General features: G+C 69.2%; 108 protein-coding genes and 2 pseudogenes (1 of these 110 running past the window's edge). 40 read left to right on the top strand and 70 right to left on the bottom strand.

From position 1 onward, the window contains the following. Together RB614_RS24255 and RB614_RS24250 are read right to left on the bottom strand one after the other, a co-directional pair. A protein-coding gene (locus RB614_RS24255; RefSeq protein ID WP_308714916.1) for a serine/threonine-protein kinase crosses the window boundary here: on the bottom strand, nt 1–1,780 show its 5' portion. 1,376 nt of this gene lie to the left of the window's left edge; only the first 1,780 of its 3,156 coding nucleotides appear in the window; it begins with the start codon at nt 1,778–1,780; the stop codon falls past the left edge of the window. A 338-nt stretch (nt 1,781–2,118) separates the two neighbouring features. After that, nucleotides 2,119–2,952, bottom strand: coding sequence for a hypothetical protein (locus tag RB614_RS24250; protein WP_308714915.1), 834 nt, complete (start codon nt 2,950–2,952; stop codon nt 2,119–2,121). Between the two features lie 63 nt (nt 2,953–3,015). Between RB614_RS24250 and RB614_RS24245 the strand changes: the two genes are divergently transcribed. From RB614_RS24245 to RB614_RS24230, 4 genes are all read left to right on the top strand, one after another. After that, nucleotides 3,016–3,843: a hypothetical protein gene (locus RB614_RS24245; RefSeq protein ID WP_308714914.1), complete on the top strand. Its 828-nt coding sequence runs from the start codon at nt 3,016–3,018 to the stop codon at nt 3,841–3,843. Next, nucleotides 3,840–4,025, top strand: a complete 186-nt coding sequence (locus RB614_RS24240; protein ID WP_308714913.1) for a hypothetical protein — start codon at nt 3,840–3,842, stop codon at nt 4,023–4,025. Before RB614_RS24245 ends, RB614_RS24240 begins: the two co-directional genes overlap by 4 nt. 699 nt (nt 4,026–4,724) lie before the next feature. Next, nucleotides 4,725–6,902 carry a helix-turn-helix domain-containing protein gene (locus RB614_RS24235; RefSeq protein WP_308714912.1) on the top strand — a complete coding sequence of 726 codons (2,178 nt, stop codon included), beginning with the start codon at nt 4,725–4,727 and terminating at the stop codon, nt 6,900–6,902. A 553-nt stretch (nt 6,903–7,455) separates the two neighbouring features. After that, nucleotides 7,456–8,274 (top strand): SAM-dependent methyltransferase, encoded by an 819-nt coding sequence (locus RB614_RS24230; RefSeq protein WP_308714911.1) that lies wholly within the window; start codon nt 7,456–7,458, stop codon nt 8,272–8,274. Nucleotides 8,275–8,445: 171 nt separating this feature from the next. Here RB614_RS24230 and RB614_RS24225 read toward each other — a convergent pair whose 3' ends face one another. Then, nucleotides 8,446–11,652: an error-prone DNA polymerase gene (locus RB614_RS24225; protein ID WP_428983095.1), complete on the bottom strand. Its 3,207-nt coding sequence runs from the start codon at nt 11,650–11,652 to the stop codon at nt 8,446–8,448. Between the two features lie 962 nt (nt 11,653–12,614). Further along, on the bottom strand, nt 12,615–12,887 hold the full coding sequence (locus RB614_RS24220) for an adhesin (protein ID WP_308714909.1): 273 nt from the start codon (nt 12,885–12,887) through the stop codon (nt 12,615–12,617). Nucleotides 12,888–13,208: 321 nt separating this feature from the next. On the opposite strand from RB614_RS24220, the gene RB614_RS24215 reads away from it, so the two are divergent. The 3 genes from RB614_RS24215 to RB614_RS24205 all read left to right on the top strand — a co-directional run bounded on the left by RB614_RS24215 (nt 13,209) and on the right by RB614_RS24205 (nt 15,593). Then, the gene (locus RB614_RS24215) at nt 13,209–13,622 is read left to right on the top strand and encodes a hypothetical protein (protein ID WP_308714908.1); all 414 of its coding nucleotides are present in this window, start codon (nt 13,209–13,211) and stop codon (nt 13,620–13,622) included. Nucleotides 13,623–14,095: 473 nt separating this feature from the next. After that, nucleotides 14,096–15,163 carry a chymotrypsin family serine protease gene (locus RB614_RS24210; RefSeq protein WP_308714907.1) on the top strand — a complete coding sequence of 356 codons (1,068 nt, stop codon included), beginning with the start codon at nt 14,096–14,098 and terminating at the stop codon, nt 15,161–15,163. Between the two features lie 49 nt (nt 15,164–15,212). Further along, complete coding sequence (locus tag RB614_RS24205) at nt 15,213–15,593, top strand: hypothetical protein (RefSeq protein ID WP_308714906.1); 381 nt, start codon at nt 15,213–15,215, stop codon at nt 15,591–15,593. Between the two features lie 54 nt (nt 15,594–15,647). Here the strand turns inward: RB614_RS24205 and RB614_RS24200 are convergent, their stop codons facing one another. Next, nucleotides 15,648–16,190: a DUF421 domain-containing protein gene (locus tag RB614_RS24200; RefSeq protein WP_308714905.1), complete on the bottom strand. Its 543-nt coding sequence runs from the start codon at nt 16,188–16,190 to the stop codon at nt 15,648–15,650. A 378-nt stretch (nt 16,191–16,568) separates the two neighbouring features. Here RB614_RS24200 and RB614_RS24195 point away from each other — a divergent pair, with 378 nt between their 5' ends. The 10 genes from RB614_RS24195 to RB614_RS24150 all read left to right on the top strand — a co-directional run bounded on the left by RB614_RS24195 (nt 16,569) and on the right by RB614_RS24150 (nt 23,331). After that, nucleotides 16,569–17,072, top strand: a complete 504-nt coding sequence (locus RB614_RS24195) for a nitroreductase family deazaflavin-dependent oxidoreductase (RefSeq protein WP_308714904.1) — start codon at nt 16,569–16,571, stop codon at nt 17,070–17,072. A gap of 617 nt (nt 17,073–17,689) precedes the next feature. After that, nucleotides 17,690–18,451, top strand: a complete 762-nt coding sequence (locus RB614_RS24190; protein WP_308714903.1) for a potassium channel family protein — start codon at nt 17,690–17,692, stop codon at nt 18,449–18,451. A 549-nt stretch (nt 18,452–19,000) separates the two neighbouring features. Beyond that, nucleotides 19,001–19,531 carry a MarR family winged helix-turn-helix transcriptional regulator gene (locus RB614_RS24185; RefSeq protein WP_308714902.1) on the top strand — a complete coding sequence of 177 codons (531 nt, stop codon included), beginning with the start codon at nt 19,001–19,003 and terminating at the stop codon, nt 19,529–19,531. Between the two features lie 173 nt (nt 19,532–19,704). Then, nucleotides 19,705–20,034, top strand: a complete 330-nt coding sequence (locus tag RB614_RS24180) for an STAS domain-containing protein (protein ID WP_308714901.1) — start codon at nt 19,705–19,707, stop codon at nt 20,032–20,034. Nucleotides 20,035–20,465: 431 nt separating this feature from the next. Then, nucleotides 20,466–20,636 (top strand): hypothetical protein, encoded by a 171-nt coding sequence (locus RB614_RS24175; protein ID WP_308714900.1) that lies wholly within the window; start codon nt 20,466–20,468, stop codon nt 20,634–20,636. A 94-nt stretch (nt 20,637–20,730) separates the two neighbouring features. Beyond that, on the top strand, nt 20,731–21,099 hold the full coding sequence (locus RB614_RS24170; RefSeq protein ID WP_308714899.1) for an STAS domain-containing protein: 369 nt from the start codon (nt 20,731–20,733) through the stop codon (nt 21,097–21,099). Next, nucleotides 21,093–21,395 (top strand): BON domain-containing protein, encoded by a 303-nt coding sequence (locus tag RB614_RS24165; RefSeq protein WP_308714898.1) that lies wholly within the window; start codon nt 21,093–21,095, stop codon nt 21,393–21,395. Before RB614_RS24170 ends, RB614_RS24165 begins: the two co-directional genes overlap by 7 nt. A 45-nt stretch (nt 21,396–21,440) precedes the next feature. After that, a complete protein-coding gene (locus RB614_RS24160) occupies nt 21,441–22,625 on the top strand; it encodes an FAD-dependent oxidoreductase (protein ID WP_308714897.1) in 1,185 nt (394 codons plus the stop codon). After that, nucleotides 22,622–23,038, top strand: coding sequence for an STAS domain-containing protein (locus RB614_RS24155; RefSeq protein WP_308714896.1), 417 nt, complete (start codon nt 22,622–22,624; stop codon nt 23,036–23,038). Before RB614_RS24160 ends, RB614_RS24155 begins: the two co-directional genes overlap by 4 nt. Beyond that, nucleotides 23,038–23,331 carry a BON domain-containing protein gene (locus tag RB614_RS24150; protein ID WP_308714895.1) on the top strand — a complete coding sequence of 98 codons (294 nt, stop codon included), beginning with the start codon at nt 23,038–23,040 and terminating at the stop codon, nt 23,329–23,331. The genes RB614_RS24155 and RB614_RS24150 overlap by 1 nt, the downstream gene beginning before the upstream one ends. A 93-nt stretch (nt 23,332–23,424) precedes the next feature. On the opposite strand, the gene RB614_RS24145 is transcribed toward RB614_RS24150, so the two are convergent. From RB614_RS24145 to RB614_RS24130, 4 genes are all read right to left on the bottom strand, one after another. Beyond that, complete coding sequence (locus RB614_RS24145) at nt 23,425–24,138, bottom strand: DUF4142 domain-containing protein (RefSeq protein ID WP_308714894.1); 714 nt, start codon at nt 24,136–24,138, stop codon at nt 23,425–23,427. 402 nt (nt 24,139–24,540) lie between these two features. Beyond that, nucleotides 24,541–24,822 (bottom strand): adhesin, encoded by a 282-nt coding sequence (locus RB614_RS24140; RefSeq protein ID WP_308714893.1) that lies wholly within the window; start codon nt 24,820–24,822, stop codon nt 24,541–24,543. 75 nt (nt 24,823–24,897) lie between these two features. Further along, nucleotides 24,898–26,346: an alpha,alpha-trehalose-phosphate synthase (UDP-forming) gene (locus RB614_RS24135; RefSeq protein ID WP_308714892.1), complete on the bottom strand. Its 1,449-nt coding sequence runs from the start codon at nt 26,344–26,346 to the stop codon at nt 24,898–24,900. 91 nt (nt 26,347–26,437) lie between these two features. Then, nucleotides 26,438–26,842, bottom strand: a complete 405-nt coding sequence (locus RB614_RS24130) for an STAS domain-containing protein (RefSeq protein WP_308714891.1) — start codon at nt 26,840–26,842, stop codon at nt 26,438–26,440. A gap of 160 nt (nt 26,843–27,002) precedes the next feature. Between RB614_RS24130 and RB614_RS24125 the strand changes: the two genes are divergently transcribed. The 5 genes from RB614_RS24125 (at nt 27,003) to RB614_RS24110 (ending at nt 30,924) form a co-directional block, all read left to right on the top strand. Next, on the top strand, nt 27,003–27,683 hold the full coding sequence (locus tag RB614_RS24125) for a response regulator transcription factor (RefSeq protein ID WP_308714890.1): 681 nt from the start codon (nt 27,003–27,005) through the stop codon (nt 27,681–27,683). Next, complete coding sequence (locus tag RB614_RS24120; RefSeq protein ID WP_308714889.1) at nt 27,680–29,035, top strand: sensor histidine kinase; 1,356 nt, start codon at nt 27,680–27,682, stop codon at nt 29,033–29,035. Before RB614_RS24125 ends, RB614_RS24120 begins: the two co-directional genes overlap by 4 nt. After that, complete coding sequence (locus tag RB614_RS24115) at nt 29,032–29,622, top strand: GerMN domain-containing protein (protein WP_308714888.1); 591 nt, start codon at nt 29,032–29,034, stop codon at nt 29,620–29,622. The genes RB614_RS24120 and RB614_RS24115 overlap by 4 nt, the downstream gene beginning before the upstream one ends. A gap of 177 nt (nt 29,623–29,799) precedes the next feature. Next, nucleotides 29,800–30,357: an STAS domain-containing protein gene (locus RB614_RS44335; protein ID WP_428983098.1), complete on the top strand. Its 558-nt coding sequence runs from the start codon at nt 29,800–29,802 to the stop codon at nt 30,355–30,357. A gap of 96 nt (nt 30,358–30,453) precedes the next feature. Continuing rightward, a complete protein-coding gene (locus RB614_RS24110) occupies nt 30,454–30,924 on the top strand; it encodes a cupredoxin domain-containing protein (RefSeq protein ID WP_308714887.1) in 471 nt (156 codons plus the stop codon). 307 nt (nt 30,925–31,231) lie between these two features. Here RB614_RS24110 and RB614_RS24105 read toward each other — a convergent pair whose 3' ends face one another. Genes RB614_RS24105 through RB614_RS24095 form a run of 3 tightly spaced genes read right to left on the bottom strand, consistent with a single transcriptional unit; the run spans nt 31,232 to nt 35,267 of the window. Continuing rightward, entirely contained in the window at nt 31,232–32,134 is a 903-nt protein-coding gene (locus RB614_RS24105) for an AAA family ATPase (RefSeq protein WP_308714886.1), read from the bottom strand. Then, nucleotides 32,131–34,413 carry a hypothetical protein gene (locus RB614_RS24100; RefSeq protein WP_308714885.1) on the bottom strand — a complete coding sequence of 761 codons (2,283 nt, stop codon included), beginning with the start codon at nt 34,411–34,413 and terminating at the stop codon, nt 32,131–32,133. The genes RB614_RS24105 and RB614_RS24100 overlap by 4 nt, the downstream gene beginning before the upstream one ends. Then, nucleotides 34,410–35,267, bottom strand: a complete 858-nt coding sequence (locus tag RB614_RS24095; protein ID WP_308714884.1) for a TnsA-like heteromeric transposase endonuclease subunit — start codon at nt 35,265–35,267, stop codon at nt 34,410–34,412. Before RB614_RS24095 ends, RB614_RS24100 begins: the two co-directional genes overlap by 4 nt. A 676-nt stretch (nt 35,268–35,943) precedes the next feature. Between RB614_RS24095 and RB614_RS24090 the strand changes: the two genes are divergently transcribed. Continuing rightward, entirely contained in the window at nt 35,944–38,028 is a 2,085-nt protein-coding gene (locus tag RB614_RS24090) for a caspase, EACC1-associated type (protein ID WP_308714883.1), read from the top strand. A gap of 124 nt (nt 38,029–38,152) precedes the next feature. On the opposite strand, the gene RB614_RS24085 is transcribed toward RB614_RS24090, so the two are convergent. From RB614_RS24085 to RB614_RS24055, 7 genes are all read right to left on the bottom strand, one after another. Continuing rightward, nucleotides 38,153–38,812, bottom strand: coding sequence for a response regulator transcription factor (locus RB614_RS24085; RefSeq protein ID WP_308714882.1), 660 nt, complete (start codon nt 38,810–38,812; stop codon nt 38,153–38,155). Next, nucleotides 38,800–40,812 (bottom strand): sensor histidine kinase, encoded by a 2,013-nt coding sequence (locus tag RB614_RS24080; RefSeq protein ID WP_308714881.1) that lies wholly within the window; start codon nt 40,810–40,812, stop codon nt 38,800–38,802. The genes RB614_RS24085 and RB614_RS24080 overlap by 13 nt, the downstream gene beginning before the upstream one ends. Before the next feature lie 173 nt (nt 40,813–40,985). Then, nucleotides 40,986–41,957: a hypothetical protein gene (locus tag RB614_RS24075; RefSeq protein ID WP_308714880.1), complete on the bottom strand. Its 972-nt coding sequence runs from the start codon at nt 41,955–41,957 to the stop codon at nt 40,986–40,988. Continuing rightward, the gene (locus RB614_RS24070; RefSeq protein WP_308714879.1) at nt 41,954–42,199 is read right to left on the bottom strand and encodes a hypothetical protein; all 246 of its coding nucleotides are present in this window, start codon (nt 42,197–42,199) and stop codon (nt 41,954–41,956) included. The genes RB614_RS24075 and RB614_RS24070 overlap by 4 nt, the downstream gene beginning before the upstream one ends. Before the next feature lie 295 nt (nt 42,200–42,494). Beyond that, nucleotides 42,495–43,343, bottom strand: coding sequence for an SGNH/GDSL hydrolase family protein (locus RB614_RS24065; protein WP_308714878.1), 849 nt, complete (start codon nt 43,341–43,343; stop codon nt 42,495–42,497). A 34-nt stretch (nt 43,344–43,377) separates the two neighbouring features. After that, on the bottom strand, nt 43,378–44,043 hold the full coding sequence (locus RB614_RS24060) for a hypothetical protein (protein WP_308714877.1): 666 nt from the start codon (nt 44,041–44,043) through the stop codon (nt 43,378–43,380). A 284-nt stretch (nt 44,044–44,327) separates the two neighbouring features. After that, on the bottom strand, nt 44,328–44,993 hold the full coding sequence (locus RB614_RS24055) for a hypothetical protein (protein ID WP_308714876.1): 666 nt from the start codon (nt 44,991–44,993) through the stop codon (nt 44,328–44,330). Nucleotides 44,994–45,153: 160 nt separating this feature from the next. Between RB614_RS24055 and RB614_RS24050 the strand changes: the two genes are divergently transcribed. Together RB614_RS24050 and RB614_RS24045 are read left to right on the top strand one after the other, a co-directional pair. Beyond that, the gene (locus RB614_RS24050) at nt 45,154–47,154 is read left to right on the top strand and encodes a sensor histidine kinase (protein ID WP_308714875.1); all 2,001 of its coding nucleotides are present in this window, start codon (nt 45,154–45,156) and stop codon (nt 47,152–47,154) included. Beyond that, nucleotides 47,142–47,801: a response regulator transcription factor gene (locus RB614_RS24045; RefSeq protein ID WP_308714874.1), complete on the top strand. Its 660-nt coding sequence runs from the start codon at nt 47,142–47,144 to the stop codon at nt 47,799–47,801. The genes RB614_RS24050 and RB614_RS24045 overlap by 13 nt, the downstream gene beginning before the upstream one ends. Before the next feature lie 684 nt (nt 47,802–48,485). Here RB614_RS24045 and RB614_RS24040 read toward each other — a convergent pair. Together RB614_RS24040 and RB614_RS24035 are read right to left on the bottom strand one after the other, a co-directional pair. Next, on the bottom strand, nt 48,486–48,803 hold the full coding sequence (locus RB614_RS24040; RefSeq protein WP_308714873.1) for a hypothetical protein: 318 nt from the start codon (nt 48,801–48,803) through the stop codon (nt 48,486–48,488). 22 nt (nt 48,804–48,825) lie between these two features. Continuing rightward, nucleotides 48,826–49,008: a hypothetical protein gene (locus RB614_RS24035; RefSeq protein ID WP_308714872.1), complete on the bottom strand. Its 183-nt coding sequence runs from the start codon at nt 49,006–49,008 to the stop codon at nt 48,826–48,828. A gap of 333 nt (nt 49,009–49,341) precedes the next feature. Between RB614_RS24035 and RB614_RS44630 the strand changes: the two genes are divergently transcribed. Together RB614_RS44630 and RB614_RS24025 are read left to right on the top strand one after the other, a co-directional pair. Next, nucleotides 49,342–49,488, top strand: coding sequence for a hypothetical protein (locus RB614_RS44630; RefSeq protein WP_487379836.1), 147 nt, complete (start codon nt 49,342–49,344; stop codon nt 49,486–49,488). Between the two features lie 71 nt (nt 49,489–49,559). Next, on the top strand, nt 49,560–50,420 hold the full coding sequence (locus RB614_RS24025) for a hypothetical protein (protein WP_308714870.1): 861 nt from the start codon (nt 49,560–49,562) through the stop codon (nt 50,418–50,420). Nucleotides 50,421–51,022: 602 nt separating this feature from the next. Here the strand turns inward: RB614_RS24025 and RB614_RS24020 are convergent. Beyond that, nucleotides 51,023–51,733 (bottom strand): hypothetical protein, encoded by a 711-nt coding sequence (locus tag RB614_RS24020; protein ID WP_308714869.1) that lies wholly within the window; start codon nt 51,731–51,733, stop codon nt 51,023–51,025. 586 nt (nt 51,734–52,319) lie between these two features. On the opposite strand from RB614_RS24020, the gene RB614_RS24015 reads away from it, so the two are divergent. Continuing rightward, nucleotides 52,320–53,894, top strand: a complete 1,575-nt coding sequence (locus tag RB614_RS24015) for an IS1182 family transposase (RefSeq protein ID WP_308714868.1) — start codon at nt 52,320–52,322, stop codon at nt 53,892–53,894. A gap of 246 nt (nt 53,895–54,140) precedes the next feature. On the opposite strand, the gene RB614_RS24010 is transcribed toward RB614_RS24015, so the two are convergent. The 9 genes from RB614_RS24010 to RB614_RS23970 form a co-directional block, all read right to left on the bottom strand. After that, a complete protein-coding gene (locus RB614_RS24010) occupies nt 54,141–54,941 on the bottom strand; it encodes a trypsin-like serine protease (RefSeq protein ID WP_308714867.1) in 801 nt (266 codons plus the stop codon). Between the two features lie 377 nt (nt 54,942–55,318). Then, entirely contained in the window at nt 55,319–55,825 is a 507-nt protein-coding gene (locus RB614_RS24005) for an NUDIX hydrolase (protein ID WP_308714866.1), read from the bottom strand. A 629-nt stretch (nt 55,826–56,454) separates the two neighbouring features. Then, nucleotides 56,455–57,426 carry a CPBP family intramembrane glutamic endopeptidase gene (locus RB614_RS24000; protein ID WP_308714865.1) on the bottom strand — a complete coding sequence of 324 codons (972 nt, stop codon included), beginning with the start codon at nt 57,424–57,426 and terminating at the stop codon, nt 56,455–56,457. Between the two features lie 13 nt (nt 57,427–57,439). Beyond that, nucleotides 57,440–57,817: a hypothetical protein gene (locus RB614_RS23995; protein ID WP_308714864.1), complete on the bottom strand. Its 378-nt coding sequence runs from the start codon at nt 57,815–57,817 to the stop codon at nt 57,440–57,442. A gap of 4 nt (nt 57,818–57,821) precedes the next feature. After that, nucleotides 57,822–58,367 carry a hypothetical protein gene (locus RB614_RS23990; RefSeq protein WP_308714863.1) on the bottom strand — a complete coding sequence of 182 codons (546 nt, stop codon included), beginning with the start codon at nt 58,365–58,367 and terminating at the stop codon, nt 57,822–57,824. Nucleotides 58,368–58,423: 56 nt separating this feature from the next. Continuing rightward, nucleotides 58,424–59,269 carry a hypothetical protein gene (locus tag RB614_RS23985; RefSeq protein WP_308714862.1) on the bottom strand — a complete coding sequence of 282 codons (846 nt, stop codon included), beginning with the start codon at nt 59,267–59,269 and terminating at the stop codon, nt 58,424–58,426. A 352-nt stretch (nt 59,270–59,621) separates the two neighbouring features. After that, nucleotides 59,622–60,401, bottom strand: coding sequence for an ABC transporter permease (locus tag RB614_RS23980; protein ID WP_308714861.1), 780 nt, complete (start codon nt 60,399–60,401; stop codon nt 59,622–59,624). A 97-nt stretch (nt 60,402–60,498) separates the two neighbouring features. Further along, nucleotides 60,499–61,299, bottom strand: a complete 801-nt coding sequence (locus tag RB614_RS23975) for a class I SAM-dependent methyltransferase (protein ID WP_308714860.1) — start codon at nt 61,297–61,299, stop codon at nt 60,499–60,501. Nucleotides 61,300–61,355: 56 nt separating this feature from the next. Beyond that, a complete protein-coding gene (locus tag RB614_RS23970; RefSeq protein WP_308714859.1) occupies nt 61,356–62,522 on the bottom strand; it encodes an ABC transporter substrate-binding protein in 1,167 nt (388 codons plus the stop codon). A gap of 483 nt (nt 62,523–63,005) precedes the next feature. Here RB614_RS23970 and RB614_RS23965 point away from each other — a divergent pair, with 483 nt between their 5' ends. Next, nucleotides 63,006–63,239 (top strand): winged helix-turn-helix domain-containing protein, encoded by a 234-nt coding sequence (locus tag RB614_RS23965; RefSeq protein WP_308714858.1) that lies wholly within the window; start codon nt 63,006–63,008, stop codon nt 63,237–63,239. 108 nt (nt 63,240–63,347) lie between these two features. Beyond that, nucleotides 63,348–63,815, top strand: a complete 468-nt coding sequence (locus RB614_RS23960) for a hypothetical protein (protein ID WP_308714857.1) — start codon at nt 63,348–63,350, stop codon at nt 63,813–63,815. Between the two features lie 567 nt (nt 63,816–64,382). Here RB614_RS23960 and RB614_RS23955 read toward each other — a convergent pair. Further along, a pseudogene (locus RB614_RS23955) lies at nt 64,383–65,300 on the bottom strand (4-hydroxyphenylacetate 3-hydroxylase N-terminal domain-containing protein). Nucleotides 65,301–65,552: 252 nt separating this feature from the next. On the opposite strand from RB614_RS23955, the gene RB614_RS23950 reads away from it, so the two are divergent. Then, a complete protein-coding gene (locus RB614_RS23950) occupies nt 65,553–66,431 on the top strand; it encodes an IclR family transcriptional regulator (RefSeq protein WP_308714856.1) in 879 nt (292 codons plus the stop codon). An 84-nt stretch (nt 66,432–66,515) separates the two neighbouring features. Here RB614_RS23950 and RB614_RS23945 read toward each other — a convergent pair whose 3' ends face one another. After that, the gene (locus RB614_RS23945; protein WP_308714855.1) at nt 66,516–67,796 is read right to left on the bottom strand and encodes an MFS transporter; all 1,281 of its coding nucleotides are present in this window, start codon (nt 67,794–67,796) and stop codon (nt 66,516–66,518) included. 129 nt (nt 67,797–67,925) lie between these two features. On the opposite strand from RB614_RS23945, the gene RB614_RS23940 reads away from it, so the two are divergent. After that, nucleotides 67,926–68,876 carry a substrate-binding domain-containing protein gene (locus RB614_RS23940; protein ID WP_308714854.1) on the top strand — a complete coding sequence of 317 codons (951 nt, stop codon included), beginning with the start codon at nt 67,926–67,928 and terminating at the stop codon, nt 68,874–68,876. A gap of 108 nt (nt 68,877–68,984) precedes the next feature. On the opposite strand, the gene RB614_RS23935 is transcribed toward RB614_RS23940, so the two are convergent. Together RB614_RS23935 and RB614_RS23930 are read right to left on the bottom strand one after the other, a co-directional pair. Then, complete coding sequence (locus RB614_RS23935) at nt 68,985–70,103, bottom strand: cupin domain-containing protein (RefSeq protein WP_308714853.1); 1,119 nt, start codon at nt 70,101–70,103, stop codon at nt 68,985–68,987. After that, entirely contained in the window at nt 70,096–71,580 is a 1,485-nt protein-coding gene (locus tag RB614_RS23930; protein ID WP_308714852.1) for an ethanolamine ammonia-lyase reactivating factor EutA, read from the bottom strand. The genes RB614_RS23935 and RB614_RS23930 overlap by 8 nt, the downstream gene beginning before the upstream one ends. 196 nt (nt 71,581–71,776) lie before the next feature. Here RB614_RS23930 and RB614_RS23925 point away from each other — a divergent pair, with 196 nt between their 5' ends. Beyond that, nucleotides 71,777–73,015: an NAD(P)/FAD-dependent oxidoreductase gene (locus RB614_RS23925; RefSeq protein WP_308714851.1), complete on the top strand. Its 1,239-nt coding sequence runs from the start codon at nt 71,777–71,779 to the stop codon at nt 73,013–73,015. A 2-nt stretch (nt 73,016–73,017) separates the two neighbouring features. On the opposite strand, the gene RB614_RS23920 is transcribed toward RB614_RS23925, so the two are convergent. The 21 genes from RB614_RS23920 to RB614_RS23820 all read right to left on the bottom strand — a co-directional run bounded on the left by RB614_RS23920 (nt 73,018) and on the right by RB614_RS23820 (nt 96,319). After that, nucleotides 73,018–74,151, bottom strand: a complete 1,134-nt coding sequence (locus RB614_RS23920; RefSeq protein WP_308714850.1) for a zinc-dependent alcohol dehydrogenase — start codon at nt 74,149–74,151, stop codon at nt 73,018–73,020. A 29-nt stretch (nt 74,152–74,180) separates the two neighbouring features. Beyond that, a complete protein-coding gene (locus RB614_RS23915; protein ID WP_308714849.1) occupies nt 74,181–75,029 on the bottom strand; it encodes an alpha/beta fold hydrolase in 849 nt (282 codons plus the stop codon). A gap of 28 nt (nt 75,030–75,057) precedes the next feature. Beyond that, nucleotides 75,058–75,540 (bottom strand): hypothetical protein, encoded by a 483-nt coding sequence (locus tag RB614_RS23910; protein ID WP_308714848.1) that lies wholly within the window; start codon nt 75,538–75,540, stop codon nt 75,058–75,060. 20 nt (nt 75,541–75,560) lie between these two features. Then, entirely contained in the window at nt 75,561–76,862 is a 1,302-nt protein-coding gene (locus RB614_RS23905) for an aromatic ring-hydroxylating dioxygenase subunit alpha (RefSeq protein WP_308714847.1), read from the bottom strand. A gap of 21 nt (nt 76,863–76,883) precedes the next feature. Beyond that, the gene (locus tag RB614_RS23900; protein ID WP_308714846.1) at nt 76,884–77,210 is read right to left on the bottom strand and encodes a 2Fe-2S iron-sulfur cluster-binding protein; all 327 of its coding nucleotides are present in this window, start codon (nt 77,208–77,210) and stop codon (nt 76,884–76,886) included. Nucleotides 77,211–77,280: 70 nt separating this feature from the next. Then, nucleotides 77,281–78,138: an amidohydrolase family protein gene (locus RB614_RS23895; RefSeq protein ID WP_308714845.1), complete on the bottom strand. Its 858-nt coding sequence runs from the start codon at nt 78,136–78,138 to the stop codon at nt 77,281–77,283. Nucleotides 78,139–78,163: 25 nt separating this feature from the next. Beyond that, nucleotides 78,164–79,393 carry an ABC transporter ATP-binding protein gene (locus tag RB614_RS23890; RefSeq protein WP_308714844.1) on the bottom strand — a complete coding sequence of 410 codons (1,230 nt, stop codon included), beginning with the start codon at nt 79,391–79,393 and terminating at the stop codon, nt 78,164–78,166. Then, nucleotides 79,390–81,243 carry an ABC transporter permease gene (locus RB614_RS23885; RefSeq protein ID WP_308714843.1) on the bottom strand — a complete coding sequence of 618 codons (1,854 nt, stop codon included), beginning with the start codon at nt 81,241–81,243 and terminating at the stop codon, nt 79,390–79,392. The genes RB614_RS23890 and RB614_RS23885 overlap by 4 nt, the downstream gene beginning before the upstream one ends. A 158-nt stretch (nt 81,244–81,401) precedes the next feature. Beyond that, a complete protein-coding gene (locus tag RB614_RS23880) occupies nt 81,402–82,493 on the bottom strand; it encodes an ABC transporter substrate-binding protein (RefSeq protein WP_308714842.1) in 1,092 nt (363 codons plus the stop codon). A gap of 179 nt (nt 82,494–82,672) precedes the next feature. Further along, complete coding sequence (locus RB614_RS23875) at nt 82,673–83,692, bottom strand: amidohydrolase family protein (RefSeq protein ID WP_308714841.1); 1,020 nt, start codon at nt 83,690–83,692, stop codon at nt 82,673–82,675. A gap of 16 nt (nt 83,693–83,708) precedes the next feature. Next, entirely contained in the window at nt 83,709–84,602 is an 894-nt protein-coding gene (locus RB614_RS23870) for a polysaccharide deacetylase family protein (protein ID WP_308714840.1), read from the bottom strand. Nucleotides 84,603–84,620: 18 nt separating this feature from the next. Further along, nucleotides 84,621–86,252: a thiamine pyrophosphate-binding protein gene (locus RB614_RS23865; protein ID WP_308714839.1), complete on the bottom strand. Its 1,632-nt coding sequence runs from the start codon at nt 86,250–86,252 to the stop codon at nt 84,621–84,623. After that, nucleotides 86,240–88,309 carry a nitric oxide reductase activation protein NorD gene (locus RB614_RS23860; RefSeq protein ID WP_308714838.1) on the bottom strand — a complete coding sequence of 690 codons (2,070 nt, stop codon included), beginning with the start codon at nt 88,307–88,309 and terminating at the stop codon, nt 86,240–86,242. Before RB614_RS23860 ends, RB614_RS23865 begins: the two co-directional genes overlap by 13 nt. 11 nt (nt 88,310–88,320) lie before the next feature. Continuing rightward, on the bottom strand, nt 88,321–89,088 hold the full coding sequence (locus RB614_RS23855) for a CbbQ/NirQ/NorQ/GpvN family protein (RefSeq protein ID WP_308714837.1): 768 nt from the start codon (nt 89,086–89,088) through the stop codon (nt 88,321–88,323). 90 nt (nt 89,089–89,178) lie between these two features. Beyond that, nucleotides 89,179–90,672, bottom strand: a complete 1,494-nt coding sequence (locus RB614_RS23850; RefSeq protein WP_308714836.1) for a hypothetical protein — start codon at nt 90,670–90,672, stop codon at nt 89,179–89,181. Next, entirely contained in the window at nt 90,669–91,544 is an 876-nt protein-coding gene (locus tag RB614_RS23845; RefSeq protein WP_308714835.1) for a TauD/TfdA dioxygenase family protein, read from the bottom strand. The genes RB614_RS23850 and RB614_RS23845 overlap by 4 nt, the downstream gene beginning before the upstream one ends. Next, nucleotides 91,541–92,428, bottom strand: coding sequence for an HpcH/HpaI aldolase family protein (locus RB614_RS23840; RefSeq protein ID WP_308714834.1), 888 nt, complete (start codon nt 92,426–92,428; stop codon nt 91,541–91,543). The genes RB614_RS23845 and RB614_RS23840 overlap by 4 nt, the downstream gene beginning before the upstream one ends. Then, entirely contained in the window at nt 92,425–93,003 is a 579-nt protein-coding gene (locus tag RB614_RS23835) for a cupin domain-containing protein (protein WP_308714833.1), read from the bottom strand. The genes RB614_RS23840 and RB614_RS23835 overlap by 4 nt, the downstream gene beginning before the upstream one ends. 175 nt (nt 93,004–93,178) lie before the next feature. After that, a complete protein-coding gene (locus RB614_RS23830; protein WP_308714832.1) occupies nt 93,179–94,045 on the bottom strand; it encodes a substrate-binding domain-containing protein in 867 nt (288 codons plus the stop codon). Nucleotides 94,046–94,055: 10 nt separating this feature from the next. After that, nucleotides 94,056–95,054 carry an ABC transporter substrate-binding protein gene (locus tag RB614_RS23825; protein ID WP_308714831.1) on the bottom strand — a complete coding sequence of 333 codons (999 nt, stop codon included), beginning with the start codon at nt 95,052–95,054 and terminating at the stop codon, nt 94,056–94,058. A 488-nt stretch (nt 95,055–95,542) separates the two neighbouring features. Beyond that, entirely contained in the window at nt 95,543–96,319 is a 777-nt protein-coding gene (locus RB614_RS23820) for a FadR/GntR family transcriptional regulator (protein WP_308714830.1), read from the bottom strand. Nucleotides 96,320–96,747: 428 nt separating this feature from the next. Between RB614_RS23820 and RB614_RS23815 the strand changes: the two genes are divergently transcribed. Further along, nucleotides 96,748–97,191 (top strand): MarR family winged helix-turn-helix transcriptional regulator, encoded by a 444-nt coding sequence (locus RB614_RS23815; RefSeq protein WP_308714829.1) that lies wholly within the window; start codon nt 96,748–96,750, stop codon nt 97,189–97,191. A gap of 26 nt (nt 97,192–97,217) precedes the next feature. Beyond that, complete coding sequence (locus tag RB614_RS23810; protein ID WP_308714828.1) at nt 97,218–98,498, top strand: MFS transporter; 1,281 nt, start codon at nt 97,218–97,220, stop codon at nt 98,496–98,498. A gap of 182 nt (nt 98,499–98,680) precedes the next feature. Here the strand turns inward: RB614_RS23810 and RB614_RS23805 are convergent, their stop codons facing one another. Both RB614_RS23805 and RB614_RS23800 read right to left on the bottom strand, forming a co-directional pair. Next, nucleotides 98,681–98,812 (bottom strand): hypothetical protein, encoded by a 132-nt coding sequence (locus RB614_RS23805; protein ID WP_308714827.1) that lies wholly within the window; start codon nt 98,810–98,812, stop codon nt 98,681–98,683. Continuing rightward, entirely contained in the window at nt 98,809–99,774 is a 966-nt protein-coding gene (locus RB614_RS23800) for a hypothetical protein (protein WP_308714826.1), read from the bottom strand. Before RB614_RS23800 ends, RB614_RS23805 begins: the two co-directional genes overlap by 4 nt. Nucleotides 99,775–99,891: 117 nt before the next feature. On the opposite strand from RB614_RS23800, the gene RB614_RS23795 reads away from it, so the two are divergent. After that, the gene (locus RB614_RS23795) at nt 99,892–100,644 is read left to right on the top strand and encodes a TetR/AcrR family transcriptional regulator (RefSeq protein WP_308714825.1); all 753 of its coding nucleotides are present in this window, start codon (nt 99,892–99,894) and stop codon (nt 100,642–100,644) included. 6 nt (nt 100,645–100,650) lie between these two features. On the opposite strand, the gene RB614_RS23790 is transcribed toward RB614_RS23795, so the two are convergent. The 12 genes and pseudogenes from RB614_RS23790 to RB614_RS23740 all read right to left on the bottom strand — a co-directional run bounded on the left by RB614_RS23790 (nt 100,651) and on the right by RB614_RS23740 (nt 111,376). Beyond that, nucleotides 100,651–101,025 carry a sensor histidine kinase gene (locus RB614_RS23790; protein WP_308714824.1) on the bottom strand — a complete coding sequence of 125 codons (375 nt, stop codon included), beginning with the start codon at nt 101,023–101,025 and terminating at the stop codon, nt 100,651–100,653. Nucleotides 101,026–101,288: 263 nt separating this feature from the next. Next, nucleotides 101,289–101,750, bottom strand: a pseudogene (locus RB614_RS44330) (GNAT family N-acetyltransferase); the annotation flags it as partial. A 148-nt stretch (nt 101,751–101,898) separates the two neighbouring features. Then, the gene (locus tag RB614_RS23785) at nt 101,899–102,216 is read right to left on the bottom strand and encodes an EthD family reductase (RefSeq protein ID WP_308714823.1); all 318 of its coding nucleotides are present in this window, start codon (nt 102,214–102,216) and stop codon (nt 101,899–101,901) included. Nucleotides 102,217–102,238: 22 nt separating this feature from the next. After that, on the bottom strand, nt 102,239–102,946 hold the full coding sequence (locus tag RB614_RS23780) for a phosphoenolpyruvate hydrolase family protein (RefSeq protein WP_308714941.1): 708 nt from the start codon (nt 102,944–102,946) through the stop codon (nt 102,239–102,241). An 81-nt stretch (nt 102,947–103,027) separates the two neighbouring features. Continuing rightward, entirely contained in the window at nt 103,028–103,189 is a 162-nt protein-coding gene (locus tag RB614_RS23775; protein WP_308714822.1) for a phosphoenolpyruvate hydrolase family protein, read from the bottom strand. Then, nucleotides 103,186–104,430 carry a Tm-1-like ATP-binding domain-containing protein gene (locus RB614_RS23770; RefSeq protein WP_308714821.1) on the bottom strand — a complete coding sequence of 415 codons (1,245 nt, stop codon included), beginning with the start codon at nt 104,428–104,430 and terminating at the stop codon, nt 103,186–103,188. The genes RB614_RS23775 and RB614_RS23770 overlap by 4 nt, the downstream gene beginning before the upstream one ends. Further along, on the bottom strand, nt 104,427–105,251 hold the full coding sequence (locus RB614_RS23765) for a phosphoenolpyruvate hydrolase family protein (RefSeq protein WP_308714820.1): 825 nt from the start codon (nt 105,249–105,251) through the stop codon (nt 104,427–104,429). The genes RB614_RS23770 and RB614_RS23765 overlap by 4 nt, the downstream gene beginning before the upstream one ends. 2 nt (nt 105,252–105,253) lie before the next feature. Next, nucleotides 105,254–106,759: a glycoside hydrolase family 32 protein gene (locus RB614_RS23760; RefSeq protein ID WP_308714819.1), complete on the bottom strand. Its 1,506-nt coding sequence runs from the start codon at nt 106,757–106,759 to the stop codon at nt 105,254–105,256. A gap of 9 nt (nt 106,760–106,768) precedes the next feature. Further along, entirely contained in the window at nt 106,769–108,184 is a 1,416-nt protein-coding gene (locus tag RB614_RS23755) for a glycoside hydrolase family 32 protein (protein ID WP_308714818.1), read from the bottom strand. After that, entirely contained in the window at nt 108,181–109,053 is an 873-nt protein-coding gene (locus tag RB614_RS23750) for a carbohydrate ABC transporter permease (RefSeq protein ID WP_308714817.1), read from the bottom strand. The genes RB614_RS23755 and RB614_RS23750 overlap by 4 nt, the downstream gene beginning before the upstream one ends. After that, nucleotides 109,053–109,988, bottom strand: a complete 936-nt coding sequence (locus RB614_RS23745; RefSeq protein WP_308714816.1) for a carbohydrate ABC transporter permease — start codon at nt 109,986–109,988, stop codon at nt 109,053–109,055. Before RB614_RS23745 ends, RB614_RS23750 begins: the two co-directional genes overlap by 1 nt. Nucleotides 109,989–110,026: 38 nt before the next feature. Next, nucleotides 110,027–111,376 (bottom strand): ABC transporter substrate-binding protein, encoded by a 1,350-nt coding sequence (locus tag RB614_RS23740; protein ID WP_308714815.1) that lies wholly within the window; start codon nt 111,374–111,376, stop codon nt 110,027–110,029. 291 nt (nt 111,377–111,667) lie between these two features. Here RB614_RS23740 and RB614_RS23735 point away from each other — a divergent pair, with 291 nt between their 5' ends. From RB614_RS23735 to RB614_RS23720, 4 genes are read left to right on the top strand one after another with little or no spacing between them, the layout of a single operon-like run. Further along, the gene (locus RB614_RS23735; protein ID WP_308714940.1) at nt 111,668–112,690 is read left to right on the top strand and encodes a zinc-dependent alcohol dehydrogenase; all 1,023 of its coding nucleotides are present in this window, start codon (nt 111,668–111,670) and stop codon (nt 112,688–112,690) included. 10 nt (nt 112,691–112,700) lie between these two features. After that, entirely contained in the window at nt 112,701–113,717 is a 1,017-nt protein-coding gene (locus tag RB614_RS23730) for a LacI family DNA-binding transcriptional regulator (protein WP_308714814.1), read from the top strand. Next, the gene (locus RB614_RS23725; RefSeq protein WP_308714813.1) at nt 113,710–114,363 is read left to right on the top strand and encodes an alcohol dehydrogenase catalytic domain-containing protein; all 654 of its coding nucleotides are present in this window, start codon (nt 113,710–113,712) and stop codon (nt 114,361–114,363) included. Before RB614_RS23730 ends, RB614_RS23725 begins: the two co-directional genes overlap by 8 nt. 59 nt (nt 114,364–114,422) lie before the next feature. Continuing rightward, nucleotides 114,423–115,316 (top strand): IS5 family transposase, encoded by an 894-nt coding sequence (locus tag RB614_RS23720; protein ID WP_308714812.1) that lies wholly within the window; start codon nt 114,423–114,425, stop codon nt 115,314–115,316. Nucleotides 115,317–115,343 lie beyond the last annotated feature (27 nt).

Raw genomic sequence — 115,343 nt, 5'->3', positions numbered from 1 at the left:
CCTCGCGCCGCATCCGGGCAACCTGGTCCGGGCCGCGGACGGTCAGCTTCTTGAACGCGACCCGCAGGTTCGTCGGCTTGTGGACGGCACCGAACACGACGGCTTGCCCGCCTGTGGCTATCGGTCTCGGGTCGAGGCGGTAATCCGTGCGGAGTCCTCGTGCGGCGACACGGACCGGGTCGAACGGGTCGGCCGGTCCGGGGAGCGCCGCCGGCGATGACGCCGGCTCGGATGGTCCGGCCGTGGTAGCAGGATCCGGTGTGGCCGGCGTGATCGCTACGCGGCCCGCGACTGATGCGGACGTACGTTTCTGGACGGGCACATCGTCGGCGCGGGCGGGCGTTGGCGTCGTATCGCCGATCGCGACGATCACTGGGCGCGGCACGCGGACGTCGTTGCCGCGCACATCGCCGAGCATCAGCAGCTCGCCATCTGGTCCCGATGAGGCCAGGCCGTGGACGCGGTTACTGGCGACCTCGGCGATGAGTTCGCTCGTGCCGGTAGTGAGGTCGGTGCCGTACACCGTGGCGTGTACTCCCCGACCGTTGGGCGAGGCGGTGATGACCACCTGCGGGCCCGCGACGACGAGGTGGTCGGGGCTGTGGTGTGGGGTCTCTATCCAGTCTTCCCGCCGAACCCTGCTACTGCGGGCCAGGTCGACCACGGCGGAATGCCCAGCCGCGGCCAGGAAAAACCGTAGATCACCGAGCCATCCAGCGGTGTGGACGTCGGCGTTGAAGACCACGCTGCGGCGCTGCTGCTGACCGGCGCGACGGCCCAGGCGGGTCAGCGCGAGGGTCGCGATGCCCGAGCCGAAGTCGGCGCCGTACCCGGACAGCACCCACGGGTCACCGCCCGGGCCTGCGAGCAGCGCGCGGGCGTCACCGAGATCACCCGCGACCGGAACGAGTACGCCATCCTTCCACTCGACGACGGCCGGCCCGCATAGGGTCAGCACACCGCCGGCCGGGCGGGGTAGCGGGTTGCCGCGGCAGCCGGCCAGCGGCAGCAGCCACCGGGCAGTGCCGCGCTTGGGGTCGACTTCGACGATGCCCTCGGCCGTGGTGACCAACAGCTGTGCGGCGTCGGTTACGGCGAAGCCAACCGGTTCGCCCCACCCCTCCTCACCGCTGAGCAGGTGCCGCACCTGCACACCGGCGGCCGCGCCCGCGCGCAGGTCCCAGGGAGCTGGCAGCCGATCGGGTGTGAGGAACCCCGGCGGTGCCGACCGTCCGGCGTCGACGAGCAGGTCCGTCAGGCTGCTGTATCCGATCCGGTCGAACAGCGCCCGGTCACCAGCCCGCCCTAGAATTGCCGCAACGGTGGCCAGCCCGCATAGCATCGCCTCCACGTGGAAGCGATCCAGCAGCACGACGGTGGGATCGTTGTCGTGCTGGGCCTCCTGCGGGGCGGTGAATCCCGACATGGACAGCAGGACGAGCCGTACCCCAGGCCGTGCCGCGGCCTGCTGAAGTTCTCGCACGTGCGCAGGTGTCGCCGGCTCCGCAAACCACGTGACGGTGACGAGGTAAGCCACGCCGCCAACATGCAGCGCCACGGCCGGATGCGAGCCGAGTACGGACACGGCGCGGCGCCCCTCGACGCCCGCCTCAGCCACAAGTTCCACCAGCATGTCCGCCAGCCGGTCGGCTCGCCCAGCCTCGGGTAGCTCGGCGTCGTTCAACTGTCCGTACCGGACGACCAGTCCTGGCTGATCGTGGTCGGCGGTGGAGCTATCAACGCTCACCACGCTGGCTTCGCCCTCAGACGGGAATGTCATGGTCGACCTGGAGCGCGACCGCGAGCTCGTGGTTCTCGTGTAGGGAGTTCTGCTCCGGATCCACCAAGTCCGACATGGCGTCGAGCCTAACCCTGCCAGACACATACGGCCGTGCCGGCATCCCACAGATTCGACCCGTGTCTGCGACCGAGATTCCGCCGCATCGTGTCCGCCCGCCGCGGTGCCACCGCCGACGCGGGTCTGGTGCCCACCTGAGCCACCCGTGCCGGCAAATCGAACCGCGAGCGGCGCTAGTCGCTGCAGTATGGGTGAACCGGTAACACCCGGGGTGGTGCTGGGTATCGGCTACGCCCGCTGGGTGGAAGCCAGGGTTCCAGCTACCGCAGTCGCCGGGAGATGAGGTCGCGGGTGGTGTCGTTGAGCTGGGTGGCGACGAACGCGTTGAGGCGTTCTGGGTCAGGTTCGACGCGGCGGGCTTCCTCGCGCTCCTCCCACGTGTCGTAATCCTGGGGATCCGCAGCGGTGACCACGCCGATACCGTGGGCCCGCGCTGCTTCGGCGACGTCGGCGACGTCGTCTTCGAGGTTGTCCGCCTGGTCGGCTGGCACGTGTAACAGCACGTAGGAGTGGGTGGCGGCCCGACGGTGCGCGAGCGCTTCGTAGACCGCCTGAACGTTGATGGCGTTGGCCGCCTTGACCTCGAAGGTGGCGACCTCGAGGTATTTGCCGGGCACGTAGGCGAAGGTGCGGACCTCGACGCTGACAATGTCCGGCCGCGACCAGGTGCCACCGGTAACTCGGCGGCCCTGCAACGCGGTGACCTCCACGGCGAGGGGGTCACGGCGGTGGTCTTTGGCCCAGTCATGCGCGATCACCCGACGCATCGGCTCGTACAGGGCGAGTTCGTTCTTGATGACTGCCTCGACCGTGGCGGCCGTGGTGAGCGCGTCGGCTCCGGCGTCGACGACCACTGCGACGGTGCGCTCCTCGACCGCCGTCGTAGCCAGGACACGCCGCACGACGCCGCCGCGGCCGCGGCCCCGCACGACCAGGCCCATGTCGACCAGCGCGTCACGTGAGCGGAAGTACCGGTCGGAGTCCCAGCCGAGCCGCCTCTGCAAGGTCGGGTTGCTTGTCGTCGTTCCGTCGGGGGCAAGTGCCGCGAACAGGGTCTGGTGATCGCCGTGCAGCGCGGCAGGGTCAACGGCCATGAAGCGATGGTAGGACGCCAAGCAACTGCGGCCTGGCCGCCGCGGACCCGCCCGCTCCTCCCTGTGCCGCTGGAGCATTCAGCCTCACCCGGCCGGGGACAGGTACCCAAGCGGCCCACCCCAGCCGCGGCCGCGGAACTGGCCAGTTGGCCGATCACTGTCGTTGGGCGTGACGGCGACGATGCGATGATGGTGGTGTATCGGCGGCCCGGCAACCGGGTGTGGCTGACCTGGGCGCCGCAGCTGGCGAGCTGGGACCGGACCGGCGCGCCGAGCCAGCTGCGGCTCGCGCAATTTCTGGCCCACGCCGACGCCAGCACGTCGGCGCTGCTGACCGGCGACGGGCCGTTCGCGGTGGAGCTCACCGTCGGCCTGCCGGACGGGACCGCGCTGGACACCGATGGTCGGGATCTGGACAACTACCTGTACCCGCTGGCGCAACACCTGGGCGCTACCCGTTTCGCCGCGGTGTTCGGCCGCAAGACCCGCGGCCGGTCCTGGCTTGCCACCGGACCAGCGGTACCCGACACGAAACCGGCGACCGCGCCACGGTTCACCGCCCGGCTCACTGGCTCCTACGTCCGCCCGGAATGGAAGCGGGCCCTACGAGACCTCCTGATCCGCGATGGCGTCACACCCGCACCCGCGGGTCCGCTCGCGCTGCACGTCACGATTGGCACCGGGCCGGCCCGCAACTGGGCCAACCTGTGGAAGCCACTGATCGACTCGCTTGGACCCCTCCTCGGTGAACACCCCGGCCGGCCGTTCCACCCGCACGACGACCGGATCGTCGACCTGAGCCTGCACCATCACATCGACGCCGCGCTCGGCTATGACGTGCAGGTCGGACTAAGGTGGGCTCCTTTAACCGCGACTACCGTGCCGTCATGACCGATCCCAGGCAGCGGGTTGCCGATTTCTGGGACGAGCACACCGCAGCATGGTTGGCCGGTGCCGATCCGATGCCGCACCCGCTGCCACATTGGTTCGACTCCTACTCGGGCGTCGGCGCCGGCGAAGGCGGGACAACGGATCAGTTGGCTCATTTCTTGGGTCGGTCCCGAAGATCTTGATGGCCGCCTCAAGTGTCCGTATGGCTTTCGGGGTCGGTCCACGTCGTCAGCCGGATCTCGGTGACCGTTGACCCGAGGTGGTGCCGAACTGAGGACCGTGCCGGTGAACTGGGGCGTTTTCGGCGCGTTTCTCCAGCGTGTTGTGTGGCCGTCGTGGCGGTCGGCCTGGCCGAAGTCGCGGCGTCGATATCTTCGGCGCGCTCGCGCGGTTCGTCGTCCGGGGCGCGACTACGGTGATCGTGCATGCGGGTTACGCCCGATCGCCGCGTCCGTGCGGTGCGTGCGGTGCGTGCGGTGCCGTTGCCCGTGGCGGGCCAGGTCGTTGTGTGGTGAGGCGCGGCCTGGGGCCGTGGGGAAGGATGGGGTCGTGCCGGATATGGACGCTCATCTGTTGTCCGCGACAGTTGTCGGCGGGGTCGCCTGTCTCGATCGAGTGAGGGCCGTTGCGGTAGCCGGGTCGCCGCGCCTGCCCATGCACGGTTCGTGGAGTCCGGGCGGTGGCGCTGGACGCTCTGGTAGTACCAGCGGCCGCCCGGTCGAGCCGTGCCGGTACCTGACGGTCGGTGGGAGCACCTCATCTCGGCCCCGGCCGGGTCGGCGCACGACCTGCGACGCGATCGCGGCGCCAGCGCGGCCCGGTTCGTTCAGGCGCGTTCCCAGTGCCGATGACATGTGCATGCGGGGTTGGCCATGGCGGTGATGGTGGATGCATACGCGGCCTACACGCAGCATGTCGAGGATTACGACTACGACAACCGCGACTTGGACGAGGTGTTGCCGGGTTTCGCGGCGCGGATGGTGGCGGTCGCGGGCCGGCAGTTGGCGGTGCTGGCCTACCGGGACGCGTTCACCCTTGGAGACAAGCCCCTGAACCGGCGTTCGAAGAAGGCCACCGGAACGGTCTTCGCGCACCTGCCCACGATGTGCGACCGGCAGGACCGGACGTGGCGGCTGGCGTGGGCCCGCTGCTTTGACGATCTGGCCGCTGACCTGGAAGCAGGCCTGGCTCCGCTACCGCGGTGCACCGGGGAGCGGTGGGCACTGCAGATCATGCTCGACCGGGCCGCGCACCTTCTGGCCTGCTCGGACGCGCAGCTCGCCGAGTTAGGCATTCGCGTGGCCACCGACGAGGAGCGCTACCGGCCGCCGTGCTGGGAGACCGCGTTCGAGGCGTTCGTCGTCCACGACGCGCACTACAGCATCAGCGAAGCCGCCACGGAAGACGAAGACCAGGCCCGGGAGCCCGCTGAGGGATGGGACGCACCGCGATACTGGTACTCGCCGTACACGATCACCACCGCCCGCGACCCGCAACGCGGGCATCCCCGATGGGTGGGCGAGCGTCTCGGCGGCGGGTCCGCCGAGCCCGACGGCGGCTTCGCAAGGGCTGCGGACCTGCTCGGCTACACCGCGCGGGTCGATCCGTGGGCTGCCTATACCGACGAATACCGGGGTGTGGTGGAGTACCGGGTGCTGGCCGAGGTGCTGACCCCGCAGGCCGCTGCCCTGCTGCGTGTGGCGGCCGAGCAGTTGGCTGGCGTCGGCTACGACGAGGTGGTCCGATACGGCGACGCGCCTCTGGTGCGCGAGGAGGACAACGACGGCGGCTGGTACGAGACCGGCAGGTTCCTGGTCAACCTGCCCTCGTTGTGTGACCGGCAGAGCCAGGCGTGGCGGCTGGCGATGGTACGGGCCGTCGGCGACCTGGCCGATGACCTCCGCGAGCGGCGGGCGCCGCTGCCGCGCTGCAACGCCGAAGAGGTTGCCCTGCACCTCATCCTGTGTGAGGCGGCGGCGCTGCTGGACGAGGCCGACGACACCGCGTACTTCGCCGACCTGGGTCTACCGCCGCAGCCGGCGTGGTCGCCCCGGCACCGGCAGTTCGACCTCATGCGGGAGGTGTTCTTCCAGGACGAGGACGTCCTGATGGCCTACGACATGGTGCTGGCCGACGCGGTCGACGACCCAGACCATCCGGTGGCGCAGTGGCTGCACACCGGGGACCTGCGTCCCCCGTCCTGGTTCGACACGTTCGCGAACCTGCGACCCCGCCCAGCCGATCGCGGCTACCCCGCAGGGGTGCTGGCGGCGCTGCGGGAGCACTCCCCGGCGTTGCGGTTCGCCGCATCCACCGCGCAGACCGCGGACCTTCCGGAGCCGGCTCCGGCGCCGGACCTGCTCGACGAGCGGTTCGAGGTGTTCGTCGGTCTCGCGCAGCACCGCTTCTTCGACCGCGCATGTGCGGTGGGAATGGCCCGCGCCCTGCACGACCTGCTCGTCGCGTTCATCGACACGCCCACGCTGCACCCGGCCCGGGTATGGATGTCCGGCCAGCGGGCCACCGTCGCCGGCGAGATGCTCATCGTCGACACGGACTTCTGCATCGACGGGCAGACAGCCGCGTGGAGGCTAAACGCCGACCTCAGCGACGGTGACGCCCGACTGTGGACGATACGGATGCTCACCGACCTGGCCGCGAAGGTCGTCACCACCTATACCACCGGCGGCCCTGAGCTGCTGTTCGACCCGATCAACGAAACCCCGCCGCCGGTCGACCCCGGACTGGTGCCGGCGCTGGCCGCCCGCGCCCGGCACCTGGCCACACTCACCACCCTGGCCGCGTTCCTGCGGCATCGCCGCGCCGAGCTGGGCCTCAGCCTGGCGCAGGTCGCCGAGGCCGCCGTGCTGCCCGCGCCAGTCATCTCCGGCTGGGAGGCCGGTGGCCCGGCGGCGCCCGCGCAGGTGGCGCGCTGCGCCCCGGTACTGCAGGTAGGCGAGGACACGCTGGTACGTGCCCGCGACGGGCATCGGACGGTCGGCTACTGGCCGTTGCCCTCATCCACCCGCCGGACCAAGTCTGACGGCCCGGCGGGGTAGGTCACCATCGGCGGCGGGGTTCGGCCTGCCCGTCATGGCCCGCGTCTACCGCCCGGCGGTGGGCATTCGGTCCAGCTCCGCGATCACCTCGGCCGCGGTACGGCCACCCTGATCTCGCCGTACGCCTCGAATCCGGTCGGGGCCAACCGGCCTCAACGTGGCGATCCACCGACCTGGATTCCGCTCCGTTGATGTGCTGCGGGTACGGCGACGTGCACGGCCCCGTTGGCCGCTGGACGAGGAAACCAAACCAGCACCACGACTGCCCCGTCGCCGACCATTTCCTCCTGTCAACGAATCGTGCACGTAGCAGCGCCCCAACGGCCGTACAGGGAAAGGAAGACGCCCCGGTTGAGATCCTTGATCTGCGTCTTTAGCCGCTCGGGTCGAAAGCCGCCCGTCGCGATCTCTGCCTGGTTGGGCTGAGTCCCGCTTCGGCTTCCAGGTTTGGGTCCACTACGATCACCTTGAGGCACGTCTGGTCCGCCGCCGGATTTCCGCAAGGTCCCTGTGGGTCGTCTGCGCAAGGAGACTTGAACGCCGGGAGGTGCTCGTGACTACGGGAAGTCCTGATGCGGGTCGCGAGCGCGGGCCGGTGGCGTCGGTCGCCCGGATGTATGACTACTACCTCGGGGGAAATGATCATCTGCCGGTGGATCAGGCCGCGGCGGAAGAAGTGATCGAACGAATGCCACTTATCCGGCTCATGGCGCGGTCCAACAGGGCGTTCCTGCAGCGTGCGGTGCGGTTCCTGGTTGATGCCGGTGTCCGGCAGTTCCTCGACATCGGATCCGGGCTTCCGACGATGGGCAATACGCACGAGGTTGCGCAGGCGTTGGCGCCCGACGCCCGCGTGCTATACGTCGACGTCGAGCCAGTCGCCGTTCTTCATGGCCGGCGGCTGCTGGAGGGCAACGATCTGGTGGGAATGTTGCAGGGCGATATTCGTCAACCGGCGAGCATCTTGGAGCAGATTGAGTCGCCGGAGTATGCCTCGGTCATCGACCTGGGCGAGCCAGTCGCGCTGATCTTGACCTCGGTGCTGCTGTGGGTGCGGGATGACAACGAGGCTTTCGGTGCCGTGCGTGCGATGACCCGTTCCCTGCCGCCCGGTAGTTGGCTGGTAATCAGCCATGGTGCCGTTGGCGGGGTCGACACGGAGGTCGCCGATGCGGTGGCGGACGTCTATCAGCGCAGGTCTGCAGCCGTCGGAAGACGAACTCGTGATCAGATCATGGAGTTCTTCGCTGGTTTCGAACTCGTCGAGCCGGGACTCGTGTGGCTGCCGCAGTGGCGGCCCGGGCCAGACGACTCCAGCGACTTCGAACAGCCCAACCAGTCTGGCGCGCTGGCCGGCGTCGCATTCAAGTAGACCGGACCGAATCCAGCGCCGCCGGGACGGACTTTGGCAGTGACGAACGGATGTATCCGTTGAGAATTCCGCCGTTCGGTCGGCGCATGGGCCGGCGTTGGGTCGTAGGAAGCTGGCTGATGACCTGCTCCCGTTCGGGTTGCCAAGCCCTCAGTGTTCGCTCCACGGTGGTCACCGGAAGTCCCGCGATGTCAGTGTTGCCGCGATCGGCAAGGACTGGATCTGGTCGGCGACGAGGTTGATCACGCCGCTGGCCGCTTCGAGGCGGCCGCGCACGAGCAGGGCCGGGCTGTTCCTGAGTAGTTTCCGGTACCGGTTCCACGCGCCCTCGGATACCACCACGTTGAGCATGCCTGTCTCGTCTTCCAGGTTCAGGAAGGTGACTCCGCGTGCGGTGGCCGGCCGTTGCCGGTGGGTGACCAGGCCACCCACCAGGATTCGGGTCTTGTCCGGCACCTGGCTGAGCTGGTCGATGCGGATTGCCCCTACAGCGTCGAGGTGGGCACGGACGAGGCGAATGGGGTGGTCGGTGGGTGATAGGCCGGTGGCCCAGACGTCGGCGACGAGCCGGTCCACAGCGTCCATTCCGGGCAACATCGGCGCGCTAACCGGGACGGTGTCCGGCAGTCGGTCGGGTTTGTCCAACGCTGCAGCGCCGGCGGCCCATAGTGCCTGGCGGCGGCTCAGGCCGAGGCCGGCGAACGCGTCGGCGGTAGCGAGCGCCTCCAGCTGATGGGTGGATAGGTCGGCGCGGCGCGCCAGATCGGTGAGGCTGGTGTAGGGGCCGTCGGCGTCGTGGGCAGTAACGATTCGAGTGGCGGTGTCGGTGGTGATGGTCCGGACCTGGTCCAGCCCGAGCCGCACCGCTGGTCCATTACATCCCCAGGTATGCGGCGGCGTGCTGGGTTGGGCACCCCAATGGGTGTCCGGTGTGGACTCCAGTGTGGCCTTGACACCAGAGGCGTTGATGTCGGGCCGGCGGACCTCGACGCCGTGCCGTCGCGCATCGTCCACAAGCGACTGTAGCGAGTAGAACCCCATCGGTTGTGCCCCGAGCAACGCGGCGGTGAACGCCGCCGGGTGGTATCGCTTGAGCCACGCGGACACGTAGACCAGGTACGCGAAGCTCATGGCGTGGCTCTCGGGGAAGCCGTAGTTGGCGAACGCGGCCAACTTCAGGTAGATGTCGTCACACACGTCCGATGGGATGCCGTTGGCCGCCATGCCCTCGTACAGGCGGTCCTTGAGGCGTTCCATGCGTTCGCTGCTGCGTTTGGAGCCCATCGCCCGGCGCAGCTGGTCGGCTTCCGAGGGGCTGAAGCCGGCGCAGTCGATGGCCAGCTGCATCATCTGTTCCTGGAACAGTGGCACACCAAGCGTTTTCTCCAATGCTGGCCGCATCAGCGGATGCCCGTAGATGGGCTGGTCCAAGCCGTTCTTGCGGCGGATGTAGGGGTGGACCGAGCCGCCCTGGATCGGCCCGGGCCGGATCAACGCGACCTCAACCACCAGGTCGTCGTAGACCTGCGGGTCGGAACAGTCCAGATCACCGAGATCCAGGTGGAAGCCGAGGAAATCCACCGCGTAGTGCAACGCGGACAGCATGCCCAGGCCGAGCAGGTCGAACTTGGTCAGCCCGATCTCGGCGCAGTCGTCCTTGTCCCACTGCAACACAGTGCGGCCTGGCATGCGGGCCCGCTCGACCGGGACGACCTCGGTGACCGGGCGGTGGCAGATCACCATGCCACCGGAATGGATGCCCAAATGCCGCGGCGCGGTCAGCAACGCGCTCGCGTGCTCCACAACCGGTTCCGGGATCCCCTCCACTGTGTCGGGGCTCAGGTCATGCCACCGGTCCAACTGCTTGCTCCACGCATCCTGCTGCCCGGGCGAGAACCCGAACGCCCGCGCCACATCCCGGACCGCGGACCTAGGCCGGTAGGAGATGACGTTGGCGACCTGCGCGGTGTGCCGACGTCCGTGCTTTCGGTACACGTATTGGATGACTTCTTCGCGGCGGTCGGACTCGATGTCCACGTCGATATCCGGCGGCCCGTCCCGCTCCGGCGCGAGGAACCGCTCGAACAACAACCCATGCGCGACGGAGTCGACGTTGGTGATCCGCAGCGCGTAGCAGACCGCCGAGTTCGCCGCCGACCCGCGGCCCTGGCAGTAGATGTCCTGCTGCCGGCAGAACCGGGTGATATCCCACACCACGAGGAAATAGCCAGGAAAGTCCAGCTGCTCGATCAGGGCCAGCTCGTGGTCGATCTGCGCCCACGCCTGCGGATGGGCTTGTCGGGGCCCGTACCGGGCGGTGGCTCCGCTGTCCGTGAGCTCCCGCAGCCACGACGCCTCCGTGTGGCCGTCGGGGACGTCGAACGGCGGCAGCCGTGGAGCGATCAGCCGCAGATCGAACGCGCACTCGGCGGCCAGCCGGGCGGCGGTAGGGACGGCGGTCGGGTAGAGGGCCATCCGAGCCGCCATCTCCGCCCCGGACCGCAAATGGGCGGTGCCAGCGGCGGGCAGCCAGGGGTCAAGGTCGTCGAGGCTGGAGCGGGCCCGGACGGCGGCCACGACGGTCGCCAGCCTCCGCCGCCGCGGTGCGTGGTAGTGCACGTTGTTCGTCGCCACCACCGGCAGACCCGTGGACTTGGCGAGGTCGGCGAGGGCGTCGTTACGGTCCCGATCCCTGGGGTCGCCGTGGTCGACCAACTCCACCGCAACACTGTCCGCACCGAACAGCGCGGTCAGGCGGTCGAGCTCGCCCCGTGCGGCGTCGACGCCGTGGAGGGCGAGGGCGGCGGGGACGGTGCCTTTGCGGCAGCCGGTCAACACCACCACCTCACCGGCCAGGCGGGCCGCCGCGTCCTCCAGGTCGTAGACCGGGCGCCCTTTCTGTCCGCCGGCGAGGTGGGCGTCGCCGAGCACGGCGGCGAGCCGGTGGTAGCCCTCCTGCCCCCGCGCCAACACCACCAGATGGCTTCCGACCGGATCCGGGATCCCGGTCTGCCCGGAGGGCAGGTCCAGGGACAGCTCGGCGCCGTAGACGGTGGGGATGCCGACCTCGCCGGCCGCGACGGCGAACCGGACCACCCCGTAGAGGCCATCGTGGTCGGTGATCGCGACCGCGTCCAAGCCGAGCCGGGCCGCCTCCAGCACGAGTTCCTCCGGATGGGACGCCCCGTCCAGGAAGGAGAAGTTGGAGTGGCAGTGCAGCTCCGCGTACGGCACCACCCCTCTTGCGCGGACCAACGGCGGGGCTTCGAAACGGGCTCGTTTACGGCTGTTATGTGGTCTGTCAAGGTGTCCGTTCGCAGAGTGTCTCATCGGCACTCCGGCTGAGTCTCGAGTGCCGTCACCTCGCCAGCTTGGCATTCCGGCCGCGGGCAATTGCTCCTGACGCTGTGACAGCCAACTCCCCTCCTCATTAGACGATCTTGAGCTGGTCTCAAGTCTCAACCGGTCACCCGCACGTGGGACGAATAGCGACGACGGCGGCCAGCAGCTTCCTGCGTGTCCGAACCTCGGGCCGCAAGAACTGGCCGACGACGCGGGCGTTTCCAACCCAGGCATCGACGGTCGGCCCTTGTGGCATTTGACGTTCTCTGGACCCGCGTGTGGGTCGCCGCAGGCACGGAGGTCACCATCACGGTGACGTTCGCGGACGGCTAGACGATGGCCTCTACCACGCTGGGCACGGAATTCGCTGGCGGCAGCTGGCGTTACTGGCCGCAGATGCCGGGCATATCTGTGTCGTTGAGCCCGAGCATGAGTACGGGGGGTGTTGGGAGCCGGCATGACTGATCCGAGTACCTGCGTGCCGGTCAGCCGCCGCGGGCTGTTGACCGGTGGAGCGTTGTCCGCCGGCGGTGCTGTCGTGGGGTGCCGGGGCCACCGTCGTCGTCGGCAATGGTGGCGGGGGGCTGAGTTTGCTATCCGCTACGCCGCCGCAGGCTCATGGCACGCAGACCGTGTCGTTCGACGTTGTAGCGTCAGGGAATCTGCGCCACGGCGGTATGCGGGTCACTGGGTGATCGCCGCACGGGCTCAGGGGTTTTCGCGCCCGCGCTGACCTCTGCGAACCGCGCTCAGCTGTGGCCCGGGCCTTGACCCGGTGGGAGAAGCCTTTCGGTGGAGGATGCGCCACCGTCGCCGTGCGATCAGGCGGCTGGGACGCCACCGCTGGGTCGGCGACCCCAAGGCCTGACCGCGCCTGTGGACTCCGTTGTCCAAGCGGCGGCAGTGGACGGGTCGGAGTCGCGGTGGCAGCGACGGTGGCGCATCTGCCTGACCCCCATCGGGGAGGTGTCAGCTCAGGGCTTGTCCGGCCGGCCAATTCAGTCTGAGATGGCGAACCGGACGCTACCGTTCACTGTGGACGCGTCGAGGGTTTTGCCTTCGAGGATCCGTGCGGCCATTCTGTCCAGAAACAGCCGGGCGCCTGAGGTGTCCACCACCTCGTCGCCGTCGTGCGGCTGCTCGGTCACGTCGACGGCCAGTTTCCCCGGCGAGGAACCACTCGCGAACCGAACGCCAGCCTCATCGGACATACCGCGTTGGCCGGTGAGCTGGCGTATCACTCCGATCGCGTTCTCGGTCAACGTCACCACGATCCACGCCTCCCGTCTCGGGCCGTCGCGCCGGCAGCGGATTGCCTGGCCGTCCGTGCCACAGGGCTGCGCATCGGCAACCTCCCACGGTCTCCAGCGGTCTGGGCCACTCCGAGCCTGGCCTAGCGGTGTGGCGGTACCCGCGCGGATCCATGACGGTTCTGTGACAAACCGACAGGAACGCACGGGGCCTGCGACGAGACGACACGACGCGATGCCGGCCGGAACGATTGCCAGTGAGGCCGCACGCAGGATGGCTCGCGGCCGACGCTGCGTGCCAGGATGCAAACATCGCGGCGGCCGGATCGGGCTGGAGGTGGGATGGGCGACGTGGAGCGATTCGATCCGGATGCCGCCGAGTACGGCGAGGGACTGTTCGGCCGCGTTCTGGCGGCGGCGCCGCGCAGTGGACGTGCCGACGCCGATCTGGGCCGTCTGCTTGACCGCGACGCCAGAGCGATGCTCGAGCTGGCCGTCCGGCGTGCCGGCGAGGGTGGCAGTCTGAGCACCGGCACCGATGATCTTTTTTGGGCGGCGTGCCGTGACGAGCGCGGCGTGTCGGTGCTCCGGATGTGCGGCGTCGATACGGCTGAGATCCTGCGTCGTCTACCCGGCACGCAGAGCCGACCGGCACCCTCAGCGCCCGCGTTGACCCGGGGGTCGTGCCGGGTGCTTATGGCCGCCGCCCACATCGCACTTCAGAGGGTGAGGCGCGGCCCGGCATGTCGCACGTGATCACCGCTCTGCTGACCGAACGGGGTACCCGCGCCTACCACCTCCTGAACGGCGTCGACTGAGCCCCGCGCCGCGTCCAACCGACCCCGGCGGCCATGCGATGTGTGCCCATGTGCACATATTGCAGAAGGTTCATTACCTCGCAATTCGCAATGTTCGATTGACTTGTGTGTATTCGGCGGCGTAGGACGGTTCTGGATGTCACACGTCGCTCGATCATCGCCCTGATCGAGACGGTCGACCAATGGGGGAGGTCACGACCATGAATCTGCCACGGGCGCGGACGGTCGCGCTCGCGCTGGGGCGCCCTCGCGGCGACAACCATCCCGATCACCACCGCGACCGACGCCGGCCCGCACACCGGATCCAGAGCGTTCGCGTTCACCACGAGCAGCGACCACACCGGGCCGAACGCCCCGGCCGACACCGACCGCAAAGTCGTTCCGCAGACGGGCGGTGCGGCGGCCAAGACGATGCGCGCGCAGGCGCCGCTGCTGGAGGCGGCGACGAGGATCCAGCAGCTCGCTTCAGAACGAGGCTTCGATGGTTTTACCGGCACGGCCATCGAAGACGACACGCTCGTGCTCTACTGGCACGGCAAGCTGCCATCGGCTGTCGCCGCCGCCGTCAGCGCACACGGCCGCACGATACCCATCACGGTCCGAGCGGCGCCCTATCCCGCCTCTGTCCTGGCGGCAGAGGCGAAACGCCTGTCCCAACTGCCCGGCGTCAACGGCGCTGGCGCACTGTCCGACTTCAGCGGAGTGTGGGTGGGCGTCAGCGACACCGCCGCGGCCCGCAACGCCGAGAAGCTGGCCAGCGCTGTCAAGATCGTCCCACGTGTCAAGGGCGAGGCAACACCGCTGGCCTGGCGCTGGGACGACACCGAACCATTCTGGGGTGGCGGTGTGGTCGAGCACCGCAGCGGGATCTGGCCGTTCTACTCCTACTCGTACTGCACCGCCGGGTTCGCCGCCCGCCGCGACTCGGACAACGTCGAGGCGATGACGCTGTCCTACCACTGCGGCACCAGCCAGGAGTGGCACACCCCCGAAGGCGGACTCACCCTGGGCAACACGTCCTCCGGCGTCGCAGACGTCGACGGTGCCTACATCAGCGGACGCGACTACGGCGCGACCGTCTACGTTGGGCCGAACAACTCCAGCAGCGGCGTCGCGATCAACGGCTACGTCATCCCGACCGAGGGCACCCTCGTCTGCTACGAGGGCGGATTCTCCGGAGCCTCCTGCAACAGTTACGTCACCACGATCCTGGCGTACGAGGACGGGATCGGCCCGGGCTTCTGGACCGAGGACGCCGCCCAGCAGGCGCCGGCCGGGCAGGGCGACAGCGGCGGGCCGGTGCTGGCCGGCAGCACCGGCAGTGGCCTGAACGGCATCGGCGTGATCACGCTCGGCGACCTGGACACCCAGACGACCTGCCAGGGACTCGGCGACCGCATCTGTTCCTGGCGAGTATTCAACGTCAACCTCATCGCCGCCCTGGTCCAGCAGGATCTCACACTCCAGAGCGTGCCCTGACCGGCCACAGCAGATGACGACGGCAGACAGCAGGGCGAGAATGTAGGTCGTGGCAACGATGCTGTACTGGCTGGTGGCAGTCGGCTATCTGGCCGCCGGCGCGGTGGTCCTTCGCGCGGTGCGCGGCCGGCTGCGCTGGCCCGCGCTCATCGGCGTCATGGTAGCCGGGACGGTGCTGCTGGTGCCGGTCCGCTGCCGCGTGCTGCCGATGCCCATCTGTGTTCCGGGCTCGATCCCACGCGAGTGTGACGATTCCAGCATCTCCTGCTCCACCCTGATCGGCCTGCGTGTCCCGTTCGCCGACGCGCTCGGTGTATCGGGCACGCGGGCCGTCAGCCTCGGTCTCGTCCTGGCCGGCGCGGCCGTTGCAGTGGCCGCCGTCCGATTGGCTCCAGGGGTGGGCCGTCAAGGCGACCGTCGCCGGGGTTGACCGCCCGCGCGGACCGTATGTTCCGGTCGTCGCGCGGTGACAGGCGTGCGACCGTCACTGGCCCTCGCCGGTTGACAGCCCGCGTATGTGTTCCTTGCCCCGCACGTCACCGAAGACGTCCTCGGCGACGGTGGCCCCGTGGCGCAGCACGCTGATCGCCCCGGTCGTTTCCAGTACCACGGCCGCCACGTCGCGGTAGCAGCCGACCCCGGCCAGGCGGATCCGCTGCCGCAACTCGTCCTGGCTGATCCCAGCTCGGCGAAGCTGCGCCGGCAGAACGGTGCCGTCCGCGACGAGCAGAACCGGCGGCGTACGCACAAGCCGGTGGAGCCGGCGACCGCGCCCGTACACGGCGGCGCAATGCAGCCCGAACAACGTGGCCAACCCGACCACGCCGGCGAGCAATGTCGGCGTGTGGCCGAGGATGGCCCGGCCCATGACCGCGCCCACCGCGACGCCCGCCGCATGGTCCGGCACGGACAGCCGCGCCAGCAGCCGCCGGCCGGTAAGCCGGATCAGCAGCAGCAGCGCGGCATAGCTGACGACGGCCGCCACGACAACCGCTATGGCGTCCGCCCATCCCAGGCCCAGGCGCATCTGTCCACCCTCGCAGTCTTCGGCATTGCCAGTGCGCCGGGCCCGCCGGCGAAACCGCCGACCGTCCCGGCGCGGTATTTGTATCTCTGCAAAGTTTGGCTAGTGTGTGAACATCCTCACGTGGCCTGTGGTGGTCATGTGAGTGCGGCCGACTGGATATGCGCGCGGTCGGTGAGCCCCGGCTGGCAGACCACCGCACTGGCCGGGCTCGACGTGGAACCCGCCGAGATCCGGCGCCCCGGCGCTGGCGTCGATCCGGGGCAACGGAGCCGGCGGTCCTAACGCGCCGGCGTACTCTGGGCGGGCGCTGGTCGACGTGGGCTGCCGCGCAGCCAGCGCTAGGCCCCGGCGCTCGCGGCGGTGAGGAGGCAAAGGATCGTGTCCGACACGTCGCCGATCCGCTCCACGGCGATCGGCCGCGTGGGCGCCCGGATACTTGGCAACCGCGCCCTGATGCGCGCGCCCATCTGGCTCTACCGGGCTCGGCTCGGATTTCTGTTCGGCTCGCGGATCCTGATGCTCGAGCACATTGGCCGCAGGTCCGGGGCGAAGCGCTACGTCGTGCTCGAGGTCGTTGGCCACCCCAGGCCCGACACCTACGTCGTCGTGTCCGGATTCGGCGTGCGCGCCCAATGGTTCCGCAACCTGATGGCCCACCCGCGCGCCCGCGTCTCGGTCTCGCGGCATGGGCCCCGGACCGCGACCGCTCGGCGGCTGCCGACAGCCGAGGCCGATGCGGTGCTGGCGGACTACGTGCGCCGGCATCCCCGCGCCTGGAAACGGTTCAAGAACATCCTGGAAAACACCCTCGGCACGACAATAGACGCACACAACACCGCGCTGCCCATGGTCGAGTTGAGCCTGGACGCACGCCGGTCATGAGACGCCGTGCGGACCGCTCCACCGGTGCGGGATGAGCCAACACAAATTCCGCTACCGCAGGCGGCGGCCGGCAGCCGCGCCACGCCGCGCCAAGGGCGAGATCCGGCCCGCTCGCGCGGCACCTCGCGCCGGATCCGCCCGCCCAAGCGTGGCCGCGGCCCGCGCACCTGGTGTTTGGGCTCGTCGTGGTTAAGGGACCGGATCTGGGATGGCGCGTCCGAGCTCTCCGGCGGCCACCGCAGCCGCTGTGCATCGCCCGGTGCCGGGCGGTCGAGCCGCACGCGGTCCTGATGCACGAACCTGCTCGTCGCTCGATCCGGTCTCGACGTCCCGGATCCGGGACTCGATGGGTGGGGCTGAGGAAGCGTTGCATGATCGTCATCCTCACCCCACATCGTGCCGCGCGGGCGGCCCGGGTCGTCGGTCCCGGACCGCGCTGCTGCTGGTGGATCGGAGGGGCCGACGAGCAGGGGCGGTGTGGTGATCTGGCCGGATGCGACAAGACCGGCAAGGGGGTTGCAGCGGCCCGCAGCTCCGCACGCCGAGGGCACTTAGCGGACCGGATGGGGCTGGTCCCGCCGGGCCGTCCGGACCGTGCATCTGTGCAAAGGTTGCGGATGCGCATAGAGAGCCGTTCATCGGTTGGGCCGTGGCGGAGCGAGGCGAGGGTGCGGGCCTGGGAAGCTCGCACGGCGCTTGCGTTGACCGGGCTGGCCGTGCTGTTCCTCGCGGTGTACGCGATCCCGATCCTCTGGCCCGACCTGCCCGCCGGCTGGCGGAGTCGGTGCGAGGTCGCCAACGTGCTGATCTGGGCCGCGTTCGCGGCCGACTTCGCGATCCGTATCGCCATCCACCCGCGCCGGTGGGCGTTCGTCCGAACCCACCTGTTCGATCTGGCCGTACTGCTGCTGCCGGTGCTGCGCCCGCTGCGCGCCCTGCGGGTGGTGACCGCGGTGCTCGCGCTCGGCCGCCGCGGCGGCGCCTGGGCCCGCGGCAGGCTCGCGGTCTACGTCGGTGGCACCACCGTGCTGCTGGTGGTCGTCGCCGCGCTGGCGGTGCTGGACGCCGAGCGGGGGCACCCGGACAGCAACATCGGCTCGTATCCGGACGCGTTGTGGTGGGCGGCAGTCACGATCACGACGGTCGGGTACGGCGACCACTTCCCAGTGACCGTCGCCGGCAAGTGGGTGGCGCTCGGGCTCATGGTTGGCGGCATCGGGCTGATCGGTTTCGTGACCGGCACCCTGGCCAGCTGGATCGTCGACCGGGTCTCCACCGCCGACCGCCCGCAGGACGCCACCAAGGCCGACATCGAGGCCGTGCTCGCCGAGTTGGCCGCGCTCCGGGCCGAGGTCAACCAGCTGCGCAGCCCTTCCTGAGTGAAAGATCTCCCGGGAGATGGCTAAGCTGCGGGCGGAAGACCTGGTTGACCTTGAGCCCGATTGGTGAGTTTCCGGGCGGCTGGGTCGGCGGTGAAACGAGCCATTGAGAGCAGGGTGATGGCGGGACACCATCACGGTTACCGCTCTGCACAAGCGCGCTCGCCCATGGTCCCGACCTGGTATTGCTGGACGAGCCGAGGTCAGACCTGACCCGCCGGCCGGCGCAGCCTCCGGGACGTCCCACGCGAGATCAACCGGCAGGGCCGCACCGTCGGGCCCACTACCCACGACGTGGACGAGGTCGGCGCATTCCTGCGACCGGGTCGCCGGCATGGACGCGGCCGGATCCTCGACTCCGGCGCCCCGGCGTGCGCTCGCCACCGGCTTTGCACGCGCAGACCCGACCCCGCTACCGCCGGCTCGACTCGGGCGGCGAGGACCCCGTTACCCCCGAGCGGGTACCCCACGTGCGTGGGGGCTGCGCGGCAACGCCGCCATGCCTCAAGCGGGCCACGGTCTGCTCGTTGGATGTGCAAACATTGCCCGATGGCAAATTCCACGGTGCGTGGCCGCCGGACGGCGCCAGAAACCGCCGCGCTCGTTGACGGCCTCCTCGGTGCCAGCCGGGCGTTGGTCGCGCTGTCCGCGCGTTCGCTGGCACAGGTGGACGCCGAGGTGACGCTCGTACAGTACCGGGCGCTGGTCGTGCTCGCCTCGCGCGGCCCGCAGCGCACGACCGACCTGGCCGCCGAGCTGGAGGTGGCCCCGTCCACCGCGACGCGGATGTCCGACCGCCTGGTGCGCAAAGGGCTGGCGGAGCGGTTCCGGCGCGGTGACGACCGCCGGGCGGCCTGGGTGATGCTGACCCCGGCGGGACGTGACCTGGTGGGGGCGGTCATGCGGCACCGCCGGCGGGCGATCGCCAAGCTGGTGCGCGGCCTGCAGGTCGCGGATCCGCAGGGCCTCGCACGTGCGCTGGAGGAGTTCGCGGCGGCTGCGGGGGAGGCCTCCGAGCAGCTGTGGTGGCGCCAGTGGCGCTCGTCCACGACCCGGCCCGCTGACACGGTGCCGGCCTGACCTACCGCCGGCGACGGCGGAAAGGGTACGAGGTCCTTGGTGATCCCTTCGTCGGAGGGAACTGTCATCGGAGCGCGGCAATCCTGATCGGTGATCGCCATAAACGGCGGCAAGCGTGGAGGGTGTCAGAGCCCTGCCGGAGGCGTGCCGCCTCCCGATCGGACGGAGACGTGATGACTCTCGTGATCACCACTCATCGTTTACCCGAACCGTCGATGACGATCGCGATTACCCCACAAGGTGCAATCAGTTCGGAAAACGCCCACATGCTCCACGAGCGGGTCATCGCCGTGCTGGCGGCCACCCGCCCGCAACGCATCGTCGTGGATCTGCGCGCTGTGCCGTCCATCGACGAGGCCGGCGTCGACGCCCTTCGGGCGGTGCAGGATGTGGCCTCCGCTCAGGGGGCGCGCCTGGTGCTGGCCGACCCGGACCCGCGGGTGCGGGAGCTGCTTCGGCACAGTGGACTCACCCAGCTGTCGGACGCGCCGGTGCGGGTGTAGCTGGGGCGGGAACGGCGGAGCATGCCGTGCGGCGACGAACCCCGGCCCCCGCCAGCCCGGCCGGGGCGTGGCTCACCCGGATCGGGTTCCTGAGCCAGTCACAGCCAGCCGCGATGGCAGGCGAACCCTGCCGATCGCGGACGACAGGGAGATGCGGACCGTGCGCTCGGGCCGGTGGAGCTGGCCAGCGACGTTCGGCCACGGTGGCAGCCGCGGATCGACGCAGCGAGCACGTCACGCCTCCGGTCAGTGGCTGGGTTGGTCCGGCTGACAGCGCGGCGGCCCAGGTGTCGTGGCCACGTCCCACGCCCTCGCGGTGCGCAGACAGCGTGTACTTGTGCAAAGATTGTCGAGATGAACGCGGCGCGGCGGTTGCCGGCATGAGCATGAGGCCAAGGCCGGGCCCAGGACAGCCGGGGTTCGTCAGCCTTGTGTGCGACCGCTGCGGCACCGAGTTCGGGTCGGCGGTTCACCTGCGGGACTGGTACGTGGTGTGGCCGGTGGCCGTCCGGGCCGGCTGGAGCGGTGAGCCGAAGCCGTTCGGCACCCACTTCTGCGGCACCTGCGCCGGGGCGACCGTGCCGGACGAGGCGCTGTCGTAGCTGGTTGTCACGGGACTGTCATGGTTCCGCGAAGGCGCCTCCACATGCCCCCACCAGTCTGGTTGCGTACCGGTCGACGTGAGGAGGGTGCGGCGTGAGTGCGGTTGCCCAACCGGTAGCCGGCCCGGTGTCGGTGCCGGTGGTGGAGATCTACCTGACTGGCCGCTTCGATCTGACCTGTCTGGCTCCGGTGCGGTCGGCACTGGACACGGCGGTGCGGCTGCGCCCGGACCGGCTGGTGGTGGATATGGCCGGATGCGTCGGGATCGACGCGGCAGGTGTCGCTTTGCTGCTTGATGTGCACCGCGAGCTGCTGCGGGTCGGTGCGGGCCTGACACTTCGCGCGCCGTCACCGCGGCTGCGGCGGATTTTGCGGATCGCCCGGGTGGAGCAGGTGCTGCACGTGGTGCCGGAGGAGGTGCCGCTGTCCGGGCGGGCCACGATCGGGAACGCGCCGTGCTGACGCCGTGGCCGATGCCCGACGACGGTTCCGGGCAGCCGATCCGCCGTCGGGCGCGACGTGCGAGTTCGGACGAGATCCTGGCCGACGAGGTCGTGGCACGGCTGGCCGCGGACGAGCGGACGCGTCTGCAGAACATCGCGGTCGAGGTGCAGAACGGTGTCGCCATCCTCACCGGCCCCGTTGACACGCCGGAGCTGATGTTCGTCGCTGGAGGCCTGGCGTGGCAGACGCCGGGTGTGCGCGACGTCTGCAACGCACTCGAACCGTCCGATGGGGACGATCTGGCCGGCATCTGACCCGAGTCTGCGGGCGTGGGCCGCTGCTGGTGTCAGGGAGGAACTGTGAAAGCGATCATCTGTGGTGCGGGTATTGCTGGGCTCACGCTGGCCTGGTGGCTGAAGCGGGACGGCTGGGACGTGGTCCTGGTCGAGCGGGACGACGGCCCGCGGGCCGGTGGATACATGATTGACTTGTTCGGCTCGGGCTACGACGTGGCCGAGATGATGGGGCTGTTGCCCGCGCTGCGCACCGCTCACACCAGGGTCGCGGAGCTGTCCTATGTAGACCACAACGAGCACGGTGAGGGTGGTATCGCCTATTCGCGGGTCGCGTCGGTCTTCGACGGACGGATCCTGTCGTTTATGCGCGGCGACCTGGAGCAGGCGCTGCTCGACGCGGTCAAGGGGCGGGTCCACATCCGGTACGGCACGAGTATCAAGCAGGTCGGCAACGGCAGCGGCGTCACGGTCAGGCTGACCGACGGCACCGTGGAACAGGGTGACCTGCTGGTCGGCGCGGACGGCGTGCACTCGCGGGTACGGGAGCTGATCTTCGGGGCGCAGGAGCGGTATCTGCGCTACCTGGGTTATCACACCGCCGCCTACGTCATCAGCGACGACGACCTCGGCCGCCGGGTCGGGGACCGCTTCCTGATGGTCGGTGTGCCGGGCCGGCAGGCCGGGCTGTATCCGACCAGCGACGGCCGGTTGGCCGCGTCGTTCATCCACGCCAGCCCGGACCGCGGCGTGCCGCAGGATCCGCGGCAGGCGCTGCGCAGGCTCTACGGCAACCTCGGCGGCCTGGTGCGGTGGACGCTGCGGCAGATGCCCGAGGACGGCGCGGTCTTCTACGACCAGGTCGCGCAGGTCGAGATGGACTACTGGAGTCGCGGGTCGGTCGTGCTGGTCGGTGACGCCTGTTATGCCGTTTCGTTGATGGCTGGGCAGGGTGCCTCGCTGGCTATGGGTGGCGCCTATGTGTTGGCCGATGAGCTGCGTGCGGGCGCCGGTGTCGGCCGGGCGTTCAACGCGTATGAGCGGCGGATGCGCCCATTCGTACAGGTCCGGCAGCGGACCGGACGAAAGACCGCGCGCTGGTTGGTGCCCAGCCAGCATTGGCGGATGACCACCCGCCGGATGGTCCTGGCCGCCGCGCGTCTTCCCGGCGCCACCGCGGTGCTGCGTGCCGCCTTCCGCCCGATGCAGGACAGCGTCGTGGAGCGGCCAGGAAAGGCGCGAGCGGCATGAACGACGACCCGACATCCGAGACCAGCATGAACGACGACCCGAGATCCGAGACCAGCATGTTGATCACCGAGCTGCACACCGAATCCGCGGTCCGGCTGCTCCCGTTCGGTGAGATCGACCTGGCCACTGTCGGGCAGGTGCGCGACGCGATCATCGCCGTGCTGGCCCGGGACAACCCGGCGGCGATCGCCCTGGACCTGCAGCATGTGTCGTTCATCGACTCGACCGGCATCGGCGAGCTGGTGCGATGCCACCGGGCTGCGGCCGTGTCCGGCAGCGTCCTGACGGTGGAAAACCTCGCCCCTTTCCCCCGCCGGCAGCTGTGGGCGACTGGTCTGCTCGGCCTGTTCGGCCTGGCCGACCAGTACCACGACGACGGGGTCCTGGCCCGGCACATCGAAAAGAGCGCGTGATGACGATCCCGTGGCCGGATCCGGACGACGGCTTCTTCCACCACCCACAGCGGGGCCGCCCGGTCGAGCGCGAGGAGGTCGACCAGGCGGTGGCAGAGGGGGTTGTGGCCCGGCTGCTGGGCCACGACATGACCGGCGACCAAAACATCGGCGTGGTGGTGCAGAACCGGGTGGCGATCCTCGCCGGTGTGGTGGACTGCCTCGAGGTGGTGATCCTCGCCGGTGATCTGGCGTGGCGGAGCCCCGGCGTCGTCGACGTCTGCAACACGCTCACCGTGTCTGATCGGGTCTAGTGCGGTGGCCACTAACGTTCACCGGGTGACCGGCGGCCTTCGGCCGCTGGTCACCCGGGCCGGCGAAGCCGGCAAAGGTTAGTGGCCAGCGCACTAGCGGGGCTTGAACAGACGCCAGGTGCCGCCGATGCCGAGCACGAGGGCGACGAGGACGACGATCCAGATGACGGTCGCGTTGAAGCCGCTGCCCGCTGCTGTGCGGGCGAGGGCGGCCTCTTGGAGCGAGTCGACCTTCGGCTGGTCGGCGGGTAGGACCGCGGGTGGCAGCTCGGCGTAGCGGACCAGGCCGGTGCTCTCCAGCAGGGTGAGGTGGTTGAGCACGAACTTGTTCGCCTCTTGGGCGACCTGGCGCACGGTGTTGTTTCGGGTGCCGGAGCGGACCGCGCCGATGACGGGGAAGATTTTGCCGTGCGCGGCCCGGAGCCGGTGGACGAAAATGCGGTCGAACTCCCGGTCGGAGGCCGCGCCGCGCATCTCGTTGAGCCACTTTTTCTGGTCGTCGTTGGGCTGTGTCGGCAGCTGCACACCGAGCTTGTTCGCGGCGTCGACGACGATCTGGTCGAGCTCGGCGTGCTCGGCGGCGATCTGCGCACCGACCTCGCGGACCCGCTGGGCGCTGCCTCGCTCGGCGGCCATCTGCCCGGCCGGCATTTCCCAGAGCCCGGCCAGCCGCACGCCGTTGAGCAGGGCGAGGTCGGTCGCGCCGAGCTGTGCGGGGGCTGCGGGCTGGGCGTTGGCCGCGGCCGCTGGCGTGGCCAGTGCGAGTGCCAGCCCGACAAGGACGGCGACAAGGCGTCGGCGGATCACCGCGAAATCACCTCCGAGAGTCGACCGAACCATTTCTCTTGTCGAGGCTAAAGCGGTCCGTTTTAAGAAGTCAAATAGCAGTTTCTTAAGAAAGAATTGCATTCGTTCGTTGAACCGGGCGCGCCGACCAAATGGACGACATGGCGCCGCTACAATTCATTTTCCGTGAATGCCAGAATGCCGCTCGGGGCCATTTTCCGGAGCGGTTTCGGAACGCTATGGGGCAGTGTCAGTCGGTCATGGGGGCCGCCGGGGGCGCGGGGGGGGGCGCCCCGCGGGGGGGGGCCGGGCGGGGCCTTTTGGCGGCGGGTTTTGGTAAGGTGGGGGGGGGGGTGGGGGGGGGGGGGGGGGCCGCGGGGCGCGGGGGGGCGCGCCCCCGGCGGGTGGTGCCAGACGAGGTGGTCATCCGGGCTGGTCGGTGATGGTGAAGGTGACGGTGCCGTCCTTGATGGCCGCGTCGATGGCTTTGTCGTCCAGGGCACGCACTGCCTGCGGGTCGAGGAACACCCGGGCGCCGGCGGAGTCGAGCACGTGGTCGCCGGTCACCGGGCCGCTGACGACCCCGGCGGTGAGCGCGCCGGGTTCTGATCCGGTCGCGATGCGAAGGCCGGCCTCATGGGGAATGCCGGGCCGGTCGGTGAGGCGGCGGATGAGGCCGATCGCGTTGTCGGTGAGGGTGACCATTCGTGTGGGACTCCTTGCCTTCCTGTCGGGTTCAGGTGCTGCCGTCTGCGCGGGCGCGGCCGGGGGTCAGGGGGGTCAGGGCGGGGTTCCGATGGCGACGTAGCGTGGATCGCCGCCGGCGTCGGTTAGCGGTGGCGGGGCGGCGAGCGTGTGCAGAAGACCTTCGACCCAGCTGTCCACGTCCTGCCCCTGCAGCCGTTGCCGGGCGGCGTTCAGATCGGCGGAACGGACCCCGGTCTCGGCCGCGGCCGCGGCCGCCGCGATCGCGTCGAGGAGGGCGTCCGGGTCGTTGGGGTTGACGGTGGCGACCCCGGGCAGCTGCTCGGCGGTGAACTCGCTGAGCACCAGACGGGCGGTGTCGTCGGTGCGTGTGACGAGGAACTCTTTGGCGGTGGTCGGGGTGCCGGCGCTCAGCGGTGTGGCGAGCAGGACATCCGCGGCCAGGTAGAGCGCTACCCGTTCCGGCAGCGGCGGGCTGCGGCGTAGGTAGTGGATGACCGGGTGTCCGATGCGGGCGTGTTCGCCGTTGATCTGCGCGACCCGGCGGTCGATCCGTGCGCGGGTCCGTTCCCGGCGAGGGGTGTCCGGCCCGTCAGGGGCGGCGACCTCGACCAGGACGGTGCGGCCGGGGTCCAAGCGTCCGGTGCCGAGCAAGGTGGCGTAGGCGTCGAGGCGTTGCTCGGTTCCCTCGGCCGGATCCAGCCGGTTGACGGCCAGCAGGACAGTGCGGGCGCCGTGCAGATTCGCCCGGATACCGGCCGCCCGTGCACGTATCGCATCGGCCGCGGCCAGCTGTTCGACAGCGGCCGCGTCGATCGACACCGGAAAGGCGCCGACCATGACCCGCCGGCCGTCGACGGTCACCGTACCGCCGCGCACCGGCAGGTGCAGTAGATCCGCGGCGAGCTCGAGCACGGTGGCGGCCGCCCGCGGGTGCGGCACGCTGATCAGGTCGGCGCCGAGCAGTCCGTACAGGGTCTGCGCCCGGGTCGGCAGCTGTACGAACAGTTCGGCCGGGGGAAACGGTGCGTGCAGGGACATGCCGATGCGCAGGTCGGGTCGGCGCCGGCGCAGCAGGGCAGGTACGGCCTGTAGGTGGTAGTCGTGCACCCAGACGACGCCGCCTGGGGCGGCCAGGGTGGCGGCGGCGTCCGCGAACCGCTGGTTGACTCGCTGGTAGGCCAGGCGCCACTGGTCGCGGAACTCGGGCGTCTCGACCCGCCCGTGGTAGAGCGGGGCGAGCGTGCCGGCGCAGTATCCCCGCTCGTAGTCCATGACATCGCGATCGGACAGGGCGACCGGGTGCAGGCGCAGGCCCGCGTGCGCGAACGAAGCGGTCGATACGTTGGCGCGTGCGGCCCAACCGAGCCAGACGCCGCCGCGGGCGGCTACGGCCGGGCCCAGGGCCGCTGTGCCGTCACCGATCCGGTCCGCCCACCTCGGCCCGGCCTCGTCGACCGCAACCGGCAGCCGGTGCGAGACCACCACCAGGTCGTGCTGGTGCGGGCCATGGGACGCGGTCATGATACTCCGATGTGGACGGTTGTGGCGCCTGCCTCACCCCGCCCGTCGGGGGGATGGGAAGGGCGGGGTGAGGGGCTCGAGGGCGCCGTCGTCACCGCGCCGGCCGCGGGTCCACGAGTGCGCCGCTGCCGGCCGCGGCGGACCACTCCTCGGCCGGCAGCGTGACCTCAGGCAAGACGATGTGCAGCACGTTCGCCACGCGGGCCAGGCGAAGGTTGCGGTGTACACCGACGGACGGCGCCCGCAGGCTGAGCCGCCCACCATCGCGCATCGCCTGACGGTGGGTCTCCAGTAGGGCGGCGACCCCGGACGCGTCGATACTCGGACAGCCGGCGAGATCCACCACGAGGTGCTCCGGGCGAAGTGCCAGAGCCTCGTCGAGCAGGGCCCGCACGTGGGGCGCGGACTGTGCGTCGATCGGCTCGGTGATGACGACCTCGACCAGTGGCACTCGGCCCGGCCGTAGCGGCTGTTCGGCCAGGGCTGGGGTACTCACGTGCGAACCTCCGCGTGCCGGTCGTGGTGATCTGGGGCCTGTCCAGCCTCTTGACGTGGTATGGCGGTCCGTCCGCGGTCTCGTGACAGTCCCATGACAAACCGCTCCGGGTGCCCGCCCGGGCTGCCTAATCGGCGGTGTGGCTGGGCATGATTTAGCGATGGAGCAGGTGTTGCTGATCGAGGACGACGACCGGATCCGGCTGTCGTTGACGCTCGGCCTCGAAGACGAGGGCTACACGGTAAGGGGAGCTGCCACCGCCGAGGAGGGCCTGCGGGAGCAGAAGCGCGCGCCGGCCGACACGGTCCTGGTCGACCTGATGCTGCCCGGCATCGACGGCTACGAGTGCATCCGCCAGCTGCGGGCCCGCGACGACGTGCCGATCGTGGTCGTCAGCGCCCGCGACGACACCCACGACATCGTCGCCGCCCTCGAAGCCGGCGCGGACGACTACGTAGTCAAGCCGATCGCCGTGAAGGAGCTGTCCGCGCGGCTGCGCGCGTTGCGGCGCCGCGCCCGGACCGCCACTGCGGCCGCCGCCGTACCCGCGCTGGTCTTCGACGACCTCGAGATCCGGCCCGAAGCCGGCGAGGTCGCGCTGCGCGGCAAGCCGGTGGCGGTCACCCGCACCGAGTTCCGGCTGCTGTGCGAACTGGCCGAACACCCCGGGCGGGTGCTGTCCCGGGCGCAGCTGCTGGAACGGGTCTGGGAGTACGCCTACGGCGACGAACGACTCGTCGACGTCCACATCGGACGCCTGCGGCAGAAGATCGAGGACGACCCGACCGCGCCCCGGCACCTGGTCACCGTCCGCGGCATGGGCTACAAGCTGCAGCGATGAGACGTCCTGGCCTGCGCACCCGGGTCGCCGCCGCGTTCGCGGCGGGCGCGTTCGCGCTGTCCGCGTCGATGGCGGCGCTGTCGTACGAGCTCACCGAGCGGGCGCTGATGGCCGGCCGAGAACGCAGCGCCCTACGTTCGGCGTACCTGGACGCGGGCGTGGTGCACGCCGGGCTGGCCACCGAGCGGCCCGACGTCTCCGCGGTGCTCAGCACCCTCAACACCGGAAACACCCGCCGTGCTCTGCTGCACCGCGACGGACGTTGGTACGCCCGCGCCGCCGACGCCGGCCTGACCGACGCCATCCCACCCGCCCTGCAAGGCATGGTCGAGCAGGGCAAGCTCAGCAAACAGCGCGTCCACACCGACAGCGGCCCGGCCGTCGTCGTCGGCGTGCCGCTCCCGTCCAACAGCGGCTTCTACGTCATCGACTCGATGCGCGAGCTCGACCAGACCCTACGCACCCTCGCCCTCGTGCTCACCCTGGTCGCCGCGGGCACGACCGCGGCCGGCGCGGGCTTCGGCTGGTACCTGACCCGCCGCGTGCTACGCCCCCTCGACACGGTCACCGCCGCCGCCCGCGAGATCACCGCCGGAGACCTCAACGCACGCCTCGACCCGGCCACCGAACCCGACCTGGAACGCTTGACGACCTCGTTCAACGAAATGGTGGACCAGCTTTCGGCCCGGCTGGAACGGGACCGCCGGTTCGCCGCCGACGTCAGCCACGAGCTGCGCTCACCCCTGCAGACGCTGTCCGCGGCGACCAGCGTGCTGGACCGGCACCGACCCCAACTGGGCGGCCGGGCCGCCACCGCCGTCACCCTGCTGTCCGAGGAGGTGGACCGGTTCCAGCGGCTGGTCGCCGACCTGCTGGAGCTGGCCCGCGACGATCAACCGATCCAGCGCACACCGGTTGACGTCGCCGCCATGGCCCGCGAGGAATGCCGCGCACGCGGCCTGCCCGAACAGGTGGTGCGGGTGGCCGAGGGGAGCACCGCGAGGTGGTCGGTCGACCGTCGCCGCTTCATCCAGATCCTGGGCAACCTGCTGGACAACGCCGACCGGCACGGCGGCGGCGCGACCGCCGTGTCCCTCAGCCAGATGCCCGACGCGTTCGTGCTGGAGGTGGACGACGAGGGGCCCGGCGTGCGACCGGAAGACCGCGAGGCCATCTTCGACAGGTTCGTGCGCGGCCGCGCCGCCAGCGCCCGCGGCGACAGCGACGGCACCGGCCTCGGCCTGGCACTCGTGGCCCGGCACGCCAGCGCACACGGCGGTCGTGTGAGCGTGACCGACCGGCCCGGCGGCGGCGCCCGCTTCCGGGTCGAACTGCCCAGGGCGAACCCGTGACCACGCCCCGCCGTCGCCGGGGCGTTGCCGCGCTGACTCTGCTGCTCGTAGCCGCCGCCACCGGCTGCGGCGTCCAAGCCGAAAACATCCCCCGCGAAGCGAACCCACCCAACGGCATCTCGCACGCCTGGGCGACCCAGACACCGCCAGACCCCGGACCCGGCGCCGGCCCCATCCAGGAACGCCTCTACTTCGTACAGGACGGCGAACTGGTCGCCGTCACCCGCAACCTCGACGCCCAGCCCAGCGTGGACGAGCTCGTCGACGACCTGCTCGCCGGACCCACCGACGCGGAGCAACGCGACGGCCTGACCAGCGCCCTGCTCGGCAACGACATCGTCGTCGGCGTCCAGCTGGATGACGGGCGAGCCACCGTCGAGCTCACGGCCGGGTTGGACGAGAGCGGCCGCACCGACCAGATCCTCGCCTTCGCCCAGATCGTCTGCACGCTCACCGCCAAGGACGCCATCACGGCAGTCTCGTTCACCCGGGACGGCCAGGTCGTCGGTGTGCCGCGTGCCGACGGGTCGCTGGCTGATGCGCCGGCCACGGCTGCCGACTACGCGAGCCTGCTCGCTGGCCCGTAGATGGACGGGACACGGCGACAGGCGGGTTGGGCGGGCCGTGCCGCGACTGGCGACCCGCACGCTGCCGGCCATGTGCCCGCCGGGTGCCGGCCCCGCGACGAGCCCATGGACCGACGCAGCCACCCCAGACGTCGCCGATGAGCGTTGCGGCGGCTGTCGCCGCATGCGCGGCCGTGGGTGTGCTGGGAAAGCTGGTCGGCGGTCCGGAAGGAGACTGACCATGCCACGCACGCAGCGACGAGACGCACAGGCGTCGCACCACACCGCTGGTCAGGGCCTGTCGTGACGCTATCGATCGCCCACGTCTATTGGCATGACAGCGAGTCGGTCATCCTCGACCTGCGCGGAACGCTTGACCACCGGACAGCCGCCGACCTGCAGGCGGCGATCACCGCTGAGGCTGGAAGCCTGCCGCGCCCCCGTTGCATCGTGGTGGATTTCACCGGCGTTGTGCATGTGGATCAGGCCGGCGTCGGCTGCCTTGCCGCGGCCAACCGTGCATGCGCGGTGGCAGGCGTCGCCCTGGCGGTCTGCGGCACCTCGCCGCTGATCCGCGCACTACTGCAGCTACAGACAGGCCCCGGACCGACTCCCGCCACCATGAGCGGACGTACAGCCCAGTGGTGCACCCCCGTGCGCCCAGCACGCCGGCGCCGTCCCAGCCGGCGGCTACCGGACCTCACGCCCCGACCGCCGAGCCCGTCGCCGCGGACCCGACCGTCGCGGGGACGATAACCGGACTGCCTAGGTCCTCATCGGCCTCTCGGGCACGCGGCTGGTGGCCGCATAGATAGCCGGAACCAGGCAGGGGCGGGCGGCGACTAATGGACCATGAGCCCCCTGCTCCGCAAGTCCTGCCGGCCGCTGCTGGCGGTAGCCGTCGCAACCATGTTGTTGACCGCCACCGGGTGCGAGCGCGGCCGGGACGTGTCGCAGCCACGCTCGACCCGGTCGGGAGCCGGGTCACCGTCTGCCGGTGCGTCGTCGGTGGAGGGCGCGTCGGCTGGGCCATCACTATCGGGCTCCTCGCCTGCCACCGACGCCCGCCTTGTCGAGGTCACCGTCAGGGGTGGCGAAGTCGACCCGGCACCTGGGCGGGTCACTGTCCGCAAGGGAGAAAGGGTTCGCCTGGTCGTCCACAGCGATGTCGCCGACGAGGTACACGTGCACGGCTACGACCGGGAGGCTGCGGTCGGGCCGGGCCACGATGCAACCATTGAGTTCGTCGCCGACCAGACAGGCCTGTTCGAGGTGGAGACCCATGAGACCGGCATGCTGCTGACCCAGCTACTCGTACGGTGAGCGGCCCGATCCTGGCGCACGGCATCGGCGGCCGGCAGGATCTGCCGATCCCGTTCGACTACGCCGTGGGCGGTGCGGTCGTCGCGCTGGCAGCGACCTTCGTGATCCTCACCCGCGCCTGGCCACGGTCGCGGTTCCACGGCGCTACGGCTGGTAGGCCGCTGCCCCGGTTCCTGACCCAAATACTCGACGCCCGCGCGGTTGGCGTCGCGTCACGCATGTTCGGTGTGGTGCTTGCCGGCTGGGTGATCGCGGTGTTGCTGTTCGGGCCCGCGCTCGGCCGGGACAACCCCGCGCCCGGCGTGCTCTACGTCTGGATCTGGGTCTGCGTCCCCCTACTGTCGGCACTGATCGGTCCGGTGTGGAAGCGAATCAGTCCGCTCCGCACCCTGCACATGGGTCTGTCCCGTCTGGTGGGCCAGGCACCGGAGCAGGGGCTGATGACTCTGCCGCCACGGTGCGGGTACTGGCCTGCCGCCGTCGCCCTGGTCGCCTTCGTCTGGCTGGAGTTCATGCTCATGAACGCGCGCAGCAGGTCCAGGCTGTCCTGGTCGTCGGCGCGGTGCATCTTCAGCCGGGTGATGTCGTCTAGCAGCAGTGCCCGTACGCCGTGGTCATGCAACGATGTGCGCACCGCGCGGGTCAGCTGCGGGAGGGTCATTTTGTGGTGGTCGGCGCCGAAGAAGTCCAGGATCGCCTCGCAGGTGCTCTTCGGCTTGGCGGTCACCGGGGTTTGTACGTAGGCGACCGTGGCGTGCAGGTCCCGGGTTCCCGGAATCGCGTTCGGGTTGAGCTGGTGGTGCAGGTCCAGCCAGGCGTCCTCGAAGCCGGCGGCGATCTCGCACGCGGTCTCGGTCTTGCCCTGATACCCGCCGCCGGTGATCATCAGCCCGGCGCGGGTGGTCGGCTTGTGCTTGAGCGCGTTGGTCTGCAGCCGGGACCGCATGATGCGGGTGACCGCCAGGCTCATCGGGGTGTCCTGCAACGGCAGGTTCGCGTGGGTGGCGGCGCGGTGCAGGTCGTGCAGATGCCGCTTGCGTGGGCTCAACGTCCGGTACTGCGCGATGCTCAACGCGGGTGCGGGGACGAACGCGTGGCGGGTCAGCCGCCATCGCCGCCACCCTTGCACGGTCTGCCGGTCAGCGACCGGTCCGGGCAACACGAACGATAGCGTGCCGTCCGCTGGTGGTTGGCGCGGTTCGGTGGTCACGACGCCTCCGACCCGGACGCGTCGCCGTCGCTGTCGTCGGTGGGCAGCAGGAACAGGTTGCGGCGTCGGAAGCCGTCGCCCAACCGGGCCGGCACGGCGAGCCGGGTGTCGGCGAGGGCTTGGTGGCGGCGGTGGCGGCGCTCGCCGTCAACGGCCCGCTGTGTCTGCCGGGCCGGCTCGCGCCAGCCGCCCTGTTCGGGCGGCCATGGCGAGGCCGCGGCGTCCGGGCGGGCTGGTTGCGTCCGCGACGACGACTGGCTGATCGGGCGATCCGCTGCGGCGGCCTGCCCTTGCAAGGTGTCGCGGGCGTGGGCGGTGCGTTCGGTCTTGCCCATCCGGGTGGGCCACGCCTCGACCGGGATGTGCCCGCCGATCAGGTCCAGCAGCAGCGGCAGCAGCTCGGTGTCCGTGCGGGGCCGCAGCCCGGCCCGCCGGGCTGCGGCCAGCAGGTCGCGGACCCGGGCATCGGAGAACGCGGGCACCTCGCCCTCTGGCGGTAGCCCGACCCAGCGCAGCGGGTGCCAGTCGTGCGTCTTCGGGTCCTGGAAGAACACGATCCGGGCATCGCGCGGGTCGCGCCGGATAACCCACCGTCCCTTGTGTCGGCCGCCGCGTGTGGACGGCCCGTCGCGGTAGTCGTCGAGTGCTGGCCCGTCGTACCACAGTCCGCGTACCTTCACCCCGCGCCGGCCGTGGATGGCCAGGTGGTGCGCCGGCAGCAGCTGGTAATACAACTCCGGGCTGGGGATCTGCAGGGCGAAGCCGCCCTGGGCCATCGCCGCGGCGAACAGGGTGTTCGGGCTGTGGTCGCCGACCGGATCCCAGCACGGGGCGTGTTCGCCGAGTCGCCTGTTCTGCCAGATCTTCACGGTCCAGGTGGCGACCAGGTGTTCCATCGCGTCGATGGTCAACACGGCGTCGGCCTCCGGGTCGACGCCGCGGTCGGCGACATCGACGCCGGTGTAGCCGAGCAGGTGCTCGAACAGCAGCGACCGTATGGCGCCAAATACGCGCTCGACCGCCTGCTTGTCCGTGGGACGCAGCACGCGACTGGGCAGAATGTTGGCGCCCAGCACCCGCTGCACCTCGACCAGATGATGGTTGCGATACGGGCCGCCGTGATCCGTGGTGACCGTCTCCGGCGCGAAAAACGGCAACCCGGCCACCTCGTAGCCGGCGAACTCGGCCACCACCGCGGCCGGCAGGCCCGGGTAGGGCCAGGCCATGTCCTCGCCCCAATCTGGCCGCATCGGCAGCGGCATCGTCACATCCCGCAACAGCATCGCCACATCGACCGCGCTGTCCGACACCAGCGTCAACCGGAACGCGACCAGCGAATGCGTGTACACATCCAACGCAAGAGTCAAATGTGTCGACACCGGCTCGCCGAACACGGTCTCTCGAACCTTGACCGGCAGGATCGTCGTGTCCAGGGCGACGACCTGGCCCGGCCGGTGCACCACCACGTGCCCGCCACTTGTCGGAAGGTCTGCGGTGCGGGCGTAGTGCTGGCGGGCTCCGCCGGGCCCGAACCACTCCCTCCAGACCAGCCGCAGCGTGCCGTAGCTCGGGATCGCCGCCTCCGCCTCCGGGCCGAACTGCTCGCGGACGTACTGGTGGATCATCCGTTCGCGGGTACGCATGCTGACCCGGGAACGGTGCATCGTTTCCTGGTGCACGGCGTGGATCGCCTCCCGGACCGGCTCACCGACGCTCGGGTGCCCCGCCCGCGGGCGCAGCCACCGCTGATCGGCGCAGCCGACCGGCCCGAACCGGCGACGGCCGACCTCCCACCGGATCAGCGTGCGCACCCCGACCCGCTCCAGCCCGAGCAGCCGGGCCTGAGCGCGGTCCAGGCCGGCCAACTCGGCGGCCTTGGCCTGCCGCCGCTGCGACAGCGTCGTGGTCGCCGGGTCGTAGCCCGGCCTCGGCTCGCCCGACCCGGGGTGCAGCGGATCCCCGCCGCGGTAGCCGGTCTCGACCTCCAGCAGGTGCGCCACCCGCAACGCCAGCAACTCCCGCTGCCGCGCCGTCAGATCACCGGCCACCGCGCTCTGCCGGCCACGCCCGGAGGCCGGCACCTCGGGCGTGCGGGTCGAGGGCCGGCAGCCCGGGTGGTTGGCCAGGAACCGGAACGTCACCGGCATCCGATCACCGCCAGCCGACACCAGCACCACCCGCCCGTACTGCGGGTCGGCCCGCTCCACCACCCACTGGGTTCCGTCGAGCACGATCGCCGCACCGGGTGCCAGGTCCAGCGGCGCAGGCGTCACGTTCATCGCGGGCCCGTGTACACCAAGGTGGCGTCGCCGAGCGGCGCGCCAAGCTGCACGCCGAGGCGGCGGTGCCACAACAGGTGCAGCAGCCAGGCCCGGGCCACCGCCGGCGCCACCGTCGATGCGGCCAGCTCGCCGAACGGGCGCGGCCCGTCCGCGACCGCCGCCGACAGGGCCTCGGCCAGCCCCAACCGGTCGGTCAGCGGGCGCCGCTGCGCGGACATGGCGTCCAACGTGGACATCACATGCGGCTGCCAGCCGGTCACCACCGTGTAACGCCAGCCCAACAGCACCGCCACCTCAGCCGTGGCGGCGAACGCCACCCGATCGGCGGCGGCGACCCGTGCTGCGGGCCGCACATCGATCAACCACCGACCCGTCCTGGTGTAGGCGAGGACGTCCGGCACGTGCTCCCGCGGACCATCAGGCGTCCAATACCGCAACCTCAGCGGCTGGGCGAGCACATCAACCAGATCACCGGCGAAATCCAACGCCAGCAACACCAGCGCCTCCGCCAACGACTCGAACCCGTGATGCCGGCCGGTGCTCACCAGAAACTGCAACCCGGGCCGATGCCGCTGACCCCGCCGCCACGAGAACCGCCGCACCGGCTCACACCCTGCCACCGGCATCGAGTCCAGCGCCCGCACCGGACAGACGACCTCGTCACCGGCGTACCGCCAGACCGCCGTCCAACGACTGGTCCAGCCCCGCCCGACATCCACCGCGCCGCGTACGTCATGCAGGTCAACGCCGGGCGCGGCCAGCTCGTCCCACCCGCACCGGTGCGACCACAGCACCGGCCGGTCAACCACGCCGACCGGGCCAGTAGTGCACCGGTCCTGCTCGACCGCCACAACCTCATCGAAGCGCATGAGTGGCGCGAGTGGGTGGCGCCGCGCCGCACCGGGCAGTGCGTCGTTCGCGCTCCCGGAGGGGACCAGGCGCCTCAAGATCCGGCCTGCCCGTGTCCGACGACCTCGGCCATGGCCGACCATTGCGGACCCGGCGCCCCCGGCCCCTGCCCAAGCACCGTGGCCGGAGGGCTCACCCACGGGCGCTACGAGCCCCCCATGACGGCGGCGGACATGGGCCAGGTAGCTCACCAGGGTCGCCTCGATCGCTTCAGCGTTCGCGGTCGCCGCGGCAACGATGGCTGTCTCGGCGCCGGCCTCGGCCCACTGGAGCTCCCCATATGCCATGTACGCCGCACTGATTCCCAACTGCTGACGGAGACGACCCAGCGCAGAGGGTGCCAGTCGTGCGTCTTCGGGTCCTGGAAGAACACGGTCCGGGCATCGCGCGCGTCGCGGCGGATCACCCACCGTCCCTTGTGCCGAGTCCCTGTTGGCGGCGGTCGCGGATGGGCCCCGCACGTTCGGTGTGTTGGCCGCGGCGACGGTGCATCGAGAACCATAAACATTATGTGTTGCAGGCCCAGTGCGAGATCAGCCGTGCTCCGATCGGCCGCGATGGCTGCAAGCCCGAAGTGGGTGTGTCGCTGGTGACTGTCCATCTGGGAGCATTTGGGGTATGCGGTTCACGATCCGGTTGTCAGCTGCGCCGGGACAGCGGTTAGCGGCCGGCGAGGCGGAGTCGCTGGTGCTGCGGCTGCGGCAGGAGTTGCTCGACCTCGGTGCGGAGCGGGTCGAGCGGGTGACGGCCGGTCCGGCCCCGCCGGGCACGCGGGTGGATGTGGTCGGCACGCTGGAGTTGGTGGCGACGGTGGTGGGCACGGCCGGGACAGTCGTGCAGCTGGCCGAGCTCGTGGAGCGGTGGCGGCAACGGCAAGACCGCAGCCAGGCCGTCCACCTGGACGTGGCGGAGGCGGACGGGCCGGCACCGCGTGCGCGAGTGACGGGCCGGGACGCGCTGGTCGTGGCGAACGCGACGTATGAGGATTCCGCGTTGAGAGCGCTGCGGTCTCCGGTCCATGACGCCAACGCACTGGCCCGGGTGCTGGGTGACCCCGCGTTGGGTGGCTTCGCCGTGGACTTGCTCACCGACGCGGACGAGCGGACCGTGCGACGGCGGGTGGCCGAGTTCTTCGCGGGCCGCGACAGCGAAGATCTGCTGTTGCTGCACTTTTCGTGCCATGGGCTCAAGGACGCGCGCGGGCGGCTGCATCTGGCCGCCCGGGACACTGAGCTGGGCCGGCTGTCGACCACGGCGGTGCCAGCGTCGTTGATCAACGACCTGATGGCCGAGACCGCGTCGGCGCGGGTCATTCTGGTGTTGGACTGCTGCTACAGCGGCGCGTTCGCGCGGGGGTCCCTGGTACGCGGCGACCGGGGCGTGCATCTGGCGGACGAGTTCGGCGGCGGCGCCGGGAAGATCGTGCTGACCGCGACCAACGCCACGGAGTACTCCTTCGACGGAGACGTGCTGTCCGAAAGCGACGCCAGCCCGTCGGTGTTCACCGGCGCACTGGTGCGTGGCCTGGCCACCGGCGACGCCGACCTAGACGGCGATGGCGAGATCACCGTCGACGAGCTGTTCGACTACACCCGCCGTGAGGTGGCCCGCCGTACGCCCGGCCAGGTGCCGATGAAGTGGGTCTTCGGGCTGACGGAACGGATCGTCGTGGCCCGCGGGCCACGACGCGCGCCCGCCCCCGAGCCTGCGGCTGCAGCTGCGGCTGTCGTAGCCGCGGCCGCCTCACCCGTCGCGTCCGGACCCACGGCGGCGCAGACCACCGCGACGGGCGGTCGGAGTATCGCCCATCCCGGCCTGGTGGCGGCGCTGACGTTGGCCACCGTCGTGTCGTTGATCCAGTTCGCGCAGATGGCGGGGGATCTGAACATTCGCGGCGCGACCGGCCTGTCCGGTGTCGCGTTCTTCGTGCTCGCCCCGGTGGTGGCGGCGATCGCGCTGGTCGTATCGCTGCGGCAGCGGGCCCGCAGCTGGACGGTTGGCATGGGCGCCACCCTGGTGGTCTGGGTCGGCCTGTTCGTGACCGCGGACCTGGGCGTCAACGCCGGACCTGCCGCGCTGGTCGGTTTCTACACCGAAGGCCCCGACCAGCCCGGCACTGCGGCCTATGTGCTGGACCTGACCGTCCGGCTGCTGGCCGGCTCCGCCGGCGTATTTTGGTACGCGCTACGCGGCCCCGGCTGGCCCCGCCCCAACCTGCCCGCATGGGGACACCGGCCGGCGCTGCTGCTGGCCGCCGCTGCGGCCGCGACGCTGTCGTTGGCCGGCGCGGTCGCGGTTTCCGCCGGCGCGGCCGACGGCCATCACGCGGTCTTCGACCTGGCCGGTTCGGCCCGCCTCGACGAGGCATACAACGCCGTCGTCGGGATCGGCAACACCTGGTGGATCGAAACCAACCGGGCCGCCGCCGCGTCCACGATCTGGTCTCTGGGGTGGCTCACCCTGCTCTCCACCGCGGTCGCGGCGCTAGTGTCGGCGCTGCGGCGCCGCCACCTGCGCTGGGCCGCCGCCATCACCTCATCGCTGGCCACGTCGGTCGTGCTCGGTCTTGCCGCGACCGGAACGCACGAGAACCAGGCCGGCGTACGTGGCCTGGCGCTTCTGCTGGCCGCCATGACGCTCGCCGCCGCCGCAGGCGTCCTCGCGTATGCCTGGCGCGGCCCGCGACCCGACCGAGACGCATAGTCCTGGTTACCGCCGGGCCTGTGACGGTGGCGCCGCGCCGTTCGGTTGACCCGACCCTCGGTGTCACTGGCACTCGGCTACGTCGTTGTTCGAGTCGGGGCAACACCCGCCCTGCAGAGCCCATTTACGGGGCATCGTTGGTCAGGTGCAGGGCGGTGAGGACGGCTTGTACCCGTCGGTGGGTGTCTGGGGTGTCGTTCAGGCCCATCTTGGTGAAGATCCGGGCGATGTGGCTTTCGACGGTTTTCAGGGTGACGGTGAGCCGGCCGGCGATGGCGGTGTTGGAGAGCCCTTCGGCCATCAGCGTGAGGACTTCGCGTTCGCGTGCGGTCAGTGAGTTGAGTGGGTTGGTGGCGGGTTGGCGGCGCATCAGATGGCGTAACAGTTGCGGGTCGAGGACGGTGCCGCCAGCGGCGATGGTGTGCAGTGCCCCGGTAAGGGTGTCCACGTCGACGACGCGGTCCTTGAGCAGGTAGCCGAACCCGTCCGCGTGCCGTTCGAACAGTTGGGTGGCGTACCGGGTCTCGATGCCTTGGGACAGCAGCAGGATGCCGAGTCCGGGCGTGCGTTGGCGCAGTTCGATCGCGGCGGCGGCGCCTTCGTGGGTGAACGTGGGGGGCATGCGGATGTCGATGATGGCGATATCAGGCTTGCACCGCTCGACCGCGCCCGTCAGTTCGGTGGCGTCTCGGGCGGTTTCGCAGACGTTGACTCCGGTCTCGTGTAGCAGCCGGGCCAGGCCCTCGCGCAGCAGCGCGGAGTCGTCGGCGATCACGACTCGCATGGCAGGGTCGCCTCCACCCGGGTGCCGTGTGGTTGGCAGTTCGTGACGGTGAGCCGGCCGCCGAGTGCGGCGACCCGGTCGGCGAGTCCTTGCAGGCCCCGGCCGGCGGGGTCGGCTCCGCCGGCGCCGTGGTCGGTGACCGTGACCCGGAGCTCGGTGGCGCTCGCGCCGTTGGGGGTGGCCGCCGCGGCGATGTGTACCGCGTCGGTGGTGGCGTACTTGGCCGCGTTGGATACCGCCTCGGCGATGACGAACCAGGCGGCGGACTCCACGGTGGGCGCGAACCGCTGTTCGGTCACGTCGGTGGTGAGCCGCAGTGGGATGCGCAGGGTCAGGTCTTCGACCGCGGCGCGCAGGCCGCCGCTGGCCAGCGAGTGTGGTTGCAGGCCGTTGGCTAGGTCGCGTAGTTCCTGCACGGCGATGGCGAGTTGTTCGATGGCGTGGCTGGTCTGCTCGCGTAGGACGTGCAGTGTGCCGTTGATCCGGGCGGACTGTAGCTGGAACGCGATGGCCAGCAGCCGCTGTTGGGCGCCGTCGTGCAGGTCGCGTTCCATGCGCCGCCGTTCGTCGAGGTGTGCGTTGGCCAGCCGGGCCCGGGATTCGCGGACGAGGTGGAGCTGCCGGGCCAGCGCGGCCCGCAGTCCGAGGTTGTCGATCTCGGCGGCGGCCACCCTGGCGACGGCGTCGACGACCACGCGGTCGGTACGGTGTGGGTCGAACTCGACCTTGGCGGCGGTGGCGCCCATCCGGGTGACGTCGACCGCGTCGCTGGCCGGCGTGACCGTTTGGCCGTCGGGGCTGACCCAGCCGCCGTTGTCGGCGGGGAACACGATCCGGACGTCGGGGTCGCCCAAAGCGGTGCGCATCAGCCCGACCAGGTCCGGCGACGGCGCGGCCAGGCCGGCGCGGATCATGCGGACCGCGTCGAAGCGGCGCCGGTTGAACCGCCGGTCGACTGCGTCGCGGGCCCACCGGTAGGCAGGCAGCGCGACAGCGGCGGCGACGAGGGTGGCCAGGACGGTGGTCGGCGTGGACCCCGAGTCCACGGCGGGGACGGTGCCGGTGACCGCCAGCACCACCAGCCCGTAGGCGGCTGCGACGGCGCCGGTCGCGGTGAGGTACGCGAGGGTCTTGACGACCGCCTCTTCCACCCCGTAGAGGCGGTACTTCATGATCGAGAAGCTCACGCCGACGGCGAGGCAGGTGAGCCCGGCGACGAACGCCCAACCGGATAGCGGTTCGTGCCCGGAGTAGGCGGCCAGGAACGCGACCACGACGCAGACCGGCAGCGGGGCGACACCGACCACGAGCCAGAGCATCCGCTGCCGCTCGGTGCCGCGGCTGGCGCGGAACCGGACCACGATCGCGGCGACCGAGGCCAGCACGCACAGCCCGAGCGTCACCACCGCCGCCGCGGCCACGGCGGCCGCCGGGCCGGCCAGCCCGGGCACGGCGAGGGGGCTGACCTGCCCCGCGTTGGCCCCGCCGAGCGGGGTGGACCGCAGCAGCGCCGCGACCTCGAACACCACGCAGGATCCGATCGACGCCCACACCAGCACAGCCCACCGTGGCGACATCGGGCGTCCCGACGGGGTCAGTTGCAGGCACAGCGCGATGAGCAGGAACCCCCAGGCGAACGCGGCGTCGCCCACCGCCGCCGCGAGCTCGCCGGACGGCAGGCTGCCCGGGTCGGCCCGGACCGCGAGCACCCCGTAGGCGTCGGCGAGGCCGCCGCCGGTGATCGACGCGGCCAGAGCCAGGAACAGCCAGCCGACGACGTTGCCGACCACCCGCCAGGTCAACACCACACCGACGAGCCAACAGACCAGCGTCGCCGTCGCATACGCGCCGGAGCTGGCGGACTCGAAGCTGCGCGGATACGGAAATCCGGTCGCGGCGATCCAGTGCTCCAGCAGCAGCGTGCCGGCAACCAGCGCGGGCACCACCAGCCACGCGGCCGCACGGCCCACCGTCACCAGCGGGGGCGTCCGGACCGTCATCGTCTCATCGTGGCAGCACACCGGCCGTGCGGGCGTCAGTGTCCACCCTGACACCACCCGGTGGTGCCTGCACCGGCCACCGTGGCCGGGCAGCGAGCTAGGTTTCGGTGACAGAAGACGTGCCCGTGACAACCACCTCGCTTTTCTTCGTAGCGGATGTCGCAGCGGAGCGGTCAGCAGTCGATGTGTAACGGGGATCGGTCCGCGTCAGCTGGTGTGAACTCGAGCCGGAGCGATTCGGCGCGGGGTAGCAGGATCGCCACGCCGTCGTCGGGGGTCCACTGTTCGGGCAGGAACAGGTACTGGTTGCTGGACTGGAGCATGAGTTTGAGGCCGTCGTACCGGAACCGGTACGCGGCGTCGGTGTCTGGACAGCGCGTCTCGTGGACGCCGGCGGCGTGGAGGTTGAGGCTTCGCTCGCTGTACAGCACGGCGGTGGGGTAGGTCGGCAGTTCCTGCGCGAACTGGCAGGCCCGGGTGCGCCCGACCGCGCCGGAGTAGTCGGTGGCAGCCCAGAAGAGGCTGGCGCCGACGAGGACCAGCACGGCCGCCCACTCCGCGGCGGCGGCCCACGCCGCCCCGGACGGGCGTGTGTCGCCTGCTTCACCTGCCGGCGGGGCTGCCGGCCGGGGAAGTATGCGCCGCAGGCTCACGACGTATTTGAGGAGCAGGACGCCGCCGGCCAGGCTGAGCGGTGCCGCCGCGACGTAGCGGTCCAGGACGGTCGCGGTGAACACGCTGACCAGTCCCGCGACGACCAGGGCGAGGCCGGCGCCTGCCAGGACCGGGATGCCGACCCGGGCCACGCCCGGGCGGACCGTGGCCGTGATGCGGGCGCGTAGGATCCGGTGGCCCCACAACGCGACCAGGCCGAAGCATCCCAGCACGGTCATGGGTACGAACAGGCCGTCCACGCTGCGGATCAGGTAGTCGCTGGTGGTCAGGCCGAGCAGGGTGGAGTTCACGCCGAAGTAGTCGAAGAACCAGTAGGAGAACATCCACCCGAAGTAGTAGAACAACGCGGTCAGCACGGTGGTGGGCGAGATGATCGCGCCGAGGATCCTGGCCAGTTGGGACAGCCCTGACGTGGGCGGCTCGTCGGGCTGCCCGGCCGGTGATGTCGCGGGGTCCGGCCGCTGGCTCAACCGGTCGCCTCCGCCGAGGGGCCGTCCGGCTCCGGTCCGCTCTGCTGCGGATCGGGTTCTTCCTGCGGGGTTTCCAGATCGTCCTGCTCGTCCGGTGAGACGCACTCCTGATCACCGGTCACGATGACCACCGTGGCCCCTCTGGCTACCTCGGTGCCCGCCTTCGGATCCAGTCCGACGAACTGGCACTTCGTCAGCCCGGGCGTGTCCGGATCGCCACGCGGCTCCTCCACCAGCCGCACGCAGAGCTCGCCCCCGCACGCCTGCCGGAACTTTTTGTTCGATCTCGGCCCGGACGCCGTCCGGGCCGGCCAGATCCTGCCCGTTGCGGGAAAATGGCCGGCACCTTGGCCGGCCCGCCCGGAGCCTCGTTGCCCTCCTCCCAGCCGATCGGGGCTCCCGCGTCCGGGTCGGTGTCGGTGAGGTCGTCGCAGCCAGCGCTGGCTAGGCCGATCAGCAACGCGACCGTGATACGCAGTCCCCAGCGTCGTGTCCGCATCGATAAACCACCCTCCGTGTGTGTCTGCGTATGTCCATTTAGAACAGTGCGTTCCAGGCGTGTTCGGCGTATTTGCGGTGGCCGTCGATGGACAGGTGGTTGAGGTCGGGGCTGAGGTCGGCCGGCACGAGGGTCATCTTCTGCAGGGCGCCTTGGTCGTAGGTGCAGGTGGGAAACGCGGCGCAGACGGTGGCGAGTTGCTGGTGGTAGTGGTCGACGACGTCCTGCAGGTAGGCGACCGCCTTCGGACGGATCCGGCGGTTGGCGTCGAAGGTGTCGCAGGGGCCGGTGCCGGTGTTGGCTTCGGGGCCGCCGGGCATGTCGGCGATGGTTTCGGTGTAGTTGGCGACGGTCGCCCACTGGCTCAGCATGTAGATCCTGGCCTGCGGGGCGGCCTGGGTGATGGTTTGTAGGGCGGTGCGCAGTGTTTGCGCGAACGGGTCATAGTTGTCGGGGTCGGTGCCGTCGCAGCGGATGTCGTTGTCCACGACCTGGATCAGCACAATGCCCGCGGGTGGCTGCGCCGCGGCCGCCTGCTTGGCCTGGCCGAGCAGGTCATCGACGGTGGCGCCGTCCTTGGCCAGGTTCATGTTGTGGCCGGTGTACTCCGGGGACTGGGCCTGCAGGCGCTGGTAGATGCTGTTGACGGCAGGGTTGGTGCCGGTGGCCCACGAGTTGCCGCGGGCGTCCCGGCTGCCGTCGGCGGGGTCGGAGTTGTAGCCGGTGGCACCGGAGTGGCCGAGCACCACGACGCTCCGGCCGTTGTTGGACGCGGAAGCCGAGGTGTCGTCGGCGGGCGGGCCGGGGTCGGCAGAGCATCCGGCGGCGAGGACGACGGTGCAGGCCAGGCCGATGGGCAGCCGCAGGCTGGGTGGGAAGCGCAGCATGATGGTGCCTTTCTGAGTCGTGTTCCGAAGGCGGTCAGGCGGCTGCTGGCCGCCAGACGGCGATCGCGGTGCCGACGGCCCACAGCAGCGCCAGCGGGATGGCGAACGCGCCCACGGTCGCCGTGATCGCGGCGGTGATGATGACCGCGCAGGCGATGCCGCCGATCGCCACCCAGCGGCTGAGCACCCCGGTCTTGAGGATCGCCAGGGAGAGGGTGAAGATCGACAACGCGAGCGTGGTCATGGTGACGTTGTCCAGCAGGGTGTAGCCCAGCGAGGTGGAGTACCGCAGGACGCTGACGTCCGGAACGGGTTCGCCGGCCACCTTCACCTGGTAGCCGATCACGCCGCGCACGGCCGCCGTGACCAGCAACGTGACCGTGTAGGCGGTGGCCATCACGTGCGCGAACCGGGCCAGGTGGTGCGGGCCGCTCCCCACCGAAACGAGGGTGCGCAGGTGGTTGGCGACGGCGGCGAAGCTGATCGCCGCGGTGATGGCACAGAACATCGACACCAGGGTGGCGGTCTGGTTGCCCGAATCCTGCCACCAGGCCAGCAGCTCGGCGTCGGTCGCATCGCTGGGTACACCCACGCTCGCCACGCTGGCGAACAGCGCCACAGCGAAAAGGATCGACGCACCTGACGCGATCCCCCGGGCGGCGGCAGTGGTCTGGCGTGGGCTGACGATTTCGGTAGTCATTTGTGGCTCCTGTCAACAAGATGTCCGGACCGGTTTCCGGCTACTGACCAATCTCGCTGCCAGGCCACGGTGGTGGCGACGGTGCAGGCACCAGTCGTCGTGTCAGGGTGGACACTGACGCCACGGCGGCCACCGTGCTGCCACCATAGGACGGCGACGATCCGCCAGCCGGCCGATGCGGGTAAACCGGTGCGGGCCGCACCGCCACCACGACCGTCCGCCTGTTCCAGCTTCGTGTCGGCGCCACACCGTGCGCCTCGACACGACACGGAACCTCGCATCGGTCACTGTGCCACAGTGGCCTTGGCCGCAGCCCATCCGGCGCCGGCGACCAGTAAGAGCGCGGCGGTGACCAGGATCGCGGTGACCGGCCCGGCTGAGGTCACCGCGGTGGCCAGTGCGCCGAGGCCGATGAGTGCCGCCGGGATACGCGGCACGGTGCGGCGGCGGGCTAGGCCGGTGACGGCGACGGTGAGGGCGAGTGCGCCGAGCATCGCGGTCCACCAGCCGAGGTCGGCGCCGGCGCTGGTCCAGGCGTCCTGCCAGGTGGCGACCGCCGCGGCCCGGTCGGCGTCGGCGGCGAAGCTGCCGGTCAGGAACGCGATCGCCGCACCAGCGGCCAGGCCGACGGGAAACAGCAGCGCGGCGGTCAGGGCGGTGCCGGTGGTCCGGTTGGTGTTCGCGGCGGCCCACAGCCGGCTTATCGCGACCGTGATCACGATGGCGGCGGCGAACGAAAGGACCGCACCGGTGAGGTGGACGCCGCGGTGGGCGACGATGTCGCCGATGTACCGGTCGGCGTCGTCCCACCACGGCACATACAGCACGCGGGCCACGGCCTCGGCGCCCGCGCCGGCGGCAAGCAGGCCGAAACCAGGTCGCAGCACGTGTGCCGGCCGCCGGGTCGTAGCCGGCTCGTCGAGGGTCTCGATGGTGATCTTCTCGGTCATGAACGGGCCCTTCTTTTCTGCTGGGTCGCTGTGATGGTCCGTTCGATCCGGTGGCGGGCGGATCCGGGAAATCCCGGAACGCCGGCCAGGTTCCGGGAAAACCCGGAACCCACCGTGGTGTGCTGTCGGCCACCGGCCGTACCGGGTGACAATGCGAGCTGTGTGGACGGCGCAGCGGGCGAGGGTGTTGGGGTGGCAGCTGGCCGCCCCCTCGCTACTGCTCGCGGTCACGGCGCTCGTGCTGGATACGGCGGGCGGGTGGCCGCAGGTGGCGGCGGAGCCGCCGACGGTTGTCGGCGCGGTCAACGGCACGGTGCTGGCGCTGGTCGGGGCGCTCATCATCGATCACCAGCCACGCAACGGCACCGGCTGGATCATCTCGGTCACCGGCCTGCTGCTGGCCGGGATGGGATTCTGCGACGGGCTCGCCGTCACGCTCGACCCAGCCGGGGTGGCCGGTCCGGCAGCGACGTGGGTATGGGCCGCGAACACGCTCGGCATGATCGCGTTCGCCGCCGGCCCGCCGCTGCTGTTGTTGTTCCCCGACGGCAGACCCCTACATGGGCGGTGGCGCCCGGTCCTCTGGGCCACCGCCGTGGTGGCCGCGGTGACGCTCGTCGTCCAAGCCGTCGGGGCGTGGACCGCCCGCGGCCCCGCCCTGTCCGCCTACCACCTGTCCTATATAGACAGTCTGGCGGCGGCGCCGGCGGGGTTCGCGTTCGCAGTGTGGGGTGAACGGGTCCTGCAGCTGGGCTGGCTTGTCGGCCTAGCGGCGCTGGTAGCCCGCTACCGTCGGGCACGAGGCACGCTCCGGCAGCAGCTGTCCTGGGCGCTGCTCGGCCTGGGCGGCACCGTGCTCATCCTGACCGTCGGCTACGTTGTCGTCGGCCCCGGCGTACAACTCGTCGCACTCATCCCGCTCGTCGCCGGTGTGCTGATCGCGATGCGCCGACACCGGCTCTTCGACGCCGACCGGCTGCTGCGCCGCGCCATTGTCTACATCACGCTGACCGTGCTGCTCGTCGGCGGGTTCGCGACCCTCGCTCTGGGGATCGGTACGGTCGCCGGCGCCGGCTTCGACGCGGGCGCGTCTGTCGCGGTGGCCGCCGCCACCCTCGCCGCGGCGGCAGCCGCGAACCCGCTACGACGCGGGCTGCAACGCCAACTCGACCGCCGATTCGACCACCACACCTGGCAGGCCATCACCGCCGTGGAGGCATTCACCCGACACCTACGCGACGGGTCCGCCACGCCGCGGAATCTGACCGGCGTGCTGCAAGCCGCGCTAGCAGACCCGAGCGTGCGGGTCGTGTACTACCTGCCCGACGGTAGCCTGATCGACGACGACGGGCACCCCGCCGAGCCGCACCGGCCGGACCGCCTCGCGCAGGTCGTATCCGTCGGCGGGCGGCGGATCGCCCTGGTCGACATGCCCCGAACGCTCGCCGAGGCGGAGCCCCGCCTGGTCGAGGCAGCCCTGTCCACCGCCGCGCTCCCCTTGGAAAACGCCGCCCTGCACGCCCGAGCCGCGACGCAGTTGGCCGAGGTCCAAGACTCACGGCGCCGGATCGTGGACGCCGGCGACGCCGAACGCCGCCGCATCGAACGCGACCTGCACGACGGCGCCCAACAACGCCTCGTCGCCTCCATCGTCCGGTTGCGCCGGCTCGAACGCCGCCTTGCCGGCCACGACCCACAAACCGTCGCCGAACTCGATACCACCGTCAACGAACTACGCACCTGCCTGGCCGAGTTACGCAACCTGGCCCGCGGCGTCCTGCCCCCAGTCCTGGCCGACGAAGGCCTCGCCGTCGCGCTGCGGACCGTCACCGCCCGCCTCCCCCTGCCCGTCGACCTGGATGTCACCTCCGCCCGGCTACCGCCCACCGTCGAGGCCACCGTGTGGTTTCTGGTCAACGAAGGACTCACCAACGCCATCAAACACGCCCAACCCGGCCAACTGTCCGCCTCCGTACACCACCACAGCGGCCACGTCCGGGTCGAGGTCACCGACGACGGCGCCGGCGGCGCCACCCTCGCGCCCGGCGGTGGCCTGCAAGGACTCGCCGACCGCGTCGCCGCGATCGGCGGCCGGTTCGAGATCCGCAGCCCACCAGCCGCCGGTACCACGCTCGTCGCGGAACTGCCATGCGCGTCGTGATCGCCGACGACAGCGTGCTCCTGCGCGAAGGAATCGCCGGGCTGCTCCGCGACGCAGGCATCGACGTCGTCGCCACCGTCAGCACCGCACCCGCCCTCCTCACCGCCGTCACCAACCACAGCCCCGACGCCGCCGTCATCGACATCCGAATGCCACCCACCCACACCGACGAAGGGCTACGGGCCGCCCGAGCCATCCGCGCCGCACAACCCACCGTCGCCATCCTGCTGCTGTCCCAATGGGTCTACGCCGGCCACGCCCTCGACCTCCTCACCGCCACCAGCGCCGGACTCGGCTACCTCCTCAAAGACCGCATCGCCGACCTCGACGACTTCCTCGACGCCCTCCACCGCGTCGCCAACGGCGGCTCCGCCATCGACCCCGAGGTCATCGCCTCCCTCGTCGGCGTCACCCGCCCACACGGCCCCCTAGCCACCCTCACCGACCGTGAACGCGACGTGCTCAGCCGAATGGCCGAAGGCCGCTCCAACGCCGCCATCGCCAAACAACTGTTCCTCGGCCGGAAAACCATCGAAACCCACGTCAACAACATCTTCACCAAACTCGGCCTCGAACCGGCCAGCGACGACAACCGCCGCGTCCTCGCCGTCGTCACCTGGCTCCGCACCAACCAACCGACCACATGAAACCGCAGCCCGCCGAACCGAACCACCTGGCCTCAAGCCTGCTCGACGTAACCAGATGCCATTCCCCTCGGGCGAACGTGACAAGTAATGCCGACAGTCGGTGACAACAACCGCTGAAAGATAGAACGACGCATCAGGATGCACCGCCACCGCAGTGACAAGTACGGCTAAAAGTCACAGACCTGTGACCAGCGGATATCGCCCTTCAACGCACCTTTCGGGCCGTGTGTCCCGCTACCCGACGCGGCGCTAGATGCGCCGCGATCAGATGCTCGGCGGTCGTGGCGCCACGCGGTCGACGTCGCGGTCCGCCGGCCGCACACCGAGACGCCGCGAGGTAGGTGCGTCTGGCCCGTCGATGCCAAAGCCTTGGACATCCTCAGTCAGCGGGCACATCTGCGCCCAGTGGCGGGACCGGCTGGTAGGGCTGCCCGCTCTCGCGATTTTCCGGTCTGCGCCAGAAACTTGGCGATCCCGGGCACAACGCGCATGCCGCGGTGCGTAGGTTGCCTTCGCCAGCGAAGCCGGCGCCCTTGCTCTGCTTGCCGCAGCATTTTCCGTCCGCAGTCGCCTCGTCAACGGGTGGAATGCTGCTCATGGCTTCCATGATGGCGCCGACCTCCGACAAGTTCGTAGACGCCGGCAGCAGGTCGCCGCTGACCCGGGGCTGCCGTCGGTTCAAGGTCATTCGCATCCGTCCGCGTCGCCGCCGTGCGGGTCGCAGCAGTCCGTAGCAGGCCGGTACACCGGTCGCCAACGGCCCCATTCCGCCTCGGCTCGATGCGCGGTCGCTTCGTACAGGTGAGCGCCGACGACGACGGTCGGCCCGACCGCGACCACCACGCCACCTGCTGCCGGACCGAGCGAGAGCAGCACGCGTTCGCCCGTCACGATCGAATCGTACGCCCGTTCGATCGGGCTGGCGGCGCCCAGTACTCGGGCAAGGGCGTGATCGCAATCCGCCGGCACCACGCTCGTGTGATGGCCAGCGTCGTACGGCAAATTCGAGTGTCGTTTGACATGGCTAGGCCTCGGGACTCCACCGGTACAGCCACGGCGCTGTTGTTCCGGCCACCGGTTCCAGCTCGTACACACCCTCCTCCAGCTCAAGCCGTTGCGGCGGCATCCGGTCCTCGTCGAGCTCGACCGTGGCCGTGCGGCCATCGGCCGGCCCATCGACCAGCGGGATGTCAGCCACGTCGAACACGACTCGATCATGCGACCAACCGCACAACCAGTGCCGACGAACCGACAAGAGCAGGCTGGTCAACGGCGCGGCGCGACCCAAACGGCGAGCCGGCGCCGCAGACGGCCGTTGACCGTGCAGAAACCGTTCCGCCAGCCGCCCTCGCAGGTGATGATCAGTGGATGAGCCCACACAGCCATCCAGCGTTGGCCCAGCCACGCCGCCCGCGGATCTGAGCACGTGATGGCGGTCGGGTCACTGGCACTGCTGCGTCCGATGCTGGCCACCCTGGGCGAGCTCCCAGGCGGCGGCGGCTGGTCTTATGAGTTCAAGTGGGACGGTGTCCGCGCCATCGTGTACGTCGAACGCGGCAACGTACACGTGCTGTCGCGCAACGATCGGGACGTCGCCGGCAGCTACCCCGAGCTACGCGCCCTGCCGGCCACCCGGATGTCGCGATCGGTTAGCGGGCCGGCCGGCGGGATGTGTGGCTGGATCTAACGGAGCCAGTATCGTCGATGGGCGTGAGGTGGTGGAGGTCGCGCCAACGGCACCGGCACGCGGACCGTTCGGTGGCGGACAACGCGACGGTGGCCGGCGTCCGGCTCCGGCGCCGGCTTGACGGCTGTATTGCCGCGCAGGACGCTCGACCGGCGCTTGAGCATATGGCATTGGCGGAGGCCTCGGCTGTCCTGGACGACGTACTCGCGGACACGGCTGCTCTGGGCGGCTCCGCCGCGCGGATGATCGCTGATCTTTCCCTGCTGCACCGCGTGCGTGCTATGGGTTTGGGAGATCCGGTTGAGGAGCTGCACGCCTGTGTCGCCTTGCAGATCCTCGCGTACGTGATCGATCCGGCAGCGGTCGCGCCGCAGACGTATGAGGAGATTGGCCGAGCGATCGCAGCCGGAGCGGACACCGATCTGCCCACAGCTCGGTTGCGGGCGTTGCAGGGGCATGCATCCGCGGTGCGGGCCGCGTGGCGGCGCGAGCGCGATTCCGGGCTGGCGGACACTTTTGTCCGTGCCTTCGAACGACTCGTTGAGGTCGCCGGCCAAGAGGTACCAAACTGGCCGACCCGGCTCCTCGACCTCGCGGTGGCCTTCGATCAACGCTACCGACTGCACGAGCCCCATGGCGCGCTCAGCGATCTGGAGCAGGGCATCCGACTGGCCGACGAGGCCATCAGCGCCGCGGCAGGCGACCGCGACCTGCTCATTCGCGCGCACAAGATTCGCGCCCCGATGCTCATGACGCGCGACGAACTAACACCTGATTCGACAGACCTCGTCGCGGCGGCCGTGTCCTTCGCGGCGCTGGTGGACCTGACCCCACACGATCATCCCGAATACCGCCGTCATCGAGCCAACCTGGAGAAGATGCAGCACCTACTGCACACAACCCAGCCACCGGCCGGCCGTCCCCGCCAGTAACCGACACCAACACACCGAACCTGGCAACGGTCCTGGCACTGGTCGCTGCCGTCTCGATGCCCACGGATCGCTGCCGCCAGGCGCGATAGAGGCTGGAGGACGCCGATTCATCGTAGGGGCTCGCTCCGCCGCCGGGGACAAGCCCTAGCCGTACGTCGCCATTCGGCCTACCGCTGGTTGGCCGCGCACAAGGACGAGCATCGGGTCAGCGACTACCGCCGCGACGACCCCTCGCCATCGAACACGAACGCGCCCGCACCCACCGCTGCGGCGACGACCAAGGCCCTTGCTGGACAGGGGCATCCTCACAAATGAAGCGGACAACGTTGACCGGATCGTCCGGTTGTCCTGGCTGTCGAGAAACGGCTCTCCGGATCGATGTTGAGGATGAAATGAGTCCGCGCCTGCCGCATGCATGGATGTCGGCGGATTTTGCTGCTGAGATGTGCCGGGTCGATGTCAGCGCTCGCGCACCATCTCGATGTCAGCAGGATCTGCCACGACGGTGTCAGCGCCGGCTCACGCTCGTCATCGGTGAGGGAGTCCAGGTCAACGGCCGGTCGTTCCGGGGGGACTCCGCTGGGGTCAAGCGCCGCGTGGCATCACTCGTTCACGAGCGGCTTCCAAATTTGGCCGGTTAGGACCACCTCAGGATGCCGCGTGTCCAGGTCGGGCATTTCGTCAATCCGCATGATCCCTCGGCGTCTGTCGGCGGTCTTGATGCAGACCACAGACCACTGCTCTAGCTGGTTCCAGTTGATCACAGCGCTCCACGACTTTTGGGTTCGGCAGGTTTGGAAGTCCAGCGTCGCCGTGGTGGCATTGATGAGGGCGAATGCGGTTCCCCCGCGTCCCACGATGCCGCTCTGCGAGGCGGACAGATCACCGGTGTAATAGATCCTCCACGTGCTGAGTTTCAGTAGCCCCACTGGCTCGTCGTCGACTTCCACGCGCGCGGTACCGCTGCTGAGGAGGTCGACGCCGGCCGGGCCGAACGACGGCGGTCCGGCAGGCGCGGATGGTGAAGCACCTTCTTGGCTCGGCTGTGGCGGCGTGACGCTCGAGGTCGGGCTCTTCTCGGGGGACAGCGTTGGCGGATCAGCCGAGGATGTGGTCGACGGCGTTGCGGCGCTCGTCCCGCCCTGACGAAGCTGGACGACCGCGACCGCGAGGCTGCCGAGGGCAACTACTAGACCCAGCGCGGTCAATTTATCGGCGATCGTCCACTGACGATCCGAACCCCATAGCCGCCGCAGGACCGGCAGCTTTCGGGCGCTTCCGCCGGACGATCTACCCTCTTCTTCGGACGCCATGCGTGGAAGGGTACGAGAAGCCAGCCAGCGAGGCGTCCATGAGCGAATCCGCCAGGCGCCGTACCCCAGACTGCTCGCGCTGCTCGACGCGATCGGCGACGCGCCCATGGCGCCAGACCCGGCCGGCGACATACGAATCGCCCTCGCCGAAGGCAGGGGTGTCCGCCTCGACGATCTCGAACCCTCGCACTGAGCGAATTCCTGAGTGGGCCACCGGGGTGCGGGCCGTGTTGGCGCGGCGGCTTGGATGGATCGCAGAACAATGGCAGACGGGCGACATTGTGCTGGCCGCTGACGGCGCGCTTTGGTGCCGGGCTGATCCAGACAGCATCGCGCAGGGCTGGCCCTGGGGGTACGTGCCCCACCACGCCCCCGACACCGGCCGGCACGTCCGCCGCCGGAAGGCTCGGTCGATGAGAAAACCCCGGTCCGTCCGCTGACTCTTCTGGTCCGCGACGGTCGCCCGGTGTCGAACGCATCTCCGGCGGCCCGACCGGTCCACTGACAGCTAGCGGCAGCTAGGAGACCGCTGATTAATGGTGTGGCGGTCCATCGGGTTTGATCGGGTTTGATCGATAATCGGGTGATGCAGGGTCGATCGGATCCGGACCGTGTGTTGTTGGATGCCGCGGCTTTGGTGGGGCATCTGGTACCGGCGGGCAGTGTGTACGCGTTCCTGGCCGAGCACCGGCTGGATGTGTTCCCGGACGGGCTGTTCGCGGATCTGTTCCCGTCTGGGAAGGGTCGCCCGTCGGTACCGGGCGAGGTGATCGCCTCGGTGCTGGTGTTGCAGACGTTGGAGGATCGCTCCGATAGCGAGGCGATGACCGCGTTGCGGTGTGATCTGCGGTGGAAGACCGCGTGTGGGCTGCCGATCGATCATGAGGGGTTCCACCCGACCACGTTGACGGTGTGGCGCAACCGGCTACGGGCCTCGAACCGGCCGGACCGGATCTTCGAGGCGGTTCGCCAGGTGGTCGCCCAGACCGGTGTGTTGAAAGGCAAGACGCGGCGGGCGTTGGATTCGGTGGTCCTGGATGACGCCGTGGCTACGCAGGACACGGTCACCCAGTTGATCGCCGCGGTGCGAAGGGTCCGCCGCTTGGTCCCCGCCGCGGCCGACCTGATTGCCGAGCGGTGTTACGCGCACGACTGGGATGATCCGGGCAAGCCTTCGATTGCGTGGGATGACAAGGCGGCCCGGGACGCGCTGGTGTCGGTGCTGGTCAACGACGCCAACACCATCGTGGCTGAGTTGGCCGAGGCGAAGCTGGACGAGCCGGCCGCCCAGGCCTTGGCGTTGTTGGCGCTGGTCGCCGGTCAGGACGTCGAACCCGCCGACGGCTCCGATGGCACGGATGGGCGGTGGCGGATCGCCCATCGGGTCGCCGAGGACCGGGTGATCTCCACCGTCGATCCGCAGGCCCGGCACGCGCACAAAACCGTGCACCACCGCCAGGACGGCTACAAGGCCCACGTGGCCATCGAGCCGGACACCGGGCTGTTCACCGCTGGCGAGCTCACCATGGCCTGCGGCGAGGACAACCACGAAGCCGTCGTCGGTCTGTACCTGCTGGACAACGACCCGGTCGATCCGCCGCCCGACGGGTTCGAAGTACTGGGCGATTCGGCCTACGGCACCGGCGAGGCCCGCGCCGCCCTCACCGACGCCGGGCACACCGCGGTCATCAAACCGGGACCGCTGACCCCCGCCGTTGCCGGCGGGTTCACCCTGGACGACTTCACCGTCGACGAGACCGCCGGCACCGTCACCTGCCCCAACCACGTCACCCGACGCATCACCGCCCGCCGCACGGTCACCTTCGGCGCCGCCTGCCGCGACTGCCCACTACAACAGCACTGCACCACCTCAAAGACAGGCCGAGGCCTAGTCCTACACAAACACCACGCGCTGCTACGCCAAGCCCGCCACGACTGGGCCACCCACGACGACCTCCGTGACACCTACCGCCGGCACCGACCCATGGTCGAACGCTCCATCGCCTGGCTCATCGGCCCGAAAGGCCGCTGCCGCAAACTGCGCTACCACGGCGTGACCGCGAACGACTGGTGGCTACACACCCGCATGGCCGCCCTCAACCTCCGCCGCCTGATCAACCTCGGCCTCACCCGCCACCCCGACGGCTGGGCCATCGCCTGACCACCACCGGACACCGGGCTAACCTCAACCCAGAACGGGGAAAGGCAAGCTCGTTGTCCAGCCACGCGCTGTGACCCAACCGCCGCACAGACGGCCATTGAGAAGCCTTCCCCGTTCCCACACCCCCACCCGAAGCCGGATTGTTCAGGGGGCTCCTAGCCAGGCGCGACCGGGTGAGCCGGGCCAACTGTGGCGGCTGCGTCACCACCACCGGCGGCTGCCCGGCTGGGCTGGAACCGGTAGCGGTCACCTCGGATCCTCCTTGTGTCGCGGCGGCGCGAGTCCGCCAACCGACCAGGACCACACACCGCCCGGTCTCACGGTGGCCGCCAGCCGCAGCAGGGCCAGGGTCGCGCTTCGGTCCGGCCAATGCAGGGCGTCGCCGCGCCAGGCCCCAAACACCTCCACCGCCGCCACAGTCGTGGCGAGCCCACCGGTGCGCCACTGGGCCGACCGGATCCGGACCTGCATCCCGGTGTGGTCTTCCACGGTGCCGGCCTGGTCGGTGACGCAGTGCGCCGCGGTGAGCACATGGGTGCGCCAGACCAGGGCGGCGCCGCGGGCGTGCCGGTCGCCGCCCTGCTTCGGTTTGATCAGGTTCGCCATCGCCGGGTAGCTCTGCGTCGCCGACCCGGACGGCGCATCCGAAACCAGCAACGAATCCGCCAGCCTCGGCACACCATCGCCCGGCCGGGACCGCGAGCCACACGCCGCCATCATGGCCAGCACGAGCGTGACCATCGCCACCACCGGCAGCGTCCGCCCGGCCCTGCCCCACCAGCGCAACGCCGTCCGGTTCCCAGACGCGACCGCCCCGGCCAGGCCGCCACCAACGATGCTGGTAGTGGTGCCTACCAGCAGTCCGGCCAGGACCACCTGCCAGCGCTGCGTGCCACTTGGTCGCGGATACGGCCAGGACAGCACCATCCACAGCGCCGCTGAACCGGCCACGGCTGCCGCCGCTGCCGCCGCTGCGGCCGCCGCGGTCCTGGGGTTGAACAGTCTGCTCGTCACGAGATTCCTCGCTTGTAATGTTGTCGTCCACATGCTGTCCGGTTTGGACAGTTGTCGGTGACGGCACGCCCCAACAGCGCCTGGCCTCGAGGCCGGCGAGCGGTATCGTCGGTGCGGCAACGGATCGACGGGCTCGCCCCGATAGGGGCCAGCACGTGGGCTTGGCCGACCGCCACCGGTAAGGGCCCGCGAAGCTGATAGGCCCCTTTGGTCCGGACCGGGGTAGCGTTCGGGTGGCCGGTCCCGACGTACGCCGCAGCCCTCCAGCAGGCCACGGATCGCCTTGTAGAGGTGTTCCCACTGCCATCGGTATCGGGAGGCGGCAGATCAGCGGGCTGGCGTCGGGCAGGGTTTGCGTCACCACAGCCGTCGCCGGCCAGGCCCGGGTTCGTCCCACTTTCGGACACCGTCTACAGCTGTCCTATCTGGAGCAGTCGCCAGGCAATCGGGACGATCACTGGCATGTCGGGGCGCACGTCCGGACGGTCGAGTGCATCGATCGGCAGCCACCGCACGGCGTCGACCTCCTCGAGTTGTGGGACGGTGGGCAGAAGGCTGTCGGCGGTGGCCAGGAACAGCAGGTCGACGTGGTGGTGCGGGTCCTCGTTCCAGGTCGGGTTGGCCGGTGCCGGGTACTCGATCGTCATGATCGGTGACGGCTGCCAGGTCCCACCGGGCACATCGAACTGGCCTGCCCGCCACAGGGTGGCCTGCACCCCGGTCTCCTCACGCACCTCACGGATCGCGGCGTCGCTACCACTCTCCCCCGGCCCGAAATGACCACCCGGGAGCTGGTAGTAGCGGGTCAGTTTGTGCACGGCCAGCAACACCGTGCGGCGGGTCGGGTCGAACACGGCAGCGGACGCGGTCAGGTGCCGGCTGCTGTGGATGGTGCTGCTCAGGTCGGACTCGTGCACGTGTTGGCTCCCAACGGTTGTGGATCGATGCGCGGGGTTGTTTGTGGTGGGCTGCACGGCTTCAGCGGGCGTTTGGGCTCGGTTCGCGGGTTGCTGGGTCTGGTCTGCGGTGAGGTTTCAGCCACCGGGTACGGGTTGCGGTCGTCGATGCGGTGGCCCCGGTGGGCATGTTCGGGTGGCTGTGTTCGGCCCGTGAAACGCGACCGCGCCGCGTCATCGGTCTCGAGCGTGTTCGGTCGCTCCGCGTATCAGCGATCTGCAGCACGAGGTCGTCGATGACCACCGGCGGGGTCTATTCCGCTGCCTGAGTGGACGGTTCCGGCCCGGTGGCGCAGGGCGGCGGCTCGGTACCCTGCTGGGTTCTGCCGGGGCAGCAGGGTCGCGACGCCCACGCCAGCGGCGGCCGCCAGGATGACGGCGAGTACGGTGCCGGCCGGTGGCCACCAGCGTCCGGGCCAGTCGTAGACGCCCATCCTCGTCCCTGTTCCCTTCCTGTCGTCGGTCGCGCTGCTGGTCTGATGTGGATGGTCGCCGCTTCGGCGGAGTACGTGAAGGAAAGGCCCTGGTGCCGAACTCGACTAATCCACTATGGATGGTTGCTGGCCGGAGGGTGGCCTGGGGAGCCAGGTTCAGCGGTCAGGTCGTCCAAGGGTGTAGGTGGTGGTTGGTTTGAGCGTGCGGGCCAGGCCGTAGAGGGCAGCCACGATCAGCGCCGAGAGCAGGAGGTAGACGATCGCGGGGCCGGCCGTCAGGTCGCCGCTGGTCTGGTCGGTGGGGGCCTGGCCGCCGTCCCAGAACGCCACGCCTAACACGGTCGCGCTCACGCCCTGCGCCGCGTGCCAGGCGATCGCCGCTTCCGGCCCGCCGGTATGGATGGTGAGCCAGCCGAGCGTGATGCCTATGGCCAGCAGGCAGGCCGCCGCCCATATCTGGGATGGGTTGTACATGGCCGTCCACAGCACGGCCTGGATGAGGATCGCGGGCCACGGTTGGGAGAAGAACCTGCCCGCGGCCTGCAGCAGCAGGCCACGAAACACGAGTTCCTCACCGGCGGATCCGACGACGACGGCCGCTGCCAGGGCGGTGAAGGGGCCAGCGAAGGCTTGCCAGCCGACCCACTGCTCGCTGCCGCCTAGGACGGTGACTGTGGCCAGGGTCAGGTACCAGGCCAGGGTGAGGACAAGGCACCAGCCAAGCCACCTGCACCGCACCCGCCCCTGCACGGACAGCACGGTGCCGGCGGGGCGCTTTTCCACCCAGCGGGCGACGACCAGCACGAGCGGTAGGAACAGCCCCTCGGCAAGGAACAACAGGGCCAGCGCCGTCTGCCCACGCAACAGCGGCAGGCCATCGCCCGGCAGCCACCGGGCTACCCGTTGAGAGCCGCTGACCAGCACCAGCCCGCCCGCAAGCACGAGGATCCCGGCCACGGCCGTCGCCCACCGGCGGCGGCCAGCGCCGCCGGCCAGGCGGTGATATCGGCTGCCGACCGCGATGCCCGGCACCGCCGGCGCCGGGCCGTCCAGCGGCTCGGCCGGCCGGGTTGCGGTGATGCCGCTACCGGGCTCTGAGCCGCCGCCTGCGGGGATCGTCGATGCCATCCGGTGCTACTCCTTAAATGGTGAGGGTGTGGGCCAGACGCCGCACCGTGTGGCCGGGGTCGGCGACCAGGTGCGCACCGGCGACCGTTACCGCCAGCGGCATCCCCCGGCAGGCGTCGACCAGGCCGGCGGCAGTGGGCGGGTCGCTGGCCAACCGCTGCCGGCCGGCGATCCGGTCGAGCCTGATGGTGGCGGCGTCGCCGTCCAGTGGTCCGACGGGTAGCAGGTGGGCACCGGCGGCGACCAGAGCTGGCAGGGCGGTGCGGGCGGTCACGTACACCAGGCAGTGCGCGGTGGCCGGCAGCAGCGGTTGGACCTGCTGCGCCGAATCAGCGTTGTCCATCAGCACGACCAGACGGCCAGATGCGGTGACCGACCGCCACAACGTCACCAGCTCATCCACCTCGTGCGGCAGCCGCGGGTTCCGCAATCCCGACCGACCGCAGCAGCCGCGCCAACGCCGCCGGCAGCGGACCATCGGCGGCTGTGCCACGGAGGTCCACGTACAGGTGGCCGTCCTGCTCCCGCTCGTCGGGTGTCGCGGCCTGGACAGCCAGCGCGGTCTTGCCCACCCCGGCCGGGCCCACCAGTAGCACCACGACCCGTCGCCCGACCTCGCCGTGCAGCTGCCGTAGCGGGCTGAGTTCTTCGCCGCGATTGACCTCACACGCGGCAGGTGAAGGCAGCTGCCGTGGTGGCGGCAGTAGCCGCCCCAGCTGCGTCAGCTGGGCGGCGACAGCCGGGTCGGCCTGCGCCGCCGCGCGCAGGAACGCCCGAACCGCGATCAACACTTGCTCGTCCAGGTCGCCGTGGTCGAGGGCGGCGGCGGCAGCCGGGTCCGCGACGGCCCGACGCCGTAGCAACGCCTTACCACCCTCGGCGATCCCGTCGACAGCCCGGCCAGCCACCACGCTGGCGACCGCCGCCAGCAGCGGGGGCATCGAACATGCCAACCCCTCGACCCCGCCGGACCGCGACGCCGGATGTGGTGGGTGGCTCACGCACTGCCCTCGCTTTGACCCGCTGTCGATGCGGTGGCGGGATTGGTGATCGGTCGATCCGCCTGGCTCTGCCGCGCCACGTTCAGTTGCTGAAGCAGGCGGATCTGCTCCAGGAAGCTGGGAAAGGGCCGGGCGGTGTGCCAGCTGACGCCGGTCTGCCGGTAGCCGTGCGCGCGCAGATCCGCGCACATCGCCCAGTGGTGACCGCAGCCGTTGACGGCCACGATGTCTTGGTCCACGGCTTGGGCGTGCAACCGTTCCAGGATGATCTGACGGCGGCGGGCGTACAGGCGCGGGTGTTCGCGGGCCGCGACCCGCCGCTGGATCCGCCGGCGGCGGCTGGCCATCTCCCGCCAGAAAGTGAGGTCGCTAACCTGGCTGGCCAGCTCGGCGTGCGGGTCTTCGGCGGCCGCGGTGCGATGGTCGTCGAGCCACTGCCGCATGTCGTCCAGGCCCACCAGCCGGACCATGCCGCGGGCGGGCAGGTCCACGTTCCGCCAGCTGGGGTGGTCCAGCAGGTGTCGCTGGGTGACGTATCCGTGCCGCTGTGCCCGTCGGTCGGCATTGTCGGCGTCCTGCTGGTTCCACCGGTCGAGGATCTGCTGCTCGGCCGGCGTGGGGTCCGGCTCGGGTGGGCCGACAAACCGGTCGAGTCCTTCGCAGTACACCGCCGCTCCGGTCTGCTCGATCTGGCAGATCAGGTGTTTGAGTTCAGTGAAGTAGACCGGTAGCGCGCAGTGGATGGTCGCGACCAGTGTGATCCGGCGGCCGTCTCGTCGGTGCCGGAAATGACGGACGGCCGTCTGCAACTGCCGGCGGCGGATCCGCACGCCTGGAGGCATTCGTTGGTCTCCTTACTCGTTGCTGTGTTCACCGAAAGGTTCAAGGCCGATTCCCGGCAGCCGAGCCGGGCAATGCCCGGTAACCGCGGACACCGGTCGGGTCCAGTCCGTTGTGGCCAGTTCGTTGCGTACGGCGGCCGGTGCAGGTGTGGTCGATGTCCGTGGATCCGACGGCCAAGCGGGTCGAGGACCTTGTCGCCGGTGTGCGGTGGCGTGGTCACCTGGTCGGCGGCTGGCGGGCGATGTGGCGATCAGCTCCCGGTTTCGGGCATCGGGGTGACGCACGTGGATCGATGTCCCTCCTGGTGGGCAGGGGTGTCGTACCGCAGAAAGGTGGGTGGTGGGGTGCTCTTTAGGTGGAGGTGTCACGGGCCCAGCGCAGCAGCATCCGCTCGAGGCCGTGCAGCAGGTAGAACAGGGCGGTGCTAAGTAGGGCGAGCAGGGTGATGGCGGCGAAGGCTTGGGCGGTGTCGGCGCTGGCACCGGCGGCGACGATGACGGCGCCGAGGCCGGCGTTGGGTGAGGCGATCTCGGCCACGACGGCGCCGATCACGGCGAGGGTGATGGCGGTTTTGAGGCCGGTGAAGATCTGTGGTAGCGCCCACGGGAAGCGGATTTTGGTGAAGGTGCGCCAGCGGGAGGCGGTCAGGGAGCGGGCTAGTTCGGCCAGTTCGGTGGGGGTGCGTAGGCCGGCCATGGTGGACAGCAGGATGGGGAAGAAGCAGATCGCGGCGACCATGACGATGCGTGGCTGTGGTCCGAAGCCGAGCCAGACCACCAGCAGCGGCGCCAGGGACACTTTGGGGATGGCGTTACCGCCGATCAGCAGGGGCAGGACGGCCCGCTCGACGGTGCGGCAGGCGGCCAGGACCGCGCCGAGCACGACCGCGCTGATGCCGGCCAGGGCGAAGCCGGCCAGGGTGACCGCTGCGGTGGCGCCGGTCTCGCGTAGCAGCGGGCCCGGCGCGGTGGCGAAAGCGGAGGCGACCGCGGCTGGTGAGGGCAGAAACAGCGGCGCGATGTCGAAGGCGGCCACGGCCAGCCACCAGACGGCCACGGCGGTGGCGGCGGCCAGGATGGGCAGGGTCAGCGGTAGCTGCGGCCGTAGCCGGTGAAGGGGTAACCGGATCACGGGGGTTCGTCGTCTCGCTTCCATGCCGCCTGGTGGCGGGCTCCGGCCGCCTTGCCGGAGCCCCCGCCGGTGCTCGAACGGTTGGGCCGTCGGGGGTTTAGGCGGCTGCCTGGCCGCTGGTGGCGTAGATCTCGTGGCTGCGCACGACCAGCCGCGGGTCGCGCAGCAGCGCGGTGACCGCGTGCAGGTCCGCGTCGGTCATCCCGGCCTCGATCAGCTTCGGCCGTAGCATCTGCTGGACGGCGGTCAGCATCCGGCAGCCGGCGTCGCCGCCGGTCCAGTACCCGCTGCGGATGCGGGTGCGCACATCGACCAGCCCGCGCTCGAAGAACGCGCGGTGCATGGTCGGCGCCCAGCCGGGGTCGGCGCCCTGGCCGGCGAAGACCTGCCCGACCGTGCGTTGGTAGCGCAGGTACAACTCGCGGGCGTCCGGGTCAGGGGCGCTGATCACGATGTCGGGGGTGCGTAACGCGCGGCCGCCCTCGACCAGCAGGGTGCCGCCGGCGGCGAGTTTGTCGACCAGCCGGTCCAGGATGATCTGCCGCTGTGGCAGGTGTTCGAGGACCCGCCGGCCGTGGATCAGGTCGAACACCCCGGCCGGCAGCGGGTCGCTGCGCAGGTCGTGCCGCAGGACCGTCAGCCGTGGATGCGCCGGGATCTGCTCGACCACCAGGTCGGTGGCGTACACCCGGCCGTGCGGGCCGACCGCGTCGGCCAGCCAGCCGGCGATGCTGCCGGCCCCGGCACCGAACTCCAGACACCTCGCCCCGGCCCATCCACCCCCGCCGCCGAGCTCGGTCAGCCGGGCGATGGTGTCCTCATCGAACAGGGTGGCCAGGCCGGTGTGCAGCTCGGGGGCGTGCCGGTCGGTGTTCGGCAACGCATACGACACCGACACCGACACCGACACCGGCGCGGACGGGGTCGGGGTCGGGGGTGAAGGCGGGGTCGGGTTCACGACGTCGCTGCGGGGGCCAGGTCGAACCGGGCGATCGTCTTGGGCAGGTCCGGGTTCATCCCCTGCGGGATCAGCCCGTGCGCGGTCAACGAGCCGACCATCCCGGCCACCCGGGTTTCGTCCAGCGCCCCGGCGGTGGTCACCCCGGCGGCGAACACGTAGGCCCGCATCCGCTCCAACTCGGCCGCGGCCACCACCGGATCCTGGCCGGCCTGGTCCGCCATGATCTGCCCCGCCTCCTGCGGGTTCTTCACCGCGTAGTCCAGGCCCATGGACAGCGCCGCCGCGAACCGCTTCGCCTGGGCGGGGTGGGCGTCGATGGTGCTCTTCTGCGCGATCAGCACCCCGCCATACAGCGACCCCAGATGGGTGCTGTAGGGGATCACCACGGCTTCGGGTTTGCGGCCGGCCTTGCCGGCCGCGGCCTCGATCCCCGGAGCACCGATCACGAACTGAGCGGAACCGTCGATCGTCCCCGCGGCCACCAGCTGGTTGAGCTGGTCCGCGGTGGCCGCGTACCGCCAGGTCACCGACTTCGCGTCGATCCCGGCCGCCTTGGCGTACGCCGGCCACAACACTTCCGGCACCGCGTTCTTGATCGTGCCCAGCGTCCTCCCGACCAGGCTGCGCGGGTCGCTGCTGATCCGGCCGCCAGCCAGCCCGACGATCCCGACCACCGTCTGCTGGTGCACCGCGGCCAACACCTGGAACGACGTGTCCTTACCGGTGGCGTACCGCACCACCGCACCCGCGCCGTCCACCGTCGCGTACTGCGCGCTCCCGGCCGCCAACTGCTGATGGTTGTAGTCACCGGCCCGGCCCGGCTGAATGTCGACCTTCAAACCATGCGCGGCGAAGAACCCCTTCGCCTCGGCCACGAACGCGGCCGCGTCCCGGCCCTGCTTACCGACCGTGGTCAAAAACGTCACCTGCTCCACCTCCTGCCCGGCCGCGCCCGCCCCGTCATCGCTGCACGCCCCGGCCGCGACCGCCACACCAGCGGCCAACACCCCCGCGCCCAGCACCCGACGTGACACCCCACCCCCGCCAGCCGGCACCGGCCGCGACCGGCCAGCCCTCACCCGCACGGCGGTGCTCGACCACCGGCCACCATCACGCACGTCCGCGGTACCCGCCACGAACGCCTCACCGGTCAACGTCACCGTCGCCACCCAAGCCTCCAACCTCACGACAAATACGCGTAAAAGCCGCACCACCCGGCCAGGTCCACGCCAGCCCGGGTCGGGGCGCACGGAAAGTCCCTTGCGTGACCGAGCCGGCTCCCCTGGCCTGGCGCCACGGCAAACGCCGACCCGGTCTCCCGCGAAGACGGGAAAGGCACATCGACCGCTCCACACGCCTACGCAGGGCAGCGCCGTACCTCGCCGCCCAAACTAGATGAGATAGGTGAGTTAGGTCAACAAGGTGAGACAGATGAGTTAGGCGGATGAAGTTGGGGCGGGGTTGCGTCGCTGCTCACCGGGGTTGACCGAGGCCAGCGCGGGAAGCTCGACGCATACCCGGCGCACAGGTCGGCGACGTCGAGGGCACGCCAACCGGTGGACGGCCGCCGCGCGCTTCGGCGACAGGCAGTCCCGCCGCGTGGTGGACAATGGGTCCGCCTACGCACAGGGAGCAGCCGCTAGATGCCCAAGACACCAGCCCAGACATTCACCGAGCGCATCATCGCCGACATCACCGCACAGATCACCAACGGCCAACTGAACGAAGGTGACAAAATCCCGTCCGTGACCGAACTCGCCGCCACCTACAAATGCTCCATCGCCACCGCCAGACGCGCCATCGAACGGCTACAGGAAGACGGCGTCCTGCAAGGCCACAAAGGCCTGGGCGTGTTCGTCGGCCAAGCACCCCACTAGAGGCACCGCAGAAACGCCATAGCCACTCCTCGCTGATCACGGCGTAGCGGGTGGCCCGGTAGCGCACAGCGCGTTCGAGCCGTGCCGGTGGGCAGTAGCATGCCGACCGTGATCCGCAAAGCCATGATCTTGTCGCCGCTGCTCCTGCTGTCCCTCACCGCCTGCGCGGCAGACACCGACACCCCAGACGCCGCCACCCCCACAACGCCCGCAACCGCCTCCGCGAGCGCAACGCCAAGCGCCGGCACCCCTGCGACCACCCGGGCCTCCGGCCAGCAGGACGAACTTCGCCAAGCAGTCGTGGCCTACTCGGACGCCTTCCTGGACGCGAAACCGACCGTGGCGTACAACCTGTTCTCGGCCAGGTGCAAACAACGCATCACCCTCAGCGAATTCACCGGCATGCTGACGGCCGCCAAGCAGATGTACGGCAAGGCACTGCCGATCAAAAGCTTCGACGCGCAGATCTCCGGTGACCTCACCCGAGTCACCTACACCTACGACGTGCCGGCCCTCAACCAGACCAAAGAACCCTGGGTACGCGAAGACGGCACATGGAAGCAAGACGACTGCTGACCCCGCCCCACCCCCCCCAGCGCGCTGTAACCGAGAACGCGGACCAGGCACGTCCACACACGCCAACCCGACGGCCGCTCAGGCCGCCCGCAGCGCCCGACGAGCCGTCGCGCCGGCCCGCCCCGGCCGACTTTCAGCCGAACCGTCGTGGGACCTGGGCTCCGAACTCGCCGCACGCTCGGGCGCCGGCCGCGTCAAGCGCGGCCCGGCGGCCCCGGTTGTTTCGGCAGGGTGGATGAGCACCACCCGGGCAACCTCATCGAGCACCACAACCCCGGTCGAGCGATTCGAATGGGACGATGGGCAGCGAGTTTGGGGTCCACCAACTCGCAGCTTTGCGATCTGTGGCGAGGTCACCGCAAGTGACGTCCTGGCTGCCGCCCCGCTTCCGCGCCTCGGCGCTGGCGCGCCTGCGGTGCGGGTCGGGTTGCCATCGAGCACGGCGGGTGACGCCCTGCGTCGATGCGGTGGCTCCCGATCTTCTTGCCCAACGATCATGCACGACTGCGCTCGGTGCCCGACCGAACTGGTAGGGATTGGCGCTCGAAACCGATGCCCGGGTGGTGCTCATCCACGTTGCCAAGAACAGCCCCGGTAGACCAGATACCGGGTGCGGGTGGTCAGTGTCCTTTGCCAATGAAGTTTGTCCGTGCCAATGAAGAACGTCCGAGCGTCAGCAAGCCGATAACGGCGATCGCGAACGTGACGACGGCGGCCACCCCAGCCACCCGCAGCAGGCCAGAATGCTGACCCGCCGCGAACCCTGGCCAGCACCGCCAGCTCCGCGACGGCGACGACGGCCAGCACCAACCCAGCCACGCACCCAAACGCCATCGCCCGCAGCCGTCGCCTGAAACGCGCGGTACGGTCAGCCGGGTAGGCCGGTGGCCAGCGCCAGAACCGGCAACTCCTGGTGGTCGCCAGCTGCTTGGCGCCGGAGACGATCAGGCCGGCGTCGGTCTCCCGGACGACGTGGACGTTCATCGACGGGTCCTTCTGCTGGTGCGAAGGCTTGGACCGGTCGGTCTACGGGCTGCCGAGGGCATGGGTGAGGAAGAGGTCGTTGTCGCGGACGTACCGGTAGTAGTTGGTGATGTTCTCGGCCCACTGGTCGCCCCACTGGCGGAACCAGTCGGCGTTGTCGGCGATGCCGGCGAGTTGGGAGTTCATGATGTCCGGCGAGCGGGAGAGCATGCCGAGGCTGGTGTTGGAGAACAGCCGCAGGGCGTCGCCGCGCCGCACCACGTCCTCCGGCGTCTGCGGGAGCAGGAAGCTCACGTCTGCCCGCCCGTCTCCGTCACCGGTGGCGTATGTAAGCACGTCGCGGTGCGCGGGGTCGTGCTTGAGGTCGTACAGCGCGGCGTAAGAGTCGATCACCGGTCGGAACGGCGCGTAGCTGGTGACGTCACGGACCAGCCGGCCGCCGATGTAGATCTCCCGATCCGGCCCGAGGCCGTCGATGTACTGCTTTCCGGTCCTGATCACCAGTCCTCCTTCGCCTGGCCGGGGAGCCACCTGTGGCTCCCCGGCCGGCCCCGTGGCGGGCGCCGGCGGGCTGGCCGGCGTCGCTCGTTCATCCCGTTCCACTGTTCCGGTATCCGGCACGCGAACCGGATACCGGAATCTTGGTGAATAACCACTGGTCAGTCAAGGGACGAACGAAAGATTTCCCGAGCGCCGCCACTCACGCCCGGGTGACCACTGCCCCGCGCATCCGGCCGGCGACGCGCTGCGACCGTGGCCGCCGGACCCGGTGCTACTGTCCGTGCCGTGGAAAGAGCAGCCGTCGAACCCGCGGCACCCCTCGACGGCCGGACCGCGCCCGCTGGCGACAAGAACATCGTCAACTCAGTGCTAAAAGCCGCGAAACTGGTCGAATTACTCAGCGCCCACCAACCGGACATGAGCCTGGCTGAGCTCGCCGGCGCCACCGAGATGACCAAGTCGACGACCCGGCGCCTGCTGGCCACGCTCGAAGAGGCCGGCTGGGTCACCCGGGTCGGCGACGGCCGCTACAAGATGACGATCCGGCTCTTCGAGATCGCCGCCGGCATCGCCGACGGCATCGACCTGCGCACCGAGGCCCTACCCACCATGCGCCGGCTACGCGACGAGTTCGGCGAGACCGTCTACCTCTACGTCCTCGACCACGGGCGCGCGGTCTGCCTGGAGCGAGTCGAAGGCACGCGCCCGTTCCGGATCGTCTCGCTGCGCGCCGGCAGCGTCACCCCGCTGACCATCGGCGCCGCACCCACCGCGCTGCTCGCCTTCCACGAGCAGGAGCTGCTCGACCGCGCCTGGCACGAGGCGCAGACCCTCGAGCGGCGCCCGTTCGACAGCATCGAACAACTGGCCGCGCTGCTCGCGAAGATCAGGGTCGACGGCTACAGCTTCACCGTCGACGACGTCACCGTCGGCGTGGCCGCGATCGGCGCCCCGATCCACGACCTGTACGGCAACACCATCGCCGCGCTCAGCTTGGCCGGGCAACGCGAGCACCTCGACTCCGACCAACGCCCGGCAATGGTCACCGCGTTACTGCAAGCGACAAACGAGGTCTCCCGCCGACTCGGCCACAACCCCGGACGCACCACCGCCGGCCACGGCCGTAGCTAGTGCTCCGTTCGGCGGGGCGCGGTCGAGCTGGTCCGTTCGTCACCGGGCCGGCCGGTCGCGGTGAGCGCGGCCCGTGCTCCGCCATCATGCTCCGTCGTCGCGGTGATCGACCTCGGCATCGGCGAGCGTCCACCGCCGAAGGGCGGTCAGCCGCCAGCCGAGAAGTCCCATGATGACTGAGCAGGCAACACCACCGGAGACCATCGCGAACGCCGGACCGGTGACGCTCGCGACCGCTCCGGCCCGCGCGTCCCCCAGTAGCGGACCGCCCGCGACGACGCCGATGTGGACAGAGGAAAGCCGTCCGCGCAAGCGATCGGGCACGCTGAGCTGCAGAACGGTCTGGCGGAACACGGCCGAGACCACGTCGGCCACGCCGGCGACCATCAGGAAGAGCAGGCTGAGGGGTAGCCAGTGCGAGAGGCCGAAACCGGCGATCGCCAGGCCCCACATGACGACCGAGGTGATTACGGCGCGTCCTTGCCGCGTCACCGAGCTGATCCAGCCCGAGGTAAGGGCGCCGATGAGAGCACCGGCGCCCGGGGCGGCGGCCAACAAGCCGACGGTCACCGCGTCGCCGCCGAGCTGGTCCAGGGCGATCGCTGGGAACAGTGCCCGCGGCATCCCGAAGAACATCGCGTTCAGGTCGGCCAGAAAGCAACCCATCACGGCGGGCTTGCTCCGAAGGTAGTTGAGGCCTTCCATGACGGACCGGAGTCCGGGCCGGGTGACGGCGTGGGCCGGCGGCATCGGCCGCATCCGGCTGAGCACCGCGATGGATAGAAGGAAGGTGATGGCGTTGGCCAGGTACGTGGTCGACACGCCGAGCGCCGCGATCACGACACCGGCCACCGCTGGCCCGACGATCGTCCCGACCTGGTTGAGGCTCCGGTTCAGCGCGAACGCGGACGGGAGGATGTCCCGCCGAACCAGGCCGGCGAACGAGGCGTTGCGGGCCGGGCCCTCCAACGCGGAGAGACCGGCCGAGACGGCAACGAGCAGGAAGATGGCCCAGACCGGGGGACGGGCGATCAACGCGAGCAGGGCCAAGCCGCCGACGACGGCGGCGGCCAGGCTCTCGGTGACGATCAACAGCTTGCGCCGGTCAACGGCGTCCGCGACCGCGCCGCCGAACAGCGAGCAGAGCATCAGCGGGACGAGTTGCGCGAGGCTCGCCAGACCAACGATCAGGGTCGAGTGAGTCAGCACGTAGACCTGGTAGGGCACCGCGACCCGGGTCATCTGGTTGCCCAGGATTGCTATGGCGTTTCCGGTCCAGAGTCGCCGGTAGTCGGATGACTCACGCAGCGGCGTGATGTCGATGATCAGTCGCCGAAGGATGGGCCGGCGCTGCGCGGTCGTCACGCTCCTAACCCCATCGAAGTTCCGCCAATGTTCGCTCCCGTCTTGGTGCCAGCTTCACACCCGATGGCCTAATGGACTGACTGTTTGATAGTCTAGCGAAAATCCAGGAGCGTCGAGAGGCGGGGCAAGGTGGCAGAACGGGCGTTGCGCACCGTTACTCGCACCCAAGGCAACAACCGGGACCTCACCTCCGGGCTGGTTCGGCCCAGGCGCTACCAGCTGGAGTTCGTCGACGTCCCCGTGCTGGTGCAAGCCTTTCGCCGCATGGTCCGCCGGCTCGAGTTCGACGTCTGCGAGATGGCTGTCACCACGTACCTCTGCGCCAAGGAGCATGGGATTGCCTTCACGGCGTTGCCGATCTTCCTGGTTCGCGGATTCCACCACGGCGCAGTCGTGGTCAACACAGCTGCGGGCATCACGAACCCGACCGACCTCGCGGGGCGCACGGTCGGGGTCAGCCGGGGTTACACCGTGACCACGGGTGTCTGGGCCCGCGGCGTCCTGCGTGACGAGTACGGCTTGGACCTGGACAAGGTGACATGGGCGCCGTCGGGAGACGAGCACGTTGCCGAGTACGCGCCCCCACCGAACGTGCGCCCGCTTCCGGCCGGCAGTCCCGACCTGGCTGAGCTGGTGAGCACCGGCGCCCTAGACGCGGCCGTGGGTTCGTCCGTCGACGCGCCGGGGGTCGCGCCGCTGATCCCGGACGCGGCGGAGGCCGGCTACGCGGCTCTCCGGGCCCGCGGCCACTACCCGATCAACCACCTCGTCGTCGTGCGTGACGAACTGCTGGACGCGTACCCGGACCTCGCCGCAGATCTCTTCGAGGCGTTCACGTCTTCGAAGCAACGCTACGTGCGGCGGTTGCGCGACGGCGCCGTCGACAATCCGACCTCTGTGGATCGAACGCACGAACGGGTCATGCGGATCACCGGCGCCGATCCGCTCCCCTACGGGTTGGAGGACAACCGCGCGGTGCTGGAGGAGATCGTCCGGCACGCCACCGACCAGGGCATCCTCACACGCCCGGTCGCGCTGGAGACGCTGTTCGCCGAGGGTACACAAGAACTGCGCGGCTGATCCGCGGAGCGATCTCGCGGCAACGACCTTCGCTCCGCCACGCTCACCACCGACGAGGCCGTTGCCGGGGGGTCGACAACGGCCTCGGAGGTCGGGGCTTCCCGGACGTCAGGCCCAAGCGTCGGCGTGTCGCTGGTAGGCCTCGGGCCGCATCTCGCTGGCCAGGCCACGCTTGGCCAACTCTGCCTCGAAGTACTCGCGAACGGCTGGATCTTCGTCCGGGTACTCGATCTGGTCCCGTGCCCGGTCCTCGGGTCGTTCGGCGTGGCCATGGAACTGTACCGGCGGGTGGAGGGCCAGGTAGCGGGCCGGCTTCGCGCCCAGGTTGAAATGTTGGTGGAACCAGCGGTCCGGCGGTACGAACAGCGCACCTTCCTGCCACGGCACGACGACCGGCTTCTCGCCCTCCAGCCAGAGAGTCGAGTAGCCGGCTCCGGTCGGGATCACGATCAATCTGCCCGGGCCGTGGCGGTGCGCCTTCTTGTAGGTTTGGGCGTCGAAGACGGACATGTGTGCGCTCATGTCCGAGTCGGCGAACTGGATGCGGACGACGCGACCGCCGGCACCTCGATGGGCGTTCGTGTCGAGCTGATCCCAGGCGCTCATGTCCGGGAAGAAGTTGCCGTACCAGTAGGTGGCATTCGGGTTCCGACCGGCGAGCCAGCGCATCCCGGAACCCTTCATCTCCTTGGCGTGGGCGAAAGCGGAGTCGAGTTCGGCCCGGGTCGTGTTGGCCCGGTAAGGGTTGTCGAAGAAGAAGGCCACATCGGTGATGACCGACATGGCCAGGGGCAGGTAGTTGTAGTGCAGGAGCCGAGCCGGCCGGTCACCGGAGAGGTTGCTGAACTGCCGGTAGTGGTTGTTCGGCGCGAGGAACAGGGCCTTGTCTGCCCACTCGAACTGCTTGCCCTGCTCGGCGTGGTCGCCGGTGGCCCAGACCGTGGTCGAACCAGAACCGCTGATCACGTACACCATCTCGTCGACCGCCACCTTGTAGGGTTCGGTCGTCTGTCCGGGCAGGACCTCGGTGATGCGGGCCTCGCTGATGCCTTCCATGCCCGCGAGCCGCACGAACGCGCCGTTGCAGCCTCGCTCCGGCCAGTGGCCCAGGTCGATGGTGCGCAGATCGGGAACGAAGTGTCCCCGATAGACGGGCAAATTCTGGCTCTCCATCCACTCGTCGTAGAAGAATGACGCACTCGGTTTCGCTTCGCCCGAATCAGACATCTCGGTTCCTATCTTCGCTTGTCGCGTCTCGCCCGGCCGCGTGGGCCAGCTGTTGGTGTGGAAACGCCAGGGACTTGACGGTGACCGGTAGGGATCGGGTGGCACCCATCGGTTTCCCGATGTCGAGGTATTCGAGGTCGCCCACCTCGATCTCGTCGACGACGGTGGTGGCCGCGTGTCCCAGCTCCTCGGCGATCAGCCGGCCCAACGAGCGGGCCAGGTCGTCCCGCAGCACCAGATACAGCGGGTGGCCGGCCGCGACCCGCACGAGCGCTTCGGCGTAGCGGCGCAGGGCCTGGTAGTTCCTGGGCCCGGCGAACTCCACCACCAAGGCGATCGGCTCGTCCATCGAGATACGGTCCACTCGACTCAGCGTGTCGATGAGAGCTCTCTCGTGATCCGCCCCGGGACAAAGCTCGACCCTGGCCACCGGCAGGTTGCGCACCGGCAACGCCGACGGCTCCGCGATGTAGCAGGTCTGGCCGCTGGCCTGAACGGAGAACTGACTGGCTCCCAGCACCGTCGCTCGAATGCCCTGCTCGGCCGGAGCGAGAAGGTCGGTCAGACCCGCACTCGCGACCAGCCGCCGAATGTGCCGCCCCAGAGCCGGGCCCAGATCCCCGTATGAAGCGTCGTCGCGATCGTCGATGTACTCCGACACCCCGCCCGAGAAGACGATGTGGTCGAACGCGCACCCGTGCTGCCGCGACGGGACACCGGAGGGCGTCACCATCAGCCGCGCCCGCAGTTCGGCGGCCGGACCGGGCGTCACCGAGTCGAGGACGACCCGCGCCATCAACCCGGCCATCGCCTCGGTCACGTCTTGTGTGATCCGACGCCCCACCGCCAGCGTGACGCCCAGCTCGTCGGCGAAGAGGTATGCCGGCGGCTCGATCCGGGTCAGCATCCCGGCGTCGTCGAAGGCGACCAGCCGGGCGCCCACGCTGAACACCTCGAGGTGGGTGACTGCGCCGTTCTCGACCAGTGAAACCTTCGTCGTGCCGCCGCCGATGTCGACGTTCAGAACGGTGCCGGTGGTGGCTCGGGACAGGGCGACCGAACCGGATCCGTGCGCGGCCAACAGTGCCTCGTGACGCGGACCGGCGGACACACAGATGAAGTCGCCGGACCAATGGGCAGCCAGATCAGCGATCTGCTGGGCGTTGTGCTTGTTGAGGGCCTCGCCGGTGACCACCACCGCGCCGGTCTCGACATCCTTGGGTTGTAGGCCCGCCGCCTCGTAGCTGGCGCGGACGAACGTCTCCAGCTCAGTGACGTCTATGGTCGTTCCGGTCGAGTACGGGGTGAGGCGAGGCGGGCTCAGATAGACGACTTCCCGGTCGGTGACCACGAATCGACTGGAGAAATCGCCCTGGCGGCGGATCCTGAGGCGAGACAGCACGACATGGGACGTCGACGATCCGATGTCGATGCCGACCGAGGTCAGCGTGTGCTGCTCGAAGCTCTGGACCTCCACGTAGCCGTCGTCGAGGCGGTGTCGATGCTCGTGCGGAATGGCGGTCTCCCCGGTTCGAACGGTCCCAAATAGGTTAGACCATTACGCCGCGGCCGGTCAACCGTGGTCTACCGGGGCCGCACCCACCCCGCGCCGTTGCGCCCACCGATCAAGCGAATGTAATATGGTATGGCCAATCGACCAAAGGAGTCGTCGTATGGAGTCCACCCTGGTCGTCGGAGCGAGTCAGGCCGGTCTTCAGTTGGCGACAAGCCTGCGCGACCTCGGCGGAACCGGGCCGATCACGTTGATCGGCGGCGAGCGACGGCCGCCGTACCAGCGTCCACCCCTGTCCAAGGCATATCTTCAGGGCGAGCTCGGCGAAGATCATCTTGCCCTCCGGGGGCCGGAGTTCTACCGCGACTACGACATCGACCTCGTGTGCGGCGAGTGGGTCGAGGGCGTTCGGCTCACCGATCCGGTAAAAGGCGCCGGTGTGGCGACCACGCGCAACGGGCGAACGCTGGAATTCGACCGGTTGGCGCTCACCGTCGGCGGCGCGCCGCGGCGGATCTGGGCGCCCGGATCGGAGCTGTCCGGCATCCACTACCTACGTGACGTCGACGACGCCGCTCAGCTGCGCACGGAGCTCGAAGACGCCCAAGAAGTGGTGGTCGTCGGTGGTGGGTTCGTCGGACTCGAGGCCGCGGCCGCCGCGACCGCGGCGGGCAAGGCCGTCACCGTCGTCGAGGCGGCCGACCGGCTGCTGGCCCGGGCCGTCGCGCCGACGATGTCGCACTTCTACAGCGCGGCCCACCGCCGGCGCGGCACCCGGATCCTATTGGGAACCGCGGTCGCCAGCTTCACCGGCGACCGCGGCCGGTTGACTGGCGTCGAGCTCACCGATGGGCGCGTGCTGCCGGCAGACATGGTCGTCGTCGGCATCGGTCTGGTCCCCCGCACCGAGCTGGCGGAGTCGCTCGGCCTGACCTGCCACGGCGGCATCGTCGTCGACGAGCGCGCCCGCACCAGCGTTCCGAGCGTCGTGGCCGCCGGCGACTGCACCGTCACCGCCCACCCCGAGTTCGGGTCCCTGGGGCTGGAATCGGTACCGAACGCGGTCGCCCAGGCCAAGGTCGCGGCCGCGACACTGCTGGGCGTGGTGACCCCGGCTGCCGGCGTGCCCTGGTTCTGGTCCGACCAGGCCGACCTCAAACTGCGGATCGCGGGACTCAACAGCGGATACGACGAAACGGTGCTCCGCGGCGATCCAGCCTCCGAGGCGTTCTCGCTGCTGTACTACCGACGCGGCGAGCTGGTGTCGATCGACGCGGTCAACTCGCCCCGCGACTTCATGGCGGTGCGCCGCATCCTGGAGCGCGGCGGCAACGTACCGGCGCCGCACGCGAGCGACCCGAGCTTGCCTCTCAAGGTCTTTCTCCAGGCTACGGCCTGAGGTCAGAGCGCCTCGATCTGCTGACGGGTCAGCCCCGGCATGAGCGAGATGTGGATGACGTCGTCGACTCCCTCGCCGCCGAGGGTGCGGATGGCGAGGTCGACGTCCTCGAGCGGGAATCGGTGAGTGGCCAGCCGCTCCAGCGGGAAGCGACCCGACGCCAGTTGCTCGAGCGCGAGCTCGCACGCCTTGTACGAGTGCCCGCGCGCACTCTTGATGGTGATCGCCTTCTCGGTGACTTTCTTGACCGGGAAGTCGGGGAACGCGGCCAGCTCGCCCTGGATGAGCAGCACACCCTCGCGGCGCTTGAGCGCGTCGATGCCGAGCAGGACGGGACCCGCGCCGGCCCGAGAGGTGCAGTCGAGCACGAAGTCGACGCCCCGGCCGTCGGTGATCTCGCGGACCCGGTCGAGCGGGTCCTCCTGGGAGATGTCGACGACGTGGTCCGCGCCGAGCTCCTGAGCGAGGCCGAGCCGGGCCTTGTCGCGAGTGGTGCCGGTGACGATGATCTGTGCCGCTCCGGCCTGCTTGCAGGCGACCACCTGCGACAGCCCTTGCTGACCCGGGCCTTGGATGAGGACGGTGTCGGAGTAGCCGACGCCCGCGGCGAGCAATGCCCACTCGATGCCGTTGGACAGTGGGGTCACCAGACCGGCGAGCTCGGCGTTGACGCCCTCCGGGACCCGGTGGACGACCGCGTTCCACGGCAGGTACATGTACTCCGAGAAGCCACCCCACAACGTGCCCTCGTTGGTGGTCGGCGTGTAGCCGAAGCGACGCGCGTCAGGGTTGGTCCGCCAATCGGTGGCCTCACAGTGACGGAACTCCCCGATCCGACACCACTCACAGTGGTAGCAGCCGACGTAATGCTCGACGAACACCCGGTCCCCGCGCTTCACGCCGTGCAGTCGGGTGAATCCAGGACCAGCGTGTTCGATGGTCCCGACGTTTTCATGGCCCATGATGACCGGTCCCCCGATCACGGGGTTGTCGTACAACTTGACGTCGGTCCCGCAGATGCCGGCGACCTCGACGCGCAGCAGGGCGTCGTGGTCACCAAGAACCGGCATCGGGAACTCGAGGATCTCGGTGGTCCGCGGCGCGGTCCGGACCGCTGCCCGCACTCGATCTGTCATCGACACTCCAATGTGGTTACAGCACGGCATCACTGCCGGCCGAGGAACTCCAGGACACGCGCCGTCGACGCCTCGGGCGTCTGCTCGGCGACGGGCACGTCCCAATACTCGTTGTTCGGCAGGCACTCCTGCAGGTAGCGCGCGGCCGAGCGGGTGTGCGACGTATCCTCCCCGGGCACGATCAGCGCCGGGACATCGAGCGTCAGCAGGTCTTCTGGCTCCGGACCGGGCACGGTGTCGCGGTCGAAGAGCAGACGCGCTGATCCACTGACCAGCCACGCGTAGCGGGTCGGATCGAACTCCGCGTAGGCCGCGGCGAAAGCGTCGTCGCCACGCAACACCGCGGCCCACGGGCCGACCCGCGGGTCGGTCGAGAAGCCGGCGGTCGTCGACCGGGCAAGCTCGACCACCGCCGCCAGGCCGGCCGTCGCTACGAAGCCGAGATGAGCGGTGAAGCGTTCCTGCTGTCGCATCCGGTAGGTGACCCCACCGGCCGGCGAAAACAGTACCATCGACCGTACCCGGACCGGATCGGCGATGGCCAGCAGCGCCGCCGACGAGCAGCCCACACAGCCACCCATGGTGTGCGTCGACGCGATGCCGAGATGGTCGAGGAGAGCGACCGCCTGGGCGACGTACTTGGCCCAGGAGAGCCGCTCCAGCCGGCTGCCCGAGGCGCCCGACTCGCGTCGGTCGAAGACGATGCAGGTGTAGTGGGGCGATAGCGCCTCCACGAAACCGAGCCGGCGGTAGCGACCGAGCTGCGTCCAGTTCTCGAGGCTCGAATCGAACCCGCCCGGGCTGAACATCAGCAGCGGTGGTCCGGCTCCCACGGTCTCGTAGCGGGTCCGGATTCCGTGCAGCTCGACGATTGGCATGTCTTTCCTCCTCAGACGCCCGGACGGCTCAGGCGCGGATCGCTCTCAACAGCTCGACGAGGTCGTCCTGATCCGCCGGCGCCAGGAGGATGCGGGCGTACGGTCGGATCGCCATGAAGGTCTCGCCGGTCAAGCCGTCCTCATCTGCCATCAGGAGGCCGGCCGTCATGATGGCGCGCACCTGCGCCGCTGCACCGACCGTGGCGACCGCCTCGGCGTTGACGCGGTTGGTAGCGACCATGATGACGGAGTCCGAGTCCGCCAGCTCGCCCGCGAGCGGACGGGCCTCACCGGCCACGGTGAGGAGCTCGTGGCCCGGACCGGGCGCCGAGTAGAACTGCGCCTGGCCCCACGGCTCGTCCATGACCGCGCGGACGGTCCGCGCCGCCTCGTCGTCGAAGGCCACCACGCGGGTGGACCGCGCGTAGGCCAACGGATAGTCGATCCGGTACGCCGCCTCCTTCGCGGTGGCGGCCCGGGCGCACCGGCTCACCGGACTCGGTTCAGCCATGATTCCTCACGTGCCTCTGGTCAGACCGACGTCTGGGCCACACCCGGGCGTGCGTCGAACGCCTCACCACTGCCCTCCACGAACGACTGGTCCGCCGGCAGGACCACGGCGACGGAGCGGATCCGCTGGTGGGCCGGCCGGTTGCCCAGCGGCTCGGTGCCGTAGTCACGCAGAGCTTCGGCGGCGCGCCGCAGCTTCTGGCGCGCCTTGATGATGCCGACGTCGGTGGCGACCAGACGCTCTTTGGTGCGGTCGACGATCGGGCCCATGCTCTCCTGCAACGACGAGTCCTGGATCGCGATGCCCTCGACCCCGGAGAACCACTCGCCGGTCCGTTGCTTCTCGCGGTCGATGAGGTAGTCGTTGTCCTTGTTCGCCACCGGACGGTAGGTGCCGGGGACGTTCTTGCTGTGCACGCCGGCGCCGCCCTTCATCGCGTCCCGCTCGGCCGCGGTGAGCGGGCGGACGGGGTGGTAGTCGAAGCTCCACGCCCAGCAGTTCTCGTCGTCGATCGGCACCCAGAAGTGGCCATGCAGCGAGTGGTCTCCGCGCGGCGGCACCATCGTGAAGTTGGGCAGTACCCACGGCGTCACCCGCCAGTAGTAGTGGCCCTCTTCGGCGTTGCGGCGGGCGCCGATGAGCAGGCCGCCGTCTCGTTCGACGATTTCGAAGTACGGCTTGAGGTCTCCCTTGTTGTACTGATTGCCCCTCGCGCCGGCGAACAGCGGGTCGGCCTCGAGGCCGTCGCCGTTCGGTCCCCCGCCGTGCAGCCAGGTCACGTGACTGGAGTCGATGCCGCCTTCGAGGGCCTGGAGCCAGTTGCACTCCTGGAAGCGCTTCGACGTGAAGGTCTGCTCGGACGGGACGGTGGCGAACTCCCACTCCGGCAGGGGCGGCTGCTTGGCCGGGTCGCCGAGGTAGGACCACAGCAGGTCGCCCACCTTCACGAGCGGGTAGGAGCGCAGCTTGACGTTCTTGCAGAACTCGGAGTTGTTGAGTTCGCTCGGGACGTCGATCGCCTGGCCGTCGGCGGCGTACTTCCACCCGTGATACGGGCAGCGGATGCCCCCCTCCTCGACGCGGCCGAACCACAACGAGACACCCCGGTGGGCGCAGAACTCGTCCATCAGCCCGTACTCGCCTTCGGGCGTGCGGACGGCGATGAGGCGTTCGGACAGGATCTTGACCCGCACCGGTGGACACCCGTCCTCGGGGAGCTCGTCAGTGTGCAGCACGGGCTGCCAGTACCGCCGGAACAGCTCACCCATCGGCGTGCCGGGACCCGTTTGCGTGAGCAGGTCGTTGATGTCAGGCCGCAACATGGCTCATGCGTTCCTTCGCTCTCAGCGCCACGCCTCGGGGCGCGGTTCGACGACGAGTCCGTCGAGCTCCTCGGTGATCGGGATCTGGCAGCCGAGGCGGCTTGCCTCGGTGAAGTCGGTCACCCCGAGGTCGAGCAGATCGGCTTCCATCTCACCGGGTCCACCCACCCGCTCGCGGAAGTCCTCCCGGACCCACACGTGACAGGTAGCGCACGAGAGCTGACCGCCGCATTCCCCGACGATCCCGGGGACGCCGGCGCGGACGGCGGCGCTCATGACCGACTCGCCGGGGTTGGCGTCGACCGAGCGCTGATCGCCGTCGCTGCCGATGTAGACGACCTTCGGCACGGCACTCCCTCCCCGAAGGACCAATGGTAGGTCCAATGTACCAGCAGGGAGCACCTCTGCTCTACGGCCGTCAAGCGGTACTCACCCGGTAGATCGCCGCGGCGTTCGTGCCGAGGACGGCGCTCTTCTGGGCCGGCCCCAGCGCGCCCAGGGTGTCTTCGATGAGGTCCAGCAGATCGCCGAGGCTCCCCTTCGCCGCGGGAAAGTTGGAGCCCACCATCACTCGCTCGGACCCGAACTCTTCGATCAGTCGGGTCACGAGCGCGCCCGGATCGCCACCGGGTTGCTTCTGGACCCGGTGGATCACCCCTGGGGTGATCTTGAGGTGGACGTCGAATTCCTTGAGCACGGACAGTTCCCTGATGCCCTCGTCGTACGGGGGCCCGCCGTCGAGCCGGGGACGTCCTCCGTTGTCCACCAACACGGTGAGGCCGGGGAATCCGAAGAGAACCGCGGACAGTTCGGGCAGGTGCTCGGCCCGTACTGTGACGCAGACCGGGATCTTGCGGTCCGACAGGTATTCCCACACCCGGTTGTGGCGTGGATCGTCGAGTCGCGCCGGCGCCTCGATGTTCGTGCTGCCGGGAGATCGGCGGATCCGGACGCCCGAGAAGCCCCGGTCCGAGATCCAATGGTCCAGGTCGTCGATCACGCCGTCGGACAGGAAGTCCACCGCGCAGACGCCGACGAAGCGGTCCCGGTGGCGCTCCAGGGTGTCGGCGGCGTAGCTGTTGTCGACGCCGTAGGCCGTCGCCGCCTGGATGAGCACCGCCCGGTCCACGCCGGCCTCGTCCATCTGGGTCAGGAGATCCTCGGCGGTGGCGGGATGCTCGACGGACCAGGCCGACTGGACGCCGCCCAGCGGGGCGAACGGGTACTGCTCGCGGTCGGACGAGATGACGTGCGTATGGGTGTCGAAATAGAACATGTAGCTTCTCCCAGGCAGTGAGCGTTTATCGCGACAGGTAGAGGGCCCGGTCGGGTCGCACCGTCACGATCACCGGGTCGCCTTGCCGGCACGCGGTGGACGGCGGCAGGTACGCGTGGAGCTTCGTCCCGCTCAGGTCGACGATCATGTGCTGCATGTGGCCCAGGAACTCGACCGACACCGCGGTGCCGGTCAGTGCGTTGGGCTGCGACGGCTGACCGGTCGTGGCCGGCTGCACGTCGATGTCCTCCGGGCGGATGCAGACGTTGCCGTCGACTGCGCTCGTCCCGTCGGTCCCGCTGTCCTCGCCCCGGAATCGCATGCAGCGCACCACTCCGAAGGCCGTGCGCACGTGGACTTCGTCGTCGTCGCCGAACGGAGTGACGAGGGTGCCGGGAACCAGGTTGGCGCTGCCGAGGAAGTCGGCCACGAACGACGAGCGGGGCGAGTCGTAGATCGCCTTCGGCGAGCCCACCTGTTCGACCCGGCCGGCGTTCAGCACCGCGAGGCTGTCCGAAAGCGCCAGCGCCTCGCTCTGGTCGTGGGTCACGTAGAGCGTGGTCACCCCGAAGTCCTGCTGGAAGGATTTGAGCTCGGTGCGCAGCTGCGACCGTAGTTTGGCGTCGAGGTTCGACAAGGGCTCGTCCAGAAGCAAGAGGTCGGGTTCGCACAGCAGCGCCCGGGCCAGCGCAAGGCGTTGCTGCTGGCCGCCGCTCAGCTGCGTGGACCACCGTGTCGCCGCGTGGTCGAGGCCGACCACTTCGAGCATCTCCATCACACGCCGCTTGGTGGCCTGCCGATTTCCGCGGCGGTGTGCCCGCCTGAACCGGCCATGCTTGAACGGGAAGGCGGCGACGTCGTACACGCTCATGTGCGGCCAGATGCCGTACGACTGCGGCACCAGCGCGATAGGCCGCTCCTCGGGCGACAGGTTGCGCCTGCTCGCCGTCGAGAACACCACGGCGTCGCCGATCCTGACTTCACCCCGGTCGGCGTTCTCGAGGCCGGCGATACAGCGCAGGGTCGTCGTCTTGCCACACCCGCTCGGGCCGACGAGGCTGAAGAAGCTGCCCTTCGGCACCTCGAAGGAGATGTCCTCGATGGCGAACGCCCGCGTCTTCTGCCTGGCGTCGAGGAAAGACTTGGTCAGGCCGGAGACCTGCAGCGTCTCGCCGCGGGTGCGGACCGAGCCGCGACCAACGGCCGGCCGCGGTGCCGCCCCCGGCGTCTCCCGCTGATCCACGTTTGCCGTCATAACGCGCCGCCTTCCGACGATCTCCGGTTTCTGCGATTGATCAACCACGTAATCGACGTGCACACAACGAGCAGCATCACCGCCAGTGCGCTCGCCTGGGGATAGGCCGCGCTCTCGGTGAGGTACTGCCATACGAGCACCATGATCGTGCGGGTGTCGCCCGTCGACAGCAGCAGCGCGATGGGCAGTTCTCCCAAGGCGTGTACGAACACCCAGAGCCAGGCGCGCGACAGCGTCGGCCACATCAACGGGAGCACGATCCTGAGGTTCACCGTGAAGGCCGAGGCACCCGAGACCCGCCCGACCTCTTCCAGACCGTTGTCCAACTGCAGAAACCCCGCCTGGGTCTGGCGCGTCGTGCGCGGCAGATACGCCGTGACGAAGCCCAACACGATGATCCAAATGGTGCCGTACAACGGGATGGGGGCCATGAGGTAGAAGAACAGGATGGACGCGCCGAGCACGACGCTCGGGACGCCGTACACCAGGGACGTCATCTCCAACAGCAGCCCGCCACCGCGGAACCGGCCGCGGACGGCGACGATAACGATGCACAGCGCCAGCAACGTGGTTATCGTCGCAGTGGCCAGACTGATGATCAGGGTGTTGCGCGCCAGCTCGAAGACGCCGGGCCGGAAGATCACTTCGTAGTTGTCCAATGTGAAGTCCGCGAAGGAGGCCCAGCTGAACTTTTGGACGTACGGCAGGAAGCTCATCCACAGCAGGGTCAGGACGGGTATCACGATCCCGACCGCCTGGTAAACCAGCACTAGCGCGAAGACGGTAAAGCGCCACCGTCCCAGGGGTTTGACCGTCGGCCGGTAGCCGACGCCCGTCACGACGCGGAAGCGGTTCGCGTGCTTCACCTGGCGGCGGTACAGCTCGAAGAGGGCCATCGCCACTACTAGGATGAGCACGCCGTAGGCGCTGGCCGCACCGTAGTTCGGCAGTCCCGAGGGCGGCTGCAGAGCCTGCTGGATGTAGGTGCTGAAGACGAAGATCCCGTCGCCTCGGCCCAGGAGCGCCGGAATCGAGAAGGCCTCCAACGTGACGACGACGAGCAGGATGGCCCCGGCGAAGATCCCGGGCGAGGCCAGCGGCAGGACGATCGCCCGCATGCGCCGTCGCCAACCAGCGCCGGCGGAGGCCGCCACCTCCTCCAGTTCCGTGTTGAAGCTGCTGAACTGCGGAGCGATCATCATGTACATGCTCGGCACACCGAAGACACCGCTGACGATGATCATGCCCAGCAGCGAGTAGATGTCGAAGTTCACCCCGAACATCTTGCCGAGTACGACGGTCAGCGGGCCGTTCACCGGATTGGCGACCAGAAGCCAGGCGATGACCAGGACGGTTCCCGGCACCGCCATGGGGGCCACCACGAGCGACTCCAGAAACGACCGGTACGGCACGTCGGTCCGCTCGATGACGTAGGCCAGGCCGACCGACAGCACCATCGTGAGCACCAGCGTCCCGCCCACGAAGATCGCGGTGTTCGCGGCCAACTCGAGAATCTTCGAGGTACTGAAGATATTGACGAAGTTGCTCAGCGAGTAGCCGTCCACCCGGAAGGGCAATTGACTCGTCGTCGGTTTGAGGCTGCTGTAGAGCAGGGTCACCACGGGAACGGCGACCAGGCCGAGAACGATGATGGTCAGGACGATGTACGCCGCGTGGATCCGCCGGGCGAAGGCCTTCGTGAGGTTGTAGGCCCGGACATGGTGGCCCTGTCGGGTGCCCGCCCGCCGCGCCGGCTCCGGTGCGCGACCGTTGAGTTCGTCGGCCGGCCGGGTGCCTTCTGCCACCTGTGGTCGCGGCACGGTCGGCGTCAGCTCTCGGCTATCGCTCATCCCACTGATCCATCACCACGTTTGTGCACTGTCCATCCGCCTTCCGTACCGCGTACCAATGTCAAGCTGAACGTGCCCGAGGGCCGCCCTTCGACCACCGCACCGCGGCCCGTTCAGCGCCTCGGTGCGGTGGTCGCCGGGACAAAGGTCGTCCGGCCTCAGCTGACGCCGAAGACCTTCGCGATCTGGTCGCCCTTCTCCGACAGCTGGTCGAAGTCCTCCGGCTTCGCGGCCGCCTCCCATTCCAGGCCCGCGTCGCACATCTCCTTGACGATCTCGAGCTTCACCGACTCAGCGGAGCAGTCGGTGGTGAGCGGAACCTTCGAGCTGTTGACTTTGACCAGGGCCTGCTGGCCCTCGGGGCTGGAAAGGAAGATCCCCAAAAGCGTCCCGGCGTTGGGATGCGGCGCGCCCTTGGGAACGTAGGCGAAGGTCGGCGAGACCCCGGCCGGGCCGAGCGGCGCCAAGGCGACCGGTGCGCCCCGGTGCTTCTGTTCCAGGAGCAGGTTCATCTCCGTGGGGGTCAGGGCCACCTGACCGGAGGTCAGAAGCGCGATGTTCTCGGTGCCGTTGGCGGTGAGCGTCGGCTTCTGGGCCGCGAGCTTCTCCGTGTAGGCGACCGCGGCGGGTATCCCGCCCAACTCGGGGTTGAGGACGTAGGTGTCCGTGTAGCTGCCGCCCGTGTCGACCGCGAGCATGCCCTTGTTCGCCCACTGCGGCTTGAGGAGGTCGTCCAGCGACTTCGGAACGTCGGCCGCCGGGACCCGCTCCGTGTTATAGGCCCAGATACCCGTGGAGGCCCACGAGTACATGAGGTTCGGGTGCAGGGACAGGTCGGCGGAGGCGACCCCGTACTTCGGCCAGTCGACGACCTCCGAGATCTCCGAGGTGACCGTGGACACCGTGGATCCGGTGGTCATGCCCAGGTCGAGAGTGACGGCGCGGCCGGCCTGTTCCAACTGCAGCTTCTGAATCTGAGAGGAGTTCTTGTTGCTGATGTACTTCACTTTGACGCCGGGGTACGCCTTCTCGAAGGCCTCGATGACCGGCTGCACGGTTTCCTGGCTGCGCGGAGACTGCCAAGCCACCTCGCCTTCCTTCTGGGCCGCCGCGTACAGCTGCTCGAGTGGCGTCCCGCCAGCGTTTCCGACCGCCGTGCTCGTTGGCTCCGAGTCCCCGCACCCGGCCATGACGAGCGCGACCATGAGGCCCGTTGCGAAGATGCCCCAGCGCGGGCCGCACTTGGCCATTTACACACCTCCACCTTGAATGCCGGTCCATCGGAATAATGGTCCATTGGGCAGACCATTACCCTACGAGGGTGACCCCGCTCACGTCAACGCTCAAGCCGAAATCTGCCTGATCAGAGGCCGTAACCAGCTCTTCACACCGCGATCGACGGCCGCCGCGTCGCCTGGTGAGCCGCGGGTCACGCGCGCAGGCCCAGCCTGACCGCGAGCCGCGGATAGACCCGCAACGCGTTACGCGTGAAGATGGCGTCCCGCTGCTCGCCCGAAAGGTCCGCCGCGTCGACGTAGCGTTTCGTGTCGTCCCACCCGGTGCCGGTGTCCGGATCGACGCCTTTGACCGCGCCGAGCATCTCCGAGGCGAACAGGATGTTGCCGGCGTCGACGACCCGGGTCAGCAGGTCGACTCCAGCCTGGTGGTAAACGCAGGTGTCGAAGAAGACGTTGCCCATGACGTGCTCGTCCAACGGTGGCCGCCGCAGCCGCTCAGCCAGTCCTCGGAACCGACCCCAGTGGTACGGCACCGCTCCCCCGCCGTGCGGCAGGACCAGGCGCAGGGTCGGGAAGTCGCGGAACAGATCGCCCTCGATCAGCTGCATGAACACGGACGTGTCCGCGTTGAGGTAGTGGGCGCCGAGGGCGTGGAAGTTGCGGTTTCGCGACGAGGAGACATGCACCATCGCCGGCACGTCCAGCTCGACCATCGCCTCGTAGATCGGGTACCAGTAACGGTCGGTCAGCGGTGGGCCGGTCCAGAAGCCACCCGAGGGGTCCGGGTTGAGGTTGCAGCCGACGAAGCCCAGTTCGTCCACGCACCGTCGAAGTTCACGGATCGAGTCGTCGAACCCGTTCGCCGGGGTCTGTGGGAGCTGGGCGACGCCGGCGAAGTGCTCGGGAAAGAGCTCCGTGACCCGATGGACAAGGTCATTCGACTCGCGTGCCCACACCCGGGCGACGCCGGGGTCCGGCACATGGTGGCCCATGCCGGAGGCTTTGGGCGAGAACAGCATGACGTCGCCGCCGCGTTCGCGCAGAAGACGCAGCTGGTTCGGCTCGATGCTCCGACGGATCTCGCCGTCGGTGATGGCCGACAACTCCGGGGCCGGGCCGGCCCGGTCGGACAGCCACGCCAGTTGCGCGTCGCGGAATGCCTTGAGTTGTGGCGGCGTGGTCGTGTAGTGGCCATGGCAGTCGATGATCACAGTCGGACCCTCGCCTCTATGCCACCACGAGCTGGGTGGAACTCCCGGCGCACTCGAGGGTTCGGCGCGCGATCTCGTCCGACGTCGCGAACCACAGGCCGTCATGGCCCTGAACGTAGTCGATCAGCTTGGCCACCGCGTTGATCCGCCCGGCCCGACCCGAGATCTCCGGATGGAACGAGAACGGGCAGTAGACCGGCCCCAGCTCGGACTCGCCATAGAACGTATCGAACGCGCCGCTCCAGATGGCGAACGCCACCGCCGGGTCGACGCCCGACCGCGTCCCCCCGAAGGCTCTCGAGTCGCCGAACGGCTGGCGGATGACCTCGACGATCTCACGGGAGCCGTCGGTCAACAGGAACGGCATGTCCCGGATGTACGAGTTCGAGTTGTACCGAAGGCCCATTTCCATGGCGAGGGCGGTGGTGTTCGGACTCTGGTGGCAGCTCCGCCATCCGGTCGGGCGATCACCGGTCAACCGTTCCAAGATGTTCAGCGTGTCGGCGAAGATCTCGCGCTCCTGGTCGACAGGGACGTCGGTGACCACCTCGTGGTGATAACCGTGGCCGGCGATCTCGTGCCCATCTTCCTTGATCGCCAGAACCTCGTCCGGGAAGTGCTCGGCCAGCGCTCCGCACACCATGAAGGTTGCGCGCACACCGCGGGACTTCAGCAGGCGAAGCATGCGGCGCACACCGTCCACCGCGCCGTAGTCCTTCTCGGTGAAGCTCTCGTAGTCGACGTAGCCGTTGGGCTTGGGCTTGAGTGCCTCGCTGCCCTGGTAGTTGACGACGAAGGACACGGCCATCCGGTACGGCTCGGGCCAGGAGATCCGGTCATCGACGAACTTCGCCTTCAGAGGTGACCGGTCATCGATCCGTTGCCGGCACACCGAGCAATCCGTGTTCATCCCAACTAACCCTTCTGGTCATTCCCAATCGCCCGCGCTGAGCGCGGGATCAGCCTTGATGTCGAGCAGAAACGGAGTCCTGAGGTTCTCGAAGGTGGATTTCAGCTCGCGGATGTCGTCGACCGTGCGGATCGTCGCGCTCCGCGCGCCCAGCGCCTTGGCGACGGCGGCGAACGACGGCCATGGCCGCAGCGAGTAGCTCGGGTCGTGGCCGTGCGCGGTGAGCCGGCGGAACTCGGCCCCGTACGAACCGTCGTTGAGCACCGCGACGACGAGCGGCAGGCGCTCCTGCACCGCGGTGTTGAGCTCCATCAGGCCCATCATCAGGCCGCCGTCGCCGACGGCCGCCACCGTCACGTGGTCGGGGTCGGCCACACTGGCGCCTATCGCCGTCGCCAGACCGAGTCCGATGGAGCCGAAGCTCGCGCTGTGCGAGAACCCTCCGGGCCGGCAGTGCAGAAATCGCCAGGGTGCTCCCCGGAAGCGGCCGATATCGGTGACCAGCGTCCGCTCGGCCGGCAGCACCTGGTCCAGCGCGACCATCGCGGTGCGCATGTCGATCAGCGTCGCCGAGCTCCGATCGCGAAACTGGGTCTCCGGCGTGAAGCCCGCGAGTTCGGCGCGCACCGACCCGGTCCACCGTCGGGCCGGCGGCGGGCCCAGTTCGGTGAGGCAACGGCGTACCGCCCGCGCGAAGGTGCGAGCGTCGGCCAGCACTGACACCGTCGAGCCCGGGTGTCCGCCGAGGACCGAGACGTCGGTGTCGCAGTGGACGACGGCCTTGTCCCTGAGCAGGTCGCCACCGACCGTCGTGTAGCGGTTGAGTCCGGCGCCCAGGACGATCACGCAGTCGGCGCGGCTGAGGTAGGTGAGGGCGAGCGGGTGGGCCTCGACGCCGAACAGTCCCAGATCGAGTGGATGACCGCGGAACAGGTCCTTCGCCATGACTGTGGTCGCCAGCGGGGCGTCGAGCTGCTCGGACAGCGCGAGCACGTCGTCGCGCGCGCCGCTCTGGACGACGCCGCGCCCGGCCAGGATGATCGGTCGTTCCGCCGAGGCGATCACCCCGACCGCGGCGTCGAGCACGTCCTCGTCCGGACCGGCCGCCTGCCTGCCGAACCCGGGCGAGCGGAAGACCGATGGCCGGTACTCGACCGGCTCGTCGAGCAGCTCGGGCGGGACGTTCAGTACCCCGGGGCGCCTGGTCGCGTAGATCGTCCGCATCGCGATGGCGATGTCGTCGACCGCGGTCCGCGCGCTGTGTACAAGGTGGTAGTCCGCCCCGGTGAGCTGGGCCGCCGCCCGCAGGTCGAGCGCCTGCAGGTGACCGCGGACGCGGGGAGTCTCGCCGGTGAGCAACAGCAGCGGGGTGCGCGTGCGGACCGCTTCGGTCAGCGCCGTCAACGCGTTGGTGGTTCCCGGGCCGTGGGTGATCGTGGCGACGCCCAGCTTGTCGCTCATGCGGGCGTAGCCGTCGGCCATGGACACGGCCCCCGACTCGTGCACCGCACCGATGTATCGGCCGCTGTCGAGGTCGAGGTACGCGGCGATGTAGGTCAGGTTGGCGTCACCCATCAACCCGAACAGCCGCTCGACGCCACTGTCGACGAGCGACCGGGCCACGGTCTCGTGCAGCTTTATCGTCGCCATGCCAGCTCAGTTCCCGAGTCCACGAGTTCGCCGTACAGCGACAGCAGCCGGCTGGGCAGCTGCCGCACGTCGTCGAGGACTTCGTAGTTGCCGTCGCCGCAGGTCTCGCGCAGGTAGTCCAGGCCCTCCTTGTCGACCGTGAGCAGGAAGACCCGGATGCCGGCGGCGCGTGCCTCGTCGACCGCGGCGCGGACGTCCCGGTTGGCGTAGTCGGTCACCGCGGCCTCGCCGTACTCCTGGCCGTAGTCCCGGTCGTACGGACGTCCGTCGGAGATGACGACGAGCAACCGGGTCTGGGCCGACTGCTCGCGAAGTTTGTGGGTCGCGTGCCGGATCGCCGCTCCCATCCGGGTTCCGGACACCGGTACCGCGCGCGCGAACCGGGACAGGACCCCAGGCGTCAGCTGCTCGTGGAACTCCTTGAACACGTCGACGGTGACCGCCCCTCGCCCCCGGCCGGAGAAGCCGTAGACCGCGAAGGAATCGCGCACCCGGTCGAGAAGGTGGGCCAGCAACGCCACGCTGTCCATCTCCAGATCCAGCACACGCGGCCGGTCCCGGAAGTCGTCCGAGCCGTCGCCGGTCGCCGCGACGCGCTCGGCCGTCGACGAGCTCAGGTCGACCAACGCGGCGAGCGCGACGTCCCGCTCGACCGGCATCCGGGCCAGGTACACGTCGTCCGAGGCCGAACCGGTGACACGCAGGTCGATCAGCGCTTCGGTCGCGGCGTCCAGGTCGATCTCGTCGCCTTCGGCCTGACGCCCGACGAGCTGATGCCGTTCCGGCCGGAGCGCCGCCAGGAGCGCGTGCAGGGCGGGCAACACGTCGGTGTGCCGATCGAGGGCGGCGTGATAGCCATCGGCGTTCTCGCCCGGCGCGATGCGCCGCTCCCGGACCCGGCACCAGGCCCGCCGATACGCGCGGCGGAATCCGTCCCACTCGTCGTAGACGAAGGTGCCCGGGCCGTCGGGAGACAGCGTCCCGTGCGCCTCCGGCGCGTCGTCGAAGACCGGCTCGTTGTGCTCGTGCGCGACCGGGTGCAGCCCTTCGGGCTCGTCGTGGTGATGGTGATCGTGGTGGTCGCCGTCGTGGTGGTCCACGTGCCACGACTCGCCAGCCGCGTGCCCCGCACCGGGTGGCAGGAATCGTATGATCTCCGCCTCGCGATGCTGGATGGGCGGCGTGTGCGGCAGGAAGCGGGGCCACAGCACGTCGCGGTAGTCGACCGGGGGGACGACGACGTCGAGTACGTTCCCACCCTCGAGTCCCACGACCGCGTGGTCCGGCCAGCGACGAGAGTCCGGCGGCTCGATGTCGGTCGCGGCCGGCACACGGACCCAGGACGCGGCCGGTTCGGCCGGCCCGATCGCCGGTAGCCGCGTGACAAGGCCGTAGACCCGGACAGTCGCTTCGACCGTGTCGGCCACGGTCGAGCGGGGATCGCGAAGCAGCCGGCAGACGAAGGCGACCTGCGCCGCTTCGGCGGCGATCACGGCCGGAACCGCGACCGCCGGATCGTCGAGACTCAACCGGGCCAGCGCGTCGGCCAGCGCCTGTCGTGGCGTCGCGCCCGCTCGCAGCGGGAACCGGTCGCGGGCCGCGGCCCGAGCCGCTCGCAAGGCGGGCTGCAGGCCTCGGAACCGTGTGGTTCGCGCCTCGACCCGGATGTCCTCGAGCACGGTGAAGATCTGCTCGGCCAGGGTCCGGTGGCCGAAGAGCGCGAAGACCCGCTCGAAGTCCCCGGCGCCGTCGGCCACCGGTGCCGCCACGCCACGCAGGGAACTCGGCAACAGGGCCGGCGCCTGCTCGAACCGGAACTCGAAGCTGCCCAAGGTGTCGTGCAGTGCGCGGTGCGCGATGGCGGCGCGGTACCAGTCGAGACCCTGGGCCGAGGCGGGCAGTTGTATCGTGTCGAGGGTGTCCGGGAACTGCACCGGATCGTCGGCATCCGCGTGGGCCACGATCGTCCGCACGCAGCCGGACAGCCCGGTGTAGAGCAGCCCGAGCCTCGGCGACACGTCCGCCAGGGCCACACCCGTGGGTCCATCGACCGACATCGACACCCCGGTCAGCCACCCATGACCGCGTCGATGATCTCGCGGATCCCGGCCGCAGTACCCCGATCGTCCGTCACCGACAGGGTGATGGCGGCCTCGCATGCCTGTCCCAGCGGGACGCCGGTGGCGACCATCCGCGCGGCGTAGATGAGCAGTCGCGTGCTCGGTCCCTCGATGACGTTGTTCAGGCTTAGGTTGCGAATCTTGGCGCCGAGTTCGGCGAACCGGTCGGCCGTCTCGCCATCGACACCTGATTCCACGCGGATGATCTCGGCTTCCCGCCCGGTGTCCGGATAGTCGAACTCGATCGCGACGAACCGCTGCTGGGTACTGTGCTTCAGATTCTTGATCGACGACTGGTACCGCGGGTTGTAGGAGGCGACGAGCTGGAAGTCGGGATGGGCCTCGAGTACCACGCCGAGCTTCGCGATCGGCAGAAGCCGCCGGTGGTCGGTGAGCGAGTGCAGGATGACGACCGTGTCCTTGCGCGCCTCCACCACCTCGTCCAGGTAGCAGATCCCGCCGTGCGTCACGGCCGCCGTGAGCGGGCCGTCGATCCACTGCGATCCCTGCCCGGTGAGCAGATACCGCCCGACGAGGTCGCTTGAGCTCAACTCGTCGTTGCAGGCGATCGTGACCAGTGGCAGCGGCTGGGCCGCGCCGAGCCGGTAGCTCATGTACTCCAGGAACCGAGTCTTGCCCGATCCGGTCGGCCCCTTCAGCAGCACCGGAAGCCGCGACTGGTACGCGGCGGTGAAGGTCGCCACCTCGTCGGCCACCGGGACGTAGAAAGGCTCCTCGCGGACCCGGTAGTCGGCCGACGCCAGGCGCCGGTCCGCGACCGATTGCGATCGCACGTCAGTCATGGTTCAGCTCCTCCCGGCCGCGGCGACCTGGAACTCTCCGTTCTGGTCTCGCCTGATCCACGAGACGGGGTCCCGCGCGTAGTCCGTGGCGTAGTCGCCGGGGTAGTTGATGCCGGGCAACGCGGGGATCCAGTCGTACTGCAGCAGCTCCGGCCCGCCCAGGGTGTTGGCGATCCGGACGATGTCGGGGTCGTCGAGGCACGACAGCCGGCCCTTGTCGATGAGCTTGACCCACTCACCCGTCGAGCGTTGCTTGATCTCGTACGTGGCGAAGATGTTGTGGATGTGCGGGAAATGCATGGTGGGCAGCTTGTTGGCCCGCGCGTACTTGAGGAAGACCTGGTCCCAGTGCTCCGCACCGAACCCGAAGTGCACGACCCCGGCCTGTGCCCGCTCGGGCAGGTTCGTCCGCGGGTCGTTGTACTTCCAGAGGGTCTCGATCTGCCGGTGGCTCTTCGGGTTCGTACCGATGGACGCGTCGTTGAAGTAGGCCCATCCCTTGTACGGGAAACCCGGGTACTGCGCGTCCTTGAAGCGTTCGATGACCTCGCGGAACACGTCACCGTACCGCCCGCCGCCGACCACCTTGCTGATCATGCCGCCTTCGATGTGCACCTCGGCGTGCGGGAAGTACCCGGTGTGGTTGCTCGTGCCGGCCACCACACCGTTCGTCGTCGGCATCAGGATTTCGGCCTCGCGCACGAACGTGTCGACCGAGTGCCCGAACCGGATGCCCTGAATGGTCGAGCCGAGGATGTGGCCCGACTGCCACGCTCCCTTGACCCACAGAGCCGCCTGCTCGGCCGTGACATCCCAGCGCAAGTCGGTCCCCTCCGGGCTGGTGATGCGCACGGCGGCGGCGTCGGCGAACGCCTCGACGACGCGGAGGTCGATGATGCGCCACAGCTCGTCCGGAAAGCTGTTCGACCGTGAGATGAAATCCTCGTAGGTGGAGTAGGTCCAGTTGTTGCGCATCCGCGACCCGGCTGACCGCTTCCAGTGGCGCCGCCCCGACTCCCCCGCGTGCACGCCGGTGTAGCCGGGCCGGTCGTCCAGGTAGTCCTTCAATCGGGCCGCGGCCACGCTGTGGATGACCCCCTGCTCGGTCATCGCCGCGACCCGGTCGGTAACCTCGCGCCAACCTTCGGCCGCGCTGTAGTCAGCGACCTCGACGCCCAGGTCCGTCACATCGACCCGGTCCACCTTCGCCACCCCTTCGAGCAGCATCGCGCGGCGCAGCGCTTCGAACACCATGTCGTTCTGGTGGGGATATGTGACGATGAGCAGCTCGTCCTGCGGCTTGATGTCGCCGAGCGCGGACCGGCCGTACCGGCGCCGCACGTGCGCGCGGGCCAGTGGCATCAGCTCCTCGATGTCGCTCGGCCGCTCCTGGCACAGATAGGCGGGGTAACGCGGTGCCGGGAAGTCGAAGCCGTCCGTCGCGGCCGGCATGCCCAGGGTCAGATCTTCCAGGCGGACGGCTGCGGCCGACGTCATGCCGCTCTCGCCGACGGGACTGGGCTGTGGACGCCGATGTTGGCCCGCCGGCCGTGCCGCTTCGCGCCCGCCGCGTAGTCGTTGACCCCGGCGTGCAGCGTCGTACGGTGGTCCCAGAACGCGATGTCGCCGACCGTCCACTCCCACCGGATGACGTACTCGGGCTTGAGCTGCTGGCTGTACAACAGGTTGAGGATCGCGTCGCTCTCGTCCTTCGGCAGACCCTTGATCTGCATCGTGTGCCACGCGCTGATGTAGTAGTTCTTGCACCCGGTCTCGGGAATGACGCGGACCAGAGGGCTCTCGGTCGGGCTCAGGTCCTTGCGCCGCTTGGCGATCTGCTCAGGGGTCAGCGGTTTGCCGTACCGCTTCTCGTAGCGGTCGGAGAGTGTCTGGCTGTCGACGAAGTACTCCGGGTGGACGTTGATGACCGTGAGAGGATCGATGAGCTTCTTGATGGGCTCGCTCAGCGCGTCGTAGCTGGAGACGAGGTCGGCCCACATGGTGTCGCCACCGACATCGGGCAGGGTGAGCATCTGCAGCATCGCGAAGCCCGGCTGTTCGGTCATGTACATGACGTCGCTGTGGAAGTGCGGGACGACCGTGACGTTGCTCAGGCCGGCGTCCTCGTACTGCATGTCGAAGTTGCTGTTGTGCTCGAACGGTTCTCCGAAGTAGCCGGCGAACCGGGCGTGCTGCTCCTCGTTCAGGTTCTGCTCCCGGAAGAACAGCACCTTGTACTTGAGGATCGCCTCTTTCAGCTGGGCGATCGTGTCGGCGTCGAGTTCCTCGCGGGCGTCGAGACCCTCCACGCGCGCGCCGAAGTTCGGCGTCCGCGGCACGATGCGGACCTGAGTCGTCGTCGTGGTCACGTACCTACTCCCTTGTCTGTCTGTTCGGTGGCGGTCAGTTGCCGACCCAGGTCCAGGACCGGGTAGGTGGTCACTGGGCTCGACATGAGGAACCGGTAGCCGTCGTCGAGGACCTGTTGCAGGTTCTTGACGCTCACGTGCGGATGGCCGACGGCGACGCCCCGGCTGATACAGGTCTTGAGCACCGCCGCCTTGTGGGCCAGCACGTCGGGATGCTCGTACTGGCGCGGCACGCCGAGCTCCTGGCTCAGATCTCCCTCGCCGATGATGACGAGACCGATCCCGGGGACCTCGTCGAGGATCGCCGGCAGATTCTCCACGCCGGCGACGCTCTCGATCATCAGGGCCACGAGGATCTCGCCGTCGGGATCGAGCGGCCACACGTCGGCCCGGCGGTAGTACTCGGTCTTCGTGACGCCCCAGTACCGGCTCGCGGCGTTGGGGCTGTCGCCGCGGACCCCGGCCGGGGCATAGCGCTCCCGGTCCGGCCGTCGCGGGTATCGGCACGCCGCGACGGCGTTGTAGGCGTCGGCGACCGACGAGATGTGGGGCCACACGATCCCGAACGCCCCGAGGTCGAGCACCTGCTTGGCGTGCCACTGCGACCGCTCCTGGCCGTTCGGGGGGATCCGCACCAGGGGCGTCACCGCCGGCGCCAGCGAGTCCGCCTCGAATATCCGCCGCCGGTTGAGCAGGTACTGGAAGCAGTCACCGAGCCGGCCGGTGTCCCACGGCTTGTGCTCGGTCTCAAAGACCAGGCCGTCGTACGCCGTCGTGCTCAACTGGACCGCGGCCGTGACCTCGGGCGCCGCGAACGTGGCGAACACGTGGCGATCCTGCTCGAGCGCGGCGATCACCCCGTTCAACCGGGCGGACGTCGTCATCGGCGGTTGGCCCCGTGCGAGGTCCCGTTCGCGATCGCCTCGTCCAGCAGCTTCTTGCCGTCCTCGGGGGTCAGCTGGACGGAGTGTCGCTCGATGTTGTGGAGGCGCATGGTACGCAGCAGGCCCGTGTCCTGGATGGCCAGATAGCGGGCCGTGTCGTTGGTGTCGAGGTTGAAATGCTGGTGCCAGGCCCAGCGCGGCGGGGCGAAGAGGGTGCCCTCCTGCCATTCGACCACTTCGATCGGCTCGTCCTCGTAGTTGATGAGCGAGTAGCCGTGGCCCTTGACGACGTACAGGTACGCCTCGGTCGTGTGCCGGTGCCGTACCGACTTGTTTCCCGGCATCAGCTCGGAGATGTGCGCGCCCAGCACTTCGTAGTCGGCCAGGTCGAAATAGTGGCCGCGATTGTTGCGCCACGGCCGGGCCGGCAACTCCATCTTGCGCAGATCTTCCGCGACGACGAGCCCGGTGGTCGGCGGGTGCTGCCGGTTGAACTCGTCCCGATCGGCGATCTCGGACGAGTCGAGGTTCTTCTTCTCGCTCGACAGGACACCCTTCAGGTAGTCGTCGCGCACGTCTACTCCTTCTGGTCCGTCGTCGCCGGTTCGAGATGAGGGGGCGGCGGAGCGCGGTTGGGACGGCTGCGCTCTGGCCGTCGGCGACGCCCTTGGCCCTATGGTCAATTGGACTGACCAAAGTATTTCAGCTGCTAGTGACCTCGTCAAGCGGCCGCATCCGCCCGTGGGAGCGTCAGTCGAGGCGTCCGTCGAAGCAGAACAACGCCTCGATCTCGGTGACCGGGGCCGAGATGAGCGCCTGCCGGCACGCGTACTCGGCCGCCAGTTCCACGGCCCGGCGAACCTCGTCCAGGCCACTTCGAGGTCCGGGCGGGAGCCCGTTGTTTTCGACGGAGGTTTCCACCATTCCGTCCGCGAGCAAGCGGTACACCTCACGTACGACGTCGGGGCGCTCGGACGCCAGTCGCGTCGTCACCACGACCATGTGGTTGATCGGAACGCAGCCATGCCGCTGGTACCACGCTCTGTCGCGCTCGGCGAAGTCCGGTACGAGCGGCCGCAGATCCGGGACGGACCGCTGACTCGTGATGGCCGCGTCGATTCGTCCGGAGTAAAGTGCGTCCGTCAGTTTGCCGTCGAGCAGGACCACGTTGTCCGGATCTTCGTACTGGTCGGAGTGCGAGCGGTTGGTGACCGCCCAGGTCATCGCGCTGGCCGGCAGATCGAACTCTTCCTCCATCCAGCCGCGCACCCAGAGTCCGGTCGTCTGGCTGTAGGAGCGGACCCCGACCCGGGCGCCCTTGAGATCAGCGACGGACGACACGTTCGAGGCCGGCGACCCGAAGAGGCTCTTGTGTTTGAAGCTGCCGAGTACCGCGACCGGCAGCAACAGCAGCGGTTTGCCGGCATCCCGCGCTTGAAGGTAGGTACCGATCGCCATCTCACACACGTCGTAGCGTTGTGACCGCACCATGTCCGGAAACGCGGAACGGATGGGGTCGACGGACGGGAAACTCGTTTTCAGGCCCGCGATCTCCGCGCGCGATTTCAGCGTCTTCGTAAACGGTTTGTCCTCGAGGACAACAGATAGTTCGCTCATCACACCCACTTCATGTGTTGACAAACAGTTCATCGACGGTGGGCCGCCGTTGAACAATGTGCTGGCTCACGGCGAAGTCACACAGCGCCTCGAGGCTCGCCCGGTTCTCCTCGATGCCATACGGCAGCGGGTCAGGTCCGACGATCGCCTGCAACGCGCTGTACTCCCGACCCTTGGCGGTGCTGGCCGATCCGGAAGCCAACTCGGTCAGGAAGACGCCCTTCGCTTGGACGAACGCGTCGAGAAGACTCGCCGCCACTTCCGGATGAGCCGCGACGACGGACGACTTGACGGCGAGCAGGGCGTGTATCGGATAGATATGTGTGCGCCGGTACCAGTCGGTCTCCACGGATTCGGCGTCGGGAAAGAGGGGATAGAACCGGTCGCTGGCCGCACGGGCGTCCTCGAAACTCGCGCCGGACACCGACCAGCCCTCCTTGGCCGCGCCCTTGCGGCCGATACCGGCCGGGCCGGTCAAACCGGCGTCAATTTTCCCGTTGGCAAACTGGTCAGCGATCGAGTCACCGGGCGCGGTCTTCTCGACGTTGGACGGCAGCGCGAAGGACGACACGTGCTCCTCGTCGTCGACCACCCAGGTGATGGAGTCGAGATCGACGCCGTACTCGGACTCGAGAATTCCCCGCAGCCACACTCCGGTCGACACCGTGTAGGCCCGCACGCCGATCCGTCGACCCTCTAGGTCTTCAGGAGTCCTGATCCCACTCCCCGGCCGGCACACGATGTCGCCATGGTGGAATCGGCGGGCGAGGAAGATCGGCAGTGCGGTGATCGGCAACCCCGCTTCGCGGGCCGCGAGATAGGTGACCGGGGCCAACCCGCAGACATCGAACTCCAGATCCCTGATCATCCTTCGGTAGGCCGCGACCATCGGGACGACCTCGACGAAGTTCAGCCGCAGCCCCTGCGGTGCCACCGCGCCCTCTTTGAGTGCCCTGGTGTGTGGTGCCGTGCTTACAGCGACACTGAGTTCGACGCCGCCTTCGCTCACGCCTCGCGCTCCTCTCGCCATAGATCGTCCGGCCGGATGCCCAGCCGACGACCTGCGCTTCCATCAAGGTCACCTCGTAATGGACTGACTATAATACCCTTAGACGAGATGTGGAACCCGTCGCATCGGGCCTCCCCAGCTCGTCGAGGGGCCGCTGAATAGCCTCTGGCATGGACGGAGTGGCCACCGGCGCGGGCTACCCGGTGATCGCGAGGCCGTCGCCCGCGGCGATCCGACCGGAGGTCGTCCGGCGGTGGAGGCCGACGCTGGCTATCCGCCGATGTCGCCGGGCCGGCGGGCTGGTCGCGATGCCACCGGCCGCCGGCCGGCGCCGAGCCGCGGGGCCGGCCGGACACGGGATGGGGCGGCACAAGGCGGGCGCGCAGCCGAGCCACCGATCGCGAGGCGAGAACGACGCCGTTGGCGCATCGATGAGGCCGGCTCGTTCAGACACGAGCCGGCTGAAGCGGGACCTCTCCCGCGCGGAATCAGTCCGCAGATTCGCGTTGTTGGCCGGCCCGGACCCGGGCGACGCGGCGCGCTGTTCGGGACAGGTGGGTCCGCATGATCTCGGTCGCGCGGTCGGCGTCGCGGGCCGCGAGCGCCTCGACAAAGTCGCGGTGCTCGTTGGTACCGCGGTGACCCATCAGCGGCGCTGCGACCTGGGCTTCGCGCAGGGACATCAGCAATGGGCCGTGAAACGAATGGACGAGCATCTCGATCGCATTGTTGTGTGTGCACGCGGCGACCCGCTGGTGGAAGGCAGCGGACATCGGCATGCCGTACTGTCCCTTCTTGAGGGCAGCGGCGTGCTCTTCGACCATCGCGCGCAGTTCGGCGATGTCCTCGTCGGTGGCGCGCTCGACGACGATCGGGATGATCCCGAGCTCGACAACCTGACGTGCTTCGGTGACCTCGCTCGCCGTCACCGGCGAAAGGGTGATCAGGTCAGCCAGGCCGGAGCCGACCTGGCTCGTCGTCGGCGAGGTGACGAATGCACCGCCGCGCGCACCGACACGGATCTCGATCAGCCCTCCGGCCTCCAAGACGCGCAGCGCTTCGCGCACGGTCACCCGGCTCACGCCCATCCGCTCGCCAAGCTCACGTTCGCTCGGCAGCCGGTCACCCGGGCGAAGTTTCTCGGACCGGATCAACGTGCGGATCTGGTCGACGATGGCTTCGGACATGCGGTTGGATGTCACGGTCCGAAAGAGGTCGTCGCCAGCTCCGCCGGCTCGGTCCGACTTGTTCGCTACCTCGCTCACTGCGACATGGTCTCACACCTTGAGCACACGGGCTCGCCGTAGTCCTACCGTACGAGGGTATGACCATGGTCATGATTTGCCCCCAAGATCGATCTTGGCCGGTTCGACACGGACACTCGAAGCCCGCACTGGCCGTCACGCGCCGTGTACCGGCGTCGAGCTGGACCCACCCACGCCGTCGGCGGCACGGCTGGTCGCTCGCGCATAGCCGTCCGGCGGGGGTGCCGTCGACAGGGACCCAGCGTTGGATGCCGAATATTCATGACGCCGGCCTTGTGCGTAGCTCAATCGACGACGGGTGATGGCACCCAGTTCATCCACAATGGATCCGCCGACCGACGTGAGCGCGGCCTCGGATGCAGTGGTTCGTTAGCCGAACTAAGTAGTGCTACTGTCGGCCTGTGACGAGGAAACGAAGCGATGGCGGGATGGTCGAGGTCGTCCGCGTGCTGGCACGCCTCGCGCGCCTGATGGAGAGAAACTCGGGCGAGCTGAGCTTGGCCCAGTACCGAGTTCTGGCAGCGGTCGGCGCTGGCGAGGAACGCGCATCGCGCGTGGCTCAACGTCTGGCGCTGGGCAAGCCAACGGTCAGTGCGAGCGTTGACGCGCTGACCCGACGCGGGTTGATCACCAGCGCGTCCGTCGGAGAGGACCAGCGGGCGGTCGCCTTGACGCTGACCCCGCCCGGGCAAGCAATGTTGGACCGCGTTGAGTCGGGTTGGGTCGCGATGCTCGAAGAACTCTGCGCACGAGGCGGACTACCCAACGACGCGCTGGCTGCGCTGGGATCGTTGACGAAGGCCGTCGACGAACTCACCACACGGTCCACCTCGAGCGCCGGTGCGGTGGGCGCGTCGGGTTCGTCCGCATGACAGCGACGCCTCGGAGCAGCCGCGGCTTGCGCGACCGGATCAGCGGCTGGCGCCGGGCCAGCGCAGAGTCGCCGGTATCGATGTTTAGCTCCTTACGTGTCCCCAACTATCGCCTCTACTTCGTCGGGCAGAGCATCTCGGTAGCCGGCAACTGGATGCAGAATCTCGCCATCGGTTGGCTGGTCCTGGAGCTGACCCACAGCGGCACGGTGCTGGGAGTCGTCACGGCCGCCCGCTACGCGCCGCTCTTTCTGCTCGGATCGTGGGGCGGCCTGCTAGCCGACCGGGTGGACAACCGAGGGCTCCTCACACTGACTCAAACGTGCTCGGCGCTACTGTCCTTCGCGCTGGCGCTGGTCTCCTTGTCCGGCACAGCCAACGTCGCCACAGTTTTGGTCCTCGTTCTCCTCCTCGGCCTGGTCAGCGTGTTCGACAATCCGCCGCGTCAGAGCATGATCAGTCAGCTGGTGCCCCGGCCATACCTCGGCAACGCGATCGCCCTCAACTCGATCTCCACCAACCTGGCCCGGGTCGTCGGGCCGGGCGTCGCGGGCGGGATCATCGCGACCATGGGTGTGACGCCCTGCTTCTTCATCAACGCCGTTTCGTTCCTGGCCGTGGTGGGCAGCCTGCTGGTCATGCGGACGTCGGCCCTCGTCCCGACCGAGCGCGTGGCGAAGGCCAAGGGGCAGATTTTGGCGGGTTGGCGCTATGTGGCCAGCCGACCGGAACTGCGCTACCCGCTGATGATGGTGATCGTCACGGGGGTTCTGACCTGGGAGTTCCCCGTGTCGCTCCCGTTGCTGACCACGGGCACGTTTCACGCCGGAGCCGAGGCGTACGGCGCGGCGCTCGCCTGCCTCGCGGTCGGCTCTGTCGTCGGCGGACTGGTCGCGGCGCGACGTCGTGTGGTGACCGTGCGGTCGCTCGCGATTTCCGCCCTGCTGTGGGGAGGTTTGATCTGCGTGGCGTCGGCGGCCCCCACGTTGCCACTCGCGTATGTGGCATTGACGTTTGTCGGCTCCGCCGCTGTGACGTTCAGCTCGATGGCCAAGACCCTCCTGCAAATGGAATGCGCCCCCACCATGCGGGGCCGGGTGATGTCGCTATGGGCGATCTTCTGGCGGGGCGGAAGCGTGCTCGGCGCGCCGCTCGTCGGTGCGATCGGCACGTATGTCGGACCCCGGTACGGCCTGCTGGTGGGCGGCGTCGCCGCGCTCGCCTGCGGTGGTGCCGTGCTCGCGCTACGGTTCGACCGCTCCCCCACGGCCGAAGTGACTCGTGTGGACAGCGAACTCTCGCCGTAACGGCCAGCGCCTCGGATGTGTACGACCGCCGGCACTTGGTAAGCGTTCGACTGACCGTTCCGGCTGTCCCAGGTCACCGCCGAATCGTTGGCGTTGAAGCTGTCCAGGAGCTCGACGGTCATGCGCGGCGCCGTCTTGATCCGCGGGTCGTCCCAACGGGCGTCGCCATCGTGCCCTCTTCTTCAACTGTCTCGTCGACGGGTCCACCACAGGACCATCGCCGCGCCGATGAGCAGGAGCACGACCCCGGTGTATCCCTCGGCGCCGCTGTGGGGTGCGAGGTGCGCGGTGTGGGCCAGCAAGGTCGCGGTCATCGCAGGTCGAAGGTGGTCGCAACGGCTGGAGCCTCGGCGAGGTGGATGGTGTGGGTGGTCGCGATGTGCAGCCAGGCGTTGCCGGTCCGCAGCGTGGTGACGGCCTTCGCGAGACCCCAGAACGCGACCTGCATGAACCAGGCGAGGGACAGGGCGAGCTGCGCGAGTGACCCCCAGGCGAGGAACGCCTCGGTGATGTTGAGGGCGCCGTATGCGAGGGCGGACAGGACCGATCCGGTCACCCAGGATCGCGCCAGGACCGACAGCCGCGGGGTCAGCAGCGCCTGGGTCGTGACCATGATGGGCAGGAACGACCCGAGGGTGAACAGCGCGAGGGTGAGCGCGTGCCCGGCGACTGAGGTCGTGTAGTACTCCGGGGTGGCGACGAAGAAGATCGGCGGGAGTCCGACGAGGATGGCGTACGGCACCCACACCTTGGGCCGGTCGAAGCGCAGCAGCATGCTGTCCGGGCGATAGCCCAGCCGGTAGCGGAAGAACCAGTACGGCAGCACCGCGAGGGTGACGAAATTGAAGATCGCCCAGGTGAGGGTGGTCGTGGGGGTCTGCTGGTCCCAGACCGCCTGCGCGCCGGGGGCGAGCCCGACGAACGCGATGTGTGTGCGGATGTCGAACAGGCTGCCGACCGCCAGGACCGCTGCCATCCAAGCCAGTAGGCCGGCAGTCTCCTTGCCGGGATTGCGGAAGTCGGGGGCGTTGCGGTGGTCGAGCGGTGCACGGCGCTGCACGAGGCAGAACAGGACGGCCAGGCTGACGATGCCGCCGCCAATGCCGGCGAAGTACCCGATCGGCTCCTGGTCGCTAAGCGGCAGCACGGACCGGTCGGTCGTGAAGATATAGACGGTGGCGGCCGCCCAGACGGCGAGGAACAGCAGCAGCCACCGGTTGGTGAACAGGTCGCGGGCGTCGGTCGGTGCGGTCGTCGCAGTGGCGGCGGTCGTCATGGAAGGGACCTCCCAGGCAAGGCCGAACAAATAGCGAACAGTGTTCTCGACAAGAGCATCGCTCTTCTTTCCAGGTCTGTCAAGAACACTGTTCTCGCTTTGTGTGACCATGGTGGGATGACGACCGCTTCCACCGGCCTACGGGCCCGCCGCCGTCAGGAGTTGCTCGCCGCCATCCGCACCGCCGCCCTCGAGGAACTGCGCCGGTCCGGGGCCGCCGGCCTGTCCCTGCGCGCCGTCGCCCGTGACGTCGGGATCGCCGTCTCCGCCCTCTACCGGTACTTCCCGAGCCGCGACGAACTGCTGACCGACCTCATCGTCGCCGCGTTCGACGCGCACGCCGACGCCGTCGAAGCCGGCGGCGCGCACGACGACGTGGGAGAGGCGCTCCACGGGGTCATGCACGCGTACCGGGCCTGGGCCGTAGCCCACCCGGCCGAATTCGGGCTCGCCTACGGCACGCCGGTCCCCGGCTACATCGCGCCACCCGAACACACCGTGCGGGCCGGCACCCGCATCGGCCGGTTCACCCTCGGACTAGTCGCCCGCGCCTACGCAGAAGAACGCCTCAACCCCGACACGCTGCACCGGCGCGCCGCCCGCCAGTCACCAGGCACCGCCGAACAGCTCCAAACCTGGTCCAAACGGCACGGACAGCAGCTGCCGACAGAGGCCCTCGCCGCATGGCTCGACCTGTTTGTGCACCTGCACGGCCTCGTCTCCATGGAAGTATTCGGCCTGCTACGCCCGATCACCCCCGACACCACCCCCTACGCCATCGAGGTCATCGACACCGAACTCGCCGCCCTACTGCTCAGACCTCGACGGTCCAGCCCGAGCTCCGGTGCCGACGCCACTCACACGCGGTAACCGTCGTCAGCGTCGGGGGAGTGCTACCCGCACGGCTAGTCCGCGTTCGGCGCGGGGGTGCAGGGAGACCGTTCCATGGTGGGCGTCGGTGATGGCGCGGACGATGGAGAGTCCGAGGCCGAAGCCGTTGTCGTTGGCGTGGTTGGCGTTGTCCAGGCGGCGGAACGGGTCGAAGAGGGAGTCGGCCTCGTGGGATCGCACGACGGGCCCGCTGTTGGTCACTTCCAGCAGCGCCGCCGCACCGTCCTGTGTGGATGTCGCCACGGTGAGCCAGCCGCCGGAGTGGTTGTGGCGTATCGCGTTGCCGACGAGGTTGGCGACCAGCCATTCGAGGAGGACGGGGTCGCCGACAGCTGGTGCGGGACCGTGCGTGAAGTGCACGCGTACGCCCGCTGTGCCGGCATGGGGGCGGGCCCTTGAGTTCGTCGTCCGGGCCGGCCAGGCCGATCCGCGCGTGCGGCAGGTCCACTGTGGAAAGGCGGTGCGCGGTGGCGGTGATGGCGGCGAGCCGGCCCAGGATCCGCCCGGCGACGAGCCAGCCCAGACCGGCGGAGAGCACTACCATGAACGTCAGCGCGACGGCGGACTGGGTGAGCAACTGGTCGAGTGCGGCCTCGCGCTGCCGCGCGGCTTTCTCGTGCCCGCGCCAGCCGGCACACGGCCTCCAACATGGCGTGGCCGAACCGCCGCCCACGCATGCCGGGCCGCACATAGAGCTCATCCAGGGTCGCGACCGGACCCTCGTACCAGACACTCGGACGGAACGACATGATCGCGACCCCGACGGGCGGTTCGCCGCCGAGAACGGCCACCAGCTCCTCCCCCGCCACCAGACGCCGAAGGCGCGAGGCAAGCACCTTCGTCCCCGGTGACGGCGTGTCGAACTCCCGGTTGAAGGCGTCCAGCAGCTCGGCAACCACAACCGCGTCACGCGCCGTCGCCTGTCGCACCGGTCGTTCCTTCTCAGGCTCCACGCCCGCAACCTTTCCAGTTGCGGGTCCGGCCGCAAACACCCATCCCCACCCGCGGCCGCCAGGATCATGCAAACGAAACGGAACGCGGCGAGCCAACCCGAGCCCACCTGCTAGGACGCACGGCGCCCTCATGTCACCTTGGGTGACAAATAGCGCCGGTGGAGCAGGTTCCACGCCTAGGGCGGGGTCGCCTCCAAGCCGTGGGACTGATCATCCACGACAGATCCCCGGTGGCCCGACACGGTCATTCACACTACGGCATCGATCGGTGGATCAAGGCTTAGCGATAGTCGGTGGTGTCGACAACGACCGCGTGGAGGGCGCTGAGGAACTTCGGTACGTCCTGTTGGGAAGCGATCGACTCCGGCGACTGCTCGTCGGCTTCCCATGCCTCGCGGCTTTCGTACGTCAGGATCGCCCATCCATCCCACGGCTGCGTGATGCCATCTCCCATGGTGTCGCGGTAGATGCCGATTCGATACCGCTTCACCGCGGTGTGAGCGAGCGTGATAGGCACGTGAACGGACCGCCAGTAGTGCTCGAACTCCTCGAGGGACATCTCCGGGCGTCGCCGGACAAAGGTCATGACGGAGAACATGGCTGCTCCTCGTTTGTCGGGGTCATCGGGTCAGGTTCAGGGCCTTGAACTCACGCATCTTGGCGGTCATGGCCCGCTCGGTGGGGATGCGCTCGGTGCTGCTCGCGCCGTAGAAGCCGACGATGTCGCGGCTGTGCTGGAAGACGTAGGCGGCCTCGTCCTGCTCAGCGATCGGGCCACCGTGGCACAGGACGAGTACCTCGGGGTTGACCGCCTTGGCCGCACCCGCGATGGCGTCGCATCGGGCAACCGCGTCGTCGAGGCTCATAGACGTCTGGGCGCCGATCGTCCCCTTAACGGTGACGCCCATGTGCGCCACGATGATGTCGGCACCGGCGTCGACCATCAGCCGGGCCTCCTCCTCTGTGAAGACGTAGGGCGTGGTGAGCAGCCCGAACCCGGCCGCTTCGCGGATCATCTCGACTTCTTTGTCGTAGCCCATGCCGGTCTCTTCCAAGCTTTGGCGGAACAGGCCGTCGATGAGGCCCACGGTGGGGAAGTTCTGCACGCCGCAGTAGCCGAGTTTGACCAGCTGCTCGAGGTAGACGCGCATGATCCGGAACGGGTCTGTCCCGCAGACGCCGGCAACGACCGGGACGTCTGCGGCCATCGGGATGACCTCCGGCGCCATGTCCGCCACGATCCCGTTGCCGTCGCCGTAGCAGAGGTAGCCGGCGGTCGATCCGCGGCCGGCCATCCGGTACTTTCCCGAGTTGTAGACGATGATCAGGTCGGGGGCGGCGGCGGGGGGGGCGGGGGGGGGGGGCCCCCCCCCCCCGCCCCCCCCCCGGGGGGGGGGGGCGGGGGGGCCCTACTTGCCGGCGTTGAAGCCGATCACCTGGCCGGCGCCCCGGGCGGCGGCCCACTTCGCGGAGAGCCCGATGCCGGCCCCGGCACCGATGATCGGGCTGCCGGCGGCCACTTGGGCGCGCATCCGATCCAGGATCGCGGTCTTGTCCATCAGCGTGTTCACGTGAGACTCCTGTTCCATAGCGCGAGAAAGCGGTCGACGACGAAGTCGGCGAAGGTCGGCGCGTTGATGTCCTCCGGTCTGTCCAGCACCGGGACTCCGGCGGGCGCGGACGCGCGAACGGCGTCGAAGAGGGCCTCGTCCGCGTCCGGATCGTCCAGTGCGGCACCGGCCATCTCGTAGTCGGAGAGTCCGCCACGGGGCAGCACCACTTCGGTGGCGACCGCGCCGTCGATGCGATCCATCAGCTCTTTCCCGATCTGCGCGCATTCTGTGGCGTTGGCGCGCACGATCGTCACGGTGGGGCTGTGGGAGAGCAGGACACGATTCGGGGTGAGGAAGCGGCCGGGCACGGTCGGTCTGGCACCGAACGTGATCTGCGCCGCGGCACCCGGGACGACGACTCGGGGGATGGCCGCGCGGGTGGCGGCGCGCATCCGGTCGGGCCCAGCAGTGAAGACACCGCCGAACAGATCATCGGTGACCTCGCTGGGCGTAAGGTCGACGACACCGGCGATCTCCCCTGCGTCGATCATGCCGTCAAGTACGCGCCCCCCGCTTCCGACGGCGTGGAAGACCACCGTTTCGAAGCCAGCTGCGTGGAGGCGTTCTTGGATGCGGTGCCCGGCACGGGTGGTGGTGCCGAACATGGTGATCCCGATGAGCGGCGCGGTCGATGGGGTGGCGTCGGGCCGCTGCAGTACCATGCCGGCGACCGCGTTCGCGGCGTTGGCGATGGCCTGCCGGGTGACCCGGTTCAGACCCGAGATGTCGGCGATCGAGTAGAGGAAGGCGAGGTCGTGCCCGCCGAAGTAGCCCCCGGCGTTGTCCGGCGTCATGGTCGACAGCAGCATTTTCGGGACACCGACGGGCAGCGCGCGCAGCGATGCGCTGACCATGGTGGAGCCCTGTCCGCCGCCCATCCCGAAGGCGCCGGCGATCCGCCCTTCGTCGTACAGGCGCCGGGTGACGACCGCGGTGCCCTGCGCCATCTGCTCGATGATGCGACCTCGCTCCCCCGCCTCGTGCCGGCGGCCGCGCATCTCGGCGAGGCTGTGCCCGGCGGCGCGGGCGACCTCGTCGGCGCCGATGTCCGGCTGCCAGGCAGGATCGCCGACCACGCCGCAGTCGATCATCACCGGGTCGATGCCGGCCCTGCGCAGGATGGTCAGCGCATAGGCGAACTCCTCGCTTTTGGTGTCCAGCGACCCGATGACGGCGACGGATGGCCGGTCGGTGCTCATGATGCCCGGAGCCGGATCGCGCGGAACTGTTTCGTGCTCGCCCGCACCGCCTCGTTCACCGGTATCCGCTCGAGCGAGGACCCCGCGATGTAGCCGACCGCGGAGGTCTCGGCCAGCACCCGGGCGACTGCGGCGGGGGTTTCCAGGGGGCCGCCGTGGGCGATCACGTGGATGTTCGGGGCGATTTCCCGGGCCGCCCGTGCCATCTGTTCGGTGCGGTGGACCGCGTCCTGCAGTGCCTCCTCCAAGTCGCTGAAGGAGCCTGTGGTGCCCAGGTGCGGCGAGATCGCGTCGGCTCCGGCTTCGGCCATGCGCCGGGCGTCATCGGTGTCGAAGACATAGACCAGCGAGAAGATCCCTCGCTGGCGGCAGATGCGGACCATCTCGACTTCGCGGTCGTAGCCCAGACCGGCCTTCTCCAGTTCGGCACGGAAGGCTCCGTCGTAGGTGCCGGACGTGGGGGTGTTGACAACTCCGGCGTATCCAAGCCGCAGCAGTTGGTCGAGAAGCCGGCCGAGGTCGCGGTACGGATCCGCGGCCCCGACGCCGGCAATCACCGGCGTACCCCCGGCGGCCGGGATGATGCGCGCCGCGAGATCGAGCGTGATGCCGTTGGCATCGCCGTAGGGCAGGTAGCCGAGCAGGGAAGAGTGGCCATCCATCCGGAACCGGGCGATGTTGTACGTCATCACGGCGTCGACGCCGGCCGACACTGCCGCCTTACCCACCAGCCCGACACCCGCTCCGGCGAGAATGAAGGCTTCGCCGGAGCGGGCCCGTGCGTCGATCCGGGCCTGAAGTTCGCTGCGCCAATCAGTCACACTCAGACTCCCAACCGTGATCGAGCGACTCCGAAGCGGAAGTCGCGGAAGGTCACCGGCGTGTGCACGCCCGCCGCGTAGATGCCCCACTCACCAGCGGGCTGGCCGTAGCCGCGGGTGGACAGGGCGACATCGTTGATGTAGGCGACGATCGAAGATCCGTCGAGGACGACCTGGATGCGAACCCTGCCTGACTCGTCGATCCGCAAAGGACGTTCGATCTCGAAGTCCGCGGCGGAAACGTACTCACGGTCGCCGTCGGGATCGAACGGAATGACGATCTTATGCGGGCGCCGGTCGAAGACCACTCGACCGTGCTGCGGCTCGAGCCGGATCAGCAGCGCTTTCTGGAAGTCGCTGCTGGTCCGCAGCCCGATACCGACCTCCTCGGCGGTGTACCCGGCGTCAATCGTGACGTCGAGCAGGCACGTGTCGTCGAGCCGGCCAAGGCTGCACCAGCCAAAGCCCGGTCCGTCGAAGGAGGCGCTCGTCGAGTCGAGATCCCATTCCCCGATCCGCGGGCACGGCCGCACGTCCTGTGTCTCGAAACGTCGCAGGAACTCAGGGACCGGCGAGGTGGCCCACGTCCCATCGGCACGCGAGGTCAGCTCATGCGCGACGAGGTGACCACCCCACTGGCGATGACCGAGGTCGCGGTCCATACCCCGGGTTGCCAGCCAGCCGACGTAGAAGCGTCGCTGGCCATCGGTGACGGTCTTCGCGGCGTAGACATCATTGCTGTCGAAGGCGTCGTGCTCCGGAATCTGCCAGGGACCGCCGAACTGGTCCGCGACTCGGTAGCGGGTCGCGAACCGTTCCGAGTACGACGAGTAGACCAGGTAGTGCCGACCGTTGTGGGTGAAGTATTCCGGGCATTCCGGTGTCAGTGTCGTGCCCGGGTTGAACAGCGGAGGGTGGAACTCCCACGTCTCCAGGTCGGATGAGGTCGCGTACCCGACCGCACCTCGCCGGTGCTCGGGGCCGCTGGTGAGCGGAACCTGCCCGGCGAAGATCATTCGCCACTCGCCGCTGTCCGCGTCCTGCCAGACGAACGGGTCGCGGAAGCAGTCCGGCAGGTAGTGCTCTGGCGTGGTGCGGATCTCCCACTTCGGGTCCTTGGTCCAGGTCACCAGGTCGGAACTGACGGCTCGCAGCACCACCTGTTCCGGCCGGCCCGGGGGTGGATCCGGGTTGATGCCGCCGTAGAACATGACGTAGTCGTCCGGGCCTCGCTGGACAACGCAGCCGGCGCCGGCGAGGGGGTCGCGCTCCTCCGGGCGCCCCCGGTAGAGCGCCATCGGTAGCTCTTCGAACGTGGCGAAGTCGTCGGTGACGATGTGCGCCCAGTCCAGACCGCGCCACACGCCGTTGAGCTGGTCGACGTCGTCGCTGGCGCAGAAGATGTAGAAGATGTGGTACCGGCCATCGGCATAGATGGGGTTGGCGTCGCCGAAGTAGCCGTCATCTGGCTTGTACAGCACGCGGCGGGGAATGATGGACGAGGTCAAGTGAGACTCCTAACTGTTGGCGTGCCAACTGGACAGCGGCCAGGCGGCGAAGCTGCCGATGGTGACTTCGCCGCCGACGGCGGCGGCGACGATGGTGAGGTCCGCGGGCTCGGGCCATGGGAACCGCGCGGTCAGGGCGCGGCCGTCCGGGGTGAACACTTCGAGGACGCCCGCGTCGATGACGATTCGCAGCGATGGTGGACACTGGTGGAGCAGGTCGACCCGGAAGGTGCTGAGCTGGTCGCCCCCGAGTCGCGGCGCGACGGTCAGCAGTTGGTCGGCGGCTCGCCACTCAAGTACGACGGCGTTGCCGGTGGCGTCCCGGAGGCCCAACAGCAGGCGGGCCGTCGGGTCGCTGTCCCAGGTGACCTCGATGTCGGCGGCGGCACCGCGCAGCCGGGCCAGGTTGACCGAGCGGTCGAGGTCGCCCGGGAGGCGGCTGCGGCGGCCGAGTGCCACGCTGTGACGGGTGACCGGGTCCTCTCGCAGCAACGCCCACTCGGCTGCCGGGCGGGAGCGCACCTGGTTGTTCTCGAGCCAGAGTTCGCGGGGAAGGCTCAACGCCCCGGCCCAGTCGTCCGGGCCGAGCGCGGCGGCTGTTTCCTGGATCCAGCCCCAGATGAGTACGCGGGACTGCTGCACCAGGGCGGCGGCCGCGTAGAGGCGGCTTCCTTCGTCGAGGACTCCGGAGGCCGTGGGCACGAAGCGGTTCCCGTCCCAGTCCCCCAGTGCCCAGGCCGAGCGGAGCAGGATCCCGCTCTCCTGGACGCTGACGATGAGCAGCCAGCGCTCGCCCAGCTTGACCAGCTGCGGGCATTCCCAGACGGCGCCGCGCAGCGCCGGATGGCCGTCGAGTCGCTGCTCGGCCAGTACGACACCGGTGAACTCCCAGGTACGCAGGTCCGGCGAGCGATAGCCGAGCAGGGCGCCCCGACCGTCGACATCGGCACCGAGCAGCATCGTCCACTTCTTGCCGTCACGGAACACGTAGGGGTCGCGGAATGCCTTGACGCGCAGACCGGGCGGCGGGCCGGAGATAACCGGATTGGCCGGGTCCTTGGTCCACGTGTCGGTGCCGGTCAGCGTCGCCAGTGCGACGGTCTGTGCCCAGGCTCCGTCGTGCTGCTGTACGGCGGTGTACGCCAGCCGCGGGTGCCCGTCGTCGTCGAGGAAGGAGCAACCGGACCAGCAGCCGTGGCGGTCGGGGCCCTCGGAACCGGGTGTCAGGGCGGGTGGCAGCTCCTGCCAGTGCACCAGGTCCCGGCTGGTCAGCCAGCCCCACCGGATCGTTCCCCAGGTCGGCGCCTGTGGATGGTGCTGGACGAAGAGGTCGTACCGTCCGTTGCTGTACAGCGGTGCGGTGGGATCGTTGATCCAGCCGTGCCGCGGACGGGGATGGGCCACGGGCAGAGGTCGCGCGGTCATGACTTGCTGCTTCCGGTCAGTAGGCCGCGGACGAAGTAGCGTTGCAGGGCGATGAAGACGACCAGCGGGACCGCGATCGCGATGAACGCGCCGGCGGACAGCAACTGCCACTGGGTGCCGTTCGTTCCGGCCAGCTGGGCCAGCCGCACGGTCAGCGGCGCGATCTGTGGGGCGCCGCCGGCGAAGGCTAGCGAGACCAGCAGGTCGTTCCAGACCCAGAGGAACTGGAAAACTCCGAACGCCGCGATGCCGGGCATGGACAGCGGGATGACGATGCGCCAGATGATCGCGGCGTGCGTCGCCCCGTCCACCCGGGCGGCCTCGATGAGCTCGGCGGGCAGCTTGGCGATGAAGTTGTGGATCAGGTAGATCGCCAGCGGCAGTGCGAACGTCGTGTGCGCGATCCACAGTGTCCAGAACGTGCCGGCGACGTGCAGGCTGACAAAGAGCTTCAACAGCGGGATCAGGGCGACCTGGACCGGCACGATCTGGACCGCGAAGACGGCGAGGAACAGCAAGTCGCGGCCGGGGAAACGGATCCATGCGAACGCGTACGCGGCCAGCACGGCGAGCAGGATGGGCATGATCACCGCCGGCACGGCGATGACGACCGAGTTCACGAAGATGGAGCCGAGCCCTGCGGAGTCGCCGGACAGCACCTGGGTGTAGTTGTCCAGGGTCAGGCGCGGGTCGGTGAAGAACGTCCACCACCCGGTGCTCTTGATCTGAGCCTCGGGGCGGAACGAGGAGAGCAACAGGCCGAAGGTCGGTATGGTCCAGACGGCGGCGATGATGACGGTGGCGACCGTCGCCGTCAGGGATCCCAGCCGAGTCTTCGCGCGCGCGGCCGCGGCGGCGAGCGTGGTCATCAGGCGTCGGCCCTTCGGTACTGGCGAACGTTGTAGACGACGATCGGGATGACGAATAGGAACAGCACGGTGGCCAGGGCGGATCCCACCCCTACGTTGAAGAAGCGGAAGGTCTGTGCGTAGTACTCGTTCGCGATGACGCTCGTGTTGAACTGCCCGCCGGTCATGGTGAGAACGACGTCGAAGACCTTGAGTACCGCGATGGTGATGGCGGTGAGCACGAGCACCAGGGCGGCGCGGATGGACGGCAGGGTGATGTGGAGGAAGGTCTGCAGCGCGCCGCAGCCGTCCAGACGCGACGCCTCGATGGTTTCGGACGGAACGCCCTTGATGGCGGCGGAAACCACCGTCATAGCGAACCCCGCCTCGATCCAGATCATGACGACCATGAGGAAGAGGGTGTTCCAGGGTTCACGGGTGACGAAGTGTTGAGGGTCTCCCCCCAGCCAGACGATGATCTGATTGAGTAGGCCGATCTGTGCGATGTCGGGCTGGTTGGCCCGGTACTCGTAGACGAACTTCCAGATGATTGCCGCACCCACGAACGAAATGGCCATCGGCAGGAAGACAAGCGTCTTCGCCAGCACCTCCCACCGGACCCGGTCGGCCAGAACCGCGTACACCATGCCGATGACGGTGGACACGATCGGGCAGATCACGATCCAGAGCATCGTGTTGACGATGACTCGTCGCATGCTGGGGTCGTTGACCAGCGTGCTGTAGTTGGCCATGCCCACGAAGTGCTGGGTCTGCGCGTCGAAGAACGACGCGACGATCGTGCGGATCGCCGGGTAGACCAGACCCACGCCGAGCAGCAGGAGGGCTGGACCGGTCAGGAGGATGGGTGCGACGGCCCTGCCGCGGGTTTCCAGCCTCCCGACCGTGACGAGGATCCCGGCGAACACGACCGCGAACACTCCGAGGACGAGGGCCATCTGGCCGAACTTCTCGGTTACCGACATGGGGGTGTCCCTCAGTTGTGCGGCCAGGACTTTTCGATGGCGTCCAGCGTCTGGGTGGTGCTCTGACCGGAGATCCAGTTCGTGATCTCCTTCCAGAAGGTGCCGGCACCGACCACCGCGGGCATTAGGTCGGATCCGTCGTACCGGACGACGGCCTTCGGATCGGCCAGGATGGACGCGGACAGGCGCGACACCGGACTCGGGTACCGTGTCGCGTCCACGCCGGAGTTGGGCGAGACCCGGCTGGTGGTGGAACTGGCGGCCTGGGCGTTCGCGGCCGCGGGCGAGGACAGGTATGCCTGCAGTGCGAAGACCTCGTCCCGGTCGTTGAACGCGACCGCGAATTCGCCACCGACCTCGGTCGCTTGCGGGACGTCCGGCTTCATGGCCGGCAGCGGGAACGCGTACACGTCGCCGTCCTCGCCGACCGTGGTGCCCTGCGGGAAGATGGAGCCGTAGAAGTCGCCGATGTGGTACATGCCGCATTTGCCGGTCGCCACACCGAGTCCGGCATCCTGGAAGGTCGTCGAGGCGATGCTCGCCACGTCGCCGATGCCGCCGTTGACGTAGCGCGGGTCCTTCAGGATGCGGCCGACGGTGTCGAGGGCGGTCGCCACGCGCGGGTCGTTGAACGGCACCTGGTGCGCCACCCACTGGTCGTAGAAGGCAGTGCCTTCCTGGCGAAGGATCACGTCCTCGAGCCAGTCGGTGAGCGGCCACCCGGTGGCGGTGCCCGATGCGACTCCCGCGCACCAGGGCATGATGCCGTCCCGGACCATCCGGTCGGACAGCGCGAGCATCTCGTCCCAGCTCTTCGGCACCTGGTAGCCGCGCTCGGTGAAGACCCTGGGCGAGTACCAGACGATCGACTTCACGAACGCACCCGCGGGCGCTCCGTAGACCTTGCCGTCGACGGTGCCGTACTCCTTCCAGGTGCTCGAGTAGTACTGGTCCAGATTGGACAGCACCGCCTTCGGAGCCTCCTTGGCCGATCCGGTACGCACGACCGTGGCGAGCACCGCCGGCGACGGGATCAGCGCGATGTCGGGCGGGGTCCCGCCCTGTATCCGCACGGTGAGCTGGGCCTCGAAGTCCCGGGAGCTCTCCAGCACGACCTTCGCGCCGGTACACCGGGTGAACGGGGTGAAGGTGTCCTTGTACTGCTGGTCCTCCGGGGCCGTGATGTTCGTGTAGACGTTCACCGACTTGCCGGACAGGTTCCCGTAGCCGGCGAAGTCTTCGCACCCCGGGCCGCCGACCTCCGCTGAACCGGCATCGTCACCACAACCCGCGAGACCCACACCGAGCCCCATGGCTCCCACCAGCGCGGCCACAAGACCGCGACGCACAACGATTCGCATTGCTGTCCCCTTCCGTCGAGGAACCTGGACGGCTCTGCCGTGGCGTCATTCAACGGCGGTGCCAATGATTTGCGCAATCGTTTACGGTAACGAAACAATAACGGTCACAATCTGACGTAAACTTACCGGACTCTAATGCCTATATCGGGCCAGATGGCAGGCAGGGAGTGACGCTTCCGCAAACGATTACCTACCATGGGTCCAGCGTGGTCGACCGCGACAGGAAGGGACTGCCTCATGAAGGGCACAGGGATCGTGTTCCCTCGGCCGTACCGTGCCGAGTTGGAAGCCGTGGAGCTCGATCCGGGCGCGCTGGGTCCCACCGAGATCCTGGTGCGCAGCGACATCTCGCTGGTCAGCCCCGGAACGGAAACCTCGTACTTCACCGGCGTGATGAGCGACGCGCCGGCGATCTACTCGCAGGTTCCCGCCTTCGACGGCGCCGGCGTCAGTGACGGGACGGCCGTTTTCCCGGCCCGAACCGGGTACGCCAACGTCGGTACGGTGGTGGCGGCGGGGGACGGGCCGGCGCAGAGCATGCTCGGCCGATCGGTCTTCACCATGTCCCGGCACGCGTCCATCGCGGTCTGCGACACCGCCTTCTTCGCAGTCGAGGTCCCCGCCATGCTGGACCCGCGGGTCGCCGTCTTCGCACGCCTCGCCGGTGTCGGGATCACCGCGCTGCGCGCGGCTCATGCCGCCGCGGGAGATCCGGTCGCCGTCGTCGGCCTCGGCCTAGTAGGAAACCTCGCCGCCCAACTGTTCCAGCTCGCCGGCTGCGAGGTTGTCGCGTTCGACCCCAGCGCGGAGCGCCGTGACGTGGCGCGGCAGTGCGGCGTCGCCACCGTCGTCGACCCGATCGTCGATAATCCTGTGGAGTTCATGCGCTCGCGCTCGGGCGGAGACGTCGCCGACGGCGCCGCCATCACGGTGGAGGCGACCGGCCAGCCCTCGCTGGCAGTGCAGGCCATCGAGATGACGGCTCAGTACGGATCGGTCGTTCTGCTCGGCACCCCGCGGGTGCGCTACTCCGCAGACCTCACCGGCGCGCTTGCCCGGGTGCATTGGCTCGCCATCAACGTCCTCGGCGGCCTGGAATGGAGGTACCCCATCGCGAAACGCACGCCTCGGGCACGGTTCACCATCGAAGACAACTACCGGCAGATCCTCGCCTGGCTCGCCGCCGGTCGGCTGCAGACGCACCCGCTGGCCACACATGTCCTCGCGCCCGAGCAGTGCCAGAATGCGTACCAGGGGATCGCCAACGACCCCCAGCGCCATCTGGGAGTCCTGTTCGATTGGAGCACGTTCTGACATGGTGAGGATGGCCGACATCGCGAACGCCGCCAACGTCTCGGTCGCCACCGTGTCTCATGTGATCAACGGCACCCGCCCAGTGAAGGAAAGTACGCGGCTGCGTGTCGAGGCCGCGCTCGACGCCGCCGGCTACCGGCGGGACCGGCTGGCTCGCGCCATGCGCCGCAGCACCACCGAGACGGTGGGCGTGGTGGTTTCCGACCCGACCCAGCCGGTCTTCGGCCAGATGATCCAGGGCGTCGCGAAGGAGGCCCGAGCCGCCGGCTACGCGATGATGCTGGCCAGTTCGGCGGATGACGGGCAGCAGGAGCTGGAGGCGATCAAGACGTTCAAGGAGCATCGCGTCGACGGCATCATCCTCGCCGAGGTATCGCACGACCTGGCCGGCTTCGACGAGATGCTCCGGCCCGATTCGATTCCCCTGGTCCTGCTGGACCGCCTGGCCAGCCGCCGGCTCGACCAGGTCGGCGCGGAGACCGTCGGCCCGATGAAACGGATCGTGGACCACCTCATCGGCAACGGGTACGACGACATCGCGATCGTGGCTGGCGATCTCAGCGTCCCAACGCTGCAGGAACGGTTCGAAGGATACCGGCAGGCGCTCGATGCGGCCGACATACCTCTGCGCTCCGACCGTGTGGTGGACGACGTGCGTACCGAACGCGAGGTTCGCGCGGCCATGCGGCCGATTCTGCAAGGCAACGAGCGCCCGCGAGCCCTGGTCACCAGCAGCACCAACATCACCGCTGGGGTCCTCGGTGCCCTCCATGACCTCGATATGCGGACTCCGCGCGACGTTGCCCTGGTCTCCTTCGACGAACTTCCCTACGCCGAGCACTTCGCCCCTCGGATCACCTCCGTGGTCCAGCCCGCGGTGCAAATGGGCGAGCACGCCATGCGTCTGCTGCTTCGACGCCTACGCAACCCGGACGCCCAGGCCCGGACGATTCGCCTCAAGCCCCGGTTCGTCCATCGCCAGTCCTGCGGCTGCCCGGCAGGCGCCCCGTCGCCCTTCGGTGACTGAAGCGATGAAGGCGGCACGAATTGCCGGCGCCGGCCGGGCGCATCTGGTGGAGGCGCCCGAGCCCGCGGCGTCCCCCGGGTTCGCCCGCGTACGGGTCACGGTGGCTCCACTGTGTACGGAGTTCCAGGACTTCACCGCGGGCACTCGGGTCGGCGAACCCCTCGGGCATGAAGCCGTGGGCGTCGTCGAGCAGGCCGACCGGGGCAGCCGGGTCCGGCCCGGCGATCGCGTCGTCGCCATGCCACTGCTCGGATGCGGACGCTGCGACATGTGTCGCGGTGGCTGGTACATCCACTGCCCGTACGGGCGTACTGGCGAGCAACCGCTGGGGACTCTCGCGGAGGCGATCCGCAAGCCGGACGACCTGCTCATCCCGATCCCTGACAACCTCGATGACGAGCTCGCCTCGCTCGCCTGCTGCGCGCTAGGCGCGTCGTTCGGCGCGTACGAGACAGCCGGCGTCGCGTCGTCGGACCGGGTCCTGGTCACGGGGCTGGGCCCGGTCGGGCTGGGAGCCGTGGTCAACGCGGCCTGTCGCGGTGCGCCGGTCGTCGCGGTCGAGACCGGTGAGTACCGCTCCCGCCTAGGCCGCGTACCAAAGTCGGTCGGTGACGGTTTGGGAATTTCGGCGTGTCAGGACCGGTAGATAGCGAGGTCTCCGGTAGATGAGTTTTCGACCAAGAAGACCATCTATACGGAGACCTCGTGGCCACTGTAGCGGTGACGAGGCGGCACGACCTGACCGACGCGCAGTGGGCGGTGCTGGCGCCGTTGCTGCCGACGCCGAAGAAGGCCGGACGGCCGCCGATATGGACCAAACGGCAGCTCATTGACGGGATCCGGTGGCGGACCCGGGCTGGCACGCCCTGGCGAGACATGCCGGAGTACTACGGGTCGTGGGTGGCTGCCTACAACCTGTTCCGACGCTGGCAACGCGCCGGAACCTGGGCCCTGATCCTGAGCACGCTGCAGGCCATGGCGGACGCGGCCGGCCGGATCGTCTGGGATGTCTCGGTCGACTCGACGGTAGCCCGTGCGCATCAGCACGCCGCCGGGGCGCGTAAGAACGCAGCTGCGCAGGCCGAACCGCCCGGCGGGGTACGCGATGAGCCGGCCGACCACGCGTTGGGCCGCTCCCGCGGCGGGCTGACCACGAAGCTGCACCTGGGCTGCGAGCAGGGCCAGAAGCCACTGTCGATCGTGCTGACCGCCGGGCAACGCGGGGACAACCCGCAGTTCATCGCGGTGCTTGAGGGGATCCGGGTACCCCGGCTGGGCGGCGGCCGACCCCGGACCCGCCCGGACCGGGCCCTGGCGGACAAGGCGTACACCAGCAAGGGCACCCGCCGCTACCTACGCCGACGCGGAATCAAGGCGACCATCCCGTCCAAGGCCGACCAGGACGCCAACCGGCGCAAGCTCGGGGCCAAGGGCGGCCGGCCACCAACCTTCGACCCCGAGACCTACAAGCAGCGCCACGCCGTGGAATGCGGCATCAACCGGCTCAAACGCAACCGAGCCGTGGCCACCAGATACGACAAGCTAGCCGTCCGCTACGAAGCCACCGTGCACATCGCCGCAATCAACGAATGGCTCTAAACCGACTTTGGTACAGGCCCTAGCGCT

Source organism: Phytohabitans maris (genome assembly GCF_031085175.1).
GTDB lineage: Bacteria > Actinomycetota > Actinomycetes > Mycobacteriales > Micromonosporaceae > Phytohabitans > Phytohabitans maris.
Note: the sequence above shows the minus strand (reverse complement) of the source record. Positions and strands in the feature narration are given on the sequence as shown.

Coding starts and splice junctions, on each gene's coding strand:
- RB614_RS24250 (WP_308714915.1), bottom strand. CDS start 2,952: ATGGCCGTTGACCCTGCCGCGCTGCACGGCGATCACCAGACCCTGTTC.
- RB614_RS24240 (WP_308714913.1), top strand. CDS start 3,840: ATGACCGATCCCAGGCAGCGGGTTGCCGATTTCTGGGACGAGCACACC.
- RB614_RS24235 (WP_308714912.1), top strand. CDS start 4,725: ATGGTGGATGCATACGCGGCCTACACGCAGCATGTCGAGGATTACGAC.
- RB614_RS24225 (WP_428983095.1), bottom strand. CDS start 11,652: ATGCCAAGCTGGCGAGGTGACGGCACTCGAGACTCAGCCGGAGTGCCG.
- RB614_RS24215 (WP_308714908.1), top strand. CDS start 13,209: ATGGGCGACGTGGAGCGATTCGATCCGGATGCCGCCGAGTACGGCGAG.
- RB614_RS24210 (WP_308714907.1), top strand. CDS start 14,096: ATGCGCGCGCAGGCGCCGCTGCTGGAGGCGGCGACGAGGATCCAGCAG.
- RB614_RS24200 (WP_308714905.1), bottom strand. CDS start 16,190: ATGCGCCTGGGCCTGGGATGGGCGGACGCCATAGCGGTTGTCGTGGCG.
- RB614_RS24190 (WP_308714903.1), top strand. CDS start 17,690: ATGCGCATAGAGAGCCGTTCATCGGTTGGGCCGTGGCGGAGCGAGGCG.
- RB614_RS24185 (WP_308714902.1), top strand. CDS start 19,001: ATGGCAAATTCCACGGTGCGTGGCCGCCGGACGGCGCCAGAAACCGCC.
- RB614_RS24180 (WP_308714901.1), top strand. CDS start 19,705: ATGACTCTCGTGATCACCACTCATCGTTTACCCGAACCGTCGATGACG.
- RB614_RS24155 (WP_308714896.1), top strand. CDS start 22,622: ATGAACGACGACCCGACATCCGAGACCAGCATGAACGACGACCCGAGA.
- RB614_RS24150 (WP_308714895.1), top strand. CDS start 23,038: ATGACGATCCCGTGGCCGGATCCGGACGACGGCTTCTTCCACCACCCA.
- RB614_RS24140 (WP_308714893.1), bottom strand. CDS start 24,822: ATGGTCACCCTCACCGACAACGCGATCGGCCTCATCCGCCGCCTCACC.
- RB614_RS24135 (WP_308714892.1), bottom strand. CDS start 26,346: ATGACCGCGTCCCATGGCCCGCACCAGCACGACCTGGTGGTGGTCTCG.
- RB614_RS24125 (WP_308714890.1), top strand. CDS start 27,003: ATGGAGCAGGTGTTGCTGATCGAGGACGACGACCGGATCCGGCTGTCG.
- RB614_RS24120 (WP_308714889.1), top strand. CDS start 27,680: ATGAGACGTCCTGGCCTGCGCACCCGGGTCGCCGCCGCGTTCGCGGCG.
- RB614_RS24110 (WP_308714887.1), top strand. CDS start 30,454: ATGAGCCCCCTGCTCCGCAAGTCCTGCCGGCCGCTGCTGGCGGTAGCC.
- RB614_RS24100 (WP_308714885.1), bottom strand. CDS start 34,413: ATGAACGTGACGCCTGCGCCGCTGGACCTGGCACCCGGTGCGGCGATC.
- RB614_RS24090 (WP_308714883.1), top strand. CDS start 35,944: ATGCGGTTCACGATCCGGTTGTCAGCTGCGCCGGGACAGCGGTTAGCG.
- RB614_RS24085 (WP_308714882.1), bottom strand. CDS start 38,812: ATGCGAGTCGTGATCGCCGACGACTCCGCGCTGCTGCGCGAGGGCCTG.
- RB614_RS24080 (WP_308714881.1), bottom strand. CDS start 40,812: ATGACGGTCCGGACGCCCCCGCTGGTGACGGTGGGCCGTGCGGCCGCG.
- RB614_RS24065 (WP_308714878.1), bottom strand. CDS start 43,343: ATGCTGCGCTTCCCACCCAGCCTGCGGCTGCCCATCGGCCTGGCCTGC.
- RB614_RS24060 (WP_308714877.1), bottom strand. CDS start 44,043: ATGACTACCGAAATCGTCAGCCCACGCCAGACCACTGCCGCCGCCCGG.
- RB614_RS24055 (WP_308714876.1), bottom strand. CDS start 44,993: ATGACCGAGAAGATCACCATCGAGACCCTCGACGAGCCGGCTACGACC.
- RB614_RS24045 (WP_308714874.1), top strand. CDS start 47,142: ATGCGCGTCGTGATCGCCGACGACAGCGTGCTCCTGCGCGAAGGAATC.
- RB614_RS24020 (WP_308714869.1), bottom strand. CDS start 51,733: ATGGCGTCCGAAGAAGAGGGTAGATCGTCCGGCGGAAGCGCCCGAAAG.
- RB614_RS24015 (WP_308714868.1), top strand. CDS start 52,320: ATGCAGGGTCGATCGGATCCGGACCGTGTGTTGTTGGATGCCGCGGCT.
- RB614_RS24010 (WP_308714867.1), bottom strand. CDS start 54,941: ATGTGGACGACAACATTACAAGCGAGGAATCTCGTGACGAGCAGACTG.
- RB614_RS24000 (WP_308714865.1), bottom strand. CDS start 57,426: ATGGCATCGACGATCCCCGCAGGCGGCGGCTCAGAGCCCGGTAGCGGC.
- RB614_RS23990 (WP_308714863.1), bottom strand. CDS start 58,367: ATGCCCCCGCTGCTGGCGGCGGTCGCCAGCGTGGTGGCTGGCCGGGCT.
- RB614_RS23985 (WP_308714862.1), bottom strand. CDS start 59,269: ATGCCTCCAGGCGTGCGGATCCGCCGCCGGCAGTTGCAGACGGCCGTC.
- RB614_RS23965 (WP_308714858.1), top strand. CDS start 63,006: ATGCCCAAGACACCAGCCCAGACATTCACCGAGCGCATCATCGCCGAC.
- RB614_RS23935 (WP_308714853.1), bottom strand. CDS start 70,103: ATGTCTGATTCGGGCGAAGCGAAACCGAGTGCGTCATTCTTCTACGAC.
- RB614_RS23925 (WP_308714851.1), top strand. CDS start 71,777: ATGGAGTCCACCCTGGTCGTCGGAGCGAGTCAGGCCGGTCTTCAGTTG.
- RB614_RS23920 (WP_308714850.1), bottom strand. CDS start 74,151: ATGACAGATCGAGTGCGGGCAGCGGTCCGGACCGCGCCGCGGACCACC.
- RB614_RS23915 (WP_308714849.1), bottom strand. CDS start 75,029: ATGCCAATCGTCGAGCTGCACGGAATCCGGACCCGCTACGAGACCGTG.
- RB614_RS23910 (WP_308714848.1), bottom strand. CDS start 75,540: ATGGCTGAACCGAGTCCGGTGAGCCGGTGCGCCCGGGCCGCCACCGCG.
- RB614_RS23905 (WP_308714847.1), bottom strand. CDS start 76,862: ATGTTGCGGCCTGACATCAACGACCTGCTCACGCAAACGGGTCCCGGC.
- RB614_RS23895 (WP_308714845.1), bottom strand. CDS start 78,138: ATGTTCTATTTCGACACCCATACGCACGTCATCTCGTCCGACCGCGAG.
- RB614_RS23890 (WP_308714844.1), bottom strand. CDS start 79,393: ATGACGGCAAACGTGGATCAGCGGGAGACGCCGGGGGCGGCACCGCGG.
- RB614_RS23885 (WP_308714843.1), bottom strand. CDS start 81,243: ATGAGCGATAGCCGAGAGCTGACGCCGACCGTGCCGCGACCACAGGTG.
- RB614_RS23880 (WP_308714842.1), bottom strand. CDS start 82,493: ATGGCCAAGTGCGGCCCGCGCTGGGGCATCTTCGCAACGGGCCTCATG.
- RB614_RS23870 (WP_308714840.1), bottom strand. CDS start 84,602: ATGAACACGGATTGCTCGGTGTGCCGGCAACGGATCGATGACCGGTCA.
- RB614_RS23865 (WP_308714839.1), bottom strand. CDS start 86,252: ATGGCGACGATAAAGCTGCACGAGACCGTGGCCCGGTCGCTCGTCGAC.
- RB614_RS23860 (WP_308714838.1), bottom strand. CDS start 88,309: ATGTCGGTCGATGGACCCACGGGTGTGGCCCTGGCGGACGTGTCGCCG.
- RB614_RS23850 (WP_308714836.1), bottom strand. CDS start 90,672: ATGACGTCGGCCGCAGCCGTCCGCCTGGAAGATCTGACCCTGGGCATG.
- RB614_RS23840 (WP_308714834.1), bottom strand. CDS start 92,428: ATGACGACGTCCGCCCGGTTGAACGGGGTGATCGCCGCGCTCGAGCAG.
- RB614_RS23830 (WP_308714832.1), bottom strand. CDS start 94,045: ATGAGCGAACTATCTGTTGTCCTCGAGGACAAACCGTTTACGAAGACG.
- RB614_RS23815 (WP_308714829.1), top strand. CDS start 96,748: ATGGTCGAGGTCGTCCGCGTGCTGGCACGCCTCGCGCGCCTGATGGAG.
- RB614_RS23805 (WP_308714827.1), bottom strand. CDS start 98,812: ATGACCGCGACCTTGCTGGCCCACACCGCGCACCTCGCACCCCACAGC.
- RB614_RS23800 (WP_308714826.1), bottom strand. CDS start 99,774: ATGACGACCGCCGCCACTGCGACGACCGCACCGACCGACGCCCGCGAC.
- RB614_RS23795 (WP_308714825.1), top strand. CDS start 99,892: ATGACGACCGCTTCCACCGGCCTACGGGCCCGCCGCCGTCAGGAGTTG.
- RB614_RS23785 (WP_308714823.1), bottom strand. CDS start 102,216: ATGTTCTCCGTCATGACCTTTGTCCGGCGACGCCCGGAGATGTCCCTC.
- RB614_RS23770 (WP_308714821.1), bottom strand. CDS start 104,430: ATGAGCACCGACCGGCCATCCGTCGCCGTCATCGGGTCGCTGGACACC.
- RB614_RS23755 (WP_308714818.1), bottom strand. CDS start 108,184: ATGACCGCGCGACCTCTGCCCGTGGCCCATCCCCGTCCGCGGCACGGC.
- RB614_RS23750 (WP_308714817.1), bottom strand. CDS start 109,053: ATGACCACGCTCGCCGCCGCGGCCGCGCGCGCGAAGACTCGGCTGGGA.
- RB614_RS23745 (WP_308714816.1), bottom strand. CDS start 109,988: ATGGCCCTCGTCCTCGGAGTGTTCGCGGTCGTGTTCGCCGGGATCCTC.
- RB614_RS23740 (WP_308714815.1), bottom strand. CDS start 111,376: ATGCGAATCGTTGTGCGTCGCGGTCTTGTGGCCGCGCTGGTGGGAGCC.
- RB614_RS23730 (WP_308714814.1), top strand. CDS start 112,701: ATGGCCGACATCGCGAACGCCGCCAACGTCTCGGTCGCCACCGTGTCT.